The organism is Arthrobacter sp. U41 (assembly GCF_001750145.1).
Taxonomy (GTDB): domain Bacteria; phylum Actinomycetota; class Actinomycetes; order Actinomycetales; family Micrococcaceae; genus Arthrobacter.
The window spans coordinates 453,496-564,779 of the sequence record NZ_CP015732.1; the positions used below are offsets into that span (position 1 = coordinate 453,496).

Below are 111,284 nucleotides of genomic sequence, written 5' to 3' on the forward strand. Positions count from 1 at the left end.
CATTGCTCTGTCCCGCGCCCGGGCCGCCCATCGTCAGCCCCGGCCTCAGAGGGCCAGCCGGCGCAGGTGGCACTGCTGGATCAGCCCGACGGCTTCATCGATGTCATCGGTGCATCGCAGCAGACGGATGTCATCGGGGGCGATGAATCCCTGGTCCTGGAGCTGCTCCCGGATCCAGGCCATGAGCCCGGCCCAGTGCCCGGTGCCGATCAGGACGACGGGGAATTCGTGGATTTTTCCGGTCTGGACGAGTGTCAGGGCTTCAAAGAGCTCGTCCAGGGTGCCGAATCCGCCGGGAAGGACAACGAATGCCGAGGCGTACCGGACGAACATGAGTTTCCGGGCGAAGAAGTACCGGAAGGTCATGGACACATCCACGTAGGGGTTCAGCGCCTGTTGGCGCCGGAGTTCGATGCCGAGACCGACGGAGGTGCCGCCTGCTTCCGCGGCTCCGCGGTTGGCGGCTTCCATCAGGCCCGGGCCTCCCCCGGTGATCACTGCGAACCCGGCCTCTGCAAACCGTGAACCCATCGTCCGGGCCGCCGCGTAGCGGGGATCCTCCGGTCCGGGGCGCGCTGATCCGAAGACGGCCACTGCCTTCCCGAGCCGGCCCGAGAGCAGGTGGAATCCGCCGTCGATTTCCGTTCTGATCCGTTCCATCCGGGCAGAGTCTTCGGCCGGGTCGGCCAGCGAGGCGAGCAGCTCTTCGTCCGTCATTTTCATGACGGTCCCGCTCCGGGGTGCATGCGGCAGTGCCGGTCGTGCTCCCCGCGTTCTTCCGCTGTGAGGCGTCCGTCCTCGATGGTGATGACCCTTTTGGCGGCGGTCCGGAGCCGCTGGTCATGGCTGACGATGATGACGGCCCTGTTTTCCCGGCAGGCCGTTTCACACAGGAGCAGGGTCACGTCCTGACCGGTCTTGGCGTCCAGGTTGGCGGTGGGCTCGTCGGCGAGGATCAGCCGGGGGTCGTTGGCAAGGGACCGGGCGATGGCCACGCGTTGTTTCTCCCCGCCGGAGAGGTCCCGGGGGAGGTTCCTCAGCCGGTGTCCGAGTTGGAGTTGCTCCAGCGCCACCCGGGCTTTGGCCCGGGCATGTTTCCGGGGTACTCCTGCCGTGATCAGGGGCATCATGACGTTTTCCTCCGCGGTCAGTGCCGAAAGCAGGTTGAAGGTCTGGAAAACAAAGCCGAACTCCCGCAGCCGCAGCCGGGAGAGCTGTGCGGCTTTGAGGGTGGACGTGTCCTGCCCGGAGATGAGGATCCTGCCCGTCGTGGGGGACATGAGGGTGCCGATCATGGACAGCAGGGTTGTTTTTCCTGACCCGGAGGGTCCCATCACGAGCACGATGTCCCCGGCGTCAACGCTGAGGGATACGTGGTCCACGGCGGTCACCGCGGTGTGTCCGGTCCCGAAGGTCTTGGACACGTCTTGGACCGAGACGATGCTCATGCGCGGAACACTTCCGCCGGGTCGATGCGGGCCAGCCGGCGGGCCGGCAGCAGCGAAGACACCACGGCCATGGCCAGGGTGACGCCGAATATCCAGGCCGCATCGAGCCAGCGGATCTCCGTGATGAACTCCGGGACATAGGTTCCCGCGGCGGCGCTGACGGCCAGGGCGAGACCCGCGCCGAGGAGGTACCCGAGCACGGCTGCGGTGATCGCCTGCTCGACCACGACGGTGTAGAGCTGGCGGTTGCTCACCCCGATGGCCTTCAGGACCCCGTATTCGCGGGCTTTCTCGATGGTTGAGGTGAAGATGGTCAGGCCGATGACGGTCATGCCCACGGCGATTCCGATCAGCAGCAGCACCAGGATGATGGGCAGGAAGGTGTCCCGGACGATGTTCGTGTTGTTTTCCACGAACCTGTCCTTGGTGATGGCATCCACCGCCGGGTCGGCTTCGATCCGGGACGCAACGTCGTTGGCGTTGGTGCCGTCTTTGACAGTGACGAGGAAGAAGTTGGTGGCACCGGGAAGCTGGAGGATGCTTTCGGCGTCTTCCTTGGTGGCGAATGCGAAGGAAAAGCTGAGGATGTATCCGCCCTCGGAATAGCCGGAGACTTTCAGCGTCCTGCCGGCGACAGGGATAGTGTCCCCGATCCGGATGTTTTCGCTGCGCCCGACCACCCGGTCGATGATGATCTCGCCCTTGTCGGGAACGGCTTTGCCCTCGACCACCCGTGCGGGGGCGCCGACGTTGTTCTCCGTGTCGTCGGCGATGACGTAAAGGTTGATGTCCTTGCCGTTGTGCGCGAACGCGACGCGGCGGCCGCAGAACGGTTTGGCGCTGGCAACCCCCTCGACACCGGTGAGGAAATCCCGGACGGTCAGGGGCAGCACGGACGGAGTGTGGAACATGTCGGTCGCGCCGGTCTGGGTAATCCAGTAGTCGGCCGGCACGGTGCGGATGTATTCGCCGATCTTGTTGCTCCAGCCCTGGTACAGGCCCTGGATGCTCATGATCAGCAGCACGCTGAACGCTACCCCGCCGACGCTGATCAGTAGCCGGGTCTTTTCCTGAACCAGGTTCTTTACCGCCAGGAACAGCATGGCCCCATCCCCCTTGCCATCACAGGCCCTCCTGCCGCTGCTGCCCGGCACCGGTCGGGCGGCGCCCGAACCGGGGGAAGAATCCAGGGACCTCCCGGCGGTAGGCGGCAAAGGCTTCGCCGAACTCAGACTCCATCAGGCGTTCCTCCTTCCGGGCCAGGCGCAGGTACACGACCACCAGGACGGGGAACATCAGAAGGGTCAGCAGCGTGGGCCACTGCAGCAGGAACCCGGCCATGATGATCAGGAATCCCAGATACTGCGGATGCCGCACCCTCGCGTAAAGACCCGTCGTGGCCAGACGGTGACTGGCCTGCGCAGCGAAAAGGACCCGCCACGCCAGATACAGGATGCTGAATCCCGCCGCAATCAGGACATTGCTCAGCACGTGCAAAGGGCTCAGGTGCGGGTCCCCCTGCCAGCCGGTCAGGTCCTGCCACAAGTGCCCCGAGTTGTGGTTTAGGAGGTCCAGGCCGGGAACGCTGCTGCCCAGCCAGCCCGAAAGGAGATAAATGGTCAGCGGAAAGCCGTACATTTCCGTGAACAGCGCCACGATGAACGCGGAAAATGCGCCCAGCGCCCGCCAGTCCAGCTTTGTCCTGGGCCGGATGAAACTGAAGGCGAAGACGATGAAGATCAGCGAATTCAGGATCACCAGCCACCACAGGTCGTATCCGTAATCAGTGGACATGTCCCGCCCCATCCCCGCCCGGACCCCGACTGTCGCTTCCGTGGCCGCCGGGTCCTCCGTGACCGCCATGGCCGCCGTGCATGAACAAGTGCATGCCCATCATGAGCACCACACCCAGATACGGCAGTGCGTCCAGGATGTGCAGCCAGTGGTTGGTGATCAGGTACACGGCGGCGCCGGCAATGAGGACAGTGAGCAGGGCCAGCATCCAAGGCCAGGGCGGGCGCGACGGCCGCCCGGGCCGAAACTGCTGCGGCTCCGGAACACTGCTCATACCCCGAGTATCGCCCCGGCACGGGCGCCCGGATAGAGCCTGACGGCCGCCCGTGTGGGGCGGCGGACAGCGGGCGCGGTGAGCGGGGACCCCTGGCGCATAATACCCCTAGGGGGTATGCTAAGAGTGTTGTCAGTGACGTGGTTTGTCCGGGCCCCAGGCCGCTACAGCCGTTCAACCACAACAGCCCCCTTTTATCCCTCGCTTCGAAGGAAAACTGATATGTGCGGAACTACCGAAACACGAACCCAACTCCCCCTGGCCTCCACTGCGCAGCACGGCTGCAGCTGCTGCACCCCCGCTGACGAAACACAGGCTGCTGCTCCGGCGACGGCGGTTAAGGCTCCCGGCTCGCAGTACATCCTGGAAGGGCTGACCTGCGGACATTGCGTCCAGACCGTCGAGAAGGCCGTGTCGCGGGTATCCGGGGTCCAGTCAGCGGCCGTGGACCTGGTCCCGGGCGGCACGTCGCGGCTCAGTGTCACCGGCGCCGCGGACCAGGAGGCACTGGCTGAGGCCGTGCGTTCCTCCGGCTACGTCCTGACCGGCGCGAAGTAGCGCTTCCACCACGGCCCCTTGGCTCCGGTGGGGACCATGGCTCCCGGGGGTCCAGGGATTTCCATGGGTGTTCAGTGGCCTCCGGTGTGCTCGCTGGTGTGGCCCGGGGTGGGTACCGGGCCCGGGGTCACGTCGCCTCCGGTGCCGCTGATGGCCGGGCCGATGACAAACGCTGACAGGGAGAACATGGCGGAGAAGACGGCCAGTCCCAGCGCCGGCGCGATCCAGCTGCCGAACCGGCGGTAGAGGCGGACCAGCATGGGAATGGATGCCAGAAGCCCGAGTGCCCCGAACAGTGCGGTGCCGCCGGATCCGGCCACCAGGGCGGTTCCGGCGAGCAGTCCGATGTGGTGCAGGACATGTGGAAGGAGGCCCATGATCAGGCCCACCGCTCCGACCACCGTGTGCCACAGCGCGTGGAGCCTGCCCCGGACGGTCCGCCCCGGAACGGCTCCGCCGTCGTCGCCGGCCGCCGGATGCCGGTGGGAGGAGTGGTCACCGGTCACGGCCGCTACTTTCACCGGATGGGTTCCCCTTGCGAGTCAACGGATCACTCATTCCTCGCCGGCGTTCCGGGACCGGTTCCGGACCACGAGCACCGGGCAGGGGGCGTGATGGAGGACCTGGGTGGACACGGAGCCGAGCAGCAACCCGGTAAATCCGCCGAGCCCGCGGGAACCCACGACCAGCAGGTCAGCGTCCCCGGCGGCCCGCAGGAGCACGGCGGCCGCGTTTCCCTGAACAACGTCCCCGGTCACCGTCACGCCTTCGCTGTCCACGCGCTTCAGGGCCTCGTTCTGGAGCTGACGCGCGGTCTGAGGGAAGACGTCCGGGTCCCAGACCATGCCTTCCATGCCGACGGTTGCGGGCGGGAACTCCCAGGCAGTCACGGCCTTGACCTGGCCGTTGCGCAGGCGGGCCTCCGTGAAGGCCCATTCCAGGGCCAGGCGCGCCGGGGCAGAACCGTCCACCCCGGCCACGATACTGAATACCCCGTCGCCGCCCATGAGCACCGCCCTCCGCCAGGTCCCGCACCTGTTGCCCTTAGTGTGGTCCCCGCAGGGTTTTACCCGCAAGCTCGTCCCGACCACGTGCACCGGCCGGCGGCAGAAACAAAGTCCCTTACAGGAGCGTTGTACCGGTAAGTGCCCTGCCGCAGGGCCGGTAGCCTTGAAACAGATAACCCGCCACAGGAAGGGAGGACCGTCATGGCCGCACCGGCACACGCCACCGCGATCGCGTTCCTTCGCCGTGCGGGCCTTTTTACCGCGGTTCTGGCCCTTATCGCCGGGATTTTCGGTATGCACGTCATGACCGCCACCCATGCCATGCACTCCCCGGCCACGGCGGCAGAGACCGTCAGCGCCCCTCACGACTCATCCCCTGCCGGCCACGCGGGAGAACTTCCTGCCGGACCATCATCTGCCCCAGAGGTGCACGCGGCACAGGACGAAGCCGGTGCCCGGACCGTGCAGTACACGGATTCGGGCAACTGCACCAGCATGCAGTCCATGACCGCGGCCTGCACCCCATCGGCGAAAACCGGCTCCCTGGCCGCCCCGCTGCCGGGCACCGGAATCACCGCCCGGAACCCCGACACAGGGACGCCCAGCACAATCAGCGCGCGGTGGTCCTATCTCCCCGGCAGCCCTTCACCGGGCGAGCTCTGCATCAGCCGAACGTAAAACGGGGCCCCGCGCTGTGACCTGACCGGCGCCCGTCCTTGCCTGACTCTCCTCTGAGCCGGGCGCATCACTGATGCACACACACCTTGGCGCCCACGCGCCCACTAATGTCTTGAAGGAGTTAAACAGCCATGATAAACACGAAGTTTCTGACCCTTTCCGCGACCGCCATCGCCGGGGCATTCGCCCTTGCCGGCTGCTCAACGGGCCCCTCGGCACCGTCCGCCACCTCCAGCAGCCCGGCTTCCCCCGCCAGCTCCATGCCGGGAATGGGGCCCGGGATGATGTCCAGCAGCGCACCGGCTGCCGCTACCGAACACAACGATGCCGACACCATGTTCGCCCAGGGAATGATTCCGCACCACGAACAGGCCGTGGAAATGAGCGAGATGATGCTCCAGAAGAAGGACATCCCCGCCTCAGTCACCGATCTGGCCACACGGATCAAAGCAGCCCAGGCACCCGAGATCGAAACGATGACCGGCTGGCTCAAGACCTGGAACGAATCCGCGACCATGGGGGCCGGCACCACCATGGACAGCATGATGGGCGAGGGCGACATGAAGCAGCTCGAGGCCGCCCAGGGCACCGCAGCGGCCGGGCTGTTCCTGACGCAGATGGTTGCCCACCACCAAGGCGCCATTATGGTGGCCCAGACCGAAATTTCCCAAGGCAAGAACGCCGCCGCGATCAAACTCAGCCAAGATATCGTGACCGCCCAGGAAGCCGAAATCAAGGAAATGCAGGACCTGCTGGCCACCTTCTGACCGGTGCCCTGAGGCGCCGGACCCTCACGGGCCGGCGCCCAACCCTGCCCTGCCATGCCCCACCTGAATCCCTGGAGCCCCCTATGCCCAATCCCTCCCGCCCCCGGGTCCGCGCCACAGCCATTCTGGCAGCCGGCGCCGGCCTCATCCTTGTCCTGTCAGCCTGCAGCCCGTCCTCCGTCCCGGCGGGCTCCGCGCCCTCAGGCAGCACCGCAAACACCCTGCCGGACGCTCATGTTCACGGGCTGAGCGTCAGCGAAAGTGGCCAGGTGCTCCTGGCCACCCACGATGGCTTGTTCGACGTCACGAAACAGCCCGTCACCAAAATCGGGGCCACCAACGACCTGATGGGTTTCAGCGGCGGCACCGACCACGGCGTCCTCTACGCTTCCGGACACCCCGGAGAGGGCTCCGACCTGGCCAACCCGCTCGGGCTGATCAGATCCACCGACGCCGGTAAAACCTGGGAAAAGCTCTCCCGTCAGGGGGAATCCGACTTCCACGCGCTCACTGCGACCAAATCCGGAATAGTCGGATTCGACGGCGCACTGCGCACCAGCCCGGACGGGAAAACCTGGAACACGGCGGCCGCGGATTTCGTCCCGGCCGCCCTCGCCGGAAACCCCACCAGCGACGCGGTCCTGGCCACCACCCCCCAAGGGATCCGCCGCTCCACGGACGGCGGTAAGACCTGGAACACGGTGGACTCCGGACCCGTGGTCCAGTTCGCCGCTTTCGCCAGTCCCGCCGAGGCGGTCGGAGTCGAACCCGACGGGACCGTCCACGTCTCGGCGGACGCCGGCGCGACCTGGACCCGAAAGGGCAAAATCCAGGACACGGTCCAGGCTGTGGCGGCAGTGAGGGGCCCGGAGGCAAACCCAACCATCTGGGCCGCCACGGCCAGCGGGCTCGTCGTCTCCACCGACGCCGGCGTCACGTTCGGGCCCGCCGACGCCTCCTGACCGCGCGAGCACTGCAGGATCTGCGGAGGCCTGCGTACCCGTCGGCCTTCCGCCGGCGGGTGTGCGGACGCGTTGAAAACCGGCCCGGGTGGACCGGGACCTCGGACTCTAGCTGTCCGCTGAGGCCGTGCGAAGACTCGGACTAACTCTTTGAAGGAAAGGCACCGATCATGATGTGGGGTTACGGACAAGGCATGGGATGGATGTGGCTCTGGGCTCTTCTGCCACTTATCGGGATCGCACTGCTGGTGTTGCTGGCGGTCCGGGTCTTTGGCGGCGGCGTCCGGAATGGATACGGGCCCCCGGGCCCCGGGGCGCCAGGCTGGCCGCCGCCTCTCGGCAGGAGCAGGGCCCGCCAGATCCTCGACGAACGATTTGCGAGGGGAGAACTCACCGCAGACCAGTACCGCGAGCACCTCAAAGTGCTCGGTGAGGGCCCGCAGTGAAGCCCATCAGCCGCCGCCAGGCGGTGCTGCTGGGCGGGCTCGGCATTGCGGGCACAGCGGCCGGCGGTGCCGGGCTGATCTGGACCCTGTCGTCGCGGGCGGCTCCCGTTACGGGAAGCGAACTGACCCAGCCTGCGGAGGAACGGAGCACCAACGGCCAGCTGCAGGTACGGCTCGAAGCCGCCCCCGGACAGATACTGCTGGCAGGCCGGCAGGCCGCAGCCCTTGGCTACAACGGCGGCATCCCCGGCCCGACTCTGCGCGTACGGGCCGGCGACGTCCTGAAGATCGGGCTCGTCAACAAGCTGACCCAGGCCACCAACCTTCACGTGCACGGTCTCCATGTTTCCCCCGAGGGCAACGGGGACAATGTCTTCGTCTCGGTCGACCCCGGCGGCACCTTCGATTACGAATACAAACTTCCCGAGGATCATCCCCCGGGCGTGTACTGGTACCACCCCCACCACCACGGCATGGTCGCCGACCAGATCTTCGCCGGCCTCTTCGGAGCAATCATCGTCGAGGACCCTGAACCCATCGAGGCAAGTGCGGAACGGGTACTGGTCATTTCGGACACCACCCTGGACGGCATTGGAAACATCCGGGAAGTCCCGGCGATGGAACGAATGATGGGCCGGGAAGGTGAACTGATCCTGGTCAACGGCCAAAGCAACCCGCAATTCACGGCCCGCCCAGGACAACGCGAAAGATGGCGCATCATCAACGCCTGCGTGGCCCGCTACCTCCGGCTGCGACTCGACGGACAGCAGCTGCAGCTCCTCGGCATGGACTCCGGCCGCTTCCCGACACCGGAGAGTGTGGATGAACTTCTGCTGACGCCCGGAAACCGCGCAGACCTCCTCGTGACCACCACGGCCGGGGACTCCGTGCTGCGCGCGCTCTACCAGAATCGGGGAAGCATGCCGGGAATGATGGGACCGGGATCCGGCGCACGTGATCCTGCAGACCAGCCGGACGGCGCAGCACTGGCCACCCTCCGCGTAGCCGGCGAACCGGTCGCAGCCCTGACCCCCCTGCCCGCCCAGCAGGGGCTCGGAGACCTTCGGTCAGCCGCCGTCGCGGCCCGCCGGCAGATCGTCCTGGCCGCCGGCATGGGCGGGGGCGGGGGCATGATGCGTTTCACCATCAACGGCAGGGAATTCAACAAGGCCAGAACAGACACAACGGTAGCGGCCGGGGATGTGGAGGAATGGACGTTGATCAACACCGGTCCCATGGATCACCCGTTCCACCTGCATGTCTGGCCGATGCAAATCATCGAGGAAAACGGCCAAGGGACGAACCCCGTCATTTGGCAGGACGTAGTGAACGTGCCCGCGAACGGTCGTGTGAAGGTCAGGGTGGGGTTCAACGACTTCCGCGGACGTTCGGTTTACCACTGCCACATCCTGGATCACGAGGACCTCGGCATGATGGGTGCCATCGAAGTCCGGTGAGACGCCACATCGACGCACCCTGGAAGCCGTCCGCGCACCCTTGTCGCGCGAAAATCTGAACCTCGACCACAAGGTGCCGCTTTGATCCAGCGATGGATAACTGTGACCGGCGAACTGGCCACGGGCCCGTCCTTTCTCTTTGGACTCCGGTTCCAGCGGCAGTCAGTCGCAGTCGTCGTGCATTTGCCATCCGGAGAACCCGCGATGGTGGACACCCGGGTTGTGCTCGCCGCTGAAGTGGTCGTTGCATGCGGCCACGTGTTGCCCGAACTCGCGACCTGGGCCCGGGCCGGGCTGCGCAGCAGCCGGTAAGGCCGAACCGATCACGCCGAACGACGCAACCAGCAGGCCCGCCGCGAGCTTTCGTGCTGGGTTCTTCATGGAGGCTCCCTCGATCTCACTCACGATGGCCCTCCCGCTTGCCGTGAGGGCGGGCACAACCTCCATCGGCGGCGCCCTGTCCGTATTCCATCTGGAAACGACCCGGGGCGCAAGAGGCTTTGTCCCAATGAGCGTCACCAAAGCCGGCCGCCCCGGTCTAGCCAAGGCCCTGGAAGCACTCCGTGAGGGAGACACTCTCATTGTGTGGAAGCTGGACCGTCTTGGCCGCAGCGTGAAGGACCTCCTGGATTTCGCCGGAGGCCTGAACGAGCGCGGAATTGGTTTTGTCAGCCTCACCGACTCGATCGACACCACCACCGCTTCCGCCTCCGGACGCTTCTTCTTCAACGTGATGGCCTCCCTGGCGCAGATGGAACGCGAGCTCATGGTCGAACGCACCCAGGCAGGCCTCCAGGCAGCGCGTGAACAAGGCAGGATAGGGGGCCGCAAACGCGTCATGACGGAGGCCAAGATCCGCTCAGCTCGGAAGCTCCTCAGCCAGGGAACGCCGCCCAAGGAAGTTGCCGCCAGCCTCGGGGTCTCGGTGCCCACACTGTACCGGTGGGTCCCGGCCACGAGCCCTGAAGCAGTTGCAGTCCCGTAGCTCGGCCTTTGGTGCAGACGACTGTTAAAAAAAGGCTCTCCTGACGTAAGTGTGGGTCAGGGTTTGCGTGTTATGAGGCATGGGTAGCCCGGTAGATTTGGGAGTTCTCACACTGTCCAAATTTCGGAGCTACCCATGCGTGCTACTACTCTACTCAACGGCGTCTTGAATCTGGCCGGGGTCCGGGTTGTTGACGTTGATCCTGGCGCCGGGGGTCCGCTGCTGGTGCGGGTGGCGTTGAAGGCCCGCAAGCGCCTGGACTGCCCGCACTGCAGCTACTCAACGATGGCCGGGTATGACACCCGGTGGGCGGAATCGTCGTGGCGGCATCTGGATTTCGCCGGCAGGGTCCTGGTGCTCACAATGCTCCGCCGGCGGCTGGTCTGCCCCAGCCACGGCGTCGTGGTGCAGGGCGTGCCGTTCGCCCGGCCCGGCTCCCGGTTCAGCACGGAATTTGAGGACATGATCGCCTGGCTGGTCACCCGTGCGGACAAGACCACGGTGTCCACCTTCGCCCGGATAGCGTGGCGGACCGTCGGGGCGATCTGTGAACGCGTCGTGGCCGAACAACTCGATGAGAGCCGCTTCGAAGGCCTGGTCAATATCGGCGTGGATGAGATTTCCTGGCGCAAACACCACCGCTACCTGACCCTCGTCTCGGACCACGCCACCTCGAAGATCGTCTGGGGCGCACCGGGAAAGAACGCGGCGACACTGGATGGATTCTTCAAGGAGATCGGACCGGTGAACACGGCGGCGATAGAGGCCGTCAGCATGGACATGGGCCCGGCTTTTGCCAAGTCCGTGAAGACCAACGCACCCGGCGCGGTCATCTGCTACGACCCGTTCCACGTCATCCAGGTCGCCACCAACGCGCTGGAAGCCTTCCGCCGTTCCATCTGGCAACGGACCCGTGAGCTGCCCGATCAGGACATCGCGAAGAAGTTCAAAGGAACCCGCTGGGTGCTGCTGAAAAACCCGCAGAACCTCACCGAAAAACAACAAGCCACCCTGGCCGGGCTCGAACGCACCGGAGGGCTGCTCTGGGACGCCTACCAGCTCAAGGAATCCCTCCGGGAGGTCTTCGCCGGCGACCTCAACCCCGATGACGTGATGGAGATGATCACCACCTGGTGCGACCTCGCCGCCAAATCCAACATCCGCGAGTTCGCCAGGGCCGCCGCCACGATCCGATCCCACACCCAAGGGATCCACGCAGCAGTCACCAGGAAACTCTCCAACGGCCGCCACGAAGGACTGAACAACAAGATCCGCACCATGACCCGCAGATCCTACGGATTCCACACCCCCGAAGCCGCCCTCGCCCTGATCATGCTCGCCTGCGGACCCGTCGAAATCAAACTCCCATACCAGACATAACCGAACCCACATTCACGTCAGGAGAGCCTAAAAAAATGCATGACGGTGCAGAGGACTGCTGACATCCCGCTGTCAACAGTCCTCTGCACTCACCCCGTCCTGTCCCATGAACTGGTGCAGACGACTCCTGAAAATGACAACGTCCGTGTCTTGAAAAGCTGAACGTTTTGGAGGCGTCTCCGAAACGTGGCCGCTAGATGACTAGTAAGCGTACTGAGCTTTTATTAGGCTTGGAGAGAAGACTCTTGACCGGCGGTAACGGAGGGCTGACCGATCTCAACAGCAGCATTTGGCGGAACACACACCATGACGCGGATGGTGTGTTTGGCGCTGAGCCTGTCCCTGCTGTTCGTCTTCTCGTTCACCGCTTGCGCTGCGCTGTGTATGCGGATGCAGCATTCGGGTGCCGCGGGAACGGCACCTGTTCAGACGGAGGCGACCACGGCTCACCACGTCACCAGCCCGAGGACTGCAGCGGTCGCGGCGCAGTCCGACATTCCCCATTCCGATCGTGCCTGCTGTATCGAACGGCACAGTACGTCAAAGGCGATTGCCCCTGCCCACCGGCTCCTGGCGGGGGATGCGACGGCGGCTTCCTTCCGTGTTGAGGTGACGCCCTTTCGGGGCGGCTATGTGCCGGCCGGATGGTTTGATCCGGCACTGGAAAAGCCTGATCACCTCACACCGTCCCTGACGCCCCTGTCCATCAGCAGGACGTAAACAAAAACAGTCGGCCGCGCCCTAATGGCATCCGCATAATGGTGCCTTTGACCGATACATACCGGTTTCGGGCCGCTCAATTCGCGGTCCTCCACACAAGAACCAAGCAGATAGCCAGCAGCGATTTTGGGCTGCTGCATCCTGAACAAGGAGAAGAATCACATGACGCATCACGTCACGTCCATGCTCGACACCTACCCGAAGGACCTCGGGGGCGTGGACAGGGAAAAGCTCGCCGAGTGCATCGAAGCCTGTTTCGAATGCGCGCAAACCTGCACGGCATGCGCCGACGCCTGCCTGAGTGAAGAAATGGTCGCCTACCTGACCAAGTGCATCCGCACCAACATGGACTGCGCCGACATCTGTGCGACCACAGGCAATGTCTTGTCCCGGCACACCGGGTATGACGCGAACATCACTCGGGCAATCCTCGAGGCATGCCGCACCGCGTGCACGGCCTGCACAGAGGAATGCGAACAGCACGCAGGGATGCATGAGCATTGCCGGGTCTGCGCTGAAGCATGCCGCCGTTGCGAAACTGCATGCCGGGAACCTATTTCCTCACTGGGCTAGCTGCCCCAGGCTCCCGTTCGGCATCCCTTCCCGCCCAATGGAGGCGGGATGGGAGATTCATGGCTTGAAAGGAGACTCACGTGAGTACAGCAGAACATCACCCCCGCAGCCGCCGGGAAACCGCCCCAGGGCATCAAGAGCAGCAGTCCAATCAGCACCCCGATGAAACGCACGGCGGTAAGGACGGCAAGGGCAGCGGAGACGGCCACAGCGGCCAGGGCTCATCCAGAATGTATCTCAAATTCGCCCTCATACTGCTGGTCAGCCTCGCGCTGATGTGGGTATTGTCAATGTCGATGGTCCGCTCCATCGATCACTTCTATTTCAACCTGAGCAACTTCTGGATGGCATTGCTGATGGTGTCAGCGATGGCGATTGTCATGACCGCGGGCATGTGGTCCATGTTCAAGAACAGAAAAGCCAACATCGCGATGCTGGTTGGTTACGCTGTGCTGTTCGGTGCCGTTTTTGCGCTCGGCCGCACAGACGTTCGTTGGCAACGAGCGGTTTCTCAAATCCATGATTCCGCATCATTCCCGCGCGCTCCTTGTCTGTCAGGAATCAGACATCACCGATCCTGAGATCATTGAGCTGTGTGATTCCATCGTGAAATCCCAGCAAGAGGAGATCACTCAGATGCAGGCGATCCTTGACCGCTATGCCTCAGACTGAGAGCGGCCAGCTGGCAAAAGTGAACCCAGCACCATAGCACCATGGTCCCTTTTGTCGCTGAAGCCAAGGTCGTTGGCTGATGCCGGCCATCAACGGCGGCGGGCAGTCGTTTTCACGGGTGGCCGCGCTGCTCCGGGCCCGGCGTAACAGGTTATAGTCGGCCTCCGGTTCGTGCGTAGAGCTTCCCTTCGGCATTGGAAGGGGACCCCCACGCCGTCCGGGGCCGGAGTCAGTGCCCTGCCCGAGTTTGCCGCCGAGGCGTTGGCGCATGAGAGCGCTGGCGTTGTTGAGCCCGACGATCTTCACGTCCTTGCCATGGTGGTGGTCTTTCTCGGTGATGGCGTCCATGGCAGCAATTGTGGAGGCGTCCCGGAGGTGGGAGGCGTGCATGTCGATATCCACGTACACGGGGTCCAAGTCGTATTACCGAGGTCCTCGCGGCCGCGTTCGAGCGGCTCAACATCCACACCGGCGTTGACGTCCACGGGGTCATGGCCGCGGCCGATGACGTCGTCAAGCCCATCATCACGCGCATGCCCATCATGGACCGCGCCTCCATCATGCAGGGCTACGCCGGCGTCTACTCCTCCTTCCTCATCCACGCAGAACGCGCCGCCGAGCGCTACGGCGTCCCGGCCTGGCAGATCCTCGAGGAAATCGGCCGGGCCGGCTACGTCGGCGGACAGGAAGACATGATCGTCGACGTCGCAGTCCAGCTCGCCTCCTGCGCACGCGTCGCCTAACCCACCACCGCACGAACGACGGAACCCCGCCGCTGAGCATGCTCAGTGGCGGGGTTCCGTCGTTTATTGGTGCTTTCCGGCTGGCCGCGCTCCAGCCCAGTTACTTCCTTCCGCAACCCGTTTCCGCTCCGGAGAACCGCGGGATTCCGAGGTTTTGGGGCGGAGGCGGGCGGGAGCGGGGGAAGTAACCGGGCAGGAGCGGCGGCCTGGGCTTAGCTGCGCTTTAGGAACAGGCTGACGCCGTGGTCGACATCGGCGGCGGCGGTGGCCCTGCTTACTTATGCGGCGGCGGCCGGAACTTCCGCGGCGGATCCTTCGTAGTACCAGCCGGCCCATGCGGTATGGACGAGCACTGTCGAGCGGTCCTCCGGTGATGGCGATGTGGCGTGATCCGGGAGGCCGTTGAGGCTGACTACCGTCATGATGCGTCCTTCAAAAAGGGGCCCGGACCGACTTCCCCCAAGGAAGGCGGCACGGGCACTGGGGCGGTTGAGATGCATTTGGGGAGCAGGCCGACGTGGCGGTTGCTCATGACGTCCGCGGCGGTCCAGCCGTCGAGGGCGTAATCCGCCAGGCACGGGTCCGATTGCGGCTGTTTTACTCCACAGGCGGCTTTCGGCGTGTCCGGCATCACATTTGGTGCTGTTTCAACGGTAGGGCCGCCCTTGCGTGTTGGGGAATACCCATTTCGGGCCCATTGAAAGCTTTTGCGTATCAGTGCCGCGAGCTGCGCCCGGTGGACGGGCATTTCTCCACTCGGCGCCGCATTCGGGAGCCCTCCTGCAGTCACCGTTCGTCACAGATGGCCGCTATGAACCTTCCAAAGCGGCCATCTCTGGCGAATGGTTGACCGCGCGGGTGGAAGCAACGGGCCAGAGCGGCCATCTGTGACGAATCGTTGAAGTCCTACGCGGGCTGGCGGGACTTCCATTCGTCCTCGATGAGGGCGTAGACGGCTTCGGTGGCCCATTGACCCTTGTAGTGCCACTTGTCCACCTGGGTGGATTCCAGCCGCATGCCGAGGCGTTCGCACAGCGCCGCGGAGGCGGTGTTGAGGGCATCCAGCTTGGCCTCGATCCGGTGGAAACGGAGTTTCTCGAAGCCCAGCTTGAGCAGGGCCGCGGCGGCCTCCGTCGCGATGCCCTTTCCGCGGGCTGCCGGGGGGAGGCTCCATCCGATCTCGGCCTGCCCGCAGCCGGGCAGCCATTTCAGGACCACCTCACCGAGCAGCCCGGGCGAGTCCGCGGCCTCGATGGCCAGGCAGATCCAGTCACCCTCCTTTTCGAAGACGAAGTTGGCGTACTTGCCCACGGACTCCATCGACTGGGTGTGGCTCTTCGCGTCCCCGGGCAGGAACCGGGCGGTCTCGGGCAGCGAATGGTAGGCGTGGTACGCGTCCAGGTCCCCGGCCTCGAAGCGGCGCAGCACCAGCCGTTCGGTGCGGATCGGCAGCGGGAGGGGCTTGGGTTCCGTCATGCCCCCACGCTACCCATCGATTGCTCCACAAGTGCCGTTTTGGGCCGCGAAAAGGGCCGCTACGGAGCCGCCGATGACAATAAACCACTCTCGTGCGGCGCATTCGTGCGGGATCAGGTCAGGCGCTCCCCGGTGACGCGAGCCAGATGGTCCACCAGTTCGTCCTGCAGCCGGTGGTCGAAGGCGGCCCGGTGTGCTTTCTGCAGGTGCTGATGGTGCCAATAGCCGCCGCTCGTGCACGCCCCGGGGTCGTCGCTGGTGGCGAGCCATTCCTGCGTGACGTGGCCGAGCCGCAGGTCGTCGGGGGCGCCGCGGCCGCCCATCCTGGTGGGCACCCAGCCGGGATCGACGGCGTTGCTGAGGACATCCGGCCATAACCGGGCGACGGCGAACGCGAGGGCGGTGACGTAGAGCTTGCTGTCGGAGTAGGACACGCTGTGCGCCGCTCCGCCCCGGGTGATGCCGGTGAGGTCGGCGCGGCCGCCGCGGTGCATGCCGCTGCTGAGGTAGATCAGCCGGTGCGGGCGGTGGATGAGGGCGGTGAGCAGGTAGGGGGCGGCGACGTTGACCTGAAAAATATCTGCGCCGGTGAGGATGCCCGCGTTGTGGATCACGGCGTCCACGGGACCGGCCCGGTTCACCTGGTCGGCGACGTCGCGCGTTTCCCCGACGTCCGACAGGTCACCGATGACGCTGAGCGCGCCGCGGTCCAGGAGATCCTGTACCGCGGCCAGGCGGCCGGCGCTGCGTGCGTGCACGATGACACGGTGGCCGCTATCGAGCAGGGATTCTGCGGTGGCCCGTCCAAGCCCGTCGGTGGAGCCGGTGATGAAGATCCGCGCCATCAATCCTCCTTCCTGTCCCATCGGCTGCTCCGTAGACGCCGTATTGGGCCGCCAAAAGGGCCGCTACGGAGCAACCGATGAGTGGGTGACGACCGCGGCCGTGGCCTCGGCGATGGCCCGCTCCTCGTCGGTGGGGACCACGAGCACAGGGATGGCGGAGGAGGGTGCGGAGATCACGCGGGGTTCCTTGGACCGCTCCCGGTTCAGGCCGGCGTCGAGCTGCACACCGAGGGCGCCCAGCCGCTCGGCGACGAGGGTGCGGAACTGGTGCGAGTTCTCCCCGATCCCGGCGGTGAAGACGAGGGCCTTCGCCCCGCCGACGGCCACGTGGTAGCCGCCGATGTACTTCGCGAGCCGGTAGGAGGCGACCGCGAGCGCCATGGCTGCCCTGGCGTCGCCGGCTTCCGCGGACTCCACCACGGAGCGCATGTCGTTGTTGCCGGCCAGCCCCTTGAGCCCGGACTGGCGGTTGAGCATGGAATCGAGGTCCTCCGGGGACCAGCCGGCCCGGCCGAGGAACACCAGGATGGACGGGTCCAGGTCACCGGAGCGGGTGCCCATCACCAGGCCCTCCAGCGGGGTGAAGCCCATGGAGGTGTCCACGGACTTGCCGCCGCGGATCGCCGTGACCGAGGCCCCGTTGCCGAGGTGGGCGACGATGGCGTCGAACTCGTCCACCGGGATATCCAGCAGCGCTGCGGCCCGGTGCGCGACGTATTCGTGCGAGGTGCCGTGGAAGCCGTAGCGGCGGATCCCGTGGTTCGTGTAGAGCTCGTCCGGCACCGCGTAGCGCCAGGCGTGCTCCGGCAGGGTGCGGTGGAAGGCGGTGTCGAACACGGCAACCTGCGGCATGTCCGGCCACTTCTTCGCAATGGCACGGATGCCCAGGACGTTGGCCGGGTTGTGCAGGGGCGCCAGCGGATTGAGCCGCTCGATCGCGCGGGTGATCTCGTTGTCGATCAGCACCGGCTCGCCGAAGCGCTCGCCGCCGTGCACCACGCGGTGGCCCACGGCATCGAGCGTCCGGTCCCCCAGCGCGGCGTGGATCTCCGCGTCGACCTGTTCCAGTGCCTCGGCGTGGTCGCGGGGGCCCTCGAGCTGGCCGTCGCCCTCGCCGCCGCTGCCCATGCCGATCTTCTCGACCAGCCCTTCGGCGAGCACACTGCCGGCCTCGACGTCGCGGACCTGGAACTTCAGCGAGGACGACCCTGAGTTGATAACGAGCACGAGCATGGGGCCTCCTACGCCTTGGCTTCTGCGCTGACCCCGGAGGGAGCGTCGGGACTGGCATCACGCCGGAGCCTGGCGGAGCGCTCCGTGGAAACCACTATAAATTGCCGGGCGGACCCGGCGGCCAATCCGTTGCGAAAGCCGCGGCGGACGCCTAGAGTCGGCGGACCAACCGGAGCATTCACGAAGGGATTTCCATGACTGACGAAGCGATCCAGCCAGAGAGCACCGAGCCGGAGAGCACCGAGCCGGCCAGCGGGTCCGGAAAGCAGGATCCCACCGGCGTCGAGGGCACGAACCCGGCCCTGGACGACACTGGGAAGCTCAAGGCCGCCGAGACCGGGGATGCCCCCGAGGCGCCCGAGAATTTCGAGGACCTGGATCTCACGCCGGCGGGCCTGTCCGATGAGCCCGCCAAGCAGGAGGATCCCGACAGCCCGGCGGAGCCGGAAAACAGCTGACTAGGCACGGGCGGCCGCGGACGCCGGCACGGCGGCCGGCTCTGCGGCCGGCTCTGCGGCGGCCGGCACAGCGGCCGGCTCTGCTGCAGCGGGCTCCGCGGACTGGGCCTGGATGGCGGTGATGGCCACCGTGTTCACGATGTCCTCCACGGTGCAGCCGCGGGAGAGGTCGTTGACCGGCTTGCGCAGCCCCTGCAGCACCGGCCCGACGGCGACCGCGCCGGAGGACTGCTGGACCGCCTTGTAGGTGTTGTTGCCGGTGTTGAGGTCCGGGAAGATGAACACCGTCGCCTGCCCCGCCACGGTCGAGCCGGGCATCTTCGACTCGGCGATGGCGGCGTCGACGGCGGCGTCGTACTGGATGGGCCCTTCCACGGCGAGGTCCGGGCGGCGTGAGCGCACGAGCTCGGTGGCCTGGCGGACCGCGTCCACGGCCTCGCCGGCGCCCGAGCCGCCGGTGGAGTAGGACAGCATCGCCACCCGCGGCTCCACGCCGAACTGGGCCGCGGTTTCGGCCGAGGCCAGCGCGATGTCCGCGAGCTGCTCCACGTTGGGCTCCGGGTTCACGGCGCAGTCGCCGTAGACCAGCACCCGGTCCGGCATCAGCATCAGGAACACCGAGGAGACGATCTTGACGCCGTCGCGGGTCTTGACGAACTCCAGCGCCGGCCGGATGGTGTGCGCGGTGGTGTGGGCGGCGCCGGAGACCATCCCATCCACGACGCCGAGCTGGACCATCATGGTGCCGAAGTAGCTCTCGTCCTGCATGACCTCGAGGGCCTTGGCCAGGTCCACGCCCTTGTGCGCCCGCAGCTCCGCGTATTTCTCCGCGAACCCCTGGCGCAGCTCCGAGGTGGCGGGATCGATGATGTTGATGCCGGTGAGGTCGATGCCCTGGGTGGAGGCGAGCTCGCGGACGTCGGATTCGCGGCCCAGCACGGTCAGCTCGCAGACGTCGCGGCGGCGCAGGATCTCCGCGGCCCGCAGGATGCGGACATCCGTGCCCTCGGGCAGGACGATGTGGCGGCGTTCCGAGCGGGCCCGCTCGATCAGGTCGTGCAGGAAGCGCAGCGGCGTCATCCGCTCCAGCCGCGGCAGGTGCAGCCGCTCCAGCAGTTCCGCCTCGTCCACCCGGCGCGCCCACAGCCCCAGCGCCGAGGCCACCTTGCGGCGGTGCCCGGACCAGATCTCGCTGCGCACCTCGGAAACGCGTTTCGCAGTCACATAGGTGTCATCGGGGGCGGCGAAAATCGGGAACGGGGCCTGCGCCAGCAGCGAATAGATGGTGGGGTCCGGGGCCAGTCCGCCGGTGAGGATCAGGGCGGAGGGCACCGGGAACTCCGGCGAGAACGAGGAGGCCAGGCAGGCGACGAGCACGTCGGCGCGGTCACCGGGCACGATCACCAGCGCGCCGTCGTCGAGCACGTGCAGGAAGTTGGCCACACTCATGGCCGCGACCTTCACCGACCGCACGTCGCGCTCCAGGTCGGCCAGGCCCGCCACCTGGCCGATGCCCATGGCGGCGGCGACCTCGCCGGTGGTGGGCCGGGCGATCTCCTCCAGCTCCGGCAGGACGTACACGGGACGGCCGGAGGCGCCCGGGCGGACCGCGGCGGCGATGGCCTCAAGGTCCTCCGGATCGGCGCGGTTGACCATGATGGCCAGCAGCGTGCAGCGTTCGGCGACGAGTTCCTTGCGGGCGACCTCGACGGCGTCGACGGTCTCCGCGACGGTGCGGCCCTTCGCGCCGACGACGGCGACGACCGCGGCGGCGAGGTTGTTCGCCAGCCGGGCGTTGAGGTCGAACTCGACGGCGGCGTCCTGGCCGGTGAGGTCGGTGCCCTCCACGATCACCACGTCACAGTGCCGGGACATCTCGGCGAAGATCTCCACGCAGCGGGAGTCGATCTCCTCGCGCTTGCCCTCGGCGAGCAGGCTGCGGACTTCCGGGAAGGTCAGCCCGCCGCGGCAGCGGTCGTCGTCGAGGTTGAACCGGGACTTCATCAGGGCCACCATGGGGTCCGAGGCAACGTCGTGCCCGTTGACCACGGGCTTGAAGAACCCGATCCGGTCCGCATGCCGGTGCAGCGTGTCCGCCAGGCCCAGGGCAATAAGCGACTTCCCGGAGCCCGGGGTGGTCGCGCTGACGTAGATTCCTTTGGCCATGGTTCGCCCTTTGCTGTGCTGGTGCTCGGTCCCTCCATACTTTCACTTGTTGCCGCGGTTTCTCCATGCGCCGCCCGGGGGCCGCCCGCGGGACTTTGGCCCCTTACCCTTCCGGCGCCCGCCAGCCAGGGTGGGGGGACAGAGCGGAGGACCTCTTGGAAACGCTTCATGTTGAACTGCAGGACATCGGCGGTACAGCCTGGTGGGCCCGGATCCTCACCACGCTCGCGTCCCAGTCCGGCAGTGTGCAGTTCCGGTTCGTTGGCCGGGTGGCCGACGAGGTCCGCTATTCGAGTTCCACCTTCGCGTCCCCGACGCCGATCTCGCCGACGCCGCCGGAAGAACAATGGGCCCCCGGAATGACCCGCAGCCTGGAAGAGCTCGTCAGCGACATCCGGCACGACGGATGGACCCAGACAGGCAGCGGAAGCGAACCCTGGTCCCTGACTTTCGAACGGTGACCCGCAGACCCGTTACGGCACTCTGACGGACGGCGGGCCGGGATCCTGCGGCCCGAGGACGATGCGTGTCCGGACGGCGGCACTCTCCGCCCGCGCCCGTCGGGCGGTCCGAAATGTGTCTGCGGGACGGTCCCTGAGGTCGCCCGCTCTTGACAGCAGGCGCCATAATGGGATTACCTAATGAACATTCGGTAAATAAAGCTGGAGGCAATGACGCATGGCTGGATCGACGGTTTCGGGTGACATCCACCCCATCCTTAAGGACGACTACGCGTCTGAGTGGATGGGCATCGAAGTAGTGGCGCTGGACGACGGACATGCCACAATCCGCATGACGCTCCGGCAGGAAATGCTGAACGGATTCGGCATGGCCCACGGCGGAATGATCTTCGCCTTCGGCGACACAGCGTTCGCGCTGGCCTGCAACCAGACCACGCCGACTCCGGCTGACGAGGGCAACATCACCGTGGCCTCCGGCGTCGACATCAACTTCCTCAGGCCCGCCTTCCGCGGCCAGACCCTCACCGCCGTCGCCAACCGACGCGCCAGCACCGGGCGCAGCGGCCTCTACGACGTCCAGATCTACGCCGCAGATCCCGGCGCGGGCACCGCACCGGGACCGGCGTCGGCCTCCTCCACGGCCCCCGCCGCCACGGTCCCGGGCCAGCTCCCCGCCGACATCCCCCCGGGCGAACTCGTCGCCGAGTTCCGCGGCCGCAGCCGCACCATCTCCAAGAAATAGAAACAGGGAACCCCAGATGACCCAAGAAACCGTCGCCCCCACCAGTGATGCTGTCCTGGACCGCGAAGAAATGATGTCCCGCGACGAGCTCGAGGCGCTGCAGCTCGGCCGCCTCCAGCACACCTTGGCCTACGCCTACGACCGCGTACCCCTGTACAAGCGCAAGTTCGACGAGCACGGCGTCCACCCCACGGACCTCCGCGAGCTTTCCGACCTGGGCAAGTTCCCCTTCACCACCAAGGAAGACCTCCGCCTGGAGTACCCCTTCGGCATGTTCGCCGTGCCGCAGCACGAGGTGGCCCGCATCCACGCCAGCTCCGGCACCACCGGCCGCGCCACCGTCGTCGGGTACACCAAAAAGGACCTCGCCGACTGGGCCAAGCTCGTGGCCCGCTCGCTCCGCGCCTCCGGCGTCCGCCCCGGCATGAAGGTCCACAACGCCTACGGCTACGGCCTGTTCACCGGCGGCATGGGCGCCCACGCCGGCGCCGAGGCCCTGGGCTGCACCGTCATCCCGATCTCCGGCGGCCAGACCGAACGCCAGATCACGCTGATCCAGGACTTCAAGCCCGACGCCATCCTGGCCACCCCGACCTACCTGCTCACCATCGCCGACGCGATGATGAAGCAGGGCATCGACCCGGCCTCCACCTCGCTCAAGTTCGCCGTGCTCGGTGCCGAGCCGTGGACCGAGGAAATGCGCCACGAGCTTGAAGTGATGATGAACATCAAGGCCTGCGACATCTACGGGCTCTCCGAGGTCATGGGGCCCGGCGTCGCCGGCGAAGCCGTGGAAACCCAGGACGGCAGCCACATCTGGGAGGACCACTTCCGCCCCGAAATCATCGACGCCTTCGACTCCTCCGTGGTCCTGGGCGACGGCGAACCCGGCGAGCTGGTCTTCACCTCCCTCACCAAGGAAGCGCTGCCGATCATCCGGTACCGCACCAAGGACCTCACCCGCCTGCTGCCCGGCACCGCGCGCCCCGCGCACCGCCGCATGGGCCGCATCACCGGGCGCAGCGACGACATGATCATCCTGCGCGGTGTGAACCTGTTCCCCTCGCAGATCGAGGAGATCGCGCTGCGCATCCCCGAGCTGAGCCCGCACTTCCAGCTCGAGCTCACCCGCCCCGAGGGCCAGCGGATGGACCAGCTGACCGTCAGGATCGAACGCCGCGAGTCCGTCACGGTCGAGGGTGTCGCCTCCGCCGCCAAGACCCTGCAGCAGCAGATCAAGATCCAGGTCGGCTCCTCCTGCGCCGTCGACGTCGTCGATCCCGGCTCCCTGGAGCGGTCCAACGGCAAGCTCCGCCGGATCTACGACCTGCGCCCCAAAGCGTAACCACAGCAAGTCCAGCCCGCCGGCCGGCCCGCCCGGGCCGCCCCGGCGGGCTGGCTGATCTCCTGATCGTGAGAAACTAGCGACTATGCCTACAACAGCCACCAGCACCAAACGCGGCCGTCCCGGCTATGACCAGCAGTCGGTACTGGTGATCGCAGTCGACGTCTTCAACCGCCATGGCTACGACGCCACTTCCATGGGCATCCTCGCCGAAAACCTGGGCATCTCAAAGTCCGCCATTTACCACCACGTGCCGTCCAAGGGCGACCTCCTGAAGCTCGCGCTGGACCACGCCCTGGGCGGCCTTGAGGCGATCCTGGACCAGCCGCAGGCCCAGACCGGCACCGCCGAGGCCCGGCTGGAATTCGTCCTCCGCGAGACCATCTCCGTGCTGGTGGACCGGCTGCCGTTCGTCACCCTGCTGCTGCGCCTGCGCGGCAACACCGAGATCGAACGCGACGCGATGGAACGCCGGCGCACCTTCGACCACAAGGTCGCGGCCCTGATTTCCGCCGCCCGCGACGAGGGGTCACTGCGCCAGGACATCGACCCCCGCACCGTCACCCGGCTGCTCTTCGGCACGATCAACTCCATCGTCGAGTGGTACAAACCCGGCGGCTCCCTCTCCCCCGAGAAACTGGCCGACGACGTCATCACCATGGCCTTCCACGGCCTCCACGTCCCGGGCTAAGCCGGCTCCGCCCGGCTCGCCGTGGCCTCGCGCAGAATCCCATTGACCGCGCCGGGCGCCCGGGCCACGCTGGGAGGATGGCCACGAGACTATCCCAGGTGCTCTTGGGCACTTTCCCCCAGCTGCGGTACGAGCCCACTGCCAAAAGAATTCGCGCGAACCTGGGCCGGACCGCCGTCGTCGACACCCTGCAGGGCTGCCTGATTTGGGAACCGCGCCGAATCACCCCCGTCTTTGCTGTACCCGAGCAGGAAATGCTGGCCGGGCTGGCCTCCCCGGCGCTGCCCGGGGCCGCGGTTGAGGAGCACCCCTTCGCCCTTCGGCGGGGCGCGGCACCGACAACACTCGACCCCACGACGGCGTTCGGCAGGCACACCTGCGCGGGCGAGGAACTCGACGTCGTGACGGCATCGGCGACGGCGCCCCGGGCTGCCTTCCGGCCCGAGGACCCCGACCTGGCCGGGTACGTTGTGTTGGATTTCGACGCGTTCAACTGGCTCGAGGACGATGAGGAGATCATTGGCCACCCCCGGGACCCGTTCCATCGCGTGGACATCCGCGCCTCGTCCCTGGATGTGGAGATAGCGCTCGAGGGTGTGACGCTGGCCAGCACCAACGGCGCGCAGCTGCTCTACGAGACATTGCTCCCGGTGCGGTACTACATCCCGCCCTCGGACGTGCAGCTGGACCTGCTGGAGGAGAGCCCCAAGCGGACCGTCTGCCCGTACAAGGGCCAGGCCAGCTATTGGAGCTATCCGGATTCCCGGCAGGGCAGGAACATCGCGTGGAGCTACGACCGCCGGTTCCTCGACACCGCCCAGATCCACGGCCTCATCAGTTTCTTCAATGAGCGGCTCGACCTGAGGGTGGAAGGCGTGCTGCAGCCCAGGCCCGTGACTCCGTGGTCCCGCCCGAACGGCGCGGGGGCACCTTGACGGTGGCGGGTGGCGTTTTCGCCGTCCGGGCCTGGGGCACTTTGAGCGTGGCGGAACGCATTTCGCATTCCAGGCGCTGACTACCGGGTCACCCCGGCGGTCCGGGGGCACTTTCAGGGCCGCGGAAGGCGTTTCGCCGTCGGATAGCGGCGTGTCCGTGTCAATGTGCCCCCGCCCGGCCGGTGGTCCCGCCCCCCGAGCGCAAAACAGCGCCCCGGCGGGCCGGGGCGCTGTTCGTTGGGCGGGTACGAGAACGGCTGGCTAGAGCTGGTAATCCACCGGCGAGGTGATGTTCTCGTGGACGCAGAGGATGTTGTGCTCCGAGTCCATGAACCAGGCGCACTTCTCGGAATCCGTTGTACAAATGTGGTTCTCGGTCTTCAGATCCGGCAGGTCGTAGTCCTGGAACTGAACGCCCTTGGACTCCATCTCCTGGACGGTCCGCTCGATCTCGGAGACTTCAAAGCTCAAGGCCGTGTGCTCGGAATGCTTTCCGTCCTTGACTGGCATCAACTGCAGCATGGGGCCGCCTTCACTGCCATACAGTTCACTTCCGTCGTCTGCCCTGCCGCGGACCGGGAGGCCCAGGGTTTCCGCGTAGAAGCGGTGGGCACGCTCGGGATCATCGACTGGCAGGACCGTTGTGGCTTTGTTTAGAACTAGGGTCATGTCGCCACCTCCTACGAGGAAAATTTTACGCCGGTGCGGGGCGGAAAGAACCGGCCAATCTCAGCCCACAAGCGACGCTCCCGCACTTCCGGCAACCCAACGGCCGACGCCCCCTCACCTCTGGCAGCCCGACGAGCAACGCTCCCTCACGGAATGAGGGAGCGACTGCACCGGAACCGCCAGACGTGAGGGAGCGTCCGGGGGTTATTTCTCGACGAGGGTGAGGACGTCGTAGGTGGCTACGATTTCGTCGTTCTGGTTGGTCAGGACGGCGTCCCAGGCCACCTCGCCGTACTCGTCGGTCTCGCGCGGGGTGATCTTCTTGGCGGTCAGGGTGACCCGGATGGAGTCGCCTGCGGCCACCGGCGTGATGAAGCGAAGGCTTTCCAGGCCGTAGTTCGCCAGCACGGGGCCCGGTGCGGGCTCCACGAACAGTCCGGCGCCCCAGGCCAGCAGCAGGTAGCCGTGCGCCACGATGCCCGGGAAGAACGGGTTGGCCTCGGCGGCAGCCTGGTTGGTGTGGGCGTAGAAGGTGTCGCCGGTGGAGTTGGCGAACTTCGTGATCTCGTCCAGGCTCACTTCACGCAGCTCGGAGCGGATCGCGTCGCCGATGTGCAGGGTGCTCAGGTGCTTCCGGAACGGGTGCTGGCCCTCGGTCTCGACCGTGAAGTTGCGGTCGGCGCCGGTGTGCCAGACGCCCGTGACGGCGGTCAGCATGTTGGGCGAGCCCTGGATGGCGGTGCGCTGCATGTGGTGCAGGACGGAGCGGATGCCGCCGAGCTCCTCGCCGCCGCCGGCGCGGCCCGGGCCGCCGTGGACCAGGTGCGGGACCGGTGAACCGTGGCCGGTGGAGCTGCGCGCGTCCTCGCGGTTAAGCATGTGCACGCGACCGTGGTGGGCGGCGATGCCGGTGACGAGTTCGCGGGCCACGTCCGGGTCGTTGGTGCAGACCGTGGCGACGAGCGAGCCGCCGCCGCGGGCGGCGAGCCGGACGGCGTCGGCCAGGTCCGTGTAGCCGATCACCGAGGAGACCGGGCCGAAGGCTTCCAGCGAGTGGACCTCTTCGGCCTCCGGATCCGCCCAGCTCAGCAGCACCGGGGACATAAACGCACCCTCGTCGACGACGCCGACGGTGCCGTCCGCACTGGTGACCTTCGGCGAATCAAGCGTGCCGTAGGCGAGTTCGCCGCCGGCGTCGAGCATGGCCTGCACGGCTGCCCGCACGTCGGCGAGCTGCTCCCGGGAGGCGAGGGCGCCCATGTTGACGCCCTCGGCGCGCGGGTCGCCCAGGACAATGCGCTGCTGGATCCGCTCCCCCACGGCCGCGACGACATCCTGCACCAGCTCCTGCGGCACGATGGCCCGGCGGATCGAGGTGCACTTCTGGCCGGCCTTGGCAGTCATCTCGGTGACGAGGGACTTGATGAAGGCGTCGAATTCCGGGGTGCCCTTGACGGCGTCCGGGCCCAGGATCGAGGCGTTCAGCGAGTCGGTTTCCGAGGTGAAGCGGACCCCGCCCTTGACCACGTTGGCGTGGGACTTGAGCGTGTTGGCGGTGGAGGCGGAGCCGGTGAAGGCCACGACGTCGCGGTAGTCGAGGTGGTCCAGCATGGTGCGGACCGAGCCGGAAATCAGCTGCAGCGAACCCTTGGGCAGGATGCCGGATTCGATGATCGCCTTGACCACGGCGGCGGTGACGTAGCCGGTGGGGGTGGCGGGCTTGACGATCGTGGGCACGCCGGCGATGAAGGCGGGGGCCAGCTTCTCGAGCATGCCCCACACCGGGAAGTTGAAGGCGTTGATCTGCACGGCGACGCCGGGGATGCGGGTGTAGATGTGTTCGCCGGCGAAGGAACCGTCCTTGGACAGCACCTCCATGGGGCCGTCCACGATCACCTGGGAGTTGGGCAGTTCGCGCCGGCCCTTGGAGCCGAAGGTGAAGAGCACGCCGATGCCGCCGTCGATGTCGACCATGGAGTCGATCTTGGTGGCGCCGGTCTGGGCCGAGAGCGCGTAGAACTCCTCGCGGCGGCCGTTCAGGTACTGCGCCAACTCCTTGAGCTTGAGCGCGCGCTGGTGGAAGGTCAGTTTGCCGAGTTCCGCCTGGCCGGTGGTGCGTCCGTAGTCCACGACGGCGGCGAGGTCCAGTCCCTCGGTGCTCACCTTGGCGAGGAGTTCACCGGTGCTGGCGTCCAGGACGGAGGCGGCGCCGGTAGCCGAGGCGGCGTCGGGCCTCCACCAGGAATCCTTGATGAAGCTGGGAACGATCTCGACAGTGTCTACTGTGGGTTCCGGAGCAGTTGCAGTGGTGGTCATCGTTGACGGGTCCTTCCAACAGGGGCAAGATCAACACGGCCAGCATTACTGACCGTCCGTTCGGTAATATACCTACAGTACATGAATGAGCCCTGCCGCACACTAGCTGCGGCGGCACTAACCGGCCTGAGCCCCTGGATTTCCGGCCACAGAGGAGACGTTATGACGCCGGAGCCCCGGAATGCCGAGCTGTGGAAGATCACCCTCGGCGAACTCGACGAAAAAATGGGTGTGAAGATCATCGAGGAATCCGTCGAGCGGGTGGTGGCCACCATGCCGGTGGAGGGCAACCGGCAGTCGTTCGGGCTGCTGCACGGCGGCGCGTCGCTGGCGGTCGGGGAGGCGGTGGGCTCCTGGGCGGCGGTCATCCACGCCAGCACCCTGGGCAAGACCGCCGTGGGCGTGGATGTCTCCGCCACGCACCACAAGTCGGCCCGCAAGGGGCTCATCACGATCACGGCGACCCCCATCCATCTCGGTGGAACCGTCACCACCCACGAGGTGCTGATCCACAACGCGGCCGGCGAACGGCTCTGCACGCTGCGGATCACCAACCTGCTGCTGGACCGCAAGGGCTGAGCGGGCTGGGCACCGGGGGCTGAGCGGGCAAAACCGCCGGGTCGCCCATGAGTTGCGGGGGCGCCGTAAGCAAACGGCGACGGAGACATTGTCCCGCGAACTCGGCGCGAGCCCACGTCCGTTTCCGGCGAACTCGGCGCATGGCGGATCCGGATGCGGCCGGCTGCATCCAAAAGGCGGCTTCGGCCGGTAGTAACGGTGTAAGCAAATCACCGCCCGGATTCGGGCAACTCAATGAGGAGATTGAAATGCGCAAAACCGTTTATGCCGCCGGGGCCGTGTCCATGCTGGCCGCCCTCACCTTCGCCGCCCCCGCCCAGGCCGGCGGCAAGCACGACGGCGGCAGGCACCACAGCGACGACGCCACCCTGTCCGTCCTCCACGGTGTGCCTGGCCTGACCGTGGATGTGTGGGTGGACGGCAAGCTCACCCTGGACGACTTCGAGCCCGGCACCCTCACGGACCCGCTGAAGCTCGAGCACGGCAGCTACAAGATCGCCATCACGGCCGCCGACGCCACCAGTGCCGACAACCCGGTGATCGGCCCGGTCAAGGTCCACCTCAAGGAGGGCCGGAACTACACCGCCGTGGCGCACCTGGATGCCTCCGGGGAGCCCACGGCAACCCTGTTCAAGAACAGCATCTCGGCCAGCCCCGAGGGTGAGGGCAAGCTGACCGTCCGGCACGTGGCCGCGGCCCCCGCCGTCGACGTCCTTGCCGGCGACACGGCGGTCATCGAGGACCTGACGAACCCCGAGCAGGAGGTGCTGACGCTGGAAGCCGGAACGGTGTCCGCCTCGGTTGCGGCCGCCGGCACCACCGAGCCCCTGATCGGCCCGGCAGATGTTCCGGTCACGGAGGGCAAGAACACGATTGTGTACGCCTGGGGCAGCCTGGACGACGGCACCCTCGGCGTTGCGGTCCAGGTGGTCGACTCGGCCAAATGGCGCGGCCACGGCCATCATGACCGCTGAGCCGTAGCCCCGGAACTGAAGAGCGCACCGGCCGGCAGCACATCCCGCAGGGGATGTGCCGCCGGCCGGTCTTACACGCGTCCCACCCGCGGGTGTAGGGCCGATGGACCCGGAAGGCCCCGTGCCCGGACTGTTAGCTTGGAAGTGCTGATTCGCCCGACATCACTGGGTACAACCGGTCTCACCGGAAGGGATCCACCATGCTCTCAGACACCTCACTTCCCGTCATCAAGGCAACGCTGCCCGTCGTGGGCGAGCACATCGAGGAGATCGCCAAGCGCTTCTACAAACACATGTTCGAGGCCCGGCCGGACCTGCTGGACGGGCTGTTCAACCGGGGGAACCAGGCGGACGGCCGCCAGCAGCAGGCGCTCGCCGGATCCATTGCTGCGTTCGCCGGGCTGCTTGTGGACAACGTGGACCAGGTACCGGACCATCTCCTGTCCCGGGTCGCCCACAAGCATGTCTCGCTGGGGTTGAGCCCGGACCAGTACCAGATTGTCCATGACCACCTGATGTGGGCCATCGTGGATGTGCTCGGGGATGCGGTCACACCCGATGTCGCCGCGGCCTGGGACGAGGTCTACTGGCTGATGGCGAACATGCTCATCAACAAGGAGCGGGGGCTGTACAACGCGGTGCACCTCACCCCCGACACGATCTGGCGGACCTGGCGGGTGGCCGAGAAGATCCAGGAGACGGACGACGTCGTCAGGTTCGTCGTGGAGCGGATGGATGAACGCGAGGTCAAGCCATCGCTGCCCGGGCAGTACGTCACGCTCAAGATGCTTATGCACGACGGCGTCCACCAGCCCAGGCAGTACAGCCTCACGAAGGCCGACGACGGGAAGCACCGGCAGTTCGCGGTGAAGCGGGTGCACGGACTGGGGACGCCCGACGGCGAGATGTCCAATCTGCTGCACAACGAGGTCCAGGTGGGCGATGAGGTGGTGCTCTCAGCTCCGTTCGGCGATGTGGTGATGGAGTACACGGACCGGCCCCTGATTCTGGCCAGCGCGGGGATCGGGATCACCCCGATGGCCGGGATGCTCTCGCACCTCGTCAAGTCCGGCTCGCAGCGTCAGGTGATGATGCTGCATGCGGATGACAGCGAGTCGTCCTTCCCGCTCCGGGGGCAGGTCCGGGAGGATCTGGCCGCCCTGCCGGACGGGTCGCTGAAGACGTGGTTCCTCAATCCCGACGGGGGCGGGACAGCGTCCGACTCGGAGTTCTCCGGCTTCATGGATGTCGGGGCGGTGGATCTCCCGGACGACGCCGAGTACTACCTTTGCGGTCCCCTGCCGTTCCTGAAGTCCGTCCGGAGCGCGCTGGTGGCCAGCGGCGTGCCGGCCAAGGACATCCAGTATGAGGTGTTCGGCCCGGACCTCTGGCTGGCTGATTTCCAGTAGGGGCTTCTGGTTAGCGGGTCGCCCGGCGCCGCACGGCTCCGGTTAGTTGGTCGCCGGGCGGGGCCCCGATCAGTTGGTCGCCCGGCGCCGCACGGCGGCACCGCCGAGCAGGACGCCCCCGAGCAGCACCGCGCCGCCGGCAAGCCCCGCCAACGGCAGGAGCGACCCGGCACCGGTGTCCGGCAGCTGGCCGGATCCGGCCGACAGCACGACGGGCTGGGCGGCCGGGATTCCGGGCGCTGCCGGCGCGGCGGGCTCAACCGGCGCGGCGGGCTCTGCCGGGGCAACGGCCGGGGCGTCAACGGTAAAGGTCAGGAGCAGCGGGTCCGAGGCAACGCCGTCGACCGATTGGGTGGCGGAAAGCGTGTGCTCCCCGGGAGTGAGGCCTGCCGGGAAGGGCACACTCCAGCTCCCGTCGGCACCGGCTCGCGCCGCGCCGGCGGACACCCCGTCAATCAGCACCGCAACATCGGCATTGGCGACCCCTGTTCCGGAGATCGTCCCGGGAAGTGCGTCCTGGCTGAGGTGCGAGCCGTCCACGATCGTGGTGACGGCCGGTGCCGCCGGGGCAACGGTGAAGTTCCGGGTGACGGAGGCGCTGTCCGTCTCGCCGGGGGACGTCTGCACCGCGTGGATGGACAGCCGGCCGGCCCCGGGTCCCTCGACGGGGATGGTCCAGTGGCCGTCCGGCCCGACGAATGCGGAGCCGCTGATGTCGCCCGTGAGTTTGACCGTTAGGCCGGGGGTTCCGGTGCCGTCGATGCGGCCGACGGATTTCAGCGCCGCCCCTTCGGCCGGTGTGGTGATCACCGGTGCGTCCAGGTTTGTCACGTTGACTGCCAGCGTAACCGGGCCGGAGCGGCTGAATCCGTTCGCGGTCTCTGCCTTGAATGTCAGCGGGCCGCTGGCTTCGGGGGCAGGGTAGGTCCAGTTGCCGGCCGCGTCGACCGGCGCCTCCACCGTTTGATTGCCGACGCTGATAAGCACTTTCGAGTTGGCGGCAACGGCGGAGGCCGGGGCCGCCGGGACCCGGCCCGTGATGGGTTGCCCGGCCATGAAGGTCAGGTTGTCCGGCGCCACGAGCTCGGGCTTGTTCAGGAACAGCTGGAGTTGCACGGCGGTGGGGATGTGGGTGAGGGCGTCCTCGAGGGTCGTGGCGATGGCGAAGTTCTCGCCGGATGTCTCGCCCGCCGAGTGGGTGCCCACGGCGAAGTTGCCGCTGATCCAGGGTCCGCCGGAGTCTCCCCCGCGGGACTGGACGTTCTTCGAGAGGAAACCGCGGAAGGCGCGCAGGTCCGCCGCCGCGGTGGTTCTTCCGCCCACCACGTAGATGCCGGTCTCCTCCACCTGCCCGCAGGACCAGCCCTCGGTCCGTCCGGAGCGGCACACCTCTTGGCCTTGGAATGGCGCTACCATGCCGATGATTTTCACGGCGGTGGCGCCGGGGTTTACGGCGTCGACCCAGGTAGTCGCTGCCGCTTGGAGGTCGAGGCCGCCGTTGAGTCCCTCGATGACGGCGATGTCAGTGCCCACGTTGCCCGGGGCTTCTTCCGTGCCCGTTACCCAGGAGTTGAGCGGTCCGCCGAACTGGCTGAATCCAAAGCTGCCGAGCGGTGCGAGGCTGCCGGGCAGGGGTGCCGAGCCGCCCGCTGTGGAAGAGGTCGGCGGCTCCAGCTCGGCGATCCGGGCCGCGCCGTCCTCGGCACAGTGCCCTGCCGTCAGCACGACCGGCAGTCCGGCCGTGCTGAACGCGCCAAAACCGGTGGAGCAGATGGTCCGCCGGTCAATGGCGTAGCCCTCTCCGCCGTAGACGTCCGCTTCCGTGATGACCGGGGATCCCTGCTCCAGCTGGACATTGGCGTAGCGGGCCACGAAGTCAGCCGGGGAGATCTTTGCGGGCGCCGCGGGCGCGGATGCGCTTTGCTGGTCGGCGGCGGCGGGCTGGTCTGCGACCGGCGACACGTCGGCTTCAGCCGCATTCGTCCCGCCGGTACGGATGATGAAGCGGCCCCCGGAGTAGGCCACGGCCTGCAGTCCGGCGGGCCCCACCTCGCGGATGTAGGCCTGGAATAGTTGGTCCGTGTTCGCGGCCACCAGCTCGGCCGCGGAGGGGGCACTGGTCGGAGCGTCCACAGGCGGAGCCAGCGGGTCATCCGAGGAAGCAGTGGAGGGCTCAGCTGCCGGCGCCACGAGGTCGAACACTGCCGCGGTTCCGGGCCCGTTCAGTTCATCGACCAGGGCCTGCAACCCGGCGCCGCTGCCTTCAACAACAATCCTGCCGTCCCGCAGGCTGATCCCGACATAGCCGGGGAACTCCCGCAGGGACGGAACGGCGTCGGCTGCGGTCCTGGCCAGCTGGCCGGCGGCGTTGAACTCCTCGAGCGTCATGCCCAGGTCGCGCCGGACGGCCTCGGCGAGTCCGGCGTCGCTGATTTCCGGCGCCATAGTCGGCGCCACAGACGGAGTCACGGCCGGATCCACGTCGGCCGCACCGCCAGAGGCCGCACCGCCGCCCGGCGTCGTGGGATCAGCCGGCGCTGCCGGGCTGGAGGTTGCCGGGCCGGAGGCTGCCGGGCTGGAGGGTGCCGGCGGCGAGGTTGCAGGAGCCGGTTCGGTTCCCCCCACTTCGGCCATCGCGGGAACGGCGGAGAACGATCCTGCGAGCGCGATGGCGGCAGCCGCCACCGCCCGCACTGTCAGCTGATACCTCGGAGTCTTCACCCGGTCACTCTAGCGCCCCAGTTTGGCCAGAATGGCAGTCAGCTCCCGTTCCGTTACCCCATTGTGGCGCAAGAAATCCCCGGTCTTCACGCTGCGCACAAACCCCAGCAGGCTTGCCAGCCGCGCTTGGAGCAGGGGCGCGAGCACTTCCTCGGGCAGATACCGCTCGTGCGGATGCGGAACCCCCGACACCCGGTGGTGCTCATTGATGCCGCGCATGGCTCGCTCGTAACCGGCGGCGATGGCATCCTCGCCCGCTCCGGCAAGGTCCTGCAGCATGGCCGCGATCATCCCGCTGCGGTCCCGGCCGGCGGAGCAATGGATCACGACGCCGCCGCGCGCCTCCGCCACGGCCCCGAACACCCGGGCCAGCTTCTCGGGGAAGATCCGGGCATTGTCCGGGTAGGACGCCGGGTCGTTCAGGTAGGGGACACAGAGCGCACGGAATTCGCTGTTGCCGGGGTCCTCGGTGGGGGCGTGCACGACGTCGAACGCGGCCACAGTCTCCGCGCTCACCTGGGGATCGGTGTCGCGGCGGCGGATCTCGTCCGGGTTGCGGAGATCAATCACGGTCCGGATGCCGGCGTCGTACGCCTGCTGCCAGCCGGCGTCGGTGAGCCATTCGCGGCGCCCCATCCGGAACACGCTGCCGCCGATGTGCCAGGCGTTGACCGCCCCGTCCCAGTCCACCGCTCCGGGCACGGTCATCGCCTTGGCGTGGCCGCGGGGCGCGGCAGGAATCTTCATCCTGAAATTCAAGCACACGCACCGGCACCGCTCCACGGCCAGGATGGGTCCACGGCGCGGCCGGGAAAGTTACCCACAAACGGGACTATTGGCATGGTGCGGGGTCCGGGCGCCCACGTAAGGTGACGGTGAACCCGGTAGCCGCCGGGCTCTTTTCAGCTCGTCTGCCGCCGGGACCGACACATCGTCGCGGTGCAGGCGGGCTGAACCTACGTGCTACTGAGGGGAACACAATGGGAATCTTGAAACTTCGACGCCGTCGAACGGCTTTGGCTGCCGGTCTCGCCACCCTGGCCATGGCGGCCGGTTTGGCGGCGGCCCCGGCGCAGGCCGTGGACAAGAGCGACTACATTGCGCTGGGTGACTCCTACGCCGCGGGTCAGGGCGCGGGGCCGTACCAGGATGCCTGTTACCGCAGCGAGAACACCTATTCCGAACTCGCTGCCGACGACAAGGCCATCAAGCTGGTCACCAATGCGGCTTGCAGCGGCAAGACGACCCAGGAGGTCGTGAGCACCCAGCTGCGCCAGCTCAACAGGAGCACGGAGCTCGTAACCATCACGGCCGGCGGCAACAACCTCGGGTTCGGGGATATCATCACCAACTGCGGCGCGGCCATGATCGACCCGACCGCCGCCGCAGAGTGCTACAGAGTCAGCACTGACGCGACCGCCATGATCGTCAGCGGGCAGCTGGCCGGCGAAGTGGCCTCGATGATTCAGAGCGTGAAGGCTGCCGCGCCCAACGCCAAGATCGTGGTGACCGGCTACCCCTACCTCTACGATCCGATCTCCGCGGGCCTGACCGATCCGATGTCCCTGTTCATCTACCAGGCCACTGACCTGGCGGACGGCCTCAACGGATCCATCGCCCTGGCCGCCGGGGCCACCGGAGTGCAGTACGTCGACGTCCGGGCCGCTTTCCTCGGCCACGGCATCAACACGGCCGACCCGTGGATCAATCTGGACCTTGCCAACCTGGGCAGTCCCGATAACTTCCACCCGAACGCTGAGGGCTACCAGGCGTACTTCGGATCACTGAGCTACGCCGGGGCCTATTCGGCACCCTAGCGCCGCTTAGCCAGCCGGGACTCAAGGGCGTTCCGGACCATCGGCCACTCGTGCTCCAGGATGGAGAACACCACGGTGTCCCGCAGCGAGCCGTCACTGCTGCGGGTATGGCTGCGGAGCACACCGTCCTGTTTGGCACCCAGCCGCGCGATCGCCTCGCGGGACTGGTGGTTGAGCCAGTGAGTCCGGAACTCGACGGCGGGACAGCCCAGCGTTTCGAAGGCGTGCCGCAGCAGCAGCAACTTGGAATCCGGGTTGCTGCCGCTGCCATGCACGGACGCCGCGTTCCAGGTGGAGCCGATCTCCACCCGGGGCGTGGCGGCGTCGATGTTCATGTACGTGGTCATGCCGATCACCCGGCCCGGTCCGCCGGTCGCGGGGTCGATCAGCCGCGTGGTGAAGGGCAGCATGGAGCCGCTGTCCTGCAGGGCCAGGCGCCGGTTAATCTCGGCGGCCATCTGCTCCGGGGCGGGCACACTGGTGTACCAGAGGTTCCAGAGCTCGCCGTCCCGGGCCGCCTCGACGAGGCCGTCATGGTGGTCCGGGCTCAGCGGCTCAAGGACGACGTATTTGCCGGTCAGGGTGATGGGGGCGATCGCGGGCCGGTCCAGGGAAGTCACCGCACCATCTTAGGCGGACACAAAAGCGGGCGCGCACGCCCCCTCAGGACGTCCGCACCCGCTTGTTACTGGCTGGCCGGCGGTCAGCTGGTCCAGTCGAAGAAGCCCTTGCCGGACTTGCGTCCGAGCTCGCCGCGGGCCACCTTGTCGCGCAGGATCTGCGGCGGGGCGAAGCGCTCCCCCAGCGTGGAGGCGAGGTATTCGGCAATGCCGAGGCGGACGTCCAGCCCCACGATGTCCGTGGTCCGCAGGGGTCCGGTGGGGTGCTTGTAGCCCAGGACCATGGCGTTGTCGATGTCCTCGGCGGACGCCACCCCCTCCTCGACCATGCGCATCGCTTCGAGGGCAATCGCGACCCCCAGCCGTGAGGAGGCGAAGCCGGGGGCGTCATTGACGACGACGGCGGTCTTGCCGAGCGCTTCGACCCAGCCGCGGGCCGCCTGGGCCAGCTGCTCCGAGGTGTGTTCGCCGAGGACGACCTCGATCAGGGTGGACGCCGGGACCGGGTTGAAGAAGTGCAGGCCCAGGAAGTTCTGCGGGCGCTGCAGCTCGCGGGCCAGCGCGTTGACCGAGATGGAGGAGGTGTTGGAGGCCAGGTACGCGTCGGCGGTGAGGCGTTCCTCGATTCCGCGCAGCGAGGCGACTTTCAGGTCCCAGTCCTCGGGGACGGCCTCGATCACCAGCTGGCGGTCCTTGAAGTCGTCATAGTCCACCGTCACCGAGAGCCGGGAGACCATCTCGTCCAGGTTGCCGTCGGTGGCGCCGCGCTCGATGCTCTTGGCCGCCGCCGATTCCACCCGTTCGCGGGCCGCCTCGGCTGCTTCCTCGTCGCGCTCGACGACCAGGACGTTGGCGCCGTTGATCAGGAAGGCGTGCGCGATGCCGGCTCCCATCCGGCCGCCGCCCAGGACGCCGACGGTGGCGGGCAGGTTCGCGGGGAGTACGGAGTTGCTCATGTTCAGTTCTTCTTCCGGTCTGAATCCTGCTCGGACTTTTTGGCTGACTTCTTGGCTGATTTCTTATCCAGGAACGCCTGCATGCGGTCGAATTTGGCCTGGGATTCGAAAAGGATGCCCTGGGCCAGCTCGTCAATCAGAGGGTGTGCCTCGGCGGGGGCATGGAACACCGACTTGGTGATCCGGACCGCGAGGGGATCCTGGGAGGCGATCCGGTCGGCCAGGGCATGGGCGGCCGCCATCAGCTCGGGGGCCTCATGGATCTCGGTGATGAGGTTCACGGCGAGGGCCCGCTCGGCGCGCAGCACGGTCCCGGCCAGCAGGATTTCCTTGGCGACCGGCTCCCCTACCAGCTCCTTCAGGCGCCAGCTCGCCCCGGCGGCCGCGAGGATGCCCAGCCCGGTTTCCGGGTTGCCGATCCGCACCGACGGTGTGCCGATCCGGAAGTCCGCGGCGTAGGCCAGCTCGGCGCCGCCGCCCAGGCAGAAGCCGTCCAGCGCCGCGATGACGGGCATCGGGAGCTTGGCGATCCGGACGAAAATCGTGGAGTTGATGCCCCGGAGGGCATCGTCGCGGCGGCGTTCGCGCAGCTGTCCGATGTCCGCGCCGGAGGCAAAGATGCCCTCGGTGCCGGCAATGATCAGCACCTTCGGGGTCTGCTCCAGCGCGGCGCAGACGGCATGCAACTCGTCGACCATCTGCTGGTCGATGGCGTTGCGGACCTCGGGCCGGTTCAGGAGCACCACCAGCCGGTCCTCGCGCTCCTCGACCTTCAGCGTGCTGAAATCCTGCGGGTTGAGCCCCGTCGCGGCCGCCACTAGACGCGTTCCAGCAGCATAGCGGTGCCCTGGCCCACGCCGATGCACATGGTGGCGAGGCCGATCCGGGCGTCCTCGCGCTCCATCCGGCCCAGCAGGGTGATCGCGAGACGTGAGCCCGAGGACCCCAGCGGGTGCCCCAGGGAGATCGCGCCGCCGTCGCGGTTCACAATCTCCGGGTCCAGGCCGAGCCGGCGCATGGTGGCCAGCGACTGGGTGGCGAAGGCTTCGTTAAGTTCGACGGCGCCGAGGTCACCGACGCTCAGGCCGGTACGGGCGAGTACCTTCTGGGTGGCCGGGACGGGTCCGATGCCCATGATTTCCGGCTCGCAGCCGGCGGAGGCGCCGTCGATGATCCGGGCGCGCGGGATGAGGCCGAGCCGCTCGATGGCGGCTTCGGACGCGACGATGATCGCGGAGGCGCCGTCGTTGAGCGTGGAGGAGTTGCCTGCCGTGACGACCGAGCCGCCGGCGACGACTGGGCGCAGGGCTGAGAGGACGTCCATCGTGGTGCCGGCGCGGGGGCCCTCGTCGGTGTCGACGACGGTTTCGCCCTTGCGGGTCCTGACCGTCACGGGGACGATCTCGTCGGCGAAGCGGCCCGCGGCGATGGCCGCGAGGGAGCGTTCGTGGGAGCGGACGGCGAACGCGTCGGCGTCCTCGCGGGTGATCTTGTCCACGCGGGCGACCTCCTCGGCCGTTTCCGGCATGGAGTACGTCATCTTCCCGCCGCGGGAGAGCTCGCCCTTCTGGAACAGCGGGTTCACGAAGCGCCAGCCGATGGAGGTGTCGAAGATCTGCCCCGGCTTCGCGAAGGCGGTCTGCGGCTTCTCCTGGACCCACGGGGCGCGGCTCATGGATTCGACACCGCCGGCGATCACGATGTCCGCGGCGCCGGACTTGATCATCTGGCTGGCCATGATGATGGCGCTCAGGCCCGAAGCGCAGAGCCGGTTCACGGTGATGCCGGGAATGTGCAGCGGCAGGCCGGCCAGGACGGTCGCCATCCGGGCGACGTTGCGGTTTTCCTCGCCGGCGCCGTTGGCGTTGCCCAGGATGACCTCGTCGATGCTGTCCGGATCCAGCCCGGCCCGGGCCACAGCCTCGCGGACCACCAGGGCAGCCAGATCATCGGGGCGGACCGCGGAGAGAGCCCCGCCGTAACGGCCCACCGCAGTGCGGGCACCGCCTACGAGAAATGCCTGTGGTCCTGCAACTGCTGATGCCATGGGTACACCCTTCACGCGATAAACGTCTCTGTCATCGGAAAAACTCTCATCGGCGGCGGCGTCCCCGTTCGACCCGCCGGCGCGCCAATTTACTGACCGTTCGTTCTATAAAGATTACACGGCGGGGCAAGGGGGTCAACCAAAGCCCGGCTGGATTACGCGACGACGACGCCGAGGTGGCTTGCCATCAGCGGAGCCAGCAGGCCCAGCTGGTAGTCATCGATGACGAGCCCGGCGAGACTTTCCAGTCCGCTGATCACCCGGATGTCGGTGCCGCGGATGTCGAAGTCCTTGAGCCGGGCGCCGGCGACGTCGAGGGTGCCGATGGTGCAGTTCTTCAGCACCACCCGGGTCGCCGCGCAGGAACCCAGATCCAGTTCGTTGATGATGCAGTCGCTGATCTGCACGTCCGTGAGCTTGGAGCCGCGAAGGTTCACGTAGTCGAGCTTGCCGCCGTCGATCCGCACGGACTGCCAGCCGCTTTCATAGAGTTCGGCGGAGCCCCAGCGGGGGTTGCCGATCTCGACGTCGCGCAGGGTGCTCCGGGCCGCCATGAAAACGGGCGCGTACACCTCCGCCAGGATGCAGTCACGGAAGCTGGCTCCCCGCAGCCGGGTCTCGTTGAAGGACACGCCTTGGAACTCGCACTCGGCGAAGTCCGTGCCTGCGAGTTCCAGCCCGCCGGCTGATGCCTTGGTGTACCGGACGCCGTCGTACCGCTCCCCGGACTGGAACTCCGGGGACGGGTCGTCCCTGAGTTCCTCCAACCGGACGGGACTGAGCCGCGGCGGGGTGACTTTGGGGGCCTGGGGTGTTTTCGGCGCCTGGTGAGCCCCGGGCGCCGCGGTGCCGCGCGCCATTAGAGCGACTCGGCCTTGGCCGCGATCTCGGACAGGTCCTTGGAGAGGGCCTTGCGGGTGATGCGCATGCCCAGTTTTCCGAACAGCGCCATCATCAGCTTGCTCAGCCGGGAGGGGTTGAGCATCTGGGCGCCGAAGGTCAGCGTCAGGTCCGTTCCGCCGTCGCGGTCGGCCAGGGTGAAGCGGGAGGTGTAGTCAGCCCCGCCCTGCAGCGCCTTCACCGTGGTGCTCCGCGGCGGATCGGCCTGGGACACCCACATTTCCACGGTTTCCGACCGCCCCATCATGGTGCGGGTCTCCTTCCAGCGCGTCCCCTCGCCGTACGGGGCGTCGGTCAGCATCTGGATCGAATCGATGCCGGACAGGGTGGCGGCCGAGCCGGGGATGTCCGAGATCACGGCCCAGACCTTCTCCGGAGCGGCATTGACGTGATGCGTGAGGGTGATCTTGTGGTCCATGCACCCGAGCCTAGCCCTGCCCCGCCTCAGATTTCACCCCTCGGGCACCGGGCTCCCCCGGGCCTTTCACCGCGACTTTCACCGCGACTTCCACTGCGCCGCCGGACGGCCTCTTGAAGTAGTAAGCATGCTTTGTGTTATATTGGACGCACATTGAATTTCAACCGGAAACGAAAGGTGGTTCACACCATGGGTATCGGAGACAAGATTCAGAACGAGGCAGAGCACCTGGGCGGCAAGGCCAAGGAAGCCACCGGAAACGCGACGAACAACGACGAATTGCGTGCCGAGGGCCAGAAGGACCAGGTCGTCGCCGACGCCAAGAAGGTCGGCGAAAACGTCAAGGACACCTTCAAGAAGGACTAGTCCTTACGAATCTCGGCGGCGTCGGACAGTTCCTTTGGGGGATGTCCGGCGCCGCTTTCTTGTGGGCTCCGGCAGTCACGGCTTGCATTGTCGCGGGCCCGGCTGCATGGGCCCGGGGCGCGTTCCTGAGCCCGGACTGCTGTGCCGGGGCGGGCGGGCTGCTGGCAGGCCGCCGTTTCGCCACAGATGGCCGCTAAACCACCCCGAATAGCGGCCATCTTCGTCGAATCGATGACGAGTTTGCGCACCCAAGACCCCCGGCGGGGTCCGGGCCGCCGATTCGTCACACATGGCCGCCAAACCACCCCGCCAAGCGGCCATCTTCGTCGAATCGATGCGAAGTCGGCGCACCAACACCCCGGCCGGCGACGTGCGGCGTCAACTAGCGATTCCATGGCGGCACATGGCCCCGCGGGAACTCCTTCGCCGGCTCTGCGTCCTCCCACTTGCCTATCTCCCGGGCGAACACGTCCTCAGCGGCCTGGGCCGAGACCTGGGTGCGCCGATCCCGCCCGCCGGGGCCGCCGATTCGTCACACATGGCCGCCAAACCACCCCGCCAAGCGGCCATCTTCGTCGAATCGATGCAGCGTGGGGGCAGCCCCCGCGCCCGGCGTCCAAGTAGCAATAGCGAAATAGTCGAGTACTCACTACTCATAAGAATCATTCAGCCCCATTCGTAGACTCCAGTCACGGGAGTAACGGGCTTCCGCTGCTCCGTGCACGGATCTGGGGATCGGCGCCTGGGCACTGGCAAAAAAGGGGAACTGGTCTCATGCGTAGGAATCACTCGTGTTCGCGGCCACGGCTGCAGCGTTCGCGGCATCTCTGACTTTGGCATCACCGGCAGCGGCGATCGTCACGTTCGACCCGGCCACGGGCACCGGCTTCGTGGGCAAGGGCGATGTCCAGACGGTTTTCGAATGGAACAACAAGGCGCTCCAGACCCACGCCTGAACGGTCGACTTCCGGGCGGACTCCGTGAGCGAGACATCCTGGACCTGCACAAGGACCTTCACAACCGGGAACGGCGAGATCAAGGAAATCGTCCAGGAGCGTAATACCACCCCAAGGGTTCAGGGCCTGGTGACCACCGTTGCCCGGGACAATTCCAAGGGCAAGGACGGCTCAATTACCGGCTTCTACCTTCAGGGCTACGAGGGCACCCCGACCCTGGAAACCGACGGCCCGGCCGTGGGCACGTGCCCCGCTGACCCGAGCGGATTTGTTTACGATGAGAACGCCCAGACAACTGAGCTCGGCGGCGGCTTTGAGGTCACCTATGACGGGACGAACTGGCACAGCATCGGCTAATCACCGGCGCCGGATGATTTCGCACACGGAAAAGGGGAGCGCCTCGGCACTCCCCTTTTCCTCGATAACTCCCCGGCCGATAACTTCACGGCCGCTTGAATCCACGGTCCGCTGACTTCGCCGGCCCGGTGACTCCCAGGACGGCGGCCTGAGTCGGTCGTCCGGGGGCAGGAACTAGCTGAAGAGCGCGCTCTGCGGTTCGTTGTGCTTGACCTTCTGCCAGCCAAGCCACAGCAGGAGCGCGAAGAACGGGATGGTCGCCAGGGTCCAGAGGCCGAGGTGGAACACCTCACCGGTCTTGCTGGTCATGGTGTCGAAGCCGATCAGCACCGTGATGATGAGCAGCGCAATCAGGCCGGCCCAACTGGTCCAGGGCGCCCCGGGCATGGGCAGGGAGGAGACTTTGCCCTTGGTCTTCCGGAGTGCGATCTGGCTGGCGAAGATGGCGCCCCAGGTGAAGATCACGCCGATGGATGCCGTGTTCAGCGCGAGGTCGAAGGCGTGCGAGCCGCCCAGCCAGATATTGAGCAGGATGCCTACCAGGTAGACGCCGCCGATGGCCAGGATGGCGGCGTACGGCACATGGCTCTTGGACATCCTGGTCAGCCAGTGCGGGGCATGTCCGTTGTTGGCCATGGTGCGGAAGATCCGGCCGATCGAGTACAGGCCCGAGTTGCAGGAGGACAGCGCGGCGGTGATGACGATCATGTTCATCACATCGCCCATCCAGCCGAGGCCCATCTGCCCGAACACGGTGACGAACGGCGAGGTGCCGGCCACGTACTGGTCCGAGGGAAGCAGCATGGCCAGCAGCGTGACGGAGCCGACGTAGAAGACCACGATGCGGAAGACAACGGCGCGGATGGCCTTGGGGACTTCCTTGGCCGGGTTCTGCATTTCACCGGCGGTGATGCCAACGAGTTCGATCGCGTTGTAGGCGAAGATCACGGCGTTCAGCACCAGGATCATCACGAGGCCGCCCTTGGGGAACATGCCGCCGTCGCCTGCGAAGAGGTTGCTGACCGAGGCGTTGCCGGTCCCGACCTGGGCGTTGGTGACCACCATGAAGGTGCCCACGGCCAGGAAGATCAGGATGGCGCCGACCTTGAGGACGGAGGCCCAGAACTCGAATTCGCCGAACGCCTTGACGCTCATGAGGTTCACGCCCACGAGCAGCAGCAGCGCCGCGATGGCGGACAGTTCAACCGGCACGTTGGGGAAGAAGAACTGGAAGTACAGCCCGATTGCGATGAGCTCGGCGATCCCGGTCATGGCCCAGTTGATGAAGTACATCCAGCCGGACAGGTACGCGCCCTTCTTGCCGAACATTTCACCGGCGTAGCTGACGAAGGAGCCCGAGGTCTGGCGGTACATGATGAGTTCGCCGAGGGCGCGCATCAGCAGGTAGGCGATGACGCCCGCGATCACGTAGGAGAAGATCAGCGCGGGACCGGTGGAGGCCAGCCGTCCGCCGGCACCCATAAAGAGGCCGACGCCGATGGCGCCACCCATCGCGATCATGGTGACCTGACGGCCGCTCAGGGTCTTGGCGTAGCCCTCGGCGCTGAGGGTCGAGTCGACGACGGCGGGTTGCGCCTCGGGGCTCTTAAGTTCTGTGGGGGTAGTTGATGGCACAGCTGTATTCCTTGTTTAGGTCGGGGTATGGCCGGGAAAGGACCGTGGATTCAAGTACACAAATTCGGGCTGGAGCCCCTCGCGGGGATCAAGACGTGTACCGAACCTCACAAGCGTCGAAGTTCGCGCGGCTCATCCATCGTACTAGTCTTCAGGGCCCGGCCGTGACGCGGGCAACATCAGGCAGGCAATATCCCTAATTAAATACGCGCTTCCGACTCAATAGCCGAATAATGTTCGGTTTTGGCCCGGCCGTCCCGGCGAGTCCCAGCGGGTCGTTCTGCCGAGCCGCCTGCTAGGCCAGGGCGCCGTCCTGCATGGCATACCGGATCCAGGTCCCGGTCCCCGCGCCGTGCCCGGCTCGGTTCCCGGTGCCGTTCTCCCGGGCGCGTGTGCTGAACCACTCCCCCAGCGCGCGGTCGTGGCTGACCATGACCAGCGTGCCGGCGAAGTCCGAAAGAGCCGATTCAAGCTGCTCCACCAGGACGGGCGCCAGATGGTTGGTGGGCTCGTCAACGAGCATCGTCCCGTATCCGCCCAGCAGCAGCCGGGCAAGGGCCAGCCTGCGTTGTTGTCCTGCGGACAGGCTTCCCACCGGGACATGGAATTCGCTGGTCCGGAAGAGCCCCAGGCGCAGCAGCGCCTCCGCGTGCTCGTCGATGTTGCCGCCCAGGCCCGCGGCGAAAGCCGGCAGGAGACGCAGCCCCGGGCGCTGCGGAAGCTCCAGCTCCTGCTGCAGGTATCCGATCCGGCCGTGCCTGACCACGGTGCCCCGGGCCGGCTCCAGCGTGCCCGCGAGGACGGAGAGCAGCGTGGACTTGCCTGCACCGTTGGGACCGGTGATGAGGATCTTCTGGCCCGCCTCCACCGTGACGTCCGTCGGCTCCAGCCGGCCGGGCACCGTCACTCCCCGGGCCTCCAGGGCCGGTCCCGCCGCAACGTCAGCCCGCAGCTCCGTCGCCAGCTTCAGGGGAACCGGCGGACGGTCGATCGGGTTTGCCTCCAGCCTGCGGAGACGCTCCTGGGCATTGCGGACCTTGCTGGAGGCTGCCTTCTGCCACGTGCCGGCCTTGAAGTCGAACCCCATTTTGTCGTTGTCGCGCTGCCGGGCGTAGCCCATCTTGCCTGCGACCGTGTCCGCCTGGAGCCGTTCGGCCTCCATCGCGTCCAGCCACCCGCGGTACTGCTGCGCCCAGCGCTCGCGTTCGGCAGCTTTCTCCCGCAGGTATCCCTCGTAGCCGTTGCCGTAGCGGTTGACCGTGAGGCGTTCGGCGTCCACTTCAATCACGGTTGAGGCAACTTTGCGCAGCAGGACGCGGTCGTGGGAGACCACCACCACGGTTCCGCGGTGCGCGGCCAGCCGGGCCTCCAGCCAGGCTGTCCCGCTGGCGTCCAGGTGGTTGGTGGGTTCATCGAGGAGGAGGATGTCGGCGGGATCGGCCATCACGCAGGCCAGCGCCACGCGTTCCTGTTCCCCGCCCGAGAGCGAGCCCAGTGTCCTCGTCCGTTCCAGCCCGCCCAGGCCAAGCCGGTCCAGCGCCGCCTCCACCCGGGATTCCGCGGCATAGCCTTCCCGGAGCTGGTACTGCGTCTGCAGGTTTCCGTAGCGCTCCAGTTCGTCCGCTTCCGCCTCGGCCAGCCCGTCCTCCAGCCGGTCCAGTTCGGACTCCATATCGCGGAGGGATGCCAGGGCGGCGTCGACCGCGTCGCTCACGGTGTATTGGTCGGGCAGGCCCAGGGTCTGGGCCAGGTAGCCGACGCGGCCCCGGCTGACGGCGGTGCCCTCGTCCGGGGTCTCGAGCCCGGCCAGAACGCGGAGCAGCGTGGATTTGCCGGCCCCGTTTTCGCCGACGATCGCCACATGTTCGCCGGCTGTGATGGCAATTTCGACGTCGGCAAAAAGCTGGCGGTCCCCGTAGCCATGGGATACGCCCGTAAGGCGGAGATGTTCGCTCAAGGAGTCCTCGCAGGTAGTTGGCGAGCCGGCCCGGCGGCGGCTTGCGTCGTCAAGTATGACACCGAAGGCTCATCCCGGCGCGTCTGCGGCCGCCGCGCGGGGGCTCAGGCGGCGGGCACGGCCGCCGCCGCGGGGGCACCGACGGCGGGCACAGCCGCCGTCGGGCGTGGAACATCAGACGGCGAGCGCGGCCGCCTTTTTGCGGCGGGCCATCGCCAGCCGGGTCCCGATCAGCCCCTGCCGGGGGCTGAACAGATAGACGAGGGCGAAGGCGGCGCTCTGGGTCAGGACCACCATGGCGCCGGAGGCGGTGTCCAGGTAGTAGCTGAGGTAGATGCCGGCGATGGAGCAGAGGGCGGAGATGACCGGAGCGATCACCAGCATCCGGGAGAAGCGGTCCGTCAGCAGGTAGGCCGTGGCCCCGGGAATGATCAGCATGGCCACCACCAGCACCACGCCCACGGTCTGCAGCGCCACGACGGAGGTCAGCGCCAGCAGGCCCAGCAGCAGCGCACCGAGGCGCTTCGGGGACAGCCCGATCGCGTGGGCGTGGGTGGGGTCGAAGGCGTAGAGCGTGAGGTCCCGGCGCTTGAGAATCAGGATGGCAAAGGCCACCACCCCCAGCACGAGGACCTGGATGAGGTCGGGGATGCTGACGCCCAGCAGGTTTCCGAAGATGATGTGGTTGAGGTCGGTCTGGCTCGGCGTCACGGAGATCAGCACCAGGCCCAGGGCGAACAGCGAGGTGAACACGATCCCGATGGCTGCGTCCTCCTTCACCCGGCTGGTGTTGCGGACCACCCCGATCAGGGCGACGGCGATCAGCGCGAACACCAGCGCCCCGACGGCGAAGGGAGCCCCGACGATGTAGGCGAGCACCACCCCGGGGAGCACGGCGTGGGAGACGGCGTCGCCCATCAGCGACCAGCCGATCAGCACCAGCCAGCAGCTGAGCACCGCGCAGACGATGGCCGCGAGCGCCGTGGTGACGATGGCGCGGACCATGAAGTCATAGCTCAGCGGTTCCAGCAGGATCTCGAGGAAGTCCATGGCTCAGTTCCTGCCCGGCTGGTTGGAAAGGCCGGCGATCGGAAGGCCGGGGTCCGGGAGGCCGGGGTCCGAACGAATGGGCCCGGGTAGGTCCCGGCTGAGGACGTCGAGGCCGAAGGCCATGGCCAGGTGCTCCGGCTGCAGCACCACCTCGGGCGGGCCGTGCATCAGGACCCGGCGCATCAGGAGCACGGCCTCGTCGCAGAGCTGGGGCAGGGCGTGCAGGTCGTGGGTGGAGACGAGGATGGTGCAGCCGTCCGAGGCGAGCTCCTTCAGTAGCCGCGTGATCGTGGCCTCGGAGCGCTTGTCCACGCCGGCGAACGGCTCGTCCAGGAGCATCATGGTGGCGCCCTGGGCGATTCCGCGGGCCACGAAGGCGCGCTTCTTCTGGCCGCCGGAGAGCTGGCCGATCTGCCGGTTGGCGAACTCGGACAGTTCCACCCGGTCCAGGGCGAGGTCGACGGCGTCGCGGTCCGCCCTGGACGGGCGGCGGGTGAACCCCTGGTGCCCGTAGCGGCCCATCATCACCACGTCGTGGACGGACAGCGGGAACTGCCAGTCCACGTCCTCGCTCTGCGGGACGTAGCCGATCCCGCCCCTTTTGCGGGCCTTGGCGGGCGGTTCGCCGTTGATGAGGACGCGGCCGGCGTCGGGCTTGACCATTCCCATGATCGCCTTGAACAGCGTGGATTTGCCGGAACCGTTCATGCCCACCAGCCCGCAGATCCGGGCAGCCTCAACGGTCAGCGAGGCGGCGTCGAGCGCCAGGACCTCCCCGTAATGGACGGTGACGTTCTCCACCAGAATGGCTGGACTGCTCATGATGCCGCTCCCGTCAGGCCTTCAGTGATGAGTTTGGCGTCGTGCCGGATGAGGTCCAGGTACGTCGGGACCGGCCCGTCCGCCTCGGACAGCGAATCCACGTACAGCACCCCGCCGAAGCTCGAACCGGTGGCTCCCACCACCTGGCGCATCGGGGCGTCCGACACCGTGGACTCGCAGAAGACGGCCGGGACCTTGTTGGCCTTCACGAATTCGATGGCCCTGGTGATCTGTTGCGGGGTAGCCTGCTGCTCGGCGTTGACCGCCCAGATGTAGACCTCCCGCAGCCCGGCGTCGCGCGCAAGGTAGGAGAAGGCGCCCTCGCAGGTCACCAGCGCCCGCTGCGCCTCGGGCACGGTGGCGAGCTTCTGGACCATTTCGTCCTTCACGGACTGCAGCTGGGCCTTGTAGGCCGCGCCGTTCGCCTCGAAGGCCGCCGCGTTGTCCGGATCGAGCTGCGAGAACGCCTTGACCATGTTGTCCACATAGATCTGGACGTTGACCGGCGACATCCACGCGTGCGGGTTCGGCTTGCCCTGGTAGGAGTCTTCACCGATGGACAGCACCTCCACGCCTTCGCTGACCACGGCGTGCGGAACGTCCAGGCCTTCCACGAACTGGGCGAACCACGCCTCAAGGTTCAGGCCGTTGTCCAGGATCAGGTCCGCCTTGGACGCCTTGCGGATGTCCCCGGGGGTGGGCTCGTAGCCGTGGATTTCGGCGCCGGCCTTGGTGATGGACTCGACCTGCAGCTTGTCCCCCGCCACGTTCTGCGCGACGTCGGCCAGCACGGTGAAGGTGGTCAGCACAACCGGCTTCTCGCCCCCGGCACCCGCGCCCGGGCCCTGGCCCGGGGCGTCAGCGCCGCACGCGGCCAGCGACAGTCCGAGCAGGACGGCGACGGCGGCTCCGGCGGCGCGGAGGCCACGGGTTCGGCGGACGACTTTGGCACGCCGAAACGAAGTATTAGGCATACCGAATATTATACCGGACTGCGCCGTTCCGCCGCGGCGCTAGGCTGGTGTCATGGGCACCGTTCTCCGCACACCCCCCGCACCGCGGCCGAAACTCTACCGGTTCTCCCGGCTCGATTTCATCACGGCAGGCCTGTACGTGGCAGTGGCCGCTTTCTTCGCCGTCGCCGGCGGGCTGCTGGTCCCGCTGATGCTCCAGCTCTCACCGAACCCGGCCACTGCCACTTACAGCGTCAACCTGGTCTTCTACGGATGCATCGGCATCCTGGCCCTGGCCGCCGTCCGGCACGTCGCCGTCCGGGACCTCAAGGTTCTTGCCACCAGGCCCTGGTTCACGGTGCTGATGGTCCCGCTTGCCGTGGTGGCCATGATGATCCTCACCGCGGTCCTCGTCTCGCTCACGGGGCCGGTGCAGACGTCCGCGAACCAGGCCGGGCTGCAGGCGCTGATGCAGCAGGTGCCGGCCTGGCTGATGGTGCCCCTGCTGGTGATCGTGGGGCCCTTCGTGGAGGAGTACATCTTCCGCCACCTGCTGATCGGCAAGCTGAGCCGGCGGGTGAACATCTGGGTGTGTTCCTCCCTGTCGGTGGTCTTGTTCGCGGCGCTGCACGTCGTCGGCCAGGAGGAACTGACCCTGCCGGTGCTGATGCCCTACCTCGCCATGGGCGTGGTGCTGGTGTACGTCTATGTCTGGACCGGCAAGAACGTTATGTTCGCCTACTTCGTCCACGCCTCGAAGAACCTGCTGGCGGTCGTCTTCATCTACGCCATCCCGCCGGAACTCATGGAGCAGCTCCAGCAGATCCAGGGCTGATCCAAGCAACGCGGGGTCAGATACGGCCCATCCCGGCGGTCCGCATGGGCCGTAGGTGACCCCGCGTTGCCGGGGGCGGTCCGCATGGGCCGTAGGTGACCCCGCGTTACTGGGGGCGGTGCGCGTTACCGCCGCCCGGTGTGCCGGACGGGCACCGCCGCCCCCTACCGCCGCCGGGCCCGGCGTCGTAGTTTCTATCCATGACACTCAACATCCAGATCGTCGTCGACTGCCGGCATCCGCATGAGCTCGCCGATTGGTGGGCCGAGACCCTTGAATGGGCGGTGGAGCCGCAGGACGCGGACTTCATCCGCTCCATGATCGAGCAGGGCTTCGCCACGGAGGAGCAAACCAAGCTGCACAACGGCAACCTCGTATGGGCCACCGGCGCCGCCATCCGTCCGCCCGCGGATCTTGCCGCCACGCCGCCGGCCCAGCGGATTCTGTTCCAGACGGTCCCGGAGGCCAAGACCGTGAAGAACCGGATCCACTGGGACGTCAACCTCGCCGGCGCGGACAAGGACCAGGCGCGGACCGCCCTCGAGGCGCGCGGCGCGACCTTCCTCTGGTCCGCCAGCCAGGGTCCGCATTCCTGGCACACCATGGCGGACCCGGAAGGCAACGAGTTCTGCATCAGCTGACGCGATTACTAGACTCGGACTGTGAGCAACGAAATCCCCGCCAAGGTGTCCGACGTCTTTGACCCCACCCGCTGGCGCACAGTGTCCGGCTTCGACGATTTCCAGGACATGACCTACCACCGGCAGGTGGAGCGTTCCGCGGACGGCACCGTGGTCCGCGACCTGCCCACGGTCCGCATCGCCTTCGACCGGCCCGAGGTGCGGAACGCGTTCCGCCCCGGCACCGTGGACGAGCTGTACCGCGCCATGGACCACGCCCGGATGAGCCCTGACGTGGCCACCGTGCTGCTCACCGGCAACGGCCCCTCCGCCAAGGACGGCGGCCACTCCTTCTGCTCCGGCGGCGACCAGCGGATCCGCGGCCGCGACGGCTACCGCTACGCCGAGGGCGAGACCAAGGAAACCATCGATCCGGCGCGCGCCGGCCGGCTGCACATCCTCGAGGTCCAGCGGCTGATGCGCACCATGCCCAAGGTGGTCATCGCCGTCGTGAACGGCTGGGCCGCCGGCGGCGGGCACTCCCTGCACGTCGTCTCCGACCTGACCATCGCCTCCCGCGAGCACGGCAAGTTCAAGCAGACCGACGCCACTGTCGGCAGTTTCGACGCCGGTTACGGTTCGGCGCTGCTGGCCCGCCAGATCGGCCAGAAGTCCGCGCGCGAGATCTTCTTCCTGGCCCGCGAATACTCGGCCGAGGACATGGTCCGGCTCGGTGCCGTCAATGAGGCCGTGGACCATGAGCGGCTCGAGGACGTGGCGCTGGAATACGCCGCGGACATCGCCCGGCAGTCCCCGCAGGCCATCCGGATGCTCAAGTTCGCCTTCAACCTCGCCGACGACGGCCTGGCCGGCCAGCAGGTCTTCGCCGGGGAAGCCACCCGGCTGGCGTACATGACGGACGAGGCGGTGGAGGGCAAGGAAGCCTTCCTGGAGAAGCGCGATCCGGACTGGTCCCAGTTCCCCTACTACTTCTAAGGCGGCCTTTGTGACTTCCGGAGCTGTCAACATCGAGCCCGCCCTCACGGCGCTGGCCGCCGCCCTCGGCGGCGAGGGCCCCGCCGTCGAACTCTCCGCCGGGCCGGACGGCTCCCCGGTGGTGGCGCTGGTCGAGGCCCCCGGCGTGGAGGACGCCGCCGTCGTGGTGCGGACCTCCGGCTCCACCGGCACGCCCAAGGCGACCGTGCTGACCCTCGACGCGCTGGCGGCTTCCTCGATGGCCACCGCCCTGGCGCTCCGGGGCGAGGGCCAGTGGCTGCTCGCCCTGCCCGTGCAGTACGTGGCCGGCGTCCAGTTGCTGGTCCGCTCGCTCTTCGCCGGCACCCGGCCGTGGGCGATGGACCTCAGCGGCGGCTTCACCCCGGAGGCCTTCACCGCCGCGGCGCTGGAGCTCACGGACAAGCTGCGCTTCACCTCGCTGGTGCCCACCCAGCTGCAGCGGCTGCTGGACTCGCCCTCGGCCGAGACCCTCGCCGTGCTCCGCCGCTTCAACGGGATCCTGCTCGGCGGCGGTCCGGCGGCGCCGGAGCTGCTCGCCGCGGCGCGCGACGCCGGTGTGCGGGTGGTGACCACCTACGGCTCCGCCGAGACCTGCGGCGGCTGCGTGTACGACGGCGTCCCGCTCGAGGGCGTCGTGGTCCGGGTGGCGGAGGACGGGCGGATCCTGCTCGGCGGGGCCACTATCGCCGCCGGCTACCTGGACGCGCCGGAACTCAGCGCGGAGGCGTTCGTGGCGGACGGCGGGGTCCGCTGGTACCGCACCAACGACCTCGGCGAGCTGGACGCCGACGGGAAGCTGACCGTCCTGGGCCGGGCCGACGACGTCGTCATCACCGGCGGCGTGAAGGTCTCGGCCGCGCATGTGCAGGCGGAGCTGGAGAAGCTCGACGGCGTGCGGGCCGCCTTCGTCGCCGGCGTCCCCTCCGCCGAGTGGGGCCAGGCCCTCGCCGCGTACGTGGCTTTGGCGGACAGCTCCCCGGAGGGCCTCGAGGGCTTCAGCGCGGGTGCGCCCTGGGCGCCGGCGCTTGGCGCGCTGGCGCCGAAGACCGTGCTGGCCGCCGCCGAGCTGCTGATGCTGCCGAACGGGAAACCGGACCGTCTTTCGATGACGGTTCGGCTCACAGAGCTGCATCAGGGAAAATAGATAAGCCGGGCACTCCCGGTTTCGCCGAACCAACACGAGGTACTGAAACGTGGCTACAGCCGCTCAATGGATCCAAGGCGCCCGACTGCGCACCCTGCCGGCCGCGATCGCGCCTGTCCTGATCGGTACGGCGGCTGCGTACGAGATGGACTCGTTCCTCCCGCTCAACGCCGTGCTGGCCGCGCTGGTGGCCCTGCTGCTGCAGATCGGCGTCAACTACGCCAACGACTATTCGGACGGCATCCGGGGCACCGACGAGGACCGGGTGGGCCCGCTCCGGCTGGTCGGCTCCGGCGCCGCGAAGCCCGAGCAAGTCAAGTACGCCGCGTTTGCCGCGTTCGGGCTGGCCATGGTGTTCGGCCTGGCGCTGGTCATCCTCTCGCAGACCTGGTGGCTGATCCTGGTGGGCCTGGGCTGCGTCCTGGCGGCGTGGGGCTACACGGGCGGGAAGAATCCGTACGGCTACCTCGGCCTGGGTGATTTGTTCGTCTTTGTGTTCTTTGGCCTGGTGGCCACCCTCGGCACGACCTACACGCAGGCGGGGCAGATCAGCCTCGCCGCCATTATCGGCGCGATCGGCACCGGCCTCATCGCCTGCGCGCTGCTGATGGCGAACAACGTCCGCGACATCCCCACCGACCGGAAGGCCGGGAAGAAGACCCTGGCCGTGCGGCTCGGCGACAAGTATGCCCGGGAAAGCTACGTGCTGATGCTGGCTGTGGCGATCCTGCTGCCGATCGTGCTGGCTCCAGTCCGGCCGTGGATGCTGATTGTGCTACTGCTGATCCCCGCCAGCCTGATGCCGTCCTGGCTGATGATCGCCGGCCGGCGCCGCAAGAGCCTGATTCCGGTACTCAAGCAGACCGGGCTGATCAACCTCGGCTACGCGGTGCTGTTCTCGCTCGGCCTGATGCTGAGCCACGGGTTCTAGCTGGGGCGCGGTGCTGTGCCGGCTGGGCCGGGGGCCTTGGGTTTGTCGGCGTCCCGCGTCCACAGTCCGTTGAAGAGCTAGCGGCCACAGGCCGTTGAAGAGCTAAAGGTCCTTCGGGCGGCTGTCCGTGCGGACGGTGACGTCCGGGTGCTCGTCGACCAGGCGGTCTTCGGCGTCGGCGTCGTCCACTTCCCCGGCGCTGCGCAACGGCTTGGCCTTGCCCGAGAACCGGCGGTGCAGAGAAGCGGCGGCGGCGTCACGCTGTTTCTGGAAAAAGAGGAAGCTAATCGCGAACGCCATCATTCCCGCGCACAGGACGGCCAGCAGCCATCCGAGCTCGAGGTAGACGAAGAGCGCGAACAAAGGCACAAAGAGCGCCAGACGGATCAGGGAGTATTTCAGGAAAGCCACACACCAAGTTTAGCCGCCGGCGGCAGCCCGGCCCACCGAGGCCACATCGGACCCCATGGCTGCGCGAGGTTGGACCCCGGTCGCAGGAGGTGAGACCTCTCCCAAGGACAAGGAGGCGCCGGGAACTCCACCGACGGCTAAACTGAAAGCATGCTCCTCCGTGTAGTGGTCGCCGTCGCAATACTTGTTGTTTTCGTCTATGGACTTATCGACTTGATCCGCACTGATCCGCGCCAGACCAAGGGCATCTCGAAGCCTGCCTGGATTGTCGTGCAGATTGTTCTCCCGGTGATCGGCGCCATCCTGTGGTTCCTGATCGGCCGGCCGCGCGGCACCACCCCCGCACGTGCTACTTACAGTCACACCCTCGCGCCCGACGACGACCCGGATTTCCTGCGCAACCTCGAACTCCGCCGCCGCAACCAGGCCGAAGCCGACCGGCTCAAGAAGCTCAAGGACGAGCTCGACGCCAAGGAGCGCAAAGCCGAAGGCAAAGGCACCCCGGGCACGCACGGCTCCGAGCCCGGTGAGGCCCGCGGCAGCGGCGACACACAGGGTACCGACGAGGTCAAATAGCACCACCCCGGGCCTCCCGGCCTCCGGGCGCTTACTTCGCCGCCCCGCCGCACGATGGCACGCGCTGGGACCATGGCGGGTTCTGACTTTGTCCCGTTGCCCGGTCAGCTCTTTGACCGGTCAGCTCTTTGACCTCGCCCGTTCGCCACAAATGGCCGCCATCCCGGTCTCAAAGCGGCCATCCTCGTCGAATCGCTGCGACAAGACCGCCCCCACGAGTCGCCGGTCACCAGGCCCACCTCTCCTCCACAGGCTGCCCAATCTGTGGATAACCTCCTAGCCCCCTCCTGGCGGGAGCAGAATGCTCGTATGCAGCATCCCAGCGAGCTTCCCGCGCACCTTCGAGGCCAGCCCTTCACCGTGGCCCAGGCCCGCACCGCCGGGCTGAGCCGACGTCGTACCCGGGCGCAAGATCTCGTCAGCCCCTGCTTCGGAGTCCGCGCCGCGGCCACCACCCCGGACAGTTTGCTGGCACGCGTGCACTCCCTGACCGCTCTCACGGGCGCAGTCGTGAGCCATCTTTCTGCGGCAGTGCTCTGGGGCTTCCCCCTTCCGAAGGCCCTGGAGAACCTGGCTGTCATCCATCTAACGACTCCGCCGGGCAAGCGGGCTGTGCGGCACAAAAATGTTGTCGGCCACGAGCAAGCACTTGAGCTGGAAGAGATCGTGGCCGGCGTTCGGGTGAACTGCACCTCCCCGCTGCGGACGTGGTTCGATCTCGCCGGCATTCTGAGCCTCGGTGATTTGGTGATTGCCGGGGATTTCCTGTTGCGCCGGAGGAACCCTCTCACCACGATCGAGGCCCTGGATGCATTCCTCGCGGGGAAACGGGGCCGCCCGGGCTACCGGCGCGCCATATCTGCCCGGAGACTGATGCGCCCCAACACGGACTCCCCCAAAGAGACCGAACTCCGGCTGCTTCTGGTCCGCCAGGGTCTGCCCGAACCCGGGGTCAATGTCCCAATCTTCGACGAGACCGGCGGTTGGATCGAGGATCCGGATCTGTCCTACGAGCAGGAAAAGGTAGCCATCCAGTACGACGGCGCGCATCATGCCGATCCGGCGCAGCGTCGCAGCGACATCTTCCGAGATGAGAGCGCCAGGGATGCCGGATGGCGCGTCGTCGTCCTGACCCAGGGAGATTTGACCCCATTCGCCCAGGGAAAGGAGCCGCTGGCAGTTACCCGCGTACGCGCTGCGCTGACTGCGCGCGGCTGGACGCCTGTATCTGGCCCGCAGCCGAGGCGACGTAGAAGTGGCCGCGCCGCCGGGCACACATCCGAGGCGAAGGACCACACCCCCGCACGTCCCCACCCGCCCGACGCAAATGGCCGCTGAACGGGGCGGCTTAGCGGCCATCTCTGGCGAATCGACGGAGGGCGTACCGGGAGTAACCCGGGATAGCATCCTGGGCCGAGTTGACGCGCTCCACCGAGCGTAGTCACCGCCACGCCGCTCACCCATCCGACGCAAATGGCCGCCATGCCGGGTGGCTTAGCGGCCATCTCTGGCGAATCGACGGAGGGCGTGCGGGGCGCTGCCCGGGATGGCATCCTGGGCCGAGTTGACGCGCTCTACCGACCGAAGCCACCCCGGCCCCTCACCCATCCGACGCAAATGGCCGCTATACCGGCTGACTTAGCGGCCATCTCTGGCGAATCGACGAAGTGAGGAACGGCTTAGCGGCCATCTGTGGCGAATCGACGGAGGGCGGGAAAGCGAAGCCCGGGAAAGCGGAGCGTGCGGGCTACAGACCCGAGTAGGAGTGCAGGCCGTTGAAGAACTGGTTCACGATCGTGAAGTTGAAGACCACGCAGAGGTAGCCGACGATCGACAGCCAGGCCGCACGGGTTCCGGTCCAGCCCCGGGTGGCGCGGGCGTGCAGGTAGCCGGCGTAAACCACCCAGATCACGAAGGTCCAGACTTCCTTGGTGTCCCAGCCCCAGAAGCGGCCCCAGGCCTTTTCGGCCCAGATGGCACCGAACATCAGCGTGAAGGTCCAGCCGACGAACGCGATGGCGTTGATCCGGTAGGAGAGGTTCTCGAGGCTCAACGCGGTCGGCACGAGGCGCATGAAGCCCAGTTTGTCGGCTCCGCCGGCGGCGATGGTTTTCTGCCGGTGCGTCTGGACCAGCTGCAGCGCCGACATCGCGAAGGTCAGGGTGAAGAGCGCGGAGGACAGCACAGCGATCGAGACGTGGATGATCAGCCAGTAGCTCTGCAGCGCGGGAACGAGGTGGCCCACGGGGGTCCAGTAGGCGACGGAGGCAGCCACCAGCATGATGATCGCCAGGCCCACCACGAAGGTGCCGAGGAAGCGCAGGTCGCGCCGGATCAGGACCAGGAGGAAGACGGCCACGGCCACGAACGCGCCGGTGGTCAGGAACTCGTACATGTTGCCCCACGGCACCCGGCCCGCGCCGATGGCCCGGGTGATGACGCCGGCTGCGTGGATGGCAACACCCAGCACGGTCAGGGCCACGCCCACCCGTGCGGGGGCGCGGCGCTCGGCGGAGTAGCGCATGGCGCCGTCGGCGGTCTGGCCGATGCCGGCAGCATTCCCGGTACCGCGAGCCGCGGAGGACGTCGGGCGCTCGGCCCGGCCCACCGGCCCGGCCACGTCCCCGTCGGATCGGTCACCGGCCGCGTCCGAGTCGGCCCGGTCAACGGCTTCGGAGGAGGCCCCGACGCCGGCTGCCACCGGCACGCGGGCGGCCTCGGCTCCTGCCAGCTCGGCGGCCCGAAGGTCCACCGCGCGCAGCGTCTTGCTGCTCTTGGCCAGGTCCCACGCGAAGGCGATGAAAGCCACCGTGTAGGTGCCTGCCGCGAGGAGCATGAACAACTCGCTGTACTGGCCCATGGTTTCGTTGATGGGGAGCATTACTGTTCCTTCTTTGACTCGGAAGAGCCTGCTGTTGACTGGATGAAGTCTGCTGCGGGGTGGCCGGGAGCGGCCTGCTCAGCGCCGGCACCGGCACCGGCACCGGGCAGCCTGGTGTCCGCCCGGTCATTATCCGCTCCCCCGCTGGGAGCCGACTGGGAGCCGCCGTCGTCGAGATCCCAGGCGCCGGCGAGCAGCCTGCGGACCGCGGCGGCTTCGCCGGCAAGCCGGTGGTCTTCGCCGCGGGCCAGAAGCCCGTACTCGACCATGGTGCGGCCGTCCTGGTGGGTGCCGGTCCGGACCCAGACGCGGCGGCGGTTCACGTACAGGGAGGTGACCAGGCCGGCCACCGCCAGGAGCGCGAAGATCAGGGCGTACAGCTGGCCCGGATTGTGGTGGATGTCGACGCCGATGTAGCGCTTCACGCCGTCGAAGCTGATCGAACCCTTGCCGTCGGGCAGGGTGTAGCTGGCGCCCGGCGAGAGCGTGATGCCGCCGGCGTCGAGGTTGCGGGCATTCAGCGGCGTGAGCTTCTCGACGTCGAGCTCGAAAACGTTCTGCGGGGAGCCGTCGTCCAGCCCGAGGTCGCCGTAGTAGGAGTTCAGGGTCAGCTGCGGGTTGAAGAGCTCCGGATCGCCGCTGAAGGACACACCTTCCTCGGTAATGAACGCCGTGGGCAGGAAGAAGCCGGCGAAGGCGAGTTGGTCGGGCTTGGCATCCGGGACCTTGATGACCGCCGAGGAGTAGTAGTTGTCGCCCTGCAGCTTGGCCACCACCGGGCCCTGCATGGCGACGTTCCCAGCGCCGTCGCGGATGGTGACGACCGGGGCGTAGCCATTGCCGGTGAGGTACATGCTGGTGCCGCCGAGGGTGAGCGGATCGTTGACCTTCAGCACCTCGGTCTTGGCGGGAGCGTCCGGGGCGTCCCTGGTGGTCACGTCGGCCCGGAAGTCGATGGGCTGGCCGTTCTTGCCCTGGGACTCGCGGTCGAAGGTGATCTCGAACTTGTCCAGCTGGACCGAGTACGGCTGCAGCTGGCTGCTCTGGAAGTTGGTGCCCGGGGTGAACTGGTCATAGCCCACGAGTGTGTTGACGAAGGTGTCGCCCTCCACAAGGATCCGCTGGCCGCTGTAGCCGAACAGCCCGCCGACCGCCACGGACACCAGCACCCCGATCAGCGAGGTGTGGAAGACCAGGTTGCCGACCTCGCGCAGGAAGCCGCGTTCGGCGCCGATCGAGGGCCGGGCACCGTCGCGGTCGCGGACGTCGACGCGGTAGCCGCGCTTTTTCAGCAGCCCGGCGGCGTCGGTGATGGCGCGCGACGCCGGGATCCCGGCGCCGGCGGGGATCACGAGGGTGCCGTATTCGGGCAGCCGGGACAGCCGTGCCGGCGTGCGCGGGGGCTGGGACCGCATGGCCTTGTAGTGCGCGATGGCGCGCGGGACCACGCAGCCGATCAGCGAGATGAACAGCAGGATGTAGATGGCGGAGAACCACGCCGAGGAGTACACATCGTAGAGCTGGAGCGAGTCGAGGATCTTGCCGTAGTCCGGGTTGTCCTTGATGTACTGCGTGACGATCGAGGGGTTGGCGGGCCGCTGCGGGAACAGCGAACCGGGCACCGCTGCCACCGCCAGCATCAGCAGCAGGAACAGCGCGGTGCGCATGCTGGTCAGCTGGGTCCAGGCCCAGCGGAGCATGCCCATCGGGCCCAGCGCCGGAAGGACAGCTTCAGCCTTCGCGGCCGCGACGGGGCTGGTGCCGCCGCCGGATTTGCCGGGCTCGCCGCCCTTGGTGCCGTCAGGCTCGGTGCCGGGGGCAGGGGACTTCTTGTCTAGGTTCACTCGCTCGCTCATCAGATCGGCAATTTCACATCGGTTTGGAACCAGTACTGCAACTCGGACACCCAGGTCCCCCACACGCCGGTGGCCATCAGCAGGCCGAGCCCCACGAGGATTCCGCCGCCGGTGCGCTGGATGGCGAGCCGGTGCTTGCGGAAGAAGGACATCACGCCGATGCCGCGGCGCACGGCCAGGGCGATCAGCAGGAAGGGAATGCCCAGGCCCAGGCTATAGACGAACGCCAGGAACGCTCCCTTGGCCGCCGAGGACCCGCCGGAAAGGCTCAGCAGCTGGACCGCGGAATAGGTCGGGCCGATGCACGGCGCCCAGCCGAGGCCGAACGTGATGCCCAGCAGCGGCGCACCCCACAGCCCGGCCGGCGGTTTGGACTGGATCTTGGCGTCGCGCTGCAGCCAGCCGAATCCGCCCATAAACACCACCCCCATGATGATCACGAGGATGCCGAGAACTTGCGTGATCCAGGCGTTCTGCGTGCCGGTGATCAGCGTCCCGAGCTGCCCGAACGCCCCGCCGAGCAGCACAAAGATCACTGAGAAGCCCAGCACAAAAAGCCCGATGCCGGCCAGCATGCGGCCGCGCTTCTGCTTCTGGAGGTCGACGCCGGTCAGTCCCGTGACGTAGCCCAAATACCCCGGCACGAGCGGCAGCACGCAGGGCGAAAGGAAGGAGACGAAGCCGGCCAGCAGTGCCACCGGGATGGCAAGCAGCAGCGATCCGCTGAGGATGGCTTCGGCGAAGGGGCTGTTCACGGTGGCTGGCCTGTCCGCTACTCGGCCACGGCAGCGGCGATGAGCGACTTGAGGGTGCCCTTTTGGATCTCACCGAGGACACGGGAGGCCACACGGCCCTGCTTGTCCAGCACGAGCGTGGTGGGCACGGCCCCCGGGGGAACGAGTCCGGAAACGGCCAGCAGCACGGCGCCGTCCTTGTCGTTGAAGCTCGGGTAGGTCAGGTTGAAGGTCTTGTCGAACGCTTCCGCCGTGGCCTTCTCGTCGCGGAGGTTGACGCCGAAGAACTGCACGCCCTGGGTCTTGAACTCCTGGTGCAGGGCCTCCAGCGAGGGTGCCTCCACCCGGCACGGTGCGCAGGCGGCGAACCAGAAGTTCAGCACGGTCACCTGGCCCTGGAAGGCTTCGGCAGTCACCGCGGTGCCGTCGAAGAGCGTGCCCTTGATCGCGATCGGGCTCTTGCGGTCCGCGACGGCGAACTCCGTCACCGACCCGTCGCCGGCCACGTAGTTCTTGTTGTCGCCGGCCTTGGCCTGCTGGGCCAGCGCATCCTCCTGCGCGCATCCGGAGAGACCCAGCACGACGGCGAGGGCCGCACCGCCCGCTGATAGGACACTGCGGCGGGACAAGGGTGACACGTTTCCGGAATTTGCTGGGTTTGCGCTCATACTCAGGCTCCGGGGGTGCTGGACGCACCGGGAAGTAGGGCGGCCGCCGGCTCGCTGTAGTCGACCCGCAGAAGGTTCCCGTCGCCGTCGAACACCAGGGAGGTGACCGAGGTGAGGGTGCATTCGCGTTTGCGCGGATCATGCCAGAGGGGCCTGCCCTCGGCGCTGAGCCGGGTGGCCCAGATCGGCAGCTGGTGGCTGACCAGGATCGCTTCGGCCCCGTCGCCACCGAGCTCGATGGCCCGCAGCCGGGCATCCTGGACCGCGGCGATCACTCGGGCGGCCTGCTCCTTGTACGGCTCGCCCCAGGAGGGCCGGAACGGGTTGCGCAGCATGGGCCAGTGCCTCGGTTTGAGGATCTCCGCCTTGTCGACGTGGAGTCCCTCGAAGTAGTTTTCGGCCTCGATGATGCGGGCCTCGGTGGTGATGGCCAGGTTGAGGGCCGCCGCGATGGGCTCTGCCGTTTCCTGGGCGCGGGTCAGCGGTGAGGCAACGAGGTGGACGATCTTCGCGCCCTGCCGGGACCGCTCACTGAAGTGCTCCGCAAGCGTCCGGGCCATCTCGCGGCCGAGCTCGGAGAGGTGGAACTCGGGCAGCCTGCCGTAGAGGACGCCATCGGGATTGTGGACCTCGCCGTGGCGGAGCAAATGAACAGTGGCTTGGGGCATGTGTACCAGTTTCTCAAAGGGCAGGGGCAATGACGAAATCTTCTACAGGAAGTAGAACTCAAGAGTTTTGCGAAATGTTCCCTGGAGTTGGAATAAAAGATGCAAATGCATGTTTATACTGGGTGAAGCAGTTAGTTGAGATTTCAACCAATGAAGTCCCGGCTGACGATCAGAACGCACGAACCACCCGACATATAGGAGAAACACCATGGCACTTCCCGCCAACGTCACCACCGGCCTCTGGACCCTCGACAACTCGCACTCCGAGATTGCCTTCACCGTCCGCCACGCGGGCATCAGCAAGGTCCGCGGCCAGTTCAAGGATGCAGAAGCTACCCTGGACCTCGCCGAGAACGTGGCCGACTCCAAGGTCAACGCCACGATCAAGACCGCGAGCTTTGACTCCGGCGACGCCAACCGCGACGGCCACGTCCGCGGCGAAGACTTCTTCGACGTCGAGAAGTTCCCGGAAATCTCCTTCGTCTCCAACACCATCGCCCCCAAGGGTGACGCTTACGAACTCCAGGGCGAGCTCACCATCAAGGGCGTTACCCGTCCGGTGGCACTCGAAACCGAATTCAACGGCGTGGCAGTCGACCCGTTCGGCATGACCCGCGCCGGCCTGTCCGCCGAGACCACGATCAGCCGCAAGGACTTCGGCCTGACCTGGAACGCAGTCCTCGAAGCCGGCGGCGTGCTCGTCAGCGACAAGGTTGCCGTCAACCTCGAACTGGCCTTCATCGCTCCCGCAGCCTAGTCAGTAAACGCTCGGCCGGCCGGTCCCCCGGACCTGGCCGGCCCGCGGTCTGCAGCCGCCCAACACCCCGCCCCGTCCTTGTGATGGAGCGGGGTGCTGCGTTTAACCCGCAGGTGCTGCCGGGGGGCGCAGCGGGGCCTTCCGCACGCTCCGGCAGGGTTGAGTTTGGCGCCGTCCCGACATGCTCCGCAACACGCTCAGATTCCCTAGATACCGGCACATCCGCCGTCTACAGTGAGAGCCATGAGCAACCCCAATGAGGTACCTCCTCCGCAGCAGCCGGGTGCCCAGCCCCCGACGTCGGGCAACGTTCCGCCCGCAGGTTCCGAGCCGCCCCGCGCCACGCCGCCTGTGCCCGGGGGAAACCAGCCGCCGGGGTACCAGGCACCGGGGTACCAGGCACCGGGGCAGCCGGGACCGGGGTTCCAGCCGCCGCAGCAGGGTTACCAGCCGCCGTCGGCCGACCAGCCACCGAGCTACCAGGCACCGGGGCAAGGGCCCGGCGGATTCCGCTTTGCCATGCCGGCGGACCGGCCGCGGAACATCTACGACGCAATGCCGCGCGGCGGGTTCTCCGGGATGTTTACGGTCACCGGGATGCCGACCGAGCTGAAGGTGTCCTACTGGATCTGGCTCATCGGCGGATTGTTGGGCGTGCTCGGCGGCGTCGTCGGCCTCCTCGGGGCGGTCGTGCTCCTGGCAGTCATTCCGGGCCTGGGCTTCCTGATCCTCCTGCTGGTGCTGGTGGCCCTGGCACTCGCAGCGGCACAGGTCATCCTGAGCATGAAAATGAAGGAAGGGCACGAATGGGCCCGCTTCGCCCTCACGATCGTTGCCGGCATTTCCCTGCTGCTGGCCATCCTCAACGCCAGCGCGGCTGACGGCCGCGGCGGCGGCAGCTGGCCGAGTTTCATCATCAGCCTGGTGGCGGTCGTGCTGATGTGGCTGCCCAACTCGCAGGCATGGTTTGCCTCGCTGCGGGGCCGGGCCTGAGCTGGAGGGCGCCGTCGGGCATGTCCCCCGCCGCGGCCTCGAGAATATCTCTGCGGAATGATCCGCGCGGGCGGCGACGCGCGGTACGGTAAACGTAAACCATGCTGGGGGCAGGGCAGGAAGCTGTTTCCGGTATCCGAACCAGACCGCCATGCAAAGGAACTCCAATGAGCATCCCGCCAGTCCCGCCGTCAAACCCGGACGCCCCCGAACCGGGCGAACAGCCGGCACCCCGCTACGGCCAGAACGCACCCCAGTACGGCCAGCAGCCGCCCTCCGCGCCGCAGTATGGGCAGACCCCGCCCGCCGCGCCCCAATATGGCCAGGCCCCGTCGGCACCGCAGTACGGGCAGAACGCCCCGCAGTTCGGCCAGCAGGCTCCGCAGTACGGGCAGAACGCCCCGCAGGTTCCGCAGTACGGCCAGAACCCACCGCAGTACAACCAGCCCCAGTACAACCAGCAGGCGCCGCAGTACGGCCAGCCCGGCTACGGCCAGTCCCCCTACGGCCAGTTTCCCTCGGATCTGCCGCAGGCCATGGCGGGCAGTGCGGGCACGCCCAAGCTCATCAACACGGCATTCTGGCTCATCGTCGCCGCCGGCACGGTCTGGGTTCTGTCGCTCCTGCTGGCCATCGGCATGATCGACTCCCCCGAGATGCGGGCCGAGTTCGAAGATCGGATGGCCGGGAGCGGCGCTGAGATCAGGTTCGAAGACATCAGGGGATTCCTGGTCGGCAGCATCGTGGCCTTCGCCGTGATCGGCGCCGGTCTCTACGCGCTCGTGGCCTTCAACGTGCGCAAAGGCAAGAACTGGGCGCGGATCCTCGGTACTGTCTTCGCCGCCCTGTCGATCCTCAGCATTTTCCCGCTGAGCCTGGGCACCCTGGCCGTCCTCCTCGGCATCGCCGGCATCGTGATGCTGTACCTGCCCGCGACGTCGCCGTACTTCACCAAGCGGCAGCCGTTCGCCAACCCCTACGGCCAGCCGGGCAAGCCCTACTAAAGCAGGCCGCACCGAAGCAACAAGGAACCGACGCAGAGGGCGCGGGAGCCGGAGATGCTGACTGAAGCTAGTCAGCATCCTCCGGGTCCTGCGCCCTTTGTGCGTGGTAGGCGAGAATCTGCAGTTCGGTGGCCATGTCCACCTTGCGCAGGTTGACCCCCGGCGGCACCTGAAGCATCACCGGGGCAAAACTGAGAATGCTCCGCACGCCGGCGGCAATCACCCGGTCGCAGACGTCCTGCGCCACAGCGGCCGGCAGGGCGAGCACCACCATGTTGGCTCCGGTCCGTTGCAGTACCGGCTCGAGGTCGGCGGCGTCACTGACACGCAGCCAGCCCACCTCGCTGCCCACCACCATCTGGTCGGCGTCGAAAATCGCAACAATTTCAAAGCCCCGGGATTCGAAGCCGCCGTACCGGGCCAGCGCCTTGCCGAGGTTGCCGGCACCGACGATTGCGACCTTCCAGTCGTGCGTCAGGCCCAGCGCGGCGGCAATATGCCGGTTGAGGTACTGCACCTCGTAGCCGACGCCACGGGTCCCGTAGGAGCCAACATAGGAAAGGTCTTTGCGGAGCGTGGAGGAGCTGACCCCTGAAGCCTCGGCCAGGGATTCGGACGAGACCCGGTCAACGCCCTCCGCGAGCAGGGTGGTAAGGGCGCGCAAATAAATGGTCAGCCGGGCCACGGCCGCGGGCGGAATCTGCTTGGTGGCAGTCCCAGGTCCCCCGGGCATCGCGTCAGGGGATGAATCCAGCGAAGTCACTATCTGCTCCATTGAGTCGCGTTGTGCCTTCCACTCTAGGGCCCACGCGGTTCAGCGAACAAAGCAGGCGCTTCAGGCCTGCTGGCCCAGCGCCCGCCGCAGCGTCCGCTCCAGCCGGACTTCATCAATCTTCCAGAAATCCCGCTGGACACCGTCCACCAGCAGCACCGGAATCTCCTCCGCGAAACGTTCCCGCAGCTCGACGTCGTCATCCACCGGCTGCTCCCGCCAGCCGATCCCGAGACTCTTTGTGACGCGGTCGACGGCGTCGCGCGCCGCCGGGCAGAGGTGGCAGTCAGCTTTGGTGATGAGGACGACGTCTGGGCTTGGCATGGCTCCAAGGTAGCCCGGCGGCGCATACCGCGTCGACGCGCCTGACACATTCAGCACCACCGCGGCGGCCGGGAGACGGGAACCGGCCCAGGCTTTGACTAGACTCGTGGCATGCCCGAAGAGAAGTACGTCGCTGTGGTTACAGCGCCTGTTGCAGCACCGCAGCACGGCGAAGCCGCGTTCTTCGACGTCGACAACACCCTCATGCGGGGCGCCAGCCTGTTCCATGTGGCCCGCAAGATGCACCAGCGCGGGGCGTTCACGATTCCCGAGGCGGCCGGGATCGCCTGGAAGCAGCTGATGTTCGTGCTGCGGGGGGAGAAGATGGATGACATCCACGCCGTCCGCGACACGGCCATGGCACTGGCCGCCGGATTCACCGTTGAGGACGTCCAGGCCCTCGGCGAAGAAGTTTATGACGAAATGATCGAATCCCGGATCTGGCCGGGGGCCAAAGCCCTGGCCGAGCAGCACCTCCGGGTGGGCCGCAGGGTTTGGCTCGTGACGGCAACACCGATCGAGGTGGCCACGGTCATCTCGACCAGGCTGGGCCTCACCGGCGCCCTCGGCACCGTGGGCGAAATCCTGGACGGCGCCTACACCGGACGGCTGGTCGGCGATATCCTGCACGGCCCCGCCAAGGCCGTGGCCGTCCGCGCGGTGGCCGACGCCGAGGGGCTGGATCTGGCCCGGTGCTGGGCGTACAGCGATTCGCACAACGACATCCCGCTGCTGAGCATGGTGGGGCACCCCGTGGCGATCAACCCCGATGCCAGGCTCCGCCGCCATGCCCGCGAAAACAACTGGCCGGTCTACGACTTCCGCTCCGGACGGCGCGCGGCCACCCTTGGGCTCAAGGCAGCCACCGCAGGAGGGGTCATCTACGGCCTCTGGCGGGGGTTCTCCCGCTTCCGCGGCCCCATTCTCTGACCCGTGCCCCTTCCGCACCGCCGGCCCGCCTCTTTCCGCTGCGCTTTCGGTCGAGCGCTACGCGGATCTGCGTAGCGCTCGACCGAAAGCGCAGCGTCAAACGGAACGCGCCTGGAGTCGCCAAAGAAAATGCCCGCTGCCGGGAAGGCAACGGGCATTCACATGATGCGAAGTATCTCTACTTCTTATTGCGACGCTGGTGGCGCGTCTTGCGAAGCAGCTTGCGGTGCTTCTTCTTGGCCATACGCTTGCGACGCTTCTTAATAACTGAACCCACGAAAGTTCCTTACCGGCTAGATGCAGTACCTGCCTGTTGGAAAGCGTCCGCGGGCTAAGCAGCAGACTGTACAACTGACAGGTTCTTACAATGACGTAAAACGTTCCTTAACAGGGTACCGCCTATCGGGGGCACACCATGACCGCAGGAGCCGCTGGGTGCCTGCGGGTCCCTGTTCCGGCCGAAGAAGTCGGCGGACTCAGCCTGTTTCCGTGTTTCCGTCGACGACGGCCCCCCTGAGGTACTGTTCGACGGCGGTTTCCGGCACCCGGTATGAGCGCCCGAACCGGACAGCCGGCATCTCGCCGGAATGAACAAGACGGTACACGGTCATTTTCGATACCCGCATCGTGTCCGCGACTTCCGCCACGGTCAAGAAGCGTGCGTTGGAGAAGTTAGCCTCCGAAGACATTTCCCTAATTCCTTTACTCAAGCGAACGGCAGCCTCATCTTTACGACATGGCGGTGTGCCGATGCTGAGCCATCAAACAACCATGTACTAGATACTGTAGGGGCTGATGGTGCCCCTGTGAAAGGGTTGCGTGCGAATCCCCGGGGCCGGGGAGCGGAATTCCGCGGTCCGACCCCGCTGAGCGGCCTAACCGCGGGTGCGGCGGATGCGCGCGGAGCGGCCCAACCGCTGAGCGGTCCGACCCCGCTGAGCGGCCTAACCGCGGAGCGTCCTAACCGCGGGTGCGGCGGATGCGCGCGGAGGCCGCGAGCTGCGCCAGGACCGATGCCGTGACATCCCAGTCCATGCAGGCGTCCGTGACGCTCTGGCCGTAGACGAGCTCGTCCGTCCCGGCAGCGTGCTCGGTGACATCCAGGTTCTGCGCACCGCCCACGAGGAAGCTCTCCAGCATGACTCCGGCGATGGCGCCCGCCGAGGTGCCCCCGCCCTCCAGCTGTGAGCCGATTTCGAGGGCGACTTCCGCCTGCCGGTGGTGGCTCTTACCGCTGTTGGCATGGCTCGCGTCAACGATCAACCGCGGGTTGAGCTGCTTCGCGGCCAGCTTGGCGGTGGTGGCCTCGATCTCGGGGGCGGAGTAGTTCGGGCCCTTGCGGCCGCCGCGGAGGATGATGTGCGTGTCCGGGTTGCCGGCCGTGGAGACCAGCGCGGCCCGGCCCTCGCCGTCGATGCCAAGGAACGCCTGGCCTGCCGCGGCGGCGCTGCACGCGTCGAGCGCGACCTGCAGGTCGCCGTCGGTCCCGTTCTTGAACCCGATCGGCATGGAAAGCCCGGACGCCAGCTGGCGGTGGATCTGGCTCTCGGTGGTCCGGGCGCCGATCGCACCCCAGGAGACCAGGTCCGCCATGTACTGCGGGCTGATCGGTTCCAGGAATTCGGTGCCGGCGGGCAGGCCGAGCGCGGTGACCTGCTGCAGGAATCGGCGTGCGGCGCCCAGCCCGGCCGCGATGTCGTGGCTGCCGTCGAGCCGCGGGTCGTTGATCAGGCCCTTCCAGCCCACCGTGGTGCGGGGCTTCTCGAAGTAGGCCCGCATCACGATCAGCAGGTCTTCCTTGTGCTTCTCGGCCTGGCTGACCAGCCGGCGGGCGTATTCGAGGCCGGCCTGGGGATCGTGGATGGAACAGGGGCCGACAATGACGAGCAGGCGGTCATCGACCCCGTCCATGATGGCGCGGACCTCGTCGCGGCCGCGCGCCACGACGTCGGCGAGCCGGGCGTCCAGCGGCAGCTCCGCGAGCATGTCCCGCGGGCTCGGCAGCGGAGTGAACTCGCTGACGCGCAGGTTAGAGGTGGACTGCTGGGATTCGGGGGCTGCTTCGATGCTCATGTACGGGTCCTGTTCCGGGATGCGGAGCGGGCCCTGATCAGAACCCGCCGGGAAATGGCGAAGGGCAGAGAATGATCTCTGCCCTGTTGGCTCTGAAGGAAGGTTGGATGCGTGTCAGCTAGACGCGGGCCCCTCCAGAGCCAACGAAAAATACGCATACCAACGGTTTGTCATAATTCAGACCATAACCCGGTGATTGTCGTCCCGGCAAAATCCGGCCCGTAACATTGCGGCCCCGGCCGGGAGATCAGCCCGCGGACCAGGCCTCGGGGCCCAGTCCGGCTTCCGCGTAATATCCCTCGATATGCTCCGCCACCAGCTGCGCCGCGCGGGCGCCGTCGTGGCTGGAAATGGCCGCCAGGATGCCCCGGTGTTCCGCGCGGAGCCGTGCCGCGGTGGACTCCCAGTCCGGAAGACTGCCGGTGAGCCGGCCCGCATAGTCCTGGATGGCCTCGCGAAGGGAACCCATCATGGCGCTGACCACGGCGTTGCCCGCGGCATCAGCCAGCGCCAGATGGAACCGGACATCCAGGGCCAGGAACGCCTCCGTCCCGGAACAGCTGTCCATCTGCTCCAGCAGCCGTTCCGCCTCGGCCAGCGCGGGCGACTCCGCACGGGCCCGGGAAGCGGCCCAGGATTCCAACAGCACCCGCGTCTCCACGATGTCCTTGACGGGCAGGTGCGAGGTGGCGACATGCAGCCGGAGCGCTGAGCCCAGCGCCGCGGTCGGATCGGCGACGACGACGGTCCCCGCCTCAGGACCCGATCCCACCCCGACCCGGAGCACGCCCATGGCCTCCAGGATCCGGATGGCCTCGCGGACGGAGGTGCGGGAGACCTGGAGCTGCTCGGCGAGCGAGCGCTCCGCCGGAAGCCGTCCGCCCAGGGCGAGCTGGCCGCTGGAGAGCTGGCCCTCGATCCACTGCAGGACAAGCTGGTGGGTACGCATGGGTTCATCCTACTTGATGTGGTTGGACCACAGGCCTACACTGTGGTTGGACCACACTCCCCCGTGGCGATGCTCTTATCCTTAGGGGGATCCCACCATCCAGGACCACCAGACCTGCCCGGAGGCAGCAATGACGCAGACCATCGAGCCCGGCAACCCCGAGGCGCCCACCCAAGCAGCAGACACCGGCGCGGACAGTCACGCCGCCGCCGCGGCACTTGTTCCCGCCGCGCTCAAGCGCCGTGTCCCCAAGTACTCGGACCTGGCCCCCCTGATGCAGTTCAAGAAGCCCGAGTTCAGCCGCGCCGCCAGGCTGCGCCGCGCCAGCACCATCTGGGAGCTCCGGGACATGGCCAAGCGCCGCACACCGCAGGCCCCGTTCGACTACACCGACGGCGCTGCCGAGGCCGAGATCACGCTGCGCCGGGCCCGTGAGGCGTTCCTGGACATCGAGTTCCGGCCCGGCATCCTGCGCGACGTCTCCAGCATCGACCTCAGCACCGACATCCTGGGCAGGTCCTCCCGGCTCCCGGTGGGCATCGCGCCGACCGGCTTCACCCGGATGATGCAGTCCGAGGGCGAGTACGCCGGGTCCCAGGCCGCCGCGGCCGCCGGCATCCCGTACACCCTCTCCACCATGGGCACGGCCTCCATCGAGGATGTGGCCGCTGCCGCACCGGATGGCCGCAACTGGTTCCAGCTCTACCTGTGGACGGACCGGGACCGCTCGCTGGAGCTGATCGAACGCGCGGCCAAGGCCGGCAACGACACTCTTATGGTCACCGTGGACACCGCCGTCGCCGGGGCCCGGCTGCGCGACGTCCGCAACGGCATGACCATCCCGCCGGCGCTGACGATCAAGACCGTCCTGGATGCCTCCTACCGGCCGGCGTGGTGGTTCAACTTCCTCACGCACGAGCCGCTGACCTTCGCGTCGCTGTCCCGCTACACCGGCACCGTCGCGGACCTGATCAACTCGATGTTTGACCCCACCCTGACGTTCGAGGACCTCGACTGGCTGCGCGAGACGTGGAAGGGCAAGCTCGTGGTCAAGGGCATCCAGACCGTGGAGGACGCCCGCAAGGTGGTGGACCACGGGGCCGACGGCGTGGTGCTGTCCAACCACGGGGGACGCCAGCTGGACCGCGCCCCGATCCCGTTCCACCTGCTCCCGGAGGTCTCGGCGGCTTTCAAGGCGGACAACTCCGACGCGGCGATCATCCTGGACACCGGCATCATGAGCGGCGCGGACATCATCGCCGCCCTGGCCCTGGGCGCCGACTTCACGCTGATCGGCCGCGCCTACCTGTACGGGCTCATGGCCGGCGGGCGGGCCGGAGTGGACCGGGCCATCGAGATCCTGGAAAAGGACATGCTCCGCACCATGGCCCTGCTCGGCGTCAGCCGGATCTCGGAGCTGACCCCGGACCACGTGCGGCTGCTGAACAAGTAACCCCCGCACAGCCCGCGCAAAACAATTACCCCGCGGGAATGGCAATGGCGGCAGTGTTTGTCGAAAAACACTGCCGCCATTGTTGTCCCGGCGCAGGCGCCTGCGCCGGGTATAGCCAGTCCCAGGCGCCGGGTTCAGTCAGTCCTAGATGAGCCCCTGGGCGAGCATGGCGTCGGCCACCTTCACGAAGCCGCCGATGTTCGCGCCCAGCACGTAGTTCCCCGGGTCCCCGTACTCGTCCGCGGTGGCGGCGCAGCGGTCGTGGATCCCGATCATGATCTCGGTGAGCCGTTCCTCGGTGTGTGCGAAGGTCCAGGAGTCGCGGCTCGCGTTCTGCTGCATTTCCAGCGCGGAGGTGGCCACGCCGCCCGCGTTTGCAGCCTTGCCCGGCCCGAACAGGATGCGGGCTTCCTGGAAGACCGCGACGGCCTCCGGGGTCGAGGGCATGTTGGCGCCCTCCCCCACCGCCAGCAGCCCGTTGCGGACCAGCCGGGCGGCGGCGTCGCCGTCGAGCTCGTTCTGGGTGGCACACGGCAGCGCGACGGTCGCATCGATGTCCCAGACGGAGCCGCCTTCCACGTAGGAGACGGCGGAGCGCCGGGCCTCGTAGTCCTTGAGGCGTCCGCGCTCGACCTCCTTGATCTGGCGCAGCAGCTCGACGTCGATCCCGGCCTCGTCCACGACGTAGCCGGAGGAGTCGGAGCAGGCGACGACGGTGGCCCCGAGTGACTGGGCCTTGGCGATCGCGTTGATGGCGACGTTGCCGGAGCCGGAGACCACCACGCGCTGGCCGTCGAAGGACTGGCCGCGGGTCTTGAGCATTTCCTCGGTGAAGATCACGGTGCCGTAGCCGGTGGCTTCGGGCCGCACCAGCGAGCCGCCCCAGGAGATGCCCTTACCGGTGAGGACGCCGGATTCGTACCGGTTGGTGATCCGCTTGTACTGCCCGAAGAGGTAGCCGATTTCGCGGCCGCCGACGCCGATGTCCCCGGCCGGGACGTCCGTGTACTCGCCGATGTGGCGGTACAGCTCGGTCATGAAGGACTGGCAGAAGCGCATGATCTCGGCGTCGGAGCGTCCGCGGGGGTCGAAGTCCGAGCCGCCCTTGCCGCCGCCGATCGGCATGCCGGTCAGGGCATTCTTGAAGATCTGCTCGAAACCGAGGAACTTCACGATGCCCAGGTTCACCGAGGGGTGGAACCGCAGGCCGCCCTTGAAGGGTCCCAGGGCCGAGCTGAACTCGACGCGGAAGCCGCGGTTGATCTGGAAGGTGCCCGCGTCGTCGACCCACGGGACCCGGAAAATGATCTGCCGTTCGGGCTCGCAGAGCCGCTCGAGCACGGCACCTTCGAGGAACTCCGGGTGGCGGTCGTGCACCGGACCGAGGCTTTCGAAGACCTCGGTGACTGCCTGGTGGAACTCCCCTTCGCCGGGATTCCGGGCCAGCACTGTGTCCCGGATGGCTTCAAGCCGTGCGTCCACTGCAACTCCCTAACCTTGGCGCCCGACACTGGGCGCAACAAACAAGCCGTTCCATACTTGCACCGGGCCGGCAGGGATTCCATTCGGGGGCCGGGTGGCGCCCCGTGTGACAAAAACGCGGTGGCGCGGGACACAAACGTGCCGGATTATTTCCTGCGGCCGAATTTCGGCAGGCTGGCCAGCAGATCAGCGGCCCTGGTGGCGGCCCGGCCGACGGTCCGGCCGATCTGCTGCGGCATTTTGTCCTCGCCTGCCGTGCCGACCGGAATCACGACGGCGGGACTCAGCGGGCTGCCGGCGGGCCGACCGGCGAGGGCCGCGGCGGCGCCTGGTGCGGGGGCGGAAGCGGCGGGGGCAGGGGCTGCAGAGGTGGCGGCGGCCAGGGAGTCCGGGACCGGCCGCAGCCGGGGTTCCGCGGTCCGCACCGGCGACGGTTCAGGCGAGGGTTCAGGCGACGGCTCCGGCGCGGCGGCTCCGGCGACGTCGAAGGTCTCCAGCCAGCTTGCGATCCCGGCCAGCGGCTTGGGATTGAGGGTGTAGTAGCGCTTCTGGCCCTGGGCGCGCATGCTCACCAGGTCCGCTTCGCGGAGTACTTTCAGGTGCTTGGAAATGGTGGGCTGGCTGGCCTCGAGCTCCTGGACCAGCTCCCCCACTGCTTTGTCCCCCTTGCGGAGGGATACCAGAATGTCACGCCGGGTTGCCTCAGCAATGACGGCAAATACGTCGTCTGTCACCATGCCCTCCACACTAGCGACATATACGCCGGATGGCATCCACTAATTGCCGCCCCCGGGCCCCAGCCGCCGGGCATTGCCCCGGACCGTGCCCGGTGCTAGAACGGACGCACCGCCTTCCCGGCAGATGAGGCCGCAGCCTACCGACGCAGAGGAGTGGACGACCATGGCGGATTTCTTCCGGAAACAGCTTTTCAACATCATCGCCGCGGTGTTCCTGGCCCTGTTCGTGATCGTCTGGGGCAGCGTGCTGGCCCAGGTCTGGGTGTTCGTCCCGGAGGTGCCGGGTACCCCTCCCCGGCTGAACGGCGCCGTCGTCTGCGCCGCCGGGGTGCTTTCCACCTCGCTGAGCTCGCTGACCGCTTCAGCGCTCGGCTTCACGATTGCCGAGGTCCGCCGGGAGGAGCAGGGCGGCAACGAGGAGGCTGCCGTTCAGGCCCGGGCCGGCACGTTCGACGCCGGCGGGATCACCACGAAGCTGTCCGGCCGGGTCATCGCGGCGCTGATGGTGTATCTCGTCATCGGGCTGCTGGTGCTTGGCGTGTGGCTGGTGAAGGGCACCGCCTCCACCGACCTGATCGGTGCGTTTTCGCTCTCGCTGCTGGGCTGGATCATCGGCGCGGCCGGGGTTGTGTTCCAGACCGAGAAGCCCGGCGCCCAGGCCGCCGCTGCCGGTCAGCCCGCTGCCTAGTCGAACCAGGGGTCCAGTCCGTAGAGCGGGAAGACTTCCTTGCGGGTGGCCATCACCGTCCGGTCCACTTCGTCGTTCGGGTCGAAGCCGACTTCCCAGGAGCGCCACCAGAGGTCGACGCCGTCGCCCATCATCTCCGGTGCGTCGACCCCGTACTTGGCCCCGTACTTTTCCTTCACGTAGCTGCGCCAGTCCTCCGGCACGGGGGTGCGGAGCGGGACCGGGCGGCCGGCGGCGATGGCGATCAGGTGGCTCCAGGCCCGCGGCACCACGGTGATGACGTTGTAGCCCCCGCCGCCGGTGGAGATCCAGCGGTTCTCGCAGTAGCGGGCAGCAAGGTTGCCGATGGCGGTGGCGGCCTCCCGCTGGGCATCGACGCTGATGTTAAGGTGCGTGAGCGGGTCCAGCCGGTGGGAGTCGCAGCCGTGCTGGCTCACGATGACCTCGGGCTCGAAGGCGCCCACGAGCTGCGGAACCACGGCGTGGAAGGCCCGGAGCCAGCCGCCGTCCCCCGTACCGGCAGGCAGGGCCACGTTCACGGCGCTGCCCTGGGCATTGGGCCCGCCGATCTCGTTGGCGTAGCCGGTGCCCGGGAAGAGGGTCAGCCCCGTCTCGTGCAGGGAGATCGTCAGCACGCGCGGGTCATCCCAGAAGATCGACTGGGTGCCGTCGCCGTGGTGGGCGTCGATGTCGATGTAGACCACACGCTGCATGCCGCCGTCGAGCAGCCGCTGGATGGCGAGGGCGGCGTCGTTGTAGATGCAGAAACCGCTCGCGCGTTCGCGGGCCGCGTGGTGCATGCCGCCGCCGAAGTTCACCGCCCGGACAGCGCTGCCGTCCAGGATGGCGGAGGCGGCCAGGAGGGAGCCGCCGGCCAGCCGGGCACTAGCCTCGTGCATGCCGGCGAACGCCGGGTCATCCTCGGTACCGAGGCCGCGCTCCAGATCCGGGGTTCCGGGATCGGCGCTCACGCGCCGCACGGCGGCGACGAACTCCGGGCTGTGGACGGTGCTCAGCTCCGCGTCGGTGGCGACGTCCGGCGCCGCGACCGTGACGTGTTCCAAATCCAGCAGACCGAGGCTTCCGGCCAGCCTGGCGGTGAGCTCCATCCGTTCCGGGGCCATCGGGTGGCTGTGGCCAAAGTTGTAGGCGGTCATGGAAGGATCCCACACCACCGTCGTTGGCAGTGCGGTCTTTGCGAGCCCCGGCAGGTATGTCATCAGTCACAGGCTACCCGAGCGCGGGGCCCCGTTCCCCTGTCATTGCGCGGGTTTAGTGGTTTACTACTGAAGGAAGCAGTTTCAAGCGAGGATAAGCCACACATGACGCAGAGCCAGTCGAGGTCCCGGAGCCCGGCCAACTGGCACCCCGGCACTCCAGAGCGGGAAGGCCTGTGGATCTTCACACGCCTTCGCGACTTCATCGACAACATCGCCAACGCGACCCCGGCCCGGCTGGCGCTGACCGCCTTCGGCCTGGTGATCCTGATCTTTACTGGCCTGCTGTCCCTGCCGGTTTCCTCTGCGACCGGCGATTTCACCCCGCTGCACCAGGCGATGTTCACTGCCGTGTCCGCCGTCTGCGTGACGGGCCTGACCGTCGTGTCCACGGCCGTGCACTGGTCCTTCTTCGGCCAGCTGGTCATCCTGATCGGCATCTTCGTCGGCGGCCTGGGCACCCTGACCCTGGCCTCGCTGCTGGCGCTGATGGTCAGCAAGAAGCTGGGTGTCCGCGGCAAGCTGATCGCCCAGGAGGCCATGAACGCCGGCCGCCTTGGGGAGGTCGGCACCCTGCTGCGGATCGTCATCGTTACCTCCGTGGTCATCGAGGCCACCCTGGCACTGGCGCTGATCCCGCGGTTCCTGATGCTGGGCGAAAGCTTCGGCCAGTCCGTCTGGCACGGTGTGTTCTACGCGATTTCGGCCTTCAACAACGCCGGTTTCACGCCGCACTCGGACGGGATCGTGCCCTATGAGACGGACCTGTGGATCCTCGTCCCGCTGATGGTCGGGGTCTTCCTCGGCAGCCTGGGTTTCCCGGTGGTGATGGTGCTGCAGCAGAACGGCCTGAACTGGAAGAAATGGAACCTGCACACCAAACTGACCATCCAGGTCTCGCTGATCCTGCTGCTGGCAGGCACGGTGCTGTGGGGGCTGATGGAATGGGAAAACGTGAGGACCATCGGCGGCATGAACGACGCCGACAAGGTCATCCATTCGCTCTTCGCGTCCGTTATGACCCGTTCCGGCGGCTTCAACCTAGTGGACCAGAACAGCATGGATTCCACCACCATGCTCCTGACCGACGCCCTGATGTTCGCCGGCGGCGGCTCGGCGTCGACCGCCGGCGGCATCAAGGTGACCACCCTCGCGGTGATGTTCCTGGCGATCCTGGCCGAGGCCCGCGGCGACTCCGACGTGAAGGTGTACGGCCGCACCATCCCGGAGGGAACCATGCGCGTGGCCATCTCGGTCATCGTCGCCGGCGCCACACTGGTCGCCGTGTCGGCCATGGTGCTGCTTCACATCAGCGGGGAGTCCCTGGACCGGGTGCTCTTTGAGACCATTTCCGCTTTCGCCACGGTGGGCCTCAGCACGAACCTCAGTGCCGAGCTGCCGCCGTCGGGTGTCTACGTCCTCACCACCCTGATGTTCGCCGGGCGCGTCGGGACCGTCACCCTTGCCGCTGCCCTGGCCCTGCGCCAGCGCAGCCAGCTATATCACTACCCGGAAGAGAGACCGATCATTGGCTAGTTCATCCAGCGCAGTCAACCGCCCCGCCCACAACGCGCCCGTCCTGGTCATCGGGCTGGGCCGTTTCGGCTCCTCCACCGCAGAACAGCTGGTCAAGCAGGGCCGCGAGGTGCTGGCCATCGAACGCGACCGCAACCTGGTGCAGAAATGGTCCGGCGTCCTGACGCACGTCGTCGAGGCTGACGCCACCAACATCGATGCCCTCCGCCAGCTCGGCGCGCAGGAGTTCAGCTCCGCCGTCGTCGGGGTGGGCACCTCGATCGAGTCCTCGGTGCTGATCACCGTGAACCTCGTGGACCTCGGCATCGAGCACCTCTGGGTCAAGGCGATCACGCCCTCGCACGGCAAGATCTTGACCCGGATCGGCGCCAACCACGTGATCTATCCGGAGGCCGACGCCGGGGTCCGGGCCGCGCACCTGGTCTCCGGTCGCATGCTGGACTTCATCGAATTTGACGACGACTTCGCGATCGTGAAGATGTACCCGCCGCGCGAAACCGTGGGCTTCACGCTGGACGAGTCCAAGGTCCGTTCCAAGTACGGGGTCACGATTGTGGGGGTGAAGTCCCCCGGCGAGGACTTCACCTACGCCCGGCCGGAGACGAAGGTTTCCTCACGGGACATGCTCATCGTTTCCGGGCACGTGGACCTGCTGGAACGGTTCGCCGCCCGGCCCTAGCCCGCCCACCCGGTGCCAGCACCGGCGACCGCACCCCGGGGCTATGCGCCTCCGCGGGTGGAGTCGGTGGCGTCCAGGCCCGGGCCGGCGGCCAGGTTCCTCGTGGCCGGCCCCTGGATAACGGTGCCGTCAGTGCTGAAACGTGAGCCGTGACACGGGCAGTCCCACGTCACGTCCGACGGATTGAACTCCACGGTGCAGCCAAGGTGCGTGCAGATGGCCGAGACCGCTTGGACGTCCCCCGCGGGACTGACGTAGATGGCAGTTGCAGCCCCTTTGACGTCCACCACCTTCCCCTCTCCCGGAGCTACCTCCAGGGCTACCTCCCGCGGCGCCGCAAGCGGAGCCGCAGCGGGCGGAGCGGCACCGTCGTCGCCCGGCACCCCCTCCGTCCGGCGCGCCGCCACCGCACGCGTTGCACGGGCGCTTCTGGTGCTGTCGAAAACTGCGGCCCACGGGTTATCGCTGCCGCACAGCCTGTCGCGGAGGATCAGGGCAGCGGCAGTGCCATTGGTGAGGCCCCATTTTCGCAGGCCGGTGATCACGTGGACATGCCGGGACTCCGGAGCCATAAGGCCTACGTAGGGAAGCCCGTCCGCAGGCATGGCATCCTGGGTGGACCAGCGGAAGGCGATCTCCCCGGCGCCCAGGCGGTCACGGACAAAAGCCGCGAGCCGCTGGTACCGTTCGGCGGAATCAACGCTTTCGGTGGCCCGGTGTCCTTCACCGCCGGCCAGCACGTAGCTGGTGTCCTCGACGTCGACGGTCAAGATGGAGCGCATCGGCTCATCAACGCTGACGAAGGTTGCGTCCAGCGGAGGAACTGCGCTGCGGCCGGCGACGATATACGAGCGGTGCGCGTAGCATCGCTCGGCGAAGAGTCCGTTGTCTCCGATCGGCAGGTTCGTCGCGACAATGATGTCCTTCGCCCGGACGGATCCCCGCCCTGTATCCACCACGGCCGGAGCGCCGTCCCGGAAACCCGTCGCAGGTGACTCCTCAAAGACGAAGCTGCCATCCCCGTTCACGGCCCGGGCCAGGCCCTGCACGTACCTGAGCGCGTGGATCTGAGCCTGGCCGTCGAAACGGACGGCGCCCGTGACCGCGAAGGGCAGCGGTACGTCTCTCGTGAAGGACGCCGGCAGCCCCAGCCATCCGGCCAGCGCCGCTTCCTCCCGGACCAGCGCAAGCGCAGACCCGGATTCGGCATAGGTGTAATTGGCAACCCGCCGGAAGCCGCAGTCGATTCCCTCCGCCGCCACGACGCCCGCAATGTGTTCAATTGCTGCCTCGTTGGCCTGCCCGTAGGTGGCGGCGGTGCCGGCGCCGTGGCGGGCCGCAAGTTCGGAGTAGGCAAGCCGGTGCAGGGAGGTGACCTTGCCCGTCGTGTTCCCGGTGACGCCGGTGCCCACCCGCGCCGCCTCCAGCACGGCCACCGTCTTGCCCGCCCTTTTCAGGGCCAGCGCGGCAGTCAGCCCTGCGATGCCGCCGCCAATCACGGCAACGTCCACGTCCAGGCACGCGTCGAGGGACGCGTATGTGGCGGCTCCGCCGGTGGCGGTCCAGAGGGAAAGGAGTCGTCCTGCCGGCTGTTCATTCACGGTCCCGACCTCCACGCGCTGGGTTTCCTCTGCCGTCGGGCGCGTTCTCCCGGCGTTGCTGGCTCAGCTGCCGCAGAATCAGGGCCCGGCGGTCTTCGCCGCCTTCGCGGCGGCCTTGCTTGCCTGCTTGCTGGCCCGCACCTTGCTCAGCGACTCCGGATCCACAATGTCAGCGACGGACAGGAAGGCGTTCTCCTGGCCATAGTGGCCGGCGGCCTCTCGCCAGCCTTCAGCTTGGAGTCCACACTGCTTTCCGAGCAGCGCCAGGAAGATCTTCGCCTTTTGCTCGCCGAATCCCGGCAACGCCTTGAGCCGGCGCAGCACCTCCTGCCCGTCGGGCTCCCCCTGAGTCCAGATGGCAGAAGCGTCGCCGTTCCAGTCACGGTGCACCGTTTCGGCAAGGGCCTGGACGCGGCCGGCCATGGATCCGGGGAACCGGTGGACGGCAGGGCGTTCTTTGAACACCTCGACGAACGCTTGCGGATCGTATCCGGCGATCATGGAGGGGTCCATGGATCCGATGCGCGTACGGATCTTTTCGGGACCGGCAAAGGCCGATTCCATGGTCACCTGCTGGTCGAGCAGCATGCCGGTGAGCAGCGCAAACGCGTCATCGCCGAGTAGTTTGTCCGCCGCGGGATCCCCTGTGATGTGCAGTTCCATGCGTCCTATCCTGCCACCCGGTACGGTCAGCGTCACGCGCTTAGCCGGGCTAGCCGAGCTGCCGGGTGATCTCCGCGGCCCGGGTGGACGCGGCTCGGGCGCCCTCGGCAATGATCGCGGGCAGGCCGCGCGCGTCAAAGCTGGCGATGGCGCGTTCGGTGGTGCCGTTGGGGCTGGTGACGGCCTTGCGCAGCGCCGCCGGATCCGCGCCCGGCTCAGCCAGCATGAGGCCCGCGCCGGCGACGGTTTCGCGGGCAATCAGCCGCGACAGCTCAGGGTCCAGTCCCAGTTCGACGCCGGCGTCCGCCATCGCTTCGGCCAGGTAGAACGCGTAGGCCGGGCCGGAGCCGCTGATCGCGGACAGCGCGTCGACCTGGTGCTCGGGGATCTCGACGACGGTGCCCGCGGATGCCAGGACGTCCTTGGCCAGCTGGAGCTGCGCCGGGGAGCAGTGCGTGCCCGGTGACACGGAAATGACGCCCCGGCCCAGCTGCGCCGGGGTGTTGGGCATACTCCGGATCACGGGCTGGCCGGCCGGCAGCGCCGATTCCAGCTGCTCCAGCGACACCGCGGCTGCGACGCTGATGACGATCGTGTCCGGCGCCAGCGAATCGCCGATTTCACGGGCCAGGTCCGCGATCCCTATGGGCTTGACGCCCAGGATCACGACGTCGGCGCCGGTGGCCGCCTGCTTGTTGTTCTCCGGCTCTTCCTCTCCGGCGATGGCCGTGATGCCATGGTGCCTCTTGGCGAGTTCGTCGGCCCGTGCGGCGCGGCGGACCGTGGCGACGATATCCGCCGGGTCGGTGCCGCCCGCGATCAGGCCGCCCATGATGGCCTCGTTCATTGATCCACAGCCCAGGAATGCGATTCGGTTACTCATGCCCCCATCATTGCAGTCCGGCCCGATTCACAGCCAGCTCACATCCCGGGGTCAGGGTCTTCACAAACTCCGTGAGTAGCGTGGTGGTTACCCCATTGAGGGTGCGAGTGATGCGGCAGGCATGCGGATGTCTGCTCCGGCACCGGTGGTCTGCAGCGGGTTTTCCCCCATTTTCCCGCAGCGGACCGCCGGTGCCTTCGCCGTTAACGGGCGCCTCCCGCTCCGGAGGACGCCACCGGGCCCGGCCCGGCACCGGGCTCTGCGGCTGGTGCGCCGGGCGGCACTCCGGCTGTCCCGCCGGCGCGGACCGCTGTGCACGGCGCTGATCGCGGCCTGCAGCTGGTACGGCCCGGGCCGGTTCCGCCGCAGACAATGACGCACCAGCCCCTGGCCTTCCGCGATCAGGGCGCGGTCCCACAGGCGGCCCAGCCTGATCGCCTCCCGGCAAAGGTCATCCCGGATCAGGGGCCCGCCGGAGCTGGAGCTGTAGCCCTCGTTGAAGATGAGGTACACCACCGCGAGCACCGGCGGCAGGCGTGCCGGAAGTTCCGCCCCGCGCGGGCACCCGGTACGGAATCCGGGCATCCCGGATCTTCGCCTTGGCCCGGACCAGGCGCTGGGCCATGGTGGTTTCCGGCACCAGGAAGGCGTGGGCGGTTTCCGCCGTCGTGAGTCCGCCGAGCAGCCGCAGCGTCAGGGCCACCTGGACGTCGGCGGCCAGGGCGGGGTGGCAGCAGGTGAAAATCAGCCGCAGCCGGTCATCGTCCACCGCGCCCTCCCGGGAGAGTTCCGTGATCACGTGTTCCTCGGGCGTCCGCACTGCCGGGGAATTAACCGCCTGCAGCCAGGCAGCCTTGAGCTGTTTGTCCTCGCGCCCGCCCTCCCGGCGCAACCGGTCGATCGCCCGGTTCCGGGCCGCGGTGATGATCCAGCCGGGGGGCTGGGCGGGATCCCGGTGGAGGGCCAGTGCTGGACGGCGAGGGAAAAGGCCTCCTGGACGGCATCCTCGGCGGCGTCGATATCCCCCAGCACTCGCGTCAGCACGGCGACAGCGCGCCCGTATTCCTGCCGGAAGACACCGGCGATGTCCGCCTCCGACGCCGGTACCGGCGCCGGCGCGGCGGGCGCTTCTTCGCGGACCATTCCCGGTACTGCCTAGTGCTGGATGGGCCGCACTTCGATGGGAAGGGTCGTGGCGCGGGCCAGTTTGCCGGCCCAGCCCAGTGCGGCGTCCAGGTCCTCCGCCTCGATGACGGTGAACCCGCCGAGATGCTCCTTGGTCTCGGCGAAGGGACCGTCCGTAATGAGCACTTCGGTGCCCTGCGCCCGCACGACAGTGGCGGTGTCGGTGGGATGCAGACCGGCGCCAAACACCCAGGCGCCGGCGTCCTGCATTTCACGGTTCAGGGCGTCGACGTCCCGCATGATGGGCTCAAGAAATTCCGGGTCCGGTGCGGGGCCGACGGGCTGGTAAACGCTGAGCAGATACTGTGCCATTGCTGCTGCCCTCCTTGACGAACCGGCCGGCTCCCTGCCGGCCTCTCACCTATTAGACGAACGGCCTGCGTCCGGATCGACATCCCCGGCCTACATCAGGCCATCCCGGTCTCGGCCCTATGCCTGGCAGCGGGCCGGCACGACATCAGGCCCGCGTGGAGTCACCGGACGTCGGCGGGCCAGCCAGCGCTACCTCGGCCGCCCCCGGCGCCTCCGCGTCGGGTGACTGCGGCTCGGCGGGGTGGTCGGTCTGGGTCACGTGCGGTGCGGGCTGCAGCGGACCCTCAAAGACCAGCTGATCCAGCCGGCGGAGGATCAGCCCTTCACGGAGCGCCCAGGGGCAGATCTCCAGGCTCGGAAACTCAAACATTTCGAGGGCGGCCTCGGCCACCAGGGCCCCTGCCAGCAGTTGGGGGGCGCGGGCTTCGGAGACACCGGGAAGGTTCAGCCGGTCCTCCACCTCCATGGCGGAGATGCGCTGCGCCCAGAGGCCCAGGTCCGTGGCGAACAGCTCGCGTTTGACGTAGGGGCCGGCGCCGCTGGGCGCTGCCCCGGCGATCCGTGCCAGCGAGCGGAAAGTCTTGGAGGTGCCCGCCACGTGGTTCGCCTTGCCGAGCCTCGCGAAGTCGCGCACGACGGGCTTGAGCGTGGCCCGGATATAGCGGCGAAGGTCTTTGACACTCTTGGCCGAGGGCGGATCCTCCTGCAGCCAGTCCCGGGTGAGCCGGCTCGCTCCCAGCGGGACGGACGTCGCGAGTTCGGGGAGTTCATCCTCGCCGTAGGCCATTTCGAAGGAACCGCCGCCGATGTCCAGGTTCAGCACGGGCCCGGCGCCCCAGCCGTACCAGCGGCGCACGGCGAAGAACGTCATCGACGCTTCCTCGCTGCCGGTCAGTTCCCGCAGCGTCACGGTGGTCTCATGCTTGACGCGGGCCAGGACAGCGGCCCCGTTGGTGGCCTCGCGGATCGCGGAGGTACAGAACGCCAGCAGGTCATCGGCTTTGTGCTTGGCCGCGAAATCCCACGCTTCGAGGACGAACTCGATCAGCTCATGCTGCCCGGCGTCGTTGATGCTGCCGTCGCTCTCGAGGAACTGCACCAGGGACAGCGGGCGCTTGTGCGAGGCAAAGGGCACGGGGCGCGCGCCAGGGTGGGCATCCACGAGCAGGAGGTGGACGGTGTTTGATCCAATATCGAGGACGCCAAGACGCATAGTGCCATTATTCCCCGGGCACCGCGGCCCGCCTAACGGACCGGCCGCGCCCCGGCTGTCGGCTCAGGGCGGGCCGTCCTGGCTGGGGCCTTATCCCAGACTTGTCCCTGTTGCGTCCGGCCGCCTGGCCGGGGTGTTATCCCTCGTGGGGCCGGCTGTCCGCGGGTCAGGTCTTAGCCCTCGCGGGGCGGACCGTCCTGGCCGCCGGTCTCGTCGTCCTCGTCAGCGGGCTTGAAGTCGCGGCGGATGTTCGCAACGCCTTCCGGATCGATTTCGAAACCGAACGCTGCGCCGGGATTGATGACCATGCCGAGCTCATCGCCGAGGTTGCCGAGGATCGCGGCGCCCTGGGTGCCGAGCACGTTGGGTGCGGCCGCCAGATACTGCTCGGTGACACGGTTCGGGTGGGAGAACACGGCCAGCACGGGCTTCCCGGAGGAGTTGGCCAGCACCAGCGGCTCGACCTGTGAGTCGGCTCCTTCGAGCGGGTCGGAGCTGACAATGTAGACCTCGTTGTTGAGGAAGGCGAGGATGACGTCAACGGGGTTGGCGTCCGGCTCCTCCCCCCGGGCAAGCTTCTCTTCGAGGTCATTCAGCGGCTGGAGGTCCAAGTGATCGGGCTGTTCAGTCATGTTCCTACTCGATCACGTTGCGCCCGGGTCCGCAAACGCGAAATCGCCGGAAGCCTTCGAATCCCCCGGAAAACTTCCAGCGAACCCGCACGCTTCCGGCGACCCCGGTGTGGCTGAGCTACTTCTTGGCGGCGGCCTTGCGGGCCGGGGCCTTCCGGGCCGTGGTCGTGCGCTTGACCGGGCCCCTGGCGCGCTTTTCCGCGAGGAGTTCCACGGCCTGCTCCCGGGTGAGCTCCTCCAGCGCGGTGGAGCGCGGCACGGTGATGTTGGTGACGCCGTCGGTGATGTACGGGCCGAAGCGGCCTTCCTTCACCACAATGTTTTTCTCCGAGACCGGGTCCGGGCCGAACTCCGCCAGCGGCGGGACGGCGGCGCGGGCGCCGCGCTGCTTCGGCTGGGAGTAGATCTCCAGCGCCTGCTCCAGCGTGATCGTGAAGATTTCCTCTTCGGAGCCGATGGACCGGGAGTCCGTGCCCTTTTTCAGGTACGGTCCGAAGCGGCCGTTCTGCACCGTGATCGGGTTGCCCTCGGCGTCCTGGCCGAGCACCCGGGGCAGGCTCATGAGCTGCAGGGCCTCGTCCAGGGTTATGGTGTCCACGCTCATGGAGGCGAACAGCGACCCGGTGCGGGGCTTGGCCTTCACGGGCTTCTTCGGCGGCTTGGGCTTGCCGTTCTTGTAGTACTCCACCGGCTGGTTGGCGAGCTGTTCCTCGGTCATTTCCGGAATGATCTCGGTGACATAGGCGCCGTAGCGGCCGTTCTTGGCCACGACGGTGTGCCCGGTGTGCGGGTCCTCCCCGAGCACCCGCTCTTCGGGCGCAGCGGTTTCCATCAGCTCTACAGCCTTGGCCGCGGTCAGCTCATCCGGGGCCAGGTCCTCGGGGACGTTGGCGCGGGCGGCCTCCACCACTTCGCCGGTCTTCGGATCGACCGTCGGGACGGAGCTTTCCAGGTACGGGCCGAACTTCCCGACGCGCAGCGTGATGCCTTCGGTGATCGGAATGGAGTTGATTTCGCGGGCGTCGATCTCGCCGAGGTTGTTGACGATGCTCAACAGGCCGGGCTCGGAATCCTCGCCGTAGTAGAAGTGCTTGAGCCAGGCGGGTCCCTCAGCCTGGCCGTTGGCGATCTTGTCGAGGTCCGCTTCCATGTCGGCGGTGAACTCGTAGTCCACGTAGTCGTGGAAGTGCTGCTCCAGCAGCCGGATCACGGAGAACGCGATCCAGCTCGGGACCAGCGCCGAGCCCTGCTTCCGGACGTAGCCGCGGTCCTGGATGGTGGAGATGGTGGAGGCGTAGGTGGAGGGGCGGCCGATGCCCTTCTTTTCCAGCTCGGCGGTCAGCGACGCTTCGGTGAAGCGCGGCGGCGGGGAGGTGTCGTGTCCGACGGCGGCGATCTCCGAGGCGGTGAGCGCGTCGTCCTTGGCCACGTTGGGCAGCCGGCGGGCTTCCTCGGACTCGTCGTCGCCGCGGCTTTCATCCTTGCCTTCCTCGTAGGCGGCGAGGAAGCCGGGGAAGGTGATGACGGTGCCGGAGGCCGAGAACTCGGCGTCGCGGCCGTCGGCTGCGACCGCGCCAAGGCGGATCGTGGCGGTGGAGCCCTTGGCATCGGCCATCTGCGAGGCGACGGTGCGCTTCCAGATCAGCTCGTAGAGGCGGAACTCGTCGCCGGAGAGCTGCTTGGCGACCTGGGCCGGGGTGCGGAAGGAGTCGCCGGCGGGACGGATGGCCTCGTGGGCCTCCTGCGCGTTGGCTGCCTTGCCGCTGTAGACACGCGGGGAACCGGGGACGTATTCCGGGCCGTACAGCTCGGAAGCCTGGCGCCGGGCGGCCGTGACGGCCTCGTTGCTCAGCGCGGAGGAGTCCGTACGCATATAGGTGATGTAGCCGTTTTCGTACAGCCGCTGGGCCACCTGCATGGTGCTCTTGGAGGAGAAGCGCAGCTTGCGGCCCGCTTCCTGCTGCAGCGTCGAGGTGGTGAACGGTGCGGCCGGGCGGCGCGTGTAGGGCTTGGTGTCGACGGAGCGGACGCGGAAATCGGCGTCCTGCAGTCCGGCGGCGAGGGAGGTGGCGAGTTCCTCGTTCAGGTGCACGGCGTTGCGGGAGGTGAGCTCACCGCTGTCGTTGAAGTCCCGGCCGCTGGCGACCTTTGCGCCGTCGACCATGGCCAGTTTGGCCTTGAAGGAACCGGATCCGGCGCCGAACTGGCCGGTCAGGTCCCAGTAGGAGGCCGACTTGAAGGCCATCCGCTCACGCTCGCGGTCCACCACCATACGGGTCACCACGGACTGCACGCGGCCGGCGGAGAGGCCGCGGGCGACCTTGCGCCACAGCACCGGGGAGATTTCATACCCGTAGATGCGGTCCAGCACACGGCGGGTTTCCTGCGCGTCCACCAGGTCCTGGTCCACGTCGCGCAGGTTGTCCATGGCTCGGTGGATGGCTTCCTTGGTGATTTCACCGAAGGTCATCCGGTAGACCGGCACCTTGGGCTTGAGCACTTCCAGCAGGTGCCACGCGATGGCCTCGCCCTCGCGGTCCCCATCGGTTGCGAGATAAAGAGCGTCGGCGTCTTTGAGCTGGGCCTTGAGTTCGGCGACCTTTTTCTTCTTGTCCGGGGACACCACGTAGTACGGCTTGAAGTCGTTGTCGATGTCGACGGCGAACTTGCCCACCGAGGTCTTCTTCAGTTCCGCCGGCAGTTCCGAGGGCTGGGGAAGGTCCCGGATGTGACCAACGGAGGCCTCCACAATGAAGCCCTCGCCGAGGTACTTGGCGATGGTCTTGCTCTTGGCCGGAGACTCGACAATCACGAGTTTCTTACCGGTTTTGGCCTTACTTGGCACGGTGCTCCTACAGAAAAAGGTTGCTCGGGCAGATGCGCCCATACCCGCCTAGTTCACCATATTTTGCGGATTACCGCGCATTCAGCCTGAAACGACGGGCTCCCGGACACGACTTCCGGACGTAATGTACCCCCGCGCCCCGGGCCTCCTCCCGGCGCAGCGGGGACGGCCCGGGAAGCTGTCAGGCGGCGCCGCCGGCGGGGTTCGCCGGAGCCTTTCCGCGGTCATCCGGGATCATCGACCACATGGTCGCCATCCGCTCCGCGCCTTCGGGGACGTGGTCCGGGTCCTCCAGTTCGTAGTCCCGCAGCAGCTCGAAGAGCCGGTTGTTCAACTCCGCACGCTGGTCCGGCGTCAGGTACAGCAGATTGCTGGCCAGCACCACGGAGGAGGGGCCGTCGACGGCCTCGCCGCGCTGGCGACGCTCGTCGCGGGTCCTGGCGTAGGCGTTGACGCGCCGGCGGTAGGCGTCCAGTTCGAGATCCAGCACGGCGAATTCGGGACTTGCCACTCCCCCGCCGGAGTTGATGGTGAAGTCGGTGCCCGCGGCTTTCCAGCGGCGTTCCCTGGCGTCCCCGGCGGTGGGGGCCGGCACCACAATGCCCCATTTCTGCAGGGCACGCAGGTGGTAGCTCATGGCGCTTGGCGTCAGGCCGGTCTGCGCCGCGAGTTCGGTGGCGGTCCGGCTGACCTGGCTGGAATACAGTTCCGAAATGACTTCCAGCCGGGCGGCGTGGGCCAGTGCCCGGATCGCCTTCGGGTCAGTGATTTCCACTTTCTTTTCCGGGCGCTGCCGGCGTTTGCTGGCCGGAGGTGCCGGCTGCTCCTCCGCTGGGGTTTCTGTATTCACCCCTCCAGTCTACCGAGCAGCGCCAAACTATGAAAGGAATGCTTGACACTGCATTCCGCCACAGAGTACCTTGCTGATTATGAAACGGGTCTTTCATAACCAGCCAGGTGTCTCCGGGCCCGTGCAGCCCCTCTGGCGCAACCGGGACTTCGCCCTGGCCGGCAGCGCCCGCTTCATCGCCACCGCCGGCATGGGTGCCGTCATCATCAGCGTCATGCTGCACCTGCAGAACCTGGCCTCCGCCGGCCAGACGGCGGTTGCCGGGCCCTGGCTCGTGGCGGCCTATCTGGTCTGCTCGGCGCTCCCGCTGGTCCTGCTGGCCCCGTGGGCCGGTCGACTGGCGGACACCCGGGATTCACGGACGCTGACGACGGCGTCGTCCCTGGTCAGTGCCGCGGCAGTCGCCGGCATGGGCCTGGGGATGCAGTTTCTGGACAACTACCTTCCGGTGCTGTTTGCCATGACCTTCCTCCTGGATTCCGCCCAGGCCGTGGCCGGGCCGACCTGGCAGGCCCTGCTCCCCAGAATCGTGGGCGAGGAACGGACACCGCGGGCGCTGGGCACCATGCAGGCCACCATCATGATCGCCGGCATGGTGGGCCCGGCAGCCGGCGGCCTGCTCAGCGGCTGGGGCGGATCCGGCCTCGTGTTTGCCGTCGCCAGCGGGTGCTACCTGGCGATGGCCGGGGGCGCTCTGCTGATCCGGACCCGCCGCGGCACGGCCGCCGAACGGGCCGGCAAGGAAAGTCCTGCGCTGCTGGACGGACTGCGCCTGATCCGGCGGGACGGCCTGGTCTGGGCGCTGGTCCTGGGTGCGCTGTTTTTCATCACCGTCGGCGAGGCGACCAATGTCCTGGAAGTGTTCCTGGCCCGCGACGAGCTCGGCGCCACCGAAACGCAGTACGGTCTGCTGGCCGCGTCGTTTGGTCTTGGCATGGCCTCGGGGGCGGCGCTGGCGGGCCGGATCAGGACCGCTCCAACCCGGCTGCGGATGCTGCTGGCCTCGATGGCCCTGACCTCGGCCTTCCTGGGGATCATGGCTTTCGTGCCGAGTATGGAACTTTTGTTCGTGGCCTACACCGCGATGGGGGCCGCCTGCGGTGTGCTGAACGCGTGTTTCGGGGCCATTGCGATCGTGCGGATTCCGGAAAGCGGCCGCGGCCAGGCGATGGCGATCATCGGCGGAATGACCCGGGCCGTCTCCATCGGGGCGCTCGCGCTGGGCGGACTGCTCGGCGCCCTGTTGCCGATCCGGATGAGCTTCCTGCTCGCCGGACTGGGCGGGGTTCTGGCCGCCGTGGCCGTCGCCGCGTATGTCCTGCCCCGTTTCGGCAGCGAGGGCGCGGCAGGCCCAGCGGTTCCGGCGGCGTCTGCCCCGCCGGTGTGGGGCGCACCGGCCGTCTCGCCCGCGGCCGTCTCGCCCGCGGCGGCCGCGTCAGGCGGGCAGCAGGAACCCGTCGCGGACCAGGTTGCCCACCTCGGTGAGCACCCCGCCGCGGAAGGCCTCGGCGTCCCAGTCCTGGCCCCCGCCCAGCAGCGCCTCGAGGGCGCCGATGATCTGCCCGACGGACAGGTCGCCGTCGCACGCTGAGACGAAGCCGGCCAGCTCGGTGCTCAGCAGGTTGGTGCGGCGGAGGCCGGCGCCCTGGCGCAACAGGATAACGCCGGGGTGTTCGGCTCCGGGGCGCTGGTGCCGTTCCTCGGTGACATCCTCGGCCACCAGCAGGTGCGCGGCCGCCAGGTCGTGGGCGGCCAGCCAGTCGGCGCGTTCCACGGCGGCGCCCAGGTGCGGGCCGACGGGCTGCTCGATCGGGTAGGTGATCTCCTCGAAGCGCCGCACCACCGGGGTGGCCCCTTCGGCGGGCCTCCGCAGCCAGATCATCCCGAAGCCGATCGCCTCGACGCTGCGGGAGGCGAAGTCGTCCAGATAGGCGGCGTACGAGTCCTGGTAAAGCCGCCGGTCCCGGGCCTCGGAGGCGTCCTGCAGCCAGGTTTCGGCGTACTGTTCCGGGCTGACCTGCTCGCGCTGGATGAACCAGACGTCCGCGTCCGGGCCCGCCCAGCTTTGCGGGCGTTCGTCCCAGCCTCCGCCGGCCGGGATCTCCCAGTTGCCCAGCAGCTGGGCTGTTCCGGCTGGGGCGAGGACCGAGGGAAGGGCCCGGACCAGCGCGGCGACGATCTCATCGCCCGGCAGGCCGCCGTCGCGGTAGGTGAACTGGTCCGCGGCGGCCTCCCCCGGGCTGCGCGGCGTGATCACGAACGGCGGGTTGGAGACCACCAGGTCAAACTCCTCACCTGCCACCGGGTCGAGCAGGGAGCCCTGGCGCAGGCTCACCCGGGCCTCCAGGTCGGAGGGGTCCAGATGCAGCTGGCCGGCATTGAGCAGCAGGTTGAAGCGGGTGAACGCCAGGGCACGGGCGGAGATATCCGTGGCGGTCACATGCTCGGCGTGGTGCAGCAGGTGGAAGCTCTGGATGCCGCAGCCGGTGCCGAGGTCCAGCGCGCGGGCCACGTGGCGGCGGGCGGTGACCTGCACCAGGGTGGTGGATGCCTGCCCGATCCCGAGCACGTGGTCGTGGCGCAGCACACCGGGGCGCTGATGGGCGGCGAGGTCGCTGGCGACCCAGAGCTCCGCGCCGCCGCTGCTGACAGCGTCATCCCCGGGGGTTCCGTCCCAGCCGTAGGGCCGAAGATCCACTTTCGCCTGGATCAGGCCCTCCGCGGACGGCTCCACGAGGCCCAGTTCCAGCAGGCCGGCGGTGCGAATGCCGGGCAGGGCGGCGTCGAGGGTTGCGGCGGGCTGCGGTTCGGGCAGCAGCCAGAAGCGGACGACGGCGGCGAGCGCCGCCGTCGTCGGCTCCCCGAGGCGGGCTGCCTCGGTAACGATCAGCGCGGGGACGAGCTGGTCACGGCTCAGGGCGCTGTGCGCGGCTGCACCGAGCAGCCCGGCCACGCCGTCCACGGTGTAGCCGATGCCGCGCAGGTCCGCCGCCAGGGAGTCGAGCAGGCCGGGCAGGTCGCTGCGCGGGGCATCGGGGGTATTGCCGGCCGTGAAGTGCGTTGAGGAAGTCACCGGACAAGTTTAGTCCCGGCCCCGGCGGCGGGGGGCCGCTAGAGGTGCTTCGCGGCGTAGATCCCCAGGGCGTCACGGACGAAGGCCGCCCCGGCCTCGCCGCCGTAGTTCGCGGCAAAGCGCGCATCGGCCACGTACATCTCGCCGAGCCCGGTGAGGTATCCCTTCAGGCCGCCGGGCCCGCCGGCGGGCCCCGACGCGGGTGTGCCGGGAATTCCGGTGAGCCATTCAACCTGCCGCCGGGCCAGCTCCTGCGCCTCGGCGCTGTCGGCCGCGGCCCCCGACTCCGCTGCGGCGATCCAGTCGCTGCCCAGCTGCCGGGAGCGCTCCTTCCAGGCGGCCTTCTCCCCGGCGCCCATCCCGCGCCACCAGGAGTCGCTCGTCGCGTACGCATCCTTGCCCCAGCGCTCCTCGACCTCGTCCTTGTACTGCGTGTGGTCAAAGCCGTCGAAAATCTTCTCCGCCATGATCGGCCCTCCTTCTTCCAGTGCTTCAATCGTCCGCCGGACCGAGGCGATCTGCCGCGCGAGCCGGTCCTGTTCCTGCCGCAGCCAGTCCAGGTGGCGGGCCAGCGCCTGGGCGGCATCGGGCTGGTGGTCGAGGACCTCGGCGATGGCCGCGAGTCCCAGCCCGAGGTCCCGCAGGAGCAGGATGCGCTGCAGCCGGACGAGCGAGGCCTGGCTGTAGAACCGGTAGCCGTTCTCGCCCGTCCGGCTGGGCTTGAGCAGTCCGATCTCGTCGTAGTGGCGCAGCGTCCGGCTTGTGGTCCCGGCGATTCTGGCGATCTGTTGCACTGACCATTTCACCTGGCTGCCCCTTTCCGCTCCGGCGCCGGCCTCGGGCCGGTGATCCGATGCTAGGGCTTGACGCTACGTCAAGGTCAAGGATGGTCCGCCGGAGGGGCCCCCGGCAGGTCCGCGGGGCGTTCAGGGCGGCCGGGGAATCAACCGGACACCGGCAACGGCGGTAAGTTGGAGGCATGCTCTTCCTTCTCCCCGGCCCCCGCCGTCCCCGGTCTATTGGGCACGCCGGCCGGTCGTTCGGCCGCGCGTCCCGATTGTTCGGCCGCGCCGGGCTCGGCGTTGCGGCGGGCGCCGCCGTCGTCCTGGCAGCGGCAGCTTGCTCACCGGCCGGTTCCATCGAGTCGGCCGATGTGCCGGCGTGGAAGGCCACGGCGCTTCCCTCGGCCGACGGGATAGTGCTCGAGGACGCGGGAAAAATCCTCAACCGGGATCCGATCGCCAAGACCGCCACCGGGATCGGCGCGGGCTCCTATGTCCTGACCGTCAGCTGCGACGGCGGCGGCAAGGCCTTCTTCGAGGTCTCCCTCGACGGCACCCGGCTGACCGAGGCCGGCGCGGCCTGCAACGGCAGCCGCGAGACGGCGCGGATCAGGGTCCCCGCCGCCGGAACGCTCCAGATCAGCGCCTCAAGCGTAGATGCCCCGCTCATTTACGGGTACCAGTTGGTGCCCGCGGAGTAGCACCCGCACTCCGACACGGCCGGGACGCCGGACTTGTGCCCAATGCCCCGCCGCTAGGCTCGGTGCATGTCTGCTACTGGGGGAACGCACCGGACGGCCCGAACTGCACTGCTACTGGCAGTGGCCGCCGCTGCCGCGGCACTGGCCGGGTGCGAATACGCCGACGACGTCGGATCCTCACCGGCTGCGTCCGGCCCTCCCGCCCGGTCGTACCCGGCCAGGGCGCCGTTGCCCACCCGGGACCCGGACCTTGTCGCCGCCGAAACCCGCAATCTGCTGGAGCTCGGGGCCGTCCTCGACGACTCAGCGGGCGGGCAGCTGTTCGGCGGATCGGGCGGAATCGGCGACACCAGCAGCGGAGGATTCAGGTTCTCGGGCGTGGTCACACGGGCCGGCCAGTACAAGGTCACGGCGGCCTGCGTTGGGGCGCCGGATGCGCACCTGTCGGTCATCCAGCGCCCGCCAGGGCGGCACGCTTCTTGAGCGCAGCATCGACTGCGGCAGCGCGGCGGAAGCGCTGGTGGACCTGGTGCCCGGGACTGTTTCGGCTCATCTCATCCGGTATGGCGGCGTCGTCCCAGGGCCCGGAACCGGTGCTGTCGCAGGCGTCCGGATCAGCTTCGACGAGCCGGGGCAGTAGCTGGCGGCGCGACGCTTCGTTTGCGCGCCGCCAGGCTCTGGCGCCCGGGCAAGGTCGGGGTTAAAGTCAGGACATGCCCACTGTTCCGGTGCCGAGCGTGCCCCGGACTCGCACAGCAACCGCAACTGCCGTGCGGCTCTTCCTGACGCTGGCGATGGTTATGGCGCTGGCTGGCTGCGCCTACGAGTATGATGACGGTTTTGCCAGCGGCACGGCGTCCGCGTCCTCCCCGGCGTTCACCGACGCTGCCCTGCCGCGGGATCCTGCGACGCGGCGGCCCGTCTCCGGGGCGGAGCTGGATGCGTGGGTGGAGCTGGTGCTCCCCGCCACCGAGAGCCAGGTGTTCCACAGCAACTACGGCACCCTGGGATCGGATGAGGAACGGGAAGAGACAACCGCGAAACTGCCCGAGGGCAGCTACGCCTTAACCATCGCCTGCCGGAGCCCGCGGCGGGTCTCATTCACCATCAGCCACAGGAACACGGAGCTGGTGGACCTGAACCTGCGTTGCGGAAGCTCACGGGTGAACGTGGTGTATCTGCCCGCCGGCGCAGTGCTCACCATCCAAGTGGAAGCGAACGCCGGCGCCAACTTCGCCTACCGGGTGAGCCGGATCTAAGGCCCCGTCGGTCGGCGAACCCGAATGGCGGGGCTTCAGGGCGCAGGCTTCAGGGATTCAGGGATTCAGGGCGCAGGGTTTCAGGCCGCGCAGCCGTCCGGGCAGCGGAGCGTCTCCGGGCGGGCGGCGCAGTCCGAGCAGTAGAGCGTGAGCGTCCGGCAGGACTCGTTGGAGCAGTTCTCAAACTTGCTGGTGGGCGCCGAGCAGCGCACACATTCGCCGATGGTTTTCGCGTCCCCGCTGAATTCAAGGTGCATGCGCTTGTCGAACACGTAGAGGGAGCCCTCCCAGAGGCCACGGTCCTTGAAGGTTTCGCCGTAGCGGACGATCCCGCCGTCGAGCTGGTAGACCTCCTTGAAACCGCGGTTCACCATGAGGCTGGAGAGCACTTCGCAGCGGATTCCGCCGGTGCAGTAGGTCACGACGGGTTTGTCCTTGAGCGCGTCGTACTTGCCGGACTCGAGTTCCTTGATGAAGTCGTGGGTGGTGGCGACGTCGGGCACGACCGCGTCCTTGAATTTGCCGATCTGGGCCTCGAAGCCGTTGCGTCCGTCGAAGAAGACGACCTCCTCACCGGATGCCTTCCGCGCTTCCACAAGCCGGTGGAGTTCCTCTGGCTGGAGGTGCGTGCCGCCGCCGACGACGCCGTTGGCGTCGACCTTGAGCTCTCCCGGGGCACCGAAGGAGACGATCTCGTCGCGGACTTTGACGCTCAGCCTGGGGAAGTCGGCAGCCCCGCCGTCGGACCACTTCACGTCGATGCCGTGGAAGCCCTTGTATTCGCGGGTGGTCTTCACGTACTGCTTGACGGCGATCAGCTCGCCGCCGACGGTCGCATTGATGCCGTCCTTCGAGATGATAATGCGGCCGGTCAGGCCCAGCTTCTCGCAGAGTGCGCGCTGCCAGAGCCGGATGGCGTCCGGGTCCGCAAGAGGGGTAAAGCCGTAAAAGAGCACAATTCTGTTCAAAGCCACGTTTTAAGGGTACTGGGTCGACTGAAAGCCCGGTGCCGCCGGGGTGGCCGTCGGCGCTGTGCGCGCGGGTGCCGCGGCCCCGACGAGGCGGGATGCATCCGCCGGGGCGATCCGGTCACAATTGCGTAAGCACGGCCTGTTCCCTGACCCGGCCCCTGTTGCTTGTGGCGGGGCTGGAATACGCTCATCACATGAGTCTTGAGGCCATGGTTGCAGACACCACGCATCTGCTGGAAATCTGGGTCACCGGCTGGGCCGGCTGCCGGGGATATGAGACACGCCGGGAGGGCCGGTTCCCTGCGGCTTTCAGGGCTGACACAACCCGCGAGTGGGAATATTTCGCCCATGACCCCTCCGATGCGGAGTTCGCGGCGCTGGCCGCTACCACTGCTGAGGTCCCCGCCCGGATCCTCACGATCCTCACCAATGACGTTGCCCGGTACTCCTTCCTCGCCCAGCAGCACGGGCTCAATGTCACGTCAGCCTCGCAGACCATGATGATCGTGGACATGGAGACCCAGGACTCGGAGGACCCCTGGCTTCCGGATGATGATCTCCGGTGGGTGCAGTCCCGATCGGACGGGGTCCACCATGCCGTGGTCTACGCCGGGGACGAGGTGGCGGCGAGCGGGCGCGTGTTTGTGGCGGACCACACCGCGGTCTTCGACAAGATCGTCACCGAGCCCGCATACCAGCGCCGGGGCCTGGGCAGCTTCATCATGAGGGCCCTCGCCGCCGAGGCTTTCGAGCACGACGTCGAAAACGGCCTTCTGCTCGCGTCGCTCGACGGGCAGAAGTTGTACTCGCATCTCGGCTGGTCGGCGGTCTGCCATGTGCTGATGCTCTCCACCTCGGACGAGGGATCGGACCTGTCCGTGGGCTGAGGCCCCCGGGCAGGCGGGACCTGCGCCTCCCGGTCCTGCGCCCCCGATCCTGGCCGGCCGGCCTCGGCTGGCGGGTTCCGCTCCCCCGGACGATTTGAGGCCGGGTGAAAGAATGTACGAGTGAACCCACATGATTCCCTGATTCCTTTGCTGGGCCGCGGCCCGGACCCGGAACAGCTCCGTCATGTGCGAACCATCGCCGCCCGCCAGGCCGTGCACGCACCCTGGCCCGGGTGGGCCCACCCCGATCTGGTGAACGCCTACGGTTCGCTCGGCATTCACGAGCCCTACCGCCACCAGATCCAGGCCGCCGACCTCGCCCACGCCGGCGAGCACGTCGTGATCGCCACGGGCACCGCCTCCGGAAAATCGCTGGCCTACCAGCTGCCGGCGCTGGACGCGATCCACCGCTCCGAACTGCGGGTCCTTGCCGATCCCGGCAAGATCCACGATGACGGCGCCGTCACCCTTTATCTGTCGCCCACCAAGGCCCTCGCTGCCGACCAGCTGGCTGCCATTCGGTCGCTGAAGCTCCCCACCGTCCGGGCCGAAACCTACGACGGCGACACCGACCCCGCTTCCCGCCGGTGGATCCGGGACCACGCGAACTTCATTCTCGCCAACCCGGACATGCTGCACTTCGGGATCCTCCCCAACCACGCGTGGTGGGCACGGTTCTTCCGCCGGCTGCGCTACGTGATCGTTGACGAGGCCCACAGCTACCGCGGCGTCTTCGGATCCCACGTGGCCAACCTGATGCGCCGGCTGCGCCGCATCTGCGCCTACTACAGCCCGGACGGGTCCGGGCCCGTGTTCATCGCCGCCTCGGCCACCGCGTCCGAGCCCGGGACCTCCTTCGGCAGGCTCATCGGCGCCCCGGTGCGTGCTGTATCCGAGGATTCCTCGCCGCACGGCTCCACGACCGTCGCGTTCTGGGAGCCTGCCCTGAGCGAGGTCCGCGGCGAGAACGGCGCCAAGGAGCGGCGCACGGCCGTGGCGGAAACCGCGGATCTGCTGGCCAACTTGGTGTCCTCGCGGGTGCGGACCATTGCGTTCATCAAGTCCCGGCGCGGCGCCGAGACCATTGCCTCCATCACCAAGCGCCTCCTCGACGAGGTTGATCCCAGCCTGCCGCAGCGGGTGGCGGCCTACCGATCGGGCTATCTGCCGGAGGAGCGCCGTGCCTTGGAGAAGGCGCTGCGCTCCGGTGAACTGCTGGGCGTTTCAAGCACCTCGGCCCTGGAACTGGGGATCGACATCTCCGGGCTCGACGCCGTTCTGGTCGCCGGCTGGCCAGGGACCCGCGCGTCGCTGTTCCAGCAAATCGGCCGGGCCGGACGGGCAGGGCAGGATGCCATTGCCGCCTTCGTCGCGAGCGATGACCCGCTCGACACCTACCTGGTGAACCATCCCGAGGCGATCTTCGACGTCTCGGTGGAGGCCACCGTCTTCGATCCCTCCAATCCCTATGTGCTCGGCCCGCACCTGTGCGCCGCCGCCGCCGAACTGCCCCTGGGGTCTGCCGAGCTGGACCTGTTCGGTGCCACGTCCGAGAAACTGCTGGACCAGCTGGTGGCCCAGGGATATCTGCGCCGGCGCCCCGCCGGGTGGTTCTGGACCCACCCGCAGAGCGCCGCGGCAATGGTGAACCTCAGGGCCGACGGCGGCGGGCCGGTCAGCATCGTGGATGCCGACACCGGGTCCCTGCTCGGGACCATGGATTCACCGCAGACCCATTACCAGGCCCACACGGGCGCCATCTACGTCCACCAGGGCGAGAGCTACGTGGTCGAGGACCTGAATGAAGATGATCATTGCGTGGTGGTGCGCCGGGCGAACCCGGACTACTACACCACCGCCCGGGACGTGACCCAGATCGAGGTGCTCGAAACGCAGCGCACCACCCAGTGGGGCGATGTGGCCGTGCATTTCGGGGACGTGAAAGTGACAACACAGGTGGTCTCCTTCCAGCGCAAGGCGCTCATTTCGAATGAGATCCTCGGTGAGGAACCGCTGCAGCTCGGTGCCCGGGACCTGTTCACCAAGGCGGTGTGGTTTGTCATGGACAACCGCTCGCTGACCGGCGCGGGGCTGATCGAGGCCCAATTCCCGGGTGCCTTGCATGCCGCGGAACATGCGGCGATCGGGCTCCTGCCCCTGGTTGCCTCCAGCGACCGCTGGGACATCGGCGGCGTGTCCACCGCCATCCACGCCGACACCGGAGTGCCGACCATCTTTGTGTACGACGGCCACCCCGGCGGGGCAGGCTTTGCGGAACGGGGCTACGACAAGGCCCGGGTCTGGCTCGCCGCCACGCGCGACGCGATCAAGGCCTGCGAATGCGAGTCCGGCTGCCCGTCCTGTGTGCAGTCGCCCAAGTGCGGCAACAAGAACAACCCCCTCGACAAGGACGCCGCCGTGACCCTCATCGACGTGCTGCTCAAGGATGCGACGGACCAGATGCGCGCCGGGCAGCCGGACCGCGGCGCGACACCGCTGCAGGCTACAACGCCGGTGTAGCCGCAGGCGTGGGCGCAGCCGCGGATGCGGATGCGGATGCGGATGCGGACGCGGACGCGGACGCTGCTGCTGCTGCTGCTGCCACCGGCTCACGGGGGCGGCCCTGCCCGGGCCAGCCCGGTGGCTCCGCCCACGGGTGTGCGGACCTCGAGCTCCGTGCGGACCTGGACCGTGCTGCCGGTGCCTTCCACGCAGCTGAGAACCCTGGCGTGGTTCCGGCGGGCGACGTCCGCGGCGACAGCGCAGGGTTCTCCAGGGGTGATTCCCCTGGCAGCATCCGCGGCTGCCAGGGCGGCCAGATCTGCCGCTGCCGCCGCACGGGTGGCCATCGCGGCCGACTGGGCCAGCAGCGCGATCAGGACCGCGGCGAGGACCACGAGCAGTCCCAGCCCCAGCGCCAGGACGGTTCCGGCGCCCCGCTCCGGGTCCTCCGGATCCTCGGGGTGCTCGGGGTGCTGGAGATGCCCGGGGTGTTCCGGGTGCCGGGGGTCCTCCCGGTGCACGCCTGGAGTGCCCTCGCGGGTCGGCGCCCGGTTCATGCCGCGAGACTCTGCAACTGGTGGCGCCAGGTCCAGGCAACCGGGGCCGCGGCTGTCGGTCCGGATGTTTCGCCGCGGGCCCAGGCTCGGGCCGAGAGAGTCCAGGGCAGAAGCGAGCCGACGGCGCCCGGGACCCTGGCCGAGACCGTCACGGTGAGCCATTCGCCCTCCGACGCCACCGCCGATGCCGCTGAGTCGCCCGCGAGCCGGCGGATGATCCCGTCTACGGCGCCTGCGTCCTCGCCCCGGGCCAGGGCGCGGGCGCCGGCCCGGGCGGCTTCCTCCAGCCGCAGCTGGGTGACTCCCGCCGCGGAGCCGGCCAGCAACAGGGCGAGCAGGAGCAGGACGGCGGGCAGCGCCACCGCGAATTCGGCGGTAACGGCCCCGCGGCTCGTTTCGGGGCGCACTCCCGGCCACCACCGGTTAGACACGGCCGCCCGCCGTGAAGCCGCTGCCCGTTTCGCTCCTCCAGCCGGCCATCCGCAGCTCATGGCAAGGCGAGCGCCGTGCGGATGAGGTCGAGCAGAAATCCCCGGACCTCGTCGCTGCGCATGATGAACACGAGGATGCCGGCGAAGCCCACCGCGGCGAGCGTGGCAATGGCGTACTCGGCGGTCGCCATTCCACTTTGGGAGCCAAACAGTGTTTTCCGATTTCGGGTCCGGAACGGTTCAGCGGCGCTTGCCCCCGGATAGATTTCGCGGATCTCACCGCGCTCCGTCGCGGGGTGGGCGTGCTTGGCCCTACGGGCGCCGGCTGGAGCAACGTGATGGACTGACATGGGTTTTCCTTTCCCTCGTTCCGGCGGCACCGCCGGCTGTTCTTAGACTCTTCCGGTCCGGGAGGCGGCATGTAAGGCGCTTATCCGGCCAAGTGGAAAACCGCCCCGCAACGCGGACTGTGGAGGAACGCTCCCCGGCACCCGCCTTCGGCCGCCCCGGGGGTCAGCCCGGCAGCATCGCCAGCAGCACCGGAACGACACCCAGGCAGATGAACGCCGGCAGAGAACACAGGCCCAGCGGCACCACAAGCTTCACGCCCAGGGCTGCGGCATGTTTCTCCGCGGACCGGAAGCGCTCGCGGCGCAGGCGTGCCGCCTGGGCGTACAGGATGGCTGAGGACGGGGCACCGGTGAGCGCGGCAAATCCCAGCGCATGGCGCAAGGCGAGCAGTCCTGGCGACCGGACATCGGAGCTGCGCCAGGCGGTGTCCCAGTCGGCGCCCATGGCGAGCGCGGCGACGACCGGCCGCAGCGGACCACGGACCTCCGGCGTTCCCAACTCGGCCACCAGCGCCAGGGCCCGGCCGAGTCCGGCTCCCGCCTCGAGCATCGCGCCGATAAGTTCCAGCATCATGGCCGCATCACCGAGCCCGGGCCCGCCGGCTTCCCCGGCCGGCCGGTGGCCGAATTTTGAGCGGCCCGAGTTCCCGGCGTCCGGGCCAGTCTGCAGCTGGCGTCGGAGCCTCCGCCTGGCCATGCCGCGGTCCGAAAACGCAGTCACGGCCGCGACCGCCAGAATCGAAAGCACCGCCAGACCTGCGGCGTCTGCTGTCATGGGTGAAGTCCCGCGGCCGCCCGGACCAGCCGTGCGGACCAGATCCGGCCTGCCGCGGTCAGGACCAGGCCTGCCGCGAGGGCCGCCACCCCCACGGGAGTTCCCAGCAGGACCTCGGCAGGGTCCACGCCCAGCAGCACGCCCAGGCCGAAGCCCAGGAACGGAAGCCAGGTCAGCAGCCGTACCGTCGCGCGGGGTCCGGCCAGCGCGGTCTGACGGGCGGCCTCGGCGTCGTCCTCGGCCTCAAGCTGGGCGGCGAAGCGGGTCAACACCTCTGCCAGCGGGCAGCCGCTGGCCTCGGCCACGTCAAAGCACGCGGCGAGCTGAAACCAGACGCGACGCTCACGCAGAACCTCGCCGGCGCCAGTGTCCCCGGTCGGTACCGGCCCTGTTCCGCCGGACACGGCCGCGCCTCCGGAACGGATGGCTGCCGCGACGGGTGACCCGCGCATCGCCGCGGCGCGTGCTGCAGCAAGCCTCCGCTCGGATTCCGGTGCCAGCGCCGGGATCCGGCCGGACGGTCTTCCCCCGGGCAGGGGTCCGGACGGATCGCCCACATGCAGGAGCCACAGCTCATCCCACAAGCGCGCGGGAGCGCGGCCGCCCTTCAGCAAAGCCGCCATCTGCTGCACGAGCAGGGTCATCGAAACTGCGGGCATGTTCCGGCGCCGCCACCCCGGCACCCTGCCAGGACCCGACGGGGAGCCGGCGGCCGGGACCTGCCGTGTTTCAGCCAGGGCCGCGCGGATCCGGTGGTGCCGGGCTGCTGGCGGCGAGAGCGCCAGGAACACTGCGAGCGCCAGGACGCCGATGAGGAGGGCGTTCACGCCGCGCCTCCGCCCGGGTCCAATCCGAGCCGGGCTGCCAACGGCGGCCAGGCCGGCCCGCATCGGATGTTTCCGCCGCGGACATCCAGCGCGGAGCCGACCACCAGACCCGCAGGGCTGTCCTCCAGGACACCGATGCAGGCCACGGTCCGCCCGCCGTTCGTCCTTTCCACGTGGACCACGGTGTCCAGGGCGCTGGCCGCCTGCAGCCGGACCGCGTCCTGCCCCATCCCGGCCAGTGCACCCAGGGCCGTCAATCTGGCCGGCACGTCGGCCGCGGTGTTGGCGTGGATGGTTCCGCCGCCTCCGCGATGGCCGGTATTCATGGCAGCGAGCAGCTCACGCACTTCGGCGCCCCGGCATTCCCCCACGACCAGCCGGTCCGGCCGCATCCTCAGCGATTGCCGCACGAGCTCGCCCAAATCCACGACCCCGCCACCTTCAAGATTTCCGTGCCGGGCCTCCAGCGAGACAACGTGCGGGTGAACCGGGTTCAGCTCCGCTGCGTCCTCAATCAGGACCAGCCGCTCGCCCGGGGAACACAGGCCGAGGAGCGTGGCCAGCAGTGTGGTCTTCCCCGATCCCGTGGCGCCGCTGATCAGGAAACTCAGACGGTGTTCCACCATTCGTTCCAGCACGGCCTGCACCCATGCCCCGAACATTCCGTTGCGCCTGAGCTCGTCCATCGAGAAAACCCGGTCACGCCGGATCCTGATGCTCAGCAGGGTCCCTGCCGTGGATATCGGCGGCAGGACAGCATGGACCCGGTAGCCGCCGTCGAGCCTGATATCGACACACGGTGAACCATCGTCCAGGCGCCGCCCTCCGGCTGCGACCAGCCGGGCCGCCAGCGCCCGGACCTGGGGTTCACCGGAGAACGCCACCGGGGCCCTCTCGAGCCCGTCGCCGCGGTCCAGCCAGACGGAGCCCGGGCCGTTGACGAAGATGTCCGTCACGGCCGGGTCCCGGACCAGCACCTGCAGCGGTCCGAGGCCGTTCAGTTCCGCGCTGATCCCCTCGACGGCGGCCAGGGCGCCGGCCGTCCCCAGCAGGCGTCCGCTCGCCCGGACGGCGGCTGCCACGCGCGACGGCGTCACCGGCCCGGCACCGGACATGACGGATTCGCGCACGGACTCCAGCAGCCGCGCGTCCACGGCGGCACGGGCCGGCGGCCGGTAGCGGGGGGCGCCAGGGATCCCATCGGCGTCCGGCGGCCCCGGCGCCGAATGGGCGCTCATCCGCTGGCTCCTGCACCGAAGTCCAGCACCCTTCCGGCGAACCGCCGCACGTTGCGCTGCCGTCCGGTATCCAGCAGCCGCCCGAGCTCTGTGGCCGCCGCGGCACGCCGGACGTCCGGCATCATTCCGGCCAGCGGCAAACCGACGGACTCGGCAATCAGCTCGGCGTCCAGCGCGGCCCCTGATTTGCCCCGCACCACGAGCACGGTCACCACCGCGGGAAGGTCCTGCAGGAGCCGGGCCGTTGCCACGGCCGCGCGCAGCAGCGCCGGCACAACAACGATCATCCGGTCGCAGTCCCAGGCGAAAGCCCGCAGGGCGTCCCGTCCCCGGCCAATGTCCACCAGGACGAGCTCGAAGCCGCGCCGGGCGGCGTCCAGCACTCCGGCCACGACCGCGTGGTCCACCCCGGCGTGGCGCTCCTTGTTGCCGGGCCAGGAAAGGAACGGGAATCCGCCGGCCAGCGGCAGGGAATCAGCGAGCTGGCGGGGATCGATCGTGCCGCTGGCGTCGGCCAGATCCGGCCAGCGGAGACCGGGCGTTTCCTCGGCGGCGAGCGCCAGCTCCAGGCCCCCGCCCCAGGGGTCGCCGTCGACCAGCAGGACACGCAGGCCCTCCCGGGAGGCAGCCTGGGCCAGCCAGACCGCAGCAGTACTGGCCCCCGCCCCGCCGCAGCCCCCGACAATCCCGAGAACCGTGCCGCCGGACGCCGGAGTCCGGGAGCGGCTGAGATACTCGGCGAGCCAGGACGCGGCATCGGGCAACACGGCGACCCGTTCGGCGCCGGTGGCGGCCGCCAGGTGCCACAGAGCTTCGGTGTCCCCATCGAGACCAACCAGGATGGCAGGCGAACGTCCCCGCGGCGGCAGCTCGGGGATGTCACTGCCGAGCAGCACCACCGACGCCGTGTCCCAGAACGGCGCCGCCTCCCTGACATTTCCAACGGTGTGCAGCTGACCGCCGGACGCCGCCACCACCCGTTCCACCTCACCGCGCAGCTCCTCGGATCCCGTCACCAGCAGCGTCTCCGCCGACCCGTCCGGCAGCCACGGCGCGGCGCCCGGGTCGGAGCCAGGCCCGGTGCCCGGCCCGGCGCCCGGCAGAAGACCGGATCGGGGAACGGGACCGGAAGGCGATAGCTGGTGCCTGCTCATGCGGCCACTCTTCCCGTCCCGGGAACCCGCCGTAACCCACGCCCGCCGGTATGTGGACAAGCCGGCGGCCAGGACCATGGGCAGGCCAGGTGAACAAGGAACTCCGCCCCGCAGGGCAGAATTGACGCTATGTACCTGCTGCTCGCCGCCCACGCCGACGGCGCAGCCCTCCAGGAACTCACGGCGGACGGCTCCCCGCACCCGGCCACACCGGTGCCGCGCATCGTCGGCGCCGCCGAACTGGCCGGCGTCGTGCGTGAATTCGAACAGCGGCGGCCGCGCTGGATCTGGCACCGCGCCCAGGACTGGTACCCCGCGCTGCTCGTCGCCGGGGTCGAGCTGGAACGCTGCTATGACCTGACCTTGTGCGGCGCGATCCTGGCGCATTCGGAGTTCACTGCCCACACCGCGTACGCGCAGAACGCGGAGAAGCTGACCCAGGACGATGAGCTGCAGCCGCCGCGGGCGCTGCAGCCGCCACCGCCGCCGGCCGACCAGGGCGCGCTGTTTGACGAACCCGGCACCCGCAAAAAGCCCCGCCACAGCCCCGAAGACCTCCGCACGGAATACGCCGCCCAGCAGGAGGCGCTCAGCCAGGCGGGAGGGCCCGGCGTCGAACACCACGGGGACAACCGCAAGCAGCGGCTCCAGCTGCTGCTTGCAGCCGAGTCCGCCGGCGCCATGATCGCGGCGGAAATGCAGCACACCGGGGTGCCCTGGCGTGAGGAACTGCATGAGCAGATCCTCGCGGACTATCTCGGCCCCCGGCCTCAAGTGGGGCACCGGCCGGCCAAACTGGAGGCGCTCACCGCCGAGCTGAGGCAGCTGCTGAATTCCCCGGCGCTGAATCCGGATTCACCCCAGGAGCTCATGCGCGCCCTGCACCGGAACGGCATCGAAGTGAAGACCACCCGGCAGTGGGAGCTGAAGGAATCCAGCCATCCGGCGATCGAGCCGCTGCTGGCGTTCAAGAAACTCTCCCGCCTGCACGCCGCCAACGGCTGGGTATGGCTGGATGCGTGGGTGAAAAACGGCCGGTTCCAGCCGGAATATGTGGTGGGCGGTGTGGTCTCCGGCCGCTGGGCTTCCCGCGGCGGCGGGGCGCTGCAGATCCCGCGCCAGATCCGTGGCGCCGTGCACGCCGACCCGGGATACAAGCTGATCGTCGCCGACGCCTCGCAGCTCGAGCCCCGGGTGCTCGTGGCACTGGCGCAGGATTCCAAGATGGCCGAGGCCGCACGCGACAAGGACCTCTACGCCGGCATCGCGGCGCAGGGTTTCGGCGGCGACCGCGCGAAGGCAAAGGTGGCACTGCTCGGAGCCATCTACGGGGCAACGACCGGCGAATCCGGGCGCCTGATGCCGCAGCTGACCCGGACCTATCCGCGGGCGGTCGGCTTCGTGGAACAGGCAGCCCGCGAGGGCGAGGCCGGCCGGACCGTCACGTCACGGCTGGGCCGCAGCAGTCCGCCGCCGTCCGAACGCTGGCTGCAGAGCCAGCAGTCGAGCAGCGCCGAGGAACAGCGCCGGGCCGATTCGATCGCCCGCTCGCGCGGCCGGTTCACCCGCAACTTCGTGGTGCAGGGATCCGCGGCCGACTGGGCGGCCTGCTGGCTGGCAGAACTGCGACGCCGGCTGCGGGCCCTGCGCGCGGACGGCACCCCCGCGGGGGAACTGGTCTTCTTCCTGCACGACGAAGTTATGGTCCACTGCCCCGAGGAAGCGGTACCCGACGGAATCCGGGCCATCGAGGAAGCCGCGAACGCCGCCAAGGAACTCCTGTTCGGCCGGATCCCGGTGGAATTCCCGGTGAGTATCGCCGTCGTGGACTCATACGACAACGCCAAATAGCACTCGCCGGTCGCGGGCCGTAACGTACCCGTCGGTAGCGTTGTGCGCCGCTTCTGACCGCAGTTACCCTCGAGAAGGCCGGTCATTCACCAGACATTTCGCCGGCCATGCAACGACGCATATTTTCGGAGAGGCAGCATATTGGCTGGCATTTTTGAGATCGACGAGGCCGGCGGGAAGAAGTACTTCTTCAAGCTGACGGCGCCGGACGGAACAGTGGTCGCCGTTTCACCGCTGTTCAACACCATCAAGGGCGCTGCCGCGGGCATCAAGGCCGTGCGGGAGAACGCAGCGACCGGGCTGGTCGTCGACAAGTCCCAGGGCCGCGGCAAGGCCGCGCCCCAGAAGGCCGCAGCCAGGCAGGCCCCCAGCTAGGTTCTTACAGCGGCGCACGCGGGGCCGGCGGCTGCGGCCCGGAGGTCCCGGCCTCAGCCGTCGAGCCGGCTCCAGGTATCGACGCTGAGCAGGCTGGTGCGGTCCCAGGGGACCGCCCATCCCAGCTGGTCGAAAAGCTGGCTCAGGATCATCCCGGTGAAGCCCCAGACCACCACGTCATTGACGGTAAAGGCAGGGCTTTGGAACGACTGCCCCGCACGGGTCACGGTGGCCATCACGCGGTTGTCCGGGTCCAGCAGGTCCCGGACCGGAACACGGAAGACCTGGGCGGACTCGCCGAAGTCCACCACCCGCACGGGTGACTGCGACGCCCACCAGCCCAGAACCGGCGTCACCAGGAAGTTTCCGCGGGGAAGTGCCAGTTCCGGCATCACGCCGAGGACCTCGACGCCGGCCGGATCCAGCCCGGTTTCCTCTTCTGCTTCCCGCAGGGCGGCGCCGATGACGGATTCGCCCGGGTCGATGCCGCCGCCGGGGAACGCGACCTGGCCCGGATGGTCATCCAGGGTATGGGCGCGCTGCAGCAGCAGAACATCCAGATCGGCCGGCGCCAGGAGTTTGATCGAGGTCGCCGGGACATCATCGAGGGAGCCGAAAAGCATCAGCACGGCCGCCCGGCGGATCCGCCCTCCGGACTCGACGGGGATTTCCCGCCAGCGCGGATCGGGCGGCGGCGCCGTTCCGGCCTCCACCGCGGCCACCAGATCGATGAGGTCCTGGCGGGCCGTCACAGCGGCCTCCGCTGGGATTCCATCCGGATTTCCGCTGCCCGGTGTGTCTCTGCGAGGAGCTTCGACAGCAGCTCCTCCTGCCCCGGTGCCAGTTCGTACTTCAGCAGCTTCTTCGCCTTCTCCGGCTCCGTCTCCCCCATCCCGTAGCTCGGGCACCAGTTCGCCACGGCGCAGGCGCCGCAGGCCGGTTTGCGGGAATGGCACACGCGCCTGCCGTGGAACACCACCCGGTGCGAGAGCAGGGTCCAGTCCCTGGGCTCGAACAGTTCCGCGACGTCGGCCTCGATCTTGACCGGGTCATCGGACTCCGTCCAGCCAAAGCGCTTCGAGAGCCGGGCAAAGTGCGTATCCACCGTGATCCCGGGAATGCCGAACGCGTTGCCCAGCACCACGTTCGCGGTCTTCCGCCCGACGCCGGGGAGCGTCACCAGGTCGGCCAGACGGCCCGGCACCTCGCCGTCGAACTCATCCACGAGCCGGTTGCACAGCGCCGTCAGGTTCCGGGTCTTGGCGCGGAAGAATCCGGTGGGCTTGATGATGGCCTCCAGCTCCGCCGGGTCCGCCTCCGCCATGCTCCGCGCGTCCGGGTAGCGGGCGAACAGCAGCGGCGTGATCTGGTTGACCGTCACGTCCGTGGTCTGTGCCGACAGCACCGTGGCCACCAGAAGTTCAAAGGGGCTGCGGAAATCGAGTTCCGCGTGCGCGTACGGATACTGCTCCGCCAGCGCCTTGTTGATCCGGCGGGCGCGCCGTTTCAGGCCCAGCAGGGTCTCCCCGGCCGCGCGCGGGCGGGGACTTCGGGTGCCGGGACCCGCGCCCTTGGTGCCGGGAGTGGCGCCGCCGGGCACTGGGTTACTGGACTCGATGGCCACGCGGCTGGCTAACCGCGTTCGATGTTGCTGAGGTCGCGGAGCAGGCCCACGCGGCCGTCGGTGTGCTGGACCAGGAACTCGTGTCCCCGGTCCTCAAGGGCGAGCACCCAGCCGCCGGGCTCGATCACGAAGGCCGGTGCGCCGCTGTGCTCGTCCACGGCGGTGCGCGGCTGGGCGACGGCGAACCAGAATGCCTCGTAGACAGGCTCGGCCGAGTGTTCCTCGGGGCGGCTTGCAGGGTCAACGGTGGCGCCGATCGGCTCCTGATGGCGCACCTGCGGGTTCACGGTGGTGGGGGCACTGTTACCCGCGGCTGCCGGAATGTCGGCGGCGCGGGTTTCCTCAGCCGCCGCAGCGGCCCGGGCCTGCGCGTCCGGAACCGTCACGCCGGCTGGGGTGTTCGCGGCAGGAGTGTTCGCAGCAGGGGTGTTCGCAGCAGGGGTGTTCGCGGCAGGAGGCACGACGGCGGCCGCCTGGGTCCGCTCGGCGGCCGACGGTGCCTCCGGTGCGGACGCGGCGGGCATGCGGCCCGTGACCCGGGTTTCCGGGGAGCTGGCGACCGGGGCGGGCGCGGCAGCCTGCGCCGGCGCTTTGGCGGCGGCCTGCGTCGACGCTGCGGGGCGAGCTGCGGCACCGGCTGCGGCACCCGCTGCTGCTCCCGCCGCTGAGGCTGAGGCTGCGCCGGCAGCCGGGGCCCCGGCGCCGGACTTCCCGCCGGAGGTCATCCGCTTCGCCCAGCCGGAGACCACGCTGGTGCCGGCGGCCTTCGGCGCATGCTCGTCCTTGTCTTCCGCCGGCGCCTTGGGGGCGCGGGGCTTGCGGACGGGGACCGCCGCCTCGCGGGCCACGACGTGGGCAGGGGCCTCTGCGCGGTCCAGGAAATCACCCGCGAAAAAGGGGATCAGGCGGCCCAGCACGGTGGCCGAGAGAAGCCCGAGGGCACCGGCGAGGCCCAGCAACATGCTGGGGACGTAGGCGCCCGCGACGGCAAGGAAGAAGAACGCGACAGCGAAGGACGCCACCACGGAGCCGAACTGGTCCACCGACAGGGAACCGATCCGGATCTTCGTCCCGGGGCTGAGCCGGCGCGCCACGAACAGGGCGGCAACGACCACCGGCAGCAGGATCCCGAGGCCCAGGAAGAACAGGCTGCCCAGGTTCCACAGGTTGTAGCGGACGGCAAACATCGGGATCAGCGAGGCAGCAAAGAGAATCAGCGTCGAGCCGAAGACAGTGAGGTCGCGGATGGTGAAGGGCCCGAGGACCGCCTCGTTCTTCTTGCCGGCCGCCTTGCTGTTTGCCTTGTCCACCGTGAAACGGGGTGCTTCCCCGTAGCCGGCAGACCGGTCCGCCCCGCCGTTGCCCTGACTTTGGGCGGACGGCTTCAGCTGCCCGTTTGCGTGCTCGTTCATTCGGTTCTCCTTAGCATGGCGGCACTCTGGACAGCACCGTCTAACGGCAGGACGAGCAGGGGCCATGAGCGGTCCCGTCGCCTCCATCGGATGTCACAACTTCATCTCAGCCTAGTCAAGTGGCTGGCCGATCACTAGCTGACAAGCCGGGGACAGGGCCACGGACTGGAGCCCGGTTTCCGTGCGCCGGCCGCCCCTGCGACCATTCGTCGCTTAACAAACACCGCTCACGGTTCGGTGTGTGACGGGGCACACGTTGGAGGCCGCGCAGGCGTTAGTGTGTATTTCGGAACAGCTCTTTGCGGTACGTCCGTGACCAGCCGATGCCCGACGACGCGCAAGCGGCCCGGCGCTGCGGCGGAACGGACGCACCCCGCAGCACGGATCGATGAATGATGAGGTTCACCATGTCCCAGCAGACACCCGGCTCCACGACGACGCAGGCTCCCCAGCGCGATGCCTTCGAAAACCTGTCGCAGGAGAACCGCAAGTTCGCCCCTTCCCCCGAGTTCGCCGCCAACGCGGTGGTTACCGCCGCAGAGTACGCCGAGGCCGACGCCGACCGGCCCGCCTTCTGGGCGAAGCAGGCCCGCGAAATGCTGAGCTGGAGCAAAGACTTCAGCCAGGCCCTGGACTGGTCCAACCCTCCCTTCGCGAAGTGGTTCGTCGGAGGCGAGGTCAACGCGGCCTACAACGCGCTGGACCGCCACGTCGAAAACGGCCACGGGGACCGCGTCGCCATCTACTTCGAAGGCGAACCGGGCGATACCCGCACCTACACCTACGCCCAGCTCACCGACGAGGTCAAGAAGGCCGCCAACGCCTTCGAGTCCCTCGGCGTCGCCAAGGGCGACCGGGTGGCCGTGTACCTGCCGATGATCCCCGAGGCCGTCATCACCCTGCTGGCCTGCGCCCGCATCGGCGCCATCCACTCCGTGGTCTTCGGCGGCTTCTCCGCCGAGGCGCTCCGGTCCCGGATCGATGACGCCGAGGCCAAGCTCGTCGTCACCGCGGACGGCACCTACCGCCGCGGCAAGCCCAGCGCGCTCAAGCCCGCCGTCGACGAGGCGCTGGCCCACGAGGGAGACGGCTCCGGGCACACCGTTGAGAACGTCGTCGTCGTCAAGCGCAACGGCCAGGACGTCGACTGGCACGAGGGCCGGGACCACTGGTGGGACGACACGGTCGGGACCGCCTCCGCCGAGCACACCGCCGTCGGACATGACTCCGAGCACCCGCTCTTCATCCTGTACACCTCCGGCACCACCGGCAAGCCCAAGGGCATCCTGCACACCACCGGCGGCTACCTCACCCAGACCGCCTACACGCACAAGGCCGTCTTTGACCTCAAACCGGAAACCGACGTCTACTGGTGCACGGCCGACGTCGGCTGGATCACCGGCCACTCGTACGTCGCCTACGCCCCGCTCATCAACGGCGCCACCCAGGTGATGTATGAAGGCACCCCGGATTCCCCGCACCAGGGCCGCTGGTGGGAGATCGTGGAGAAGTACAAGGTCTCCATCCTCTACACCGCCCCCACCGCCATCCGGACGTTCATGAAGTGGGGCAAGGAGATCCCCGCGAAGTCGGACCTCTCCTCGATCCGCGTCCTGGGCTCCGTCGGCGAACCCATCAACCCCGAAGCATGGATGTGGTACCGCGAGGTCATCGGCGGCAACGCCGGCAAGAACGGCGAGCGGAAGGAACACCCGGCGCCGATCGTGGACACCTGGTGGCAGACCGAAACCGGCGCGCAGATGATCGCCCCGCTGCCCGGGGTGACGGCCACCAAGCCCGGCTCCGCCCAGGTCCCGCTGCCCGGCATCGCCGTGGACGTCGTGGACGAGGCCGGCGAGTCCGTGCCCAACGGCTCCGGCGGCTACCTCGTGATCCGCGAGCCGTGGCCGGCCATGCTGCGCGGCATCTGGGGCGACCCGGAGCGGTTCAAGGAAACCTACTGGTCCCGCTTCGAGACCATGTACTTCGCCGGTGACGGCGCCAAGAAGGACGAGGACGGCGACATCTGGCTGCTCGGCCGGGTCGATGACGTGATGAACATTTCCGGCCACCGCCTCTCCACCGCCGAAATCGAATCCGCCCTGGTGTCCCACCCCGCCGTCGCCGAGGCCGCCGTCGTGGGCGCCGCGGACGAGACCACCGGCCAGTCGGTCGTCGCCTTCGTGATCCTGCGCGGGGACGCCGTGGACACCGGAGACGCGATCGTGCAGGAACTCCGGAACCACGTCAGCAAGGAGATCGGGCCGATCGCCAAGCCCAAGACCATCCTGGTGGTGCCCGAACTGCCCAAGACCCGCTCGGGCAAGATCATGCGCCGGCTGCTCAAGGACGTCGCGGAAGGACGCGAAGTCGGCGACGCCACCACCCTGGCCGACAACACCGTCATGGCCCAGATCGCGCACTCGCTGAGGAAGTGAGCACGGACCCGGGCCGGGCCGTCCAAGGCAGAACGTTGCCGCGATGACGGATGCGTGTGACGTGCTGGTGGTCGGCGCCGGCCTGGCCGGGTTGCAGTGCGCCCGGGACCTGCAGGCCGCCGGGCGCGAGGTGCTGGTCTGGGAAGCCTCCGACGACGTCGGAGGCAGGATACGGACCGACCGGATCGACGGCTTCCTCGTGGACCGCGGGTTTCAGGTGCTCAATCCCGCCTACCCCGCGGTCCGGCGGTGGGTCGACGTCGAGGCCCTGGCACTGCAGACCTTCGGCGCCGGCCTCCGGGTCCGAAGGCGGGACTCCCTCGCGGTCCTCGCCCACCCCGTGCGCGAGCCCGGCCTGATCCTGCGGACCCTGCGCAGCGGACTGCTTGATCTCCGGTCTGTCGCGGGGCTGCTGCGCTGGGCCACCCCGGCGTTTGCCGGACCCCGGCGGCATCCCGGCAGCGACTGTCCGCTGCGGGACGCCCTGGACCGGGCCGGATGCTCCGGCGAACTCCGCAGGGTCGTGGACCAGTTCCTCGCCGGAGTCCTGCTGGAGGACGAGGGAAGCACTTCCAACGAATTCGCGCTGCAGCTTGTGCGGGTCTTTGCGACCGGGGTGCCGGGATTGCCGCGCGACGGTATGCAGGCCCTCCCCCGGCAGCTGGCGGAGCAGCTCACCACCCCGGTCCGAACCTCGACCCGGGTGGCGTCGATCACTCCGGATGGCGGCGCGGCCCTGGTCGCCGCCGGGGAGTCCAGGATCCGGGCCCGCCACGTCGTCCTCGCCGCCGATCCGGTCCACTCCGCCGAGCTGTCCGGCAGCGACGTGCCGGCGATGAAGGGGGTCCTGACGCACTGGTTCGCTGCCGACGAGGCGCCCAGCGGGGCGGACATGCTCCACGTCGACGGCCGCGCCCCTGCGGGCGGGCCGCTGGTCAATGCTGCCGTCATTTCCAACGCGGCGCCGAGCTACGCCCCCGCCGGGCGGCACCTGATCCAGGCATCCGCGCTGTTGGGCCCGGGCCGGCCGGTGCCGACTGAGGACGACGTCCGCCGCCACGCCGCGGAGCTTTTCAGCTCATCCACGGCCGGCTGGGAGCTGGTGGCGAGGCATGAGGTCCCGCATGCCCTGCCCCTGCAGCCGCCGCCGCTGCGCTCCCTGCAGCCGCTGGAGGGCCCTTCCGGGCTGATCATCTGCGGCGATCACCGGGAGGCCGCTTCCATTAACGGCGCCCTCGTCAGCGGCCACCGTGCCGCACTCGCTGTCCTCGGACGACCCGGGTGACCTTCTCCGTCTCGCGCCGGGTCGCCGCGCCCGTGGCGGACGTCTGGGCCCTGCTCACCGATACCGCGAAGTGGCCGGCCTGGGGGCCGTCGATCACCGGCGTCGAGCCGGCCACGGCCGGAGCTCTCGCGGCCGGAGGGCTCGCGCTCGGCAGCCGCGGCAAGGTCCGCACGGTCCTGGGCGCGTCACTGCCCTACACCGTGACAGCCTTTGAGCCCGGACGGTACTGGTCCTGGTCCGTGGCGGGGTTCCCGGCCACCGGCCACCAGGTCATTCCGCAGGAGGGCGGCTGCCTCGTCACCTTCACCGTCCCCTGGTGGGCGCCCGTCTACCTT

Annotated in this window: 118 protein-coding genes and 1 pseudogene (2 of these 119 only partly in view); 51 read left to right on the top strand and 68 right to left on the bottom strand. The window is 68.0% G+C overall.

Annotated elements, in window-relative coordinates; translation table 11 throughout:
* The 6 genes in view from ASPU41_RS02130 to ASPU41_RS02155 are tightly spaced (at most 19 nt apart) and all read right to left on the bottom strand, a layout consistent with a single transcriptional unit that may run on beyond the window.
* A protein-coding gene (locus ASPU41_RS02130; RefSeq protein WP_083266311.1) for a DMT family transporter crosses the window boundary here: on the bottom strand, positions 1-31 show its start. It extends 395 nt beyond the left edge of the window; 31 of the gene's 426 nt are visible here — the first part of the coding sequence; its start codon is at positions 29-31; the stop codon falls past the left edge of the window.
* A 14-nt stretch (positions 32-45) separates the two neighbouring features.
* Positions 46-723 (bottom strand): TIGR00730 family Rossman fold protein, encoded by a 678-nt coding sequence (locus tag ASPU41_RS02135; RefSeq protein WP_069949515.1) that lies wholly within the window; start codon positions 721-723, stop codon positions 46-48.
* The gene (locus ASPU41_RS02140; RefSeq protein WP_069949516.1) at positions 720-1,448 is read right to left on the bottom strand and encodes an ABC transporter ATP-binding protein; all 729 of its coding nucleotides are present in this window, start codon (positions 1,446-1,448) and stop codon (positions 720-722) included. The genes ASPU41_RS02135 and ASPU41_RS02140 overlap by 4 nt, the downstream gene beginning before the upstream one ends.
* Positions 1,445-2,551 (bottom strand): ABC transporter permease, encoded by a 1,107-nt coding sequence (locus ASPU41_RS02145; RefSeq protein WP_069949517.1) that lies wholly within the window; start codon positions 2,549-2,551, stop codon positions 1,445-1,447. Before ASPU41_RS02145 ends, ASPU41_RS02140 begins: the two co-directional genes overlap by 4 nt.
* Positions 2,552-2,570: 19 nt before the next feature.
* Positions 2,571-3,242 carry a methyltransferase family protein gene (locus ASPU41_RS02150; protein WP_069952417.1) on the bottom strand — a complete coding sequence of 224 codons (672 nt, stop codon included), beginning with the start codon at positions 3,240-3,242 and terminating at the stop codon, positions 2,571-2,573.
* Positions 3,232-3,516, bottom strand: coding sequence for a DUF2933 domain-containing protein (locus ASPU41_RS02155; protein WP_197515736.1), 285 nt, complete (start codon positions 3,514-3,516; stop codon positions 3,232-3,234). Before ASPU41_RS02155 ends, ASPU41_RS02150 begins: the two co-directional genes overlap by 11 nt.
* A gap of 222 nt (positions 3,517-3,738) precedes the next feature.
* Between ASPU41_RS02155 and ASPU41_RS02160 the strand changes: the two genes are divergently transcribed.
* On the top strand, positions 3,739-4,074 hold the full coding sequence (locus tag ASPU41_RS02160; RefSeq protein WP_069949519.1) for a heavy-metal-associated domain-containing protein: 336 nt from the start codon (positions 3,739-3,741) through the stop codon (positions 4,072-4,074).
* Positions 4,075-4,145: 71 nt separating this feature from the next.
* Here the strand turns inward: ASPU41_RS02160 and ASPU41_RS02165 are convergent, their stop codons facing one another.
* Positions 4,146-4,580 (bottom strand): hypothetical protein, encoded by a 435-nt coding sequence (locus ASPU41_RS02165; RefSeq protein WP_069949520.1) that lies wholly within the window; start codon positions 4,578-4,580, stop codon positions 4,146-4,148.
* Positions 4,581-4,628: 48 nt separating this feature from the next.
* Entirely contained in the window at positions 4,629-5,081 is a 453-nt protein-coding gene (locus ASPU41_RS02170) for a universal stress protein (RefSeq protein ID WP_069949521.1), read from the bottom strand.
* 201 nt (positions 5,082-5,282) lie between these two features.
* Here ASPU41_RS02170 and ASPU41_RS02175 point away from each other — a divergent pair, with 201 nt between their 5' ends.
* From ASPU41_RS02175 to ASPU41_RS02195, 5 genes are all read left to right on the top strand, one after another.
* On the top strand, positions 5,283-5,759 hold the full coding sequence (locus tag ASPU41_RS02175) for a hypothetical protein (protein WP_069949522.1): 477 nt from the start codon (positions 5,283-5,285) through the stop codon (positions 5,757-5,759).
* 131 nt (positions 5,760-5,890) lie between these two features.
* Positions 5,891-6,526: a DUF305 domain-containing protein gene (locus tag ASPU41_RS02180; RefSeq protein WP_069949523.1), complete on the top strand. Its 636-nt coding sequence runs from the start codon at positions 5,891-5,893 to the stop codon at positions 6,524-6,526.
* An 83-nt stretch (positions 6,527-6,609) separates the two neighbouring features.
* Positions 6,610-7,488 (top strand): F510_1955 family glycosylhydrolase, encoded by an 879-nt coding sequence (locus ASPU41_RS02185; RefSeq protein WP_069949524.1) that lies wholly within the window; start codon positions 6,610-6,612, stop codon positions 7,486-7,488.
* A gap of 170 nt (positions 7,489-7,658) precedes the next feature.
* The gene (locus ASPU41_RS02190; RefSeq protein ID WP_069949525.1) at positions 7,659-7,934 is read left to right on the top strand and encodes an SHOCT domain-containing protein; all 276 of its coding nucleotides are present in this window, start codon (positions 7,659-7,661) and stop codon (positions 7,932-7,934) included.
* Positions 7,931-9,391: a multicopper oxidase family protein gene (locus ASPU41_RS02195; protein ID WP_069949526.1), complete on the top strand. Its 1,461-nt coding sequence runs from the start codon at positions 7,931-7,933 to the stop codon at positions 9,389-9,391. The genes ASPU41_RS02190 and ASPU41_RS02195 overlap by 4 nt, the downstream gene beginning before the upstream one ends.
* A 162-nt stretch (positions 9,392-9,553) precedes the next feature.
* On the opposite strand, the gene ASPU41_RS22460 is transcribed toward ASPU41_RS02195, so the two are convergent.
* A complete protein-coding gene (locus tag ASPU41_RS22460; RefSeq protein ID WP_157356903.1) occupies positions 9,554-9,796 on the bottom strand; it encodes a hypothetical protein in 243 nt (80 codons plus the stop codon).
* A 103-nt stretch (positions 9,797-9,899) separates the two neighbouring features.
* Here ASPU41_RS22460 and ASPU41_RS02205 point away from each other — a divergent pair, with 103 nt between their 5' ends.
* The 5 genes from ASPU41_RS02205 to ASPU41_RS23205 all read left to right on the top strand — a co-directional run bounded on the left by ASPU41_RS02205 (position 9,900) and on the right by ASPU41_RS23205 (position 13,721).
* On the top strand, positions 9,900-10,376 hold the full coding sequence (locus ASPU41_RS02205) for a recombinase family protein (protein ID WP_269450071.1): 477 nt from the start codon (positions 9,900-9,902) through the stop codon (positions 10,374-10,376).
* A gap of 135 nt (positions 10,377-10,511) precedes the next feature.
* On the top strand, positions 10,512-11,756 hold the full coding sequence (locus ASPU41_RS02210; RefSeq protein WP_069949528.1) for an ISL3 family transposase: 1,245 nt from the start codon (positions 10,512-10,514) through the stop codon (positions 11,754-11,756).
* Positions 11,757-12,638: 882 nt separating this feature from the next.
* Positions 12,639-13,049, top strand: a complete 411-nt coding sequence (locus ASPU41_RS02220) for a four-helix bundle copper-binding protein (RefSeq protein ID WP_069949530.1) — start codon at positions 12,639-12,641, stop codon at positions 13,047-13,049.
* 80 nt (positions 13,050-13,129) lie between these two features.
* Positions 13,130-13,630: a hypothetical protein gene (locus ASPU41_RS23200; RefSeq protein WP_231941141.1), complete on the top strand. Its 501-nt coding sequence runs from the start codon at positions 13,130-13,132 to the stop codon at positions 13,628-13,630.
* The gene (locus ASPU41_RS23205) at positions 13,569-13,721 is read left to right on the top strand and encodes a DUF305 domain-containing protein (protein ID WP_231941142.1); all 153 of its coding nucleotides are present in this window, start codon (positions 13,569-13,571) and stop codon (positions 13,719-13,721) included. The genes ASPU41_RS23200 and ASPU41_RS23205 overlap by 62 nt, the downstream gene beginning before the upstream one ends.
* Here the strand turns inward: ASPU41_RS23205 and ASPU41_RS23955 are convergent.
* On the bottom strand, positions 13,713-14,069 hold the full coding sequence (locus ASPU41_RS23955; protein WP_442856232.1) for a hypothetical protein: 357 nt from the start codon (positions 14,067-14,069) through the stop codon (positions 13,713-13,715). The two genes, ASPU41_RS23205 and ASPU41_RS23955, sit on opposite strands and share 9 nt — an antisense overlap.
* A 143-nt stretch (positions 14,070-14,212) precedes the next feature.
* Between ASPU41_RS23955 and ASPU41_RS02235 the strand changes: the two genes are divergently transcribed.
* Positions 14,213-14,464, top strand: a complete 252-nt coding sequence (locus tag ASPU41_RS02235; protein WP_069949532.1) for a hypothetical protein — start codon at positions 14,213-14,215, stop codon at positions 14,462-14,464.
* Positions 14,465-14,742: 278 nt separating this feature from the next.
* Here the strand turns inward: ASPU41_RS02235 and ASPU41_RS22470 are convergent, their stop codons facing one another.
* The 4 genes from ASPU41_RS22470 to ASPU41_RS02250 all read right to left on the bottom strand — a co-directional run bounded on the left by ASPU41_RS22470 (position 14,743) and on the right by ASPU41_RS02250 (position 18,018).
* On the bottom strand, positions 14,743-14,886 hold the full coding sequence (locus ASPU41_RS22470; protein WP_157356904.1) for a hypothetical protein: 144 nt from the start codon (positions 14,884-14,886) through the stop codon (positions 14,743-14,745).
* A 484-nt stretch (positions 14,887-15,370) separates the two neighbouring features.
* Entirely contained in the window at positions 15,371-15,940 is a 570-nt protein-coding gene (locus ASPU41_RS02240; RefSeq protein WP_069949533.1) for a GNAT family N-acetyltransferase, read from the bottom strand.
* A 113-nt stretch (positions 15,941-16,053) separates the two neighbouring features.
* Positions 16,054-16,785 (bottom strand): SDR family NAD(P)-dependent oxidoreductase, encoded by a 732-nt coding sequence (locus ASPU41_RS02245; RefSeq protein WP_069949534.1) that lies wholly within the window; start codon positions 16,783-16,785, stop codon positions 16,054-16,056.
* Positions 16,786-16,848: 63 nt separating this feature from the next.
* The gene (locus ASPU41_RS02250) at positions 16,849-18,018 is read right to left on the bottom strand and encodes an acetate kinase (protein ID WP_069949535.1); all 1,170 of its coding nucleotides are present in this window, start codon (positions 18,016-18,018) and stop codon (positions 16,849-16,851) included.
* 194 nt (positions 18,019-18,212) lie between these two features.
* Here ASPU41_RS02250 and ASPU41_RS02255 point away from each other — a divergent pair, with 194 nt between their 5' ends.
* On the top strand, positions 18,213-18,476 hold the full coding sequence (locus ASPU41_RS02255; RefSeq protein WP_069949536.1) for a hypothetical protein: 264 nt from the start codon (positions 18,213-18,215) through the stop codon (positions 18,474-18,476).
* Here the strand turns inward: ASPU41_RS02255 and pta are convergent, their stop codons facing one another.
* On the bottom strand, positions 18,477-20,642 hold the full coding sequence (gene pta / locus ASPU41_RS02260; RefSeq protein ID WP_069949537.1) for a phosphate acetyltransferase: 2,166 nt from the start codon (positions 20,640-20,642) through the stop codon (positions 18,477-18,479).
* A gap of 155 nt (positions 20,643-20,797) precedes the next feature.
* Between pta and ASPU41_RS02265 the strand changes: the two genes are divergently transcribed.
* From ASPU41_RS02265 to ASPU41_RS02285, 5 genes are all read left to right on the top strand, one after another.
* Positions 20,798-21,103, top strand: a complete 306-nt coding sequence (locus ASPU41_RS02265) for a hypothetical protein (RefSeq protein ID WP_069949538.1) — start codon at positions 20,798-20,800, stop codon at positions 21,101-21,103.
* 217 nt (positions 21,104-21,320) lie between these two features.
* Positions 21,321-21,845 carry a hotdog fold thioesterase gene (locus ASPU41_RS02270; protein WP_069949539.1) on the top strand — a complete coding sequence of 175 codons (525 nt, stop codon included), beginning with the start codon at positions 21,321-21,323 and terminating at the stop codon, positions 21,843-21,845.
* Between the two features lie 16 nt (positions 21,846-21,861).
* Positions 21,862-23,190 (top strand): phenylacetate--CoA ligase PaaK, encoded by a 1,329-nt coding sequence (gene paaK, locus ASPU41_RS02275; protein WP_069949540.1) that lies wholly within the window; start codon positions 21,862-21,864, stop codon positions 23,188-23,190.
* 85 nt (positions 23,191-23,275) lie between these two features.
* Positions 23,276-23,881 (top strand): TetR/AcrR family transcriptional regulator, encoded by a 606-nt coding sequence (locus ASPU41_RS02280; protein ID WP_069949541.1) that lies wholly within the window; start codon positions 23,276-23,278, stop codon positions 23,879-23,881.
* A 98-nt stretch (positions 23,882-23,979) separates the two neighbouring features.
* Positions 23,980-24,816, top strand: coding sequence for a DUF427 domain-containing protein (locus tag ASPU41_RS02285; RefSeq protein WP_231941143.1), 837 nt, complete (start codon positions 23,980-23,982; stop codon positions 24,814-24,816).
* Between the two features lie 261 nt (positions 24,817-25,077).
* Here the strand turns inward: ASPU41_RS02285 and ASPU41_RS02290 are convergent, their stop codons facing one another.
* Together ASPU41_RS02290 and paaZ are read right to left on the bottom strand one after the other, a co-directional pair.
* Entirely contained in the window at positions 25,078-25,485 is a 408-nt protein-coding gene (locus ASPU41_RS02290) for a VOC family protein (RefSeq protein WP_069949543.1), read from the bottom strand.
* A 204-nt stretch (positions 25,486-25,689) separates the two neighbouring features.
* Positions 25,690-27,801, bottom strand: coding sequence for a phenylacetic acid degradation bifunctional protein PaaZ (gene paaZ / locus ASPU41_RS02295; RefSeq protein WP_069949544.1), 2,112 nt, complete (start codon positions 27,799-27,801; stop codon positions 25,690-25,692).
* A gap of 162 nt (positions 27,802-27,963) precedes the next feature.
* On the opposite strand from paaZ, the gene ASPU41_RS02300 reads away from it, so the two are divergent.
* The 3 genes from ASPU41_RS02300 to ASPU41_RS02310 all read left to right on the top strand — a co-directional run bounded on the left by ASPU41_RS02300 (position 27,964) and on the right by ASPU41_RS02310 (position 30,763).
* Positions 27,964-28,380, top strand: a complete 417-nt coding sequence (locus ASPU41_RS02300) for a PaaI family thioesterase (RefSeq protein ID WP_069949545.1) — start codon at positions 27,964-27,966, stop codon at positions 28,378-28,380.
* 248 nt (positions 28,381-28,628) lie between these two features.
* Positions 28,629-29,354 carry a DUF4397 domain-containing protein gene (locus ASPU41_RS02305; protein ID WP_069949546.1) on the top strand — a complete coding sequence of 242 codons (726 nt, stop codon included), beginning with the start codon at positions 28,629-28,631 and terminating at the stop codon, positions 29,352-29,354.
* A 200-nt stretch (positions 29,355-29,554) separates the two neighbouring features.
* Positions 29,555-30,763 carry a globin domain-containing protein gene (locus ASPU41_RS02310; protein WP_069949547.1) on the top strand — a complete coding sequence of 403 codons (1,209 nt, stop codon included), beginning with the start codon at positions 29,555-29,557 and terminating at the stop codon, positions 30,761-30,763.
* Positions 30,764-30,832: 69 nt separating this feature from the next.
* On the opposite strand, the gene ASPU41_RS02315 is transcribed toward ASPU41_RS02310, so the two are convergent.
* Positions 30,833-33,484, bottom strand: a complete 2,652-nt coding sequence (locus tag ASPU41_RS02315) for a S1 family peptidase (RefSeq protein ID WP_069949548.1) — start codon at positions 33,482-33,484, stop codon at positions 30,833-30,835.
* A 9-nt stretch (positions 33,485-33,493) separates the two neighbouring features.
* Complete coding sequence (locus ASPU41_RS02320) at positions 33,494-34,231, bottom strand: tyrosine-protein phosphatase (RefSeq protein ID WP_231941144.1); 738 nt, start codon at positions 34,229-34,231, stop codon at positions 33,494-33,496.
* A gap of 233 nt (positions 34,232-34,464) precedes the next feature.
* Between ASPU41_RS02320 and ASPU41_RS02325 the strand changes: the two genes are divergently transcribed.
* Positions 34,465-35,301, top strand: a complete 837-nt coding sequence (locus ASPU41_RS02325) for an SGNH/GDSL hydrolase family protein (protein WP_083266313.1) — start codon at positions 34,465-34,467, stop codon at positions 35,299-35,301.
* On the opposite strand, the gene ASPU41_RS02330 is transcribed toward ASPU41_RS02325, so the two are convergent.
* From ASPU41_RS02330 to ASPU41_RS02355, 6 genes are all read right to left on the bottom strand, one after another.
* On the bottom strand, positions 35,298-35,921 hold the full coding sequence (locus ASPU41_RS02330; RefSeq protein WP_069949549.1) for a GNAT family N-acetyltransferase: 624 nt from the start codon (positions 35,919-35,921) through the stop codon (positions 35,298-35,300). The genes ASPU41_RS02325 and ASPU41_RS02330 overlap by 4 nt on opposite strands.
* An 83-nt stretch (positions 35,922-36,004) precedes the next feature.
* Positions 36,005-36,877: a 3-hydroxyacyl-CoA dehydrogenase family protein gene (locus ASPU41_RS02335; protein ID WP_069949550.1), complete on the bottom strand. Its 873-nt coding sequence runs from the start codon at positions 36,875-36,877 to the stop codon at positions 36,005-36,007.
* Positions 36,878-36,879: 2 nt separating this feature from the next.
* Positions 36,880-37,695, bottom strand: coding sequence for an enoyl-CoA hydratase/isomerase family protein (locus tag ASPU41_RS02340; protein ID WP_069949551.1), 816 nt, complete (start codon positions 37,693-37,695; stop codon positions 36,880-36,882).
* Entirely contained in the window at positions 37,695-38,924 is a 1,230-nt protein-coding gene (locus ASPU41_RS02345) for a thiolase family protein (RefSeq protein WP_069949552.1), read from the bottom strand. The genes ASPU41_RS02340 and ASPU41_RS02345 overlap by 1 nt, the downstream gene beginning before the upstream one ends.
* A 155-nt stretch (positions 38,925-39,079) precedes the next feature.
* Positions 39,080-39,784, bottom strand: coding sequence for a pentapeptide repeat-containing protein (locus ASPU41_RS02350; protein ID WP_069949553.1), 705 nt, complete (start codon positions 39,782-39,784; stop codon positions 39,080-39,082).
* Positions 39,784-40,242, bottom strand: coding sequence for an SRPBCC family protein (locus ASPU41_RS02355; protein WP_069949554.1), 459 nt, complete (start codon positions 40,240-40,242; stop codon positions 39,784-39,786). The genes ASPU41_RS02350 and ASPU41_RS02355 overlap by 1 nt, the downstream gene beginning before the upstream one ends.
* A gap of 189 nt (positions 40,243-40,431) precedes the next feature.
* Between ASPU41_RS02355 and ASPU41_RS02360 the strand changes: the two genes are divergently transcribed.
* From ASPU41_RS02360 to ASPU41_RS02365, 3 genes are all read left to right on the top strand, one after another.
* Complete coding sequence (locus ASPU41_RS02360; protein WP_069949555.1) at positions 40,432-40,608, top strand: CsbD family protein; 177 nt, start codon at positions 40,432-40,434, stop codon at positions 40,606-40,608.
* 791 nt (positions 40,609-41,399) lie between these two features.
* Positions 41,400-41,564: a hypothetical protein gene (locus ASPU41_RS22475; RefSeq protein WP_157356905.1), complete on the top strand. Its 165-nt coding sequence runs from the start codon at positions 41,400-41,402 to the stop codon at positions 41,562-41,564.
* Between the two features lie 24 nt (positions 41,565-41,588).
* On the top strand, positions 41,589-41,921 hold the full coding sequence (locus tag ASPU41_RS02365) for a hypothetical protein (protein ID WP_157356906.1): 333 nt from the start codon (positions 41,589-41,591) through the stop codon (positions 41,919-41,921).
* Positions 41,922-42,095: 174 nt separating this feature from the next.
* Here the strand turns inward: ASPU41_RS02365 and ASPU41_RS02370 are convergent, their stop codons facing one another.
* From ASPU41_RS02370 to ASPU41_RS02390, 5 genes are all read right to left on the bottom strand, one after another.
* Positions 42,096-43,556 carry an amino acid permease gene (locus ASPU41_RS02370; protein WP_069949557.1) on the bottom strand — a complete coding sequence of 487 codons (1,461 nt, stop codon included), beginning with the start codon at positions 43,554-43,556 and terminating at the stop codon, positions 42,096-42,098.
* A 295-nt stretch (positions 43,557-43,851) separates the two neighbouring features.
* Entirely contained in the window at positions 43,852-45,513 is a 1,662-nt protein-coding gene (locus tag ASPU41_RS02375; protein WP_069949558.1) for an ABC-F family ATP-binding cassette domain-containing protein, read from the bottom strand.
* A 174-nt stretch (positions 45,514-45,687) separates the two neighbouring features.
* Positions 45,688-46,563, bottom strand: a complete 876-nt coding sequence (locus tag ASPU41_RS02380; protein ID WP_069949559.1) for a metal ABC transporter permease — start codon at positions 46,561-46,563, stop codon at positions 45,688-45,690.
* Between the two features lie 3 nt (positions 46,564-46,566).
* Positions 46,567-47,385 carry a metal ABC transporter ATP-binding protein gene (locus tag ASPU41_RS02385; RefSeq protein ID WP_069949560.1) on the bottom strand — a complete coding sequence of 273 codons (819 nt, stop codon included), beginning with the start codon at positions 47,383-47,385 and terminating at the stop codon, positions 46,567-46,569.
* Positions 47,382-48,359 (bottom strand): metal ABC transporter substrate-binding protein, encoded by a 978-nt coding sequence (locus tag ASPU41_RS02390; protein WP_069949561.1) that lies wholly within the window; start codon positions 48,357-48,359, stop codon positions 47,382-47,384. The genes ASPU41_RS02385 and ASPU41_RS02390 overlap by 4 nt, the downstream gene beginning before the upstream one ends.
* A gap of 52 nt (positions 48,360-48,411) precedes the next feature.
* Here ASPU41_RS02390 and ASPU41_RS02395 point away from each other — a divergent pair, with 52 nt between their 5' ends.
* The 5 genes from ASPU41_RS02395 to ASPU41_RS02415 all read left to right on the top strand — a co-directional run bounded on the left by ASPU41_RS02395 (position 48,412) and on the right by ASPU41_RS02415 (position 52,885).
* Entirely contained in the window at positions 48,412-49,173 is a 762-nt protein-coding gene (locus ASPU41_RS02395; RefSeq protein WP_069949562.1) for a CPBP family intramembrane glutamic endopeptidase, read from the top strand.
* Positions 49,174-49,373: 200 nt separating this feature from the next.
* The gene (locus ASPU41_RS02400; RefSeq protein ID WP_069949563.1) at positions 49,374-49,814 is read left to right on the top strand and encodes a VOC family protein; all 441 of its coding nucleotides are present in this window, start codon (positions 49,374-49,376) and stop codon (positions 49,812-49,814) included.
* Positions 49,815-49,835: 21 nt separating this feature from the next.
* Positions 49,836-50,789, top strand: a complete 954-nt coding sequence (locus tag ASPU41_RS02405; RefSeq protein ID WP_069949564.1) for a 1,4-dihydroxy-2-naphthoyl-CoA synthase — start codon at positions 49,836-49,838, stop codon at positions 50,787-50,789.
* A gap of 10 nt (positions 50,790-50,799) precedes the next feature.
* On the top strand, positions 50,800-51,954 hold the full coding sequence (locus ASPU41_RS02410; protein WP_069949565.1) for an AMP-binding protein: 1,155 nt from the start codon (positions 50,800-50,802) through the stop codon (positions 51,952-51,954).
* A 49-nt stretch (positions 51,955-52,003) separates the two neighbouring features.
* Positions 52,004-52,885: a 1,4-dihydroxy-2-naphthoate polyprenyltransferase gene (locus ASPU41_RS02415; RefSeq protein ID WP_069949566.1), complete on the top strand. Its 882-nt coding sequence runs from the start codon at positions 52,004-52,006 to the stop codon at positions 52,883-52,885.
* A gap of 102 nt (positions 52,886-52,987) precedes the next feature.
* Here the strand turns inward: ASPU41_RS02415 and ASPU41_RS02420 are convergent, their stop codons facing one another.
* Complete coding sequence (locus ASPU41_RS02420; protein WP_069949567.1) at positions 52,988-53,296, bottom strand: DUF4229 domain-containing protein; 309 nt, start codon at positions 53,294-53,296, stop codon at positions 52,988-52,990.
* 150 nt (positions 53,297-53,446) lie between these two features.
* On the opposite strand from ASPU41_RS02420, the gene ASPU41_RS02425 reads away from it, so the two are divergent.
* Entirely contained in the window at positions 53,447-53,872 is a 426-nt protein-coding gene (locus tag ASPU41_RS02425; RefSeq protein ID WP_069949568.1) for a PLD nuclease N-terminal domain-containing protein, read from the top strand.
* Between the two features lie 309 nt (positions 53,873-54,181).
* Complete coding sequence (locus ASPU41_RS02430; protein ID WP_231941145.1) at positions 54,182-55,210, top strand: hypothetical protein; 1,029 nt, start codon at positions 54,182-54,184, stop codon at positions 55,208-55,210.
* A 409-nt stretch (positions 55,211-55,619) separates the two neighbouring features.
* On the opposite strand, the gene ccsB is transcribed toward ASPU41_RS02430, so the two are convergent.
* Genes ccsB through ASPU41_RS02455 form a run of 5 tightly spaced genes read right to left on the bottom strand, consistent with a single transcriptional unit; the run spans position 55,620 to position 60,679 of the window.
* Positions 55,620-56,753: a c-type cytochrome biogenesis protein CcsB gene (gene ccsB, locus ASPU41_RS02435; protein WP_069949569.1), complete on the bottom strand. Its 1,134-nt coding sequence runs from the start codon at positions 56,751-56,753 to the stop codon at positions 55,620-55,622.
* Positions 56,753-58,609: a cytochrome c biogenesis protein ResB gene (gene resB / locus ASPU41_RS02440; RefSeq protein WP_083266314.1), complete on the bottom strand. Its 1,857-nt coding sequence runs from the start codon at positions 58,607-58,609 to the stop codon at positions 56,753-56,755. Before resB ends, ccsB begins: the two co-directional genes overlap by 1 nt.
* Entirely contained in the window at positions 58,609-59,364 is a 756-nt protein-coding gene (locus ASPU41_RS02445) for a cytochrome c biogenesis CcdA family protein (protein ID WP_069949570.1), read from the bottom strand. The genes resB and ASPU41_RS02445 overlap by 1 nt, the downstream gene beginning before the upstream one ends.
* Positions 59,365-59,381: 17 nt before the next feature.
* The gene (locus ASPU41_RS02450) at positions 59,382-60,011 is read right to left on the bottom strand and encodes a TlpA family protein disulfide reductase (RefSeq protein ID WP_069949571.1); all 630 of its coding nucleotides are present in this window, start codon (positions 60,009-60,011) and stop codon (positions 59,382-59,384) included.
* A 2-nt stretch (positions 60,012-60,013) separates the two neighbouring features.
* Positions 60,014-60,679, bottom strand: a complete 666-nt coding sequence (locus tag ASPU41_RS02455; RefSeq protein ID WP_069949572.1) for a histidine phosphatase family protein — start codon at positions 60,677-60,679, stop codon at positions 60,014-60,016.
* A gap of 208 nt (positions 60,680-60,887) precedes the next feature.
* Between ASPU41_RS02455 and ASPU41_RS02460 the strand changes: the two genes are divergently transcribed.
* From ASPU41_RS02460 to ASPU41_RS02470, 3 genes are all read left to right on the top strand, one after another.
* Entirely contained in the window at positions 60,888-61,436 is a 549-nt protein-coding gene (locus ASPU41_RS02460; protein WP_069949573.1) for a YceI family protein, read from the top strand.
* Positions 61,437-61,679: 243 nt separating this feature from the next.
* Positions 61,680-62,429, top strand: coding sequence for a hypothetical protein (locus ASPU41_RS23210; protein WP_157356907.1), 750 nt, complete (start codon positions 61,680-61,682; stop codon positions 62,427-62,429).
* Between the two features lie 167 nt (positions 62,430-62,596).
* On the top strand, positions 62,597-63,433 hold the full coding sequence (locus ASPU41_RS02470; RefSeq protein WP_069949575.1) for a hypothetical protein: 837 nt from the start codon (positions 62,597-62,599) through the stop codon (positions 63,431-63,433).
* 67 nt (positions 63,434-63,500) lie between these two features.
* Here ASPU41_RS02470 and ASPU41_RS02475 read toward each other — a convergent pair whose 3' ends face one another.
* A complete protein-coding gene (locus ASPU41_RS02475; RefSeq protein WP_069949576.1) occupies positions 63,501-64,196 on the bottom strand; it encodes a redox-sensing transcriptional repressor Rex in 696 nt (231 codons plus the stop codon).
* 72 nt (positions 64,197-64,268) lie between these two features.
* Complete coding sequence (locus tag ASPU41_RS02480) at positions 64,269-64,529, bottom strand: glutaredoxin family protein (protein WP_069949577.1); 261 nt, start codon at positions 64,527-64,529, stop codon at positions 64,269-64,271.
* 111 nt (positions 64,530-64,640) lie between these two features.
* Between ASPU41_RS02480 and ASPU41_RS02485 the strand changes: the two genes are divergently transcribed.
* On the top strand, positions 64,641-65,459 hold the full coding sequence (locus ASPU41_RS02485; protein WP_069949578.1) for an HAD family hydrolase: 819 nt from the start codon (positions 64,641-64,643) through the stop codon (positions 65,457-65,459).
* Between the two features lie 178 nt (positions 65,460-65,637).
* Here ASPU41_RS02485 and ASPU41_RS21885 read toward each other — a convergent pair whose 3' ends face one another.
* The 4 genes from ASPU41_RS21885 to ASPU41_RS02500 form a co-directional block, all read right to left on the bottom strand.
* On the bottom strand, positions 65,638-65,736 hold the full coding sequence (locus ASPU41_RS21885; protein WP_003792170.1) for a 30S ribosomal protein bS22: 99 nt from the start codon (positions 65,734-65,736) through the stop codon (positions 65,638-65,640).
* A 199-nt stretch (positions 65,737-65,935) separates the two neighbouring features.
* Entirely contained in the window at positions 65,936-66,148 is a 213-nt protein-coding gene (locus ASPU41_RS02490) for a helix-turn-helix domain-containing protein (protein ID WP_069949579.1), read from the bottom strand.
* Between the two features lie 271 nt (positions 66,149-66,419).
* Positions 66,420-67,532, bottom strand: a complete 1,113-nt coding sequence (locus ASPU41_RS02495) for a 3-deoxy-7-phosphoheptulonate synthase (RefSeq protein ID WP_069949580.1) — start codon at positions 67,530-67,532, stop codon at positions 66,420-66,422.
* Positions 67,533-67,779: 247 nt separating this feature from the next.
* The gene (locus ASPU41_RS02500) at positions 67,780-68,481 is read right to left on the bottom strand and encodes a FadR/GntR family transcriptional regulator (protein WP_069949581.1); all 702 of its coding nucleotides are present in this window, start codon (positions 68,479-68,481) and stop codon (positions 67,780-67,782) included.
* A gap of 130 nt (positions 68,482-68,611) precedes the next feature.
* Here ASPU41_RS02500 and ASPU41_RS02505 point away from each other — a divergent pair, with 130 nt between their 5' ends.
* Positions 68,612-69,934, top strand: coding sequence for an alpha-hydroxy acid oxidase (locus tag ASPU41_RS02505; RefSeq protein ID WP_069949582.1), 1,323 nt, complete (start codon positions 68,612-68,614; stop codon positions 69,932-69,934).
* A gap of 144 nt (positions 69,935-70,078) precedes the next feature.
* Here the strand turns inward: ASPU41_RS02505 and gdhA are convergent, their stop codons facing one another.
* Together gdhA and ASPU41_RS02515 are read right to left on the bottom strand one after the other, a co-directional pair.
* The gene (gdhA, locus tag ASPU41_RS02510) at positions 70,079-71,416 is read right to left on the bottom strand and encodes an NADP-specific glutamate dehydrogenase (RefSeq protein ID WP_069949583.1); all 1,338 of its coding nucleotides are present in this window, start codon (positions 71,414-71,416) and stop codon (positions 70,079-70,081) included.
* 146 nt (positions 71,417-71,562) lie between these two features.
* Positions 71,563-72,153: an ArsR/SmtB family transcription factor gene (locus ASPU41_RS02515; RefSeq protein WP_069949584.1), complete on the bottom strand. Its 591-nt coding sequence runs from the start codon at positions 72,151-72,153 to the stop codon at positions 71,563-71,565.
* A 163-nt stretch (positions 72,154-72,316) separates the two neighbouring features.
* On the opposite strand from ASPU41_RS02515, the gene ASPU41_RS02520 reads away from it, so the two are divergent.
* Positions 72,317-72,841, top strand: coding sequence for a hypothetical protein (locus tag ASPU41_RS02520; protein ID WP_069949585.1), 525 nt, complete (start codon positions 72,317-72,319; stop codon positions 72,839-72,841).
* On the opposite strand, the gene ASPU41_RS02525 is transcribed toward ASPU41_RS02520, so the two are convergent.
* Positions 72,838-74,061 carry an acetoin utilization protein AcuC gene (locus ASPU41_RS02525; protein WP_069949586.1) on the bottom strand — a complete coding sequence of 408 codons (1,224 nt, stop codon included), beginning with the start codon at positions 74,059-74,061 and terminating at the stop codon, positions 72,838-72,840. The two genes, ASPU41_RS02520 and ASPU41_RS02525, sit on opposite strands and share 4 nt — an antisense overlap.
* Before the next feature lie 102 nt (positions 74,062-74,163).
* On the opposite strand from ASPU41_RS02525, the gene ASPU41_RS02530 reads away from it, so the two are divergent.
* Together ASPU41_RS02530 and ASPU41_RS02535 are read left to right on the top strand one after the other, a co-directional pair.
* Positions 74,164-75,594 (top strand): TrkH family potassium uptake protein, encoded by a 1,431-nt coding sequence (locus ASPU41_RS02530; RefSeq protein ID WP_069949587.1) that lies wholly within the window; start codon positions 74,164-74,166, stop codon positions 75,592-75,594.
* Positions 75,587-76,273, top strand: coding sequence for a potassium channel family protein (locus ASPU41_RS02535; protein WP_069949588.1), 687 nt, complete (start codon positions 75,587-75,589; stop codon positions 76,271-76,273). The genes ASPU41_RS02530 and ASPU41_RS02535 overlap by 8 nt, the downstream gene beginning before the upstream one ends.
* A 41-nt stretch (positions 76,274-76,314) precedes the next feature.
* Here ASPU41_RS02535 and ASPU41_RS02540 read toward each other — a convergent pair whose 3' ends face one another.
* The 10 genes from ASPU41_RS02540 to ASPU41_RS02580 form a co-directional block, all read right to left on the bottom strand.
* The gene (locus ASPU41_RS02540) at positions 76,315-77,874 is read right to left on the bottom strand and encodes an FAD-dependent oxidoreductase (protein ID WP_069952422.1); all 1,560 of its coding nucleotides are present in this window, start codon (positions 77,872-77,874) and stop codon (positions 76,315-76,317) included.
* A gap of 78 nt (positions 77,875-77,952) precedes the next feature.
* Entirely contained in the window at positions 77,953-78,537 is a 585-nt protein-coding gene (locus ASPU41_RS02545; protein ID WP_069949589.1) for an HhH-GPD-type base excision DNA repair protein, read from the bottom strand.
* A 49-nt stretch (positions 78,538-78,586) separates the two neighbouring features.
* Positions 78,587-79,420 (bottom strand): pyrroline-5-carboxylate reductase, encoded by an 834-nt coding sequence (proC, locus tag ASPU41_RS02550; protein ID WP_069949590.1) that lies wholly within the window; start codon positions 79,418-79,420, stop codon positions 78,587-78,589.
* 87 nt (positions 79,421-79,507) lie between these two features.
* Positions 79,508-79,945 carry a DUF6596 domain-containing protein gene (locus ASPU41_RS23835; RefSeq protein ID WP_331712779.1) on the bottom strand — a complete coding sequence of 146 codons (438 nt, stop codon included), beginning with the start codon at positions 79,943-79,945 and terminating at the stop codon, positions 79,508-79,510.
* The gene (locus ASPU41_RS23215; RefSeq protein WP_069949591.1) at positions 79,872-80,312 is read right to left on the bottom strand and encodes a sigma factor-like helix-turn-helix DNA-binding protein; all 441 of its coding nucleotides are present in this window, start codon (positions 80,310-80,312) and stop codon (positions 79,872-79,874) included. The genes ASPU41_RS23835 and ASPU41_RS23215 overlap by 74 nt, the downstream gene beginning before the upstream one ends.
* 263 nt (positions 80,313-80,575) lie before the next feature.
* Positions 80,576-80,917: a YciI family protein gene (locus tag ASPU41_RS02560; RefSeq protein ID WP_069949592.1), complete on the bottom strand. Its 342-nt coding sequence runs from the start codon at positions 80,915-80,917 to the stop codon at positions 80,576-80,578.
* A gap of 145 nt (positions 80,918-81,062) precedes the next feature.
* Positions 81,063-82,130, bottom strand: coding sequence for a Ppx/GppA phosphatase family protein (locus ASPU41_RS02565; protein ID WP_069949593.1), 1,068 nt, complete (start codon positions 82,128-82,130; stop codon positions 81,063-81,065).
* 173 nt (positions 82,131-82,303) lie between these two features.
* The gene (locus ASPU41_RS02570; RefSeq protein WP_069949594.1) at positions 82,304-82,762 is read right to left on the bottom strand and encodes an SseB family protein; all 459 of its coding nucleotides are present in this window, start codon (positions 82,760-82,762) and stop codon (positions 82,304-82,306) included.
* A gap of 118 nt (positions 82,763-82,880) precedes the next feature.
* Positions 82,881-85,607 carry a type I DNA topoisomerase gene (gene topA / locus ASPU41_RS02575; RefSeq protein ID WP_069949595.1) on the bottom strand — a complete coding sequence of 909 codons (2,727 nt, stop codon included), beginning with the start codon at positions 85,605-85,607 and terminating at the stop codon, positions 82,881-82,883.
* Between the two features lie 181 nt (positions 85,608-85,788).
* Complete coding sequence (locus tag ASPU41_RS02580; protein WP_069949596.1) at positions 85,789-86,457, bottom strand: ArsR/SmtB family transcription factor; 669 nt, start codon at positions 86,455-86,457, stop codon at positions 85,789-85,791.
* Between the two features lie 214 nt (positions 86,458-86,671).
* Here ASPU41_RS02580 and ASPU41_RS21895 point away from each other — a divergent pair.
* Positions 86,672-87,745: pseudogene (locus ASPU41_RS21895) on the top strand (MFS transporter); the annotation flags it as partial.
* A 147-nt stretch (positions 87,746-87,892) separates the two neighbouring features.
* On the opposite strand, the gene ASPU41_RS23220 reads toward ASPU41_RS21895, so the two are convergent.
* Both ASPU41_RS23220 and ASPU41_RS02590 read right to left on the bottom strand, forming a co-directional pair.
* Positions 87,893-89,530 carry a DUF7059 domain-containing protein gene (locus ASPU41_RS23220; RefSeq protein WP_069949597.1) on the bottom strand — a complete coding sequence of 546 codons (1,638 nt, stop codon included), beginning with the start codon at positions 89,528-89,530 and terminating at the stop codon, positions 87,893-87,895.
* 38 nt (positions 89,531-89,568) lie between these two features.
* Positions 89,569-90,336, bottom strand: coding sequence for a MerR family transcriptional regulator (locus ASPU41_RS02590; RefSeq protein WP_069949598.1), 768 nt, complete (start codon positions 90,334-90,336; stop codon positions 89,569-89,571).
* Positions 90,337-90,509: 173 nt separating this feature from the next.
* Between ASPU41_RS02590 and ASPU41_RS02595 the strand changes: the two genes are divergently transcribed.
* The 3 genes from ASPU41_RS02595 (at position 90,510) to ASPU41_RS02605 (ending at position 92,272) form a co-directional block, all read left to right on the top strand.
* Positions 90,510-91,013 (top strand): hypothetical protein, encoded by a 504-nt coding sequence (locus ASPU41_RS02595; RefSeq protein WP_157356908.1) that lies wholly within the window; start codon positions 90,510-90,512, stop codon positions 91,011-91,013.
* Between the two features lie 66 nt (positions 91,014-91,079).
* Positions 91,080-91,496 carry a hypothetical protein gene (locus ASPU41_RS02600; protein ID WP_157356909.1) on the top strand — a complete coding sequence of 139 codons (417 nt, stop codon included), beginning with the start codon at positions 91,080-91,082 and terminating at the stop codon, positions 91,494-91,496.
* 230 nt (positions 91,497-91,726) lie between these two features.
* Entirely contained in the window at positions 91,727-92,272 is a 546-nt protein-coding gene (locus tag ASPU41_RS02605) for a hypothetical protein (protein WP_069949600.1), read from the top strand.
* 80 nt (positions 92,273-92,352) lie between these two features.
* Here the strand turns inward: ASPU41_RS02605 and trhO are convergent, their stop codons facing one another.
* Positions 92,353-93,246, bottom strand: a complete 894-nt coding sequence (gene trhO, locus ASPU41_RS02610) for an oxygen-dependent tRNA uridine(34) hydroxylase TrhO (protein ID WP_069949601.1) — start codon at positions 93,244-93,246, stop codon at positions 92,353-92,355.
* 191 nt (positions 93,247-93,437) lie between these two features.
* Between trhO and ASPU41_RS02615 the strand changes: the two genes are divergently transcribed.
* Positions 93,438-94,130, top strand: a complete 693-nt coding sequence (locus ASPU41_RS02615) for a GNAT family N-acetyltransferase (protein ID WP_069949602.1) — start codon at positions 93,438-93,440, stop codon at positions 94,128-94,130.
* 120 nt (positions 94,131-94,250) lie between these two features.
* The gene (locus tag ASPU41_RS02620; protein ID WP_069949603.1) at positions 94,251-96,650 is read left to right on the top strand and encodes a DEAD/DEAH box helicase; all 2,400 of its coding nucleotides are present in this window, start codon (positions 94,251-94,253) and stop codon (positions 96,648-96,650) included.
* Between the two features lie 89 nt (positions 96,651-96,739).
* Here ASPU41_RS02620 and ASPU41_RS02625 read toward each other — a convergent pair whose 3' ends face one another.
* From ASPU41_RS02625 to ssd, 7 genes are all read right to left on the bottom strand, one after another.
* Positions 96,740-97,189: an Rv3654c family TadE-like protein gene (locus ASPU41_RS02625; RefSeq protein ID WP_083266316.1), complete on the bottom strand. Its 450-nt coding sequence runs from the start codon at positions 97,187-97,189 to the stop codon at positions 96,740-96,742.
* Positions 97,186-97,596, bottom strand: a complete 411-nt coding sequence (locus ASPU41_RS02630) for a TadE family type IV pilus minor pilin (protein ID WP_231941146.1) — start codon at positions 97,594-97,596, stop codon at positions 97,186-97,188. The genes ASPU41_RS02625 and ASPU41_RS02630 overlap by 4 nt, the downstream gene beginning before the upstream one ends.
* An 80-nt stretch (positions 97,597-97,676) precedes the next feature.
* The gene (locus ASPU41_RS02635; protein ID WP_442856233.1) at positions 97,677-98,000 is read right to left on the bottom strand and encodes a DUF4244 domain-containing protein; all 324 of its coding nucleotides are present in this window, start codon (positions 97,998-98,000) and stop codon (positions 97,677-97,679) included.
* Positions 98,001-98,133: 133 nt separating this feature from the next.
* Positions 98,134-98,745, bottom strand: a complete 612-nt coding sequence (locus tag ASPU41_RS02640) for a type II secretion system F family protein (RefSeq protein WP_069949606.1) — start codon at positions 98,743-98,745, stop codon at positions 98,134-98,136.
* Positions 98,742-99,572, bottom strand: a complete 831-nt coding sequence (locus ASPU41_RS02645) for a type II secretion system F family protein (protein WP_069952427.1) — start codon at positions 99,570-99,572, stop codon at positions 98,742-98,744. Before ASPU41_RS02645 ends, ASPU41_RS02640 begins: the two co-directional genes overlap by 4 nt.
* A complete protein-coding gene (locus ASPU41_RS02650) occupies positions 99,569-100,810 on the bottom strand; it encodes a TadA family conjugal transfer-associated ATPase (RefSeq protein WP_157356910.1) in 1,242 nt (413 codons plus the stop codon). Before ASPU41_RS02650 ends, ASPU41_RS02645 begins: the two co-directional genes overlap by 4 nt.
* Positions 100,807-101,964, bottom strand: coding sequence for a septum site-determining protein Ssd (gene ssd / locus ASPU41_RS02655; protein WP_083266318.1), 1,158 nt, complete (start codon positions 101,962-101,964; stop codon positions 100,807-100,809). The genes ASPU41_RS02650 and ssd overlap by 4 nt, the downstream gene beginning before the upstream one ends.
* Before the next feature lie 129 nt (positions 101,965-102,093).
* Here ssd and ASPU41_RS02660 point away from each other — a divergent pair, with 129 nt between their 5' ends.
* Positions 102,094-103,815, top strand: a complete 1,722-nt coding sequence (locus ASPU41_RS02660; RefSeq protein WP_069949607.1) for a bifunctional 3'-5' exonuclease/DNA polymerase — start codon at positions 102,094-102,096, stop codon at positions 103,813-103,815.
* 141 nt (positions 103,816-103,956) lie between these two features.
* Complete coding sequence (locus ASPU41_RS02665; protein WP_069949608.1) at positions 103,957-104,190, top strand: YegP family protein; 234 nt, start codon at positions 103,957-103,959, stop codon at positions 104,188-104,190.
* A gap of 53 nt (positions 104,191-104,243) precedes the next feature.
* Here ASPU41_RS02665 and ASPU41_RS02670 read toward each other — a convergent pair whose 3' ends face one another.
* From ASPU41_RS02670 to ASPU41_RS02680, 3 genes are all read right to left on the bottom strand, one after another.
* Positions 104,244-104,942 carry an NUDIX hydrolase gene (locus tag ASPU41_RS02670; RefSeq protein WP_069949609.1) on the bottom strand — a complete coding sequence of 233 codons (699 nt, stop codon included), beginning with the start codon at positions 104,940-104,942 and terminating at the stop codon, positions 104,244-104,246.
* Complete coding sequence (gene nth / locus ASPU41_RS02675; protein ID WP_069952428.1) at positions 104,939-105,709, bottom strand: endonuclease III; 771 nt, start codon at positions 105,707-105,709, stop codon at positions 104,939-104,941. The genes ASPU41_RS02670 and nth overlap by 4 nt, the downstream gene beginning before the upstream one ends.
* Before the next feature lie 113 nt (positions 105,710-105,822).
* On the bottom strand, positions 105,823-107,226 hold the full coding sequence (locus tag ASPU41_RS02680; RefSeq protein ID WP_069949610.1) for a hypothetical protein: 1,404 nt from the start codon (positions 107,224-107,226) through the stop codon (positions 105,823-105,825).
* 407 nt (positions 107,227-107,633) lie between these two features.
* On the opposite strand from ASPU41_RS02680, the gene acs reads away from it, so the two are divergent.
* The 3 genes in view from acs to ASPU41_RS02695 are tightly spaced (at most 43 nt apart) and all read left to right on the top strand, a layout consistent with a single transcriptional unit that may run on beyond the window.
* Complete coding sequence (gene acs / locus ASPU41_RS02685) at positions 107,634-109,664, top strand: acetate--CoA ligase (protein ID WP_069952429.1); 2,031 nt, start codon at positions 107,634-107,636, stop codon at positions 109,662-109,664.
* Between the two features lie 43 nt (positions 109,665-109,707).
* Positions 109,708-110,949: a flavin monoamine oxidase family protein gene (locus tag ASPU41_RS02690; protein ID WP_069949611.1), complete on the top strand. Its 1,242-nt coding sequence runs from the start codon at positions 109,708-109,710 to the stop codon at positions 110,947-110,949.
* Positions 110,946-111,284 carry the 5' portion of an SRPBCC family protein gene (locus tag ASPU41_RS02695; RefSeq protein ID WP_069949612.1) on the top strand. Its footprint extends 78 nt past the window's final position, so the window shows 339 of its 417 coding nt (coding positions 1-339); it begins with the start codon at positions 110,946-110,948; the stop codon falls past the right edge of the window. Before ASPU41_RS02690 ends, ASPU41_RS02695 begins: the two co-directional genes overlap by 4 nt.

Coding starts and splice junctions, on each gene's coding strand:
- ASPU41_RS02135 (WP_069949515.1), bottom strand. CDS start 723: ATGAAAATGACGGACGAAGAGCTGCTCGCCTCGCTGGCCGACCCGGCC.
- ASPU41_RS02140 (WP_069949516.1), bottom strand. CDS start 1,448: ATGAGCATCGTCTCGGTCCAAGACGTGTCCAAGACCTTCGGGACCGGA.
- ASPU41_RS02145 (WP_069949517.1), bottom strand. CDS start 2,551: ATGCTGTTCCTGGCGGTAAAGAACCTGGTTCAGGAAAAGACCCGGCTA.
- ASPU41_RS02150 (WP_069952417.1), bottom strand. CDS start 3,242: ATGTCCACTGATTACGGATACGACCTGTGGTGGCTGGTGATCCTGAAT.
- ASPU41_RS02155 (WP_197515736.1), bottom strand. CDS start 3,516: ATGAGCAGTGTTCCGGAGCCGCAGCAGTTTCGGCCCGGGCGGCCGTCG.
- ASPU41_RS02160 (WP_069949519.1), top strand. CDS start 3,739: ATGTGCGGAACTACCGAAACACGAACCCAACTCCCCCTGGCCTCCACT.
- ASPU41_RS02170 (WP_069949521.1), bottom strand. CDS start 5,081: ATGGGCGGCGACGGGGTATTCAGTATCGTGGCCGGGGTGGACGGTTCT.
- ASPU41_RS02175 (WP_069949522.1), top strand. CDS start 5,283: ATGGCCGCACCGGCACACGCCACCGCGATCGCGTTCCTTCGCCGTGCG.
- ASPU41_RS02180 (WP_069949523.1), top strand. CDS start 5,891: ATGATAAACACGAAGTTTCTGACCCTTTCCGCGACCGCCATCGCCGGG.
- ASPU41_RS02185 (WP_069949524.1), top strand. CDS start 6,610: ATGCCCAATCCCTCCCGCCCCCGGGTCCGCGCCACAGCCATTCTGGCA.
- ASPU41_RS02190 (WP_069949525.1), top strand. CDS start 7,659: ATGATGTGGGGTTACGGACAAGGCATGGGATGGATGTGGCTCTGGGCT.
- ASPU41_RS02205 (WP_269450071.1), top strand. CDS start 9,900: ATGAGCGTCACCAAAGCCGGCCGCCCCGGTCTAGCCAAGGCCCTGGAA.
- ASPU41_RS02210 (WP_069949528.1), top strand. CDS start 10,512: ATGCGTGCTACTACTCTACTCAACGGCGTCTTGAATCTGGCCGGGGTC.
- ASPU41_RS02220 (WP_069949530.1), top strand. CDS start 12,639: ATGACGCATCACGTCACGTCCATGCTCGACACCTACCCGAAGGACCTC.
- ASPU41_RS23205 (WP_231941142.1), top strand. CDS start 13,569: ATGATTCCGCATCATTCCCGCGCGCTCCTTGTCTGTCAGGAATCAGAC.
- ASPU41_RS23955 (WP_442856232.1), bottom strand. CDS start 14,069: ATGGACGCCATCACCGAGAAAGACCACCACCATGGCAAGGACGTGAAG.
- ASPU41_RS02235 (WP_069949532.1), top strand. CDS start 14,213: ATGGCCGCGGCCGATGACGTCGTCAAGCCCATCATCACGCGCATGCCC.
- ASPU41_RS22470 (WP_157356904.1), bottom strand. CDS start 14,886: ATGACGGTAGTCAGCCTCAACGGCCTCCCGGATCACGCCACATCGCCA.
- ASPU41_RS02240 (WP_069949533.1), bottom strand. CDS start 15,940: ATGACGGAACCCAAGCCCCTCCCGCTGCCGATCCGCACCGAACGGCTG.
- ASPU41_RS02245 (WP_069949534.1), bottom strand. CDS start 16,785: ATGGCGCGGATCTTCATCACCGGCTCCACCGACGGGCTTGGACGGGCC.
- ASPU41_RS02250 (WP_069949535.1), bottom strand. CDS start 18,018: ATGCTCGTGCTCGTTATCAACTCAGGGTCGTCCTCGCTGAAGTTCCAG.
- ASPU41_RS02255 (WP_069949536.1), top strand. CDS start 18,213: ATGACTGACGAAGCGATCCAGCCAGAGAGCACCGAGCCGGAGAGCACC.
- pta (WP_069949537.1), bottom strand. CDS start 20,642: ATGGCCAAAGGAATCTACGTCAGCGCGACCACCCCGGGCTCCGGGAAG.
- ASPU41_RS02270 (WP_069949539.1), top strand. CDS start 21,321: ATGGCTGGATCGACGGTTTCGGGTGACATCCACCCCATCCTTAAGGAC.
- paaK (WP_069949540.1), top strand. CDS start 21,862: ATGACCCAAGAAACCGTCGCCCCCACCAGTGATGCTGTCCTGGACCGC.
- ASPU41_RS02280 (WP_069949541.1), top strand. CDS start 23,276: ATGCCTACAACAGCCACCAGCACCAAACGCGGCCGTCCCGGCTATGAC.
- ASPU41_RS02290 (WP_069949543.1), bottom strand. CDS start 25,485: ATGACCCTAGTTCTAAACAAAGCCACAACGGTCCTGCCAGTCGATGAT.
- paaZ (WP_069949544.1), bottom strand. CDS start 27,801: ATGACCACCACTGCAACTGCTCCGGAACCCACAGTAGACACTGTCGAG.
- ASPU41_RS02300 (WP_069949545.1), top strand. CDS start 27,964: ATGACGCCGGAGCCCCGGAATGCCGAGCTGTGGAAGATCACCCTCGGC.
- ASPU41_RS02305 (WP_069949546.1), top strand. CDS start 28,629: ATGCGCAAAACCGTTTATGCCGCCGGGGCCGTGTCCATGCTGGCCGCC.
- ASPU41_RS02310 (WP_069949547.1), top strand. CDS start 29,555: ATGCTCTCAGACACCTCACTTCCCGTCATCAAGGCAACGCTGCCCGTC.
- ASPU41_RS02320 (WP_231941144.1), bottom strand. CDS start 34,231: ATGAAGATTCCTGCCGCGCCCCGCGGCCACGCCAAGGCGATGACCGTG.
- ASPU41_RS02325 (WP_083266313.1), top strand. CDS start 34,465: ATGGGAATCTTGAAACTTCGACGCCGTCGAACGGCTTTGGCTGCCGGT.
- ASPU41_RS02335 (WP_069949550.1), bottom strand. CDS start 36,877: ATGAGCAACTCCGTACTCCCCGCGAACCTGCCCGCCACCGTCGGCGTC.
- ASPU41_RS02345 (WP_069949552.1), bottom strand. CDS start 38,924: ATGGCATCAGCAGTTGCAGGACCACAGGCATTTCTCGTAGGCGGTGCC.
- ASPU41_RS02350 (WP_069949553.1), bottom strand. CDS start 39,784: ATGGCGCGCGGCACCGCGGCGCCCGGGGCTCACCAGGCGCCGAAAACA.
- ASPU41_RS02355 (WP_069949554.1), bottom strand. CDS start 40,242: ATGGACCACAAGATCACCCTCACGCATCACGTCAATGCCGCTCCGGAG.
- ASPU41_RS02360 (WP_069949555.1), top strand. CDS start 40,432: ATGGGTATCGGAGACAAGATTCAGAACGAGGCAGAGCACCTGGGCGGC.
- ASPU41_RS02380 (WP_069949559.1), bottom strand. CDS start 46,563: ATGGACTTCCTCGAGATCCTGCTGGAACCGCTGAGCTATGACTTCATG.
- ASPU41_RS02385 (WP_069949560.1), bottom strand. CDS start 47,385: ATGAGCAGTCCAGCCATTCTGGTGGAGAACGTCACCGTCCATTACGGG.
- ASPU41_RS02390 (WP_069949561.1), bottom strand. CDS start 48,359: ATGCCTAATACTTCGTTTCGGCGTGCCAAAGTCGTCCGCCGAACCCGT.
- ASPU41_RS02395 (WP_069949562.1), top strand. CDS start 48,412: ATGGGCACCGTTCTCCGCACACCCCCCGCACCGCGGCCGAAACTCTAC.
- ASPU41_RS02400 (WP_069949563.1), top strand. CDS start 49,374: ATGACACTCAACATCCAGATCGTCGTCGACTGCCGGCATCCGCATGAG.
- ASPU41_RS02425 (WP_069949568.1), top strand. CDS start 53,447: ATGCTCCTCCGTGTAGTGGTCGCCGTCGCAATACTTGTTGTTTTCGTC.
- ASPU41_RS02430 (WP_231941145.1), top strand. CDS start 54,182: ATGCAGCATCCCAGCGAGCTTCCCGCGCACCTTCGAGGCCAGCCCTTC.
- ccsB (WP_069949569.1), bottom strand. CDS start 56,753: ATGCTCCCCATCAACGAAACCATGGGCCAGTACAGCGAGTTGTTCATG.
- resB (WP_083266314.1), bottom strand. CDS start 58,609: ATGAGCGAGCGAGTGAACCTAGACAAGAAGTCCCCTGCCCCCGGCACC.
- ASPU41_RS02450 (WP_069949571.1), bottom strand. CDS start 60,011: ATGAGCGCAAACCCAGCAAATTCCGGAAACGTGTCACCCTTGTCCCGC.
- ASPU41_RS02455 (WP_069949572.1), bottom strand. CDS start 60,679: ATGCCCCAAGCCACTGTTCATTTGCTCCGCCACGGCGAGGTCCACAAT.
- ASPU41_RS02460 (WP_069949573.1), top strand. CDS start 60,888: ATGGCACTTCCCGCCAACGTCACCACCGGCCTCTGGACCCTCGACAAC.
- ASPU41_RS23210 (WP_157356907.1), top strand. CDS start 61,680: ATGAGCAACCCCAATGAGGTACCTCCTCCGCAGCAGCCGGGTGCCCAG.
- ASPU41_RS02470 (WP_069949575.1), top strand. CDS start 62,597: ATGAGCATCCCGCCAGTCCCGCCGTCAAACCCGGACGCCCCCGAACCG.
- ASPU41_RS02480 (WP_069949577.1), bottom strand. CDS start 64,529: ATGCCAAGCCCAGACGTCGTCCTCATCACCAAAGCTGACTGCCACCTC.
- ASPU41_RS02485 (WP_069949578.1), top strand. CDS start 64,641: ATGCCCGAAGAGAAGTACGTCGCTGTGGTTACAGCGCCTGTTGCAGCA.
- ASPU41_RS02490 (WP_069949579.1), bottom strand. CDS start 66,148: ATGTCTTCGGAGGCTAACTTCTCCAACGCACGCTTCTTGACCGTGGCG.
- ASPU41_RS02495 (WP_069949580.1), bottom strand. CDS start 67,532: ATGAGCATCGAAGCAGCCCCCGAATCCCAGCAGTCCACCTCTAACCTG.
- ASPU41_RS02500 (WP_069949581.1), bottom strand. CDS start 68,481: ATGCGTACCCACCAGCTTGTCCTGCAGTGGATCGAGGGCCAGCTCTCC.
- ASPU41_RS02505 (WP_069949582.1), top strand. CDS start 68,612: ATGACGCAGACCATCGAGCCCGGCAACCCCGAGGCGCCCACCCAAGCA.
- ASPU41_RS02515 (WP_069949584.1), bottom strand. CDS start 72,153: ATGGTGACAGACGACGTATTTGCCGTCATTGCTGAGGCAACCCGGCGT.
- ASPU41_RS02520 (WP_069949585.1), top strand. CDS start 72,317: ATGGCGGATTTCTTCCGGAAACAGCTTTTCAACATCATCGCCGCGGTG.
- ASPU41_RS02525 (WP_069949586.1), bottom strand. CDS start 74,061: ATGACATACCTGCCGGGGCTCGCAAAGACCGCACTGCCAACGACGGTG.
- ASPU41_RS02530 (WP_069949587.1), top strand. CDS start 74,164: ATGACGCAGAGCCAGTCGAGGTCCCGGAGCCCGGCCAACTGGCACCCC.
- ASPU41_RS02545 (WP_069949589.1), bottom strand. CDS start 78,537: ATGGAACTGCACATCACAGGGGATCCCGCGGCGGACAAACTACTCGGC.
- proC (WP_069949590.1), bottom strand. CDS start 79,420: ATGAGTAACCGAATCGCATTCCTGGGCTGTGGATCAATGAACGAGGCC.
- ASPU41_RS02560 (WP_069949592.1), bottom strand. CDS start 80,917: ATGGCACAGTATCTGCTCAGCGTTTACCAGCCCGTCGGCCCCGCACCG.
- ASPU41_RS02565 (WP_069949593.1), bottom strand. CDS start 82,130: ATGCGTCTTGGCGTCCTCGATATTGGATCAAACACCGTCCACCTCCTG.
- ASPU41_RS02570 (WP_069949594.1), bottom strand. CDS start 82,762: ATGACTGAACAGCCCGATCACTTGGACCTCCAGCCGCTGAATGACCTC.
- ASPU41_RS02595 (WP_157356908.1), top strand. CDS start 90,510: ATGCTCTTCCTTCTCCCCGGCCCCCGCCGTCCCCGGTCTATTGGGCAC.
- ASPU41_RS02600 (WP_157356909.1), top strand. CDS start 91,080: ATGTCTGCTACTGGGGGAACGCACCGGACGGCCCGAACTGCACTGCTA.
- ASPU41_RS02605 (WP_069949600.1), top strand. CDS start 91,727: ATGCCCACTGTTCCGGTGCCGAGCGTGCCCCGGACTCGCACAGCAACC.
- ASPU41_RS02615 (WP_069949602.1), top strand. CDS start 93,438: ATGAGTCTTGAGGCCATGGTTGCAGACACCACGCATCTGCTGGAAATC.
- ASPU41_RS02625 (WP_083266316.1), bottom strand. CDS start 97,189: ATGAACCGGGCGCCGACCCGCGAGGGCACTCCAGGCGTGCACCGGGAG.
- ASPU41_RS02640 (WP_069949606.1), bottom strand. CDS start 98,745: ATGACAGCAGACGCCGCAGGTCTGGCGGTGCTTTCGATTCTGGCGGTC.
- ASPU41_RS02650 (WP_157356910.1), bottom strand. CDS start 100,810: ATGAGCGCCCATTCGGCGCCGGGGCCGCCGGACGCCGATGGGATCCCT.
- ssd (WP_083266318.1), bottom strand. CDS start 101,964: ATGAGCAGGCACCAGCTATCGCCTTCCGGTCCCGTTCCCCGATCCGGT.
- ASPU41_RS02660 (WP_069949607.1), top strand. CDS start 102,094: ATGTACCTGCTGCTCGCCGCCCACGCCGACGGCGCAGCCCTCCAGGAA.
- ASPU41_RS02680 (WP_069949610.1), bottom strand. CDS start 107,226: ATGAACGAGCACGCAAACGGGCAGCTGAAGCCGTCCGCCCAAAGTCAG.
- acs (WP_069952429.1), top strand. CDS start 107,634: ATGTCCCAGCAGACACCCGGCTCCACGACGACGCAGGCTCCCCAGCGC.
- ASPU41_RS02690 (WP_069949611.1), top strand. CDS start 109,708: ATGACGGATGCGTGTGACGTGCTGGTGGTCGGCGCCGGCCTGGCCGGG.